This is a genomic window from Collimonas sp. OK412 (assembly GCF_900112135.1).
In the GTDB taxonomy this organism is placed as follows: domain Bacteria; phylum Pseudomonadota; class Gammaproteobacteria; order Burkholderiales; family Burkholderiaceae_D; genus Collimonas; species Collimonas rhizosphaerae.
The window spans coordinates 1-115,343 of sequence record NZ_FOLC01000014.1; the positions used below are offsets into that span (position 1 = coordinate 1).

Genomic DNA, 115,343 nt, shown 5'->3' on the forward strand with positions numbered 1-115,343 from the left:
GCAGCGGCAGCGGAAAACGCCATCAACTTGGCTAACACCCTGGCCAAGGTCCACACGATGGGTCTGAAGGCAGCCAAAGATATCGTCGGCTAATCAACGTAGCAGGCGGCCGAGGCCTTTCAAGGTGTCGGCCAGCTGCTTTTTCAATCAATATCACTTCTGCCAAGGAGCATCAAAGTGAAAAAATCAGCACTTCCAGGCGTGCATGCAGGTGCACAAATCGCTGAAATCGAAGCGGCAGCGGCAGCGGAAAACGCCATCAACCTGGCCAACACCCTGGCCAAGGTCAACACGATGGGTTTGAAGGCCGCCAAAGATGTCGTCGGCTAATCTACAGGTACGACCGGGCGACACTCTTCGGCGTGTCGGCCAAGATTTTTTTCAGAATACAGCGCTTTAACTTTGGAGATATCAATATGTCTGCGATCACCGGTCTGAATACAGATAAACAAATAGATATCATCGAAGCTGCCGCTGCGGCGGAGAACGCCATCGACTTGGCCAATACCCTGGCCAAAGTCCATACGATGGGTTTTAAAGCCGCCAAAGATATCGTTGGCTAACGGCCAAGTGCCGACTTGCCGCTGCTGTTCCGGATACCGGCCAATTTCTTTCGACGACATGCCATTTGTTCTTTTGTCGAGCCCTCAATCTCCAATCCCTCCTCGTGTAAATTTATGAGCATAGAACGCCGTGACGAATTGATTCGCGAACTGTGCGCGATTCGGCAAATTGCCGACGTGGACGGTGCGGTGAATTCGGGCTTGCTCGAAATTGACAGTTTCGAAGTGGCAATCGATTATTTCGACGACGACCCGAAAGCCATCTACGCCAATTTCCAGCTCGGCATCGTCACGGCCGGCCGTACGCTGCGTATCTTCAGATTGCTTCTGGAAGCCAACCTTGCCGTCTATGCGCAAGACCAGGCGCAACTTGGGCTGGAGGTAGATACCGGCGGCATCGTGCTGATCAGCCGCATTGCCCTGGACGATGAAATCGATGGAAAATGGCTGGTCGACCTCATCGACCACTATCTCGAGCATGGCCGTTACTGGCGCGACAATATGTTCCTGGCGCGGGACGACATGTTCGAAAATATCGCCTCCGGCGAATACGTCTGGATTCGGGCCTGACGGTTCCACATCCCGTCACCTCCCGCCATCCTCATCACCGTTTATTCCCTGCTATCACCCGTCATTACTCCTTGTAATTTCAAGCGAGCCGGTCATCGTGATAGCGAATGCATCCGTTGCCTCCATCCTGGAAAATATTGTCATCCTGTCGTCATCTGTTTCGTTATTTTCCAGGTAATTTCGCAGTCCACTTTTCAACGGCAGGCATCTAGCCGCGAGAATGTAATGTCATCACATCACGGAGTAAATAAAATGGAAATCACCAGAAACGCCCCCGCAACATCCCAACATATCGATACCGAAGCTGCCGCGGAACAGCAAGGCGATAGCGCTGCACGCCGCAGCGGCAGCCGATCGCCAACCCGGGAATCGCTGCCCGGACTGGAATCGCTTTCCGGCAGCGGGAAGAAAGTAGCGAGCAGCAATGTTTTCAGCAGCAAAGGAAGCAGCTCATTAGCCGCTCTGTCCATTGAACAAGCTCCCCGCAAGAGCGGCGGCCATAAAAGCGAAGCTAGCAATGCCGCTCTTGCAGCGCATCTGAAGAACGCATTTACCAACGCATCGCAGCTCGATGCCAAGATGGATGAAATGGTAGTCAAGGGCAAATTCACAGTCAAAGAGGCAGATACAGTCAAAGTGAAAGATACGCTCGACTTGGTGAAATACGTTAAAGGCCAGGTCCAGACGTGGTTGAAAAAGCCGGGGACCGAAGCCGCGCTCCATACCCAGGCAACCCAGTCTTTCACCCATAAAATCGGCAAAGAAGATTTATTTCCGGGATGTATCCTGGTGCGCAAGGAAAGCATTCCGGAATCGAAGGCGCATGCGTTTTCCCTGGGATTGCAAATGGAGTCCAACCTGAATGGCATCGAGGACAACAAAGGCGACGATAATTGTTTTCACATCATGATGTGGGCGCACGATAAGCAAAATCCGGTCAAGACAGAGCTGGATGGAAAAGGCGAGGCAGAACAACTGGAAGCGCGCGGCGGACTCGGCACCTCGAACACCATGCGGGTGCAGGCGTCCTCGATACAGGACGGCCAATACTGGGTCTACAAACCCACCGATAAAAATGTCGGCGACTGGGCGGCTCAGGCGGGTCAAATGTGGCAGGACGTCCCCTACAGCAAAACCATCCTGGGTACGTCGATGAAACCGGGCGACAAATTTACAAAATTTACCGACGCAGCCAAAAAGGATATCCTGCAGGTGGCGTCGGACCCATTCACCCATACTCCGCCGCAGGCGCAACCGTCGGATGGCACTCATTTCTTGTCCATGACCCCGAAAGAACGTACTCCGGGAGAGATCTGCTCAAGCGTTGCTGTACGCTTGTATCAAGCGGCGCACGCCCAGATTGCCCTGGCCAAGCAAGTGGAAAAAAATCAGGAATTGCCGACCGACGACGAAGCAGAGGCGATGCTGGAAAAAATCATTTCCGAATTCACGGGATTGATGGCGACCAACGCAGAAGGCGTTTCCCCCAAGAGCGTCGAGCATTTCTGCAAAGTCGGAAAAACGGCGGAAGGCGAACCGCAATTTAATTTCCTTGGCGTATTGACAGTAGACGCAAAGGACGTCTTGTACCCTGAGGCCAGGTACGACTCCAACAACAACAGAATTCCTCCAGCGTCGCACTAATTTATTGCAGCCATCGCGATCCGATCCGACAGCCGACCGGTTTTTCCGGCGGCGTTGTCAGAGCGGATCGCCGGTTCGATACCTTGGTTTTATCCTGCCATGCATTTTGTTCCCCGCTTAAAATCTGCTCATGTAGCATTTCAATGCACCTGACAAACGCAGCTAACTGGGGTCAGAGTGAACTTTCTGCGCGCTTTTTGCAGAAACTTCACTCTGGCCCCAGTTAGCGGGCCACGGAGTACCTATCTCATCGTTAAAGAGAACAAAACCACCTGGTGCACCCTGTCTTTCTCCGAATCCGTCATGTGGGGTCAGAGTCAAGTTTCGCGATGAAGCGCCGCGAAAGTTGACTCTGACCCCAGATGACTCTCATGTATGATTTCAATGCGCCTGACAAACGCAGCTAACTGGGGTCGGAGTGAACTTTCTGCGTGCCTTTGCAGAAAATTCACTCCGCCTCCAGACGACTCCGCCGTGGCGATGTCTTGAATGATGAAACTCTCGATAGTAAGAGGATAAAAATGCAACTAGCATGGCTGGAGGATTTTGTCGAATTGGCTCGGACACGCAATTTTTCCCGGGCCGCGGAAAATCGTTTTGTCACATCTCCAGCCTTCGGCCGCCGCATCCGCGCACTGGAAGAATGGGTCGGCGCACCGCTGGCGGAACGCAAACAGCCGGTTTCCCTGACGGCGGCCGGTGTGCTGTTTCTGGACGCGGCGGCCCATTCGCTGGATGTCTTGCATGCAGCTCGCGCCCAGCTGCAAAACACCGCGCCGCATTCCGAGGAGACCTTGAGAATTGCGACAGGCCGGACGCTAGCGAAAACCTTTTTCCCCGACTGGTGTGAATCCATCAACCGGCGTTTCGGTCCATTCCTGGTGTCTCTCAGCACCGGCGGAGCACAGGAGGGCATCATGCGCCTGTCGTCCGGCGACGTCGATTTGCTGTTGAGCTACGGCAGCCCGTCTACCCGGCTGCTGATCGATCCCAAGCTCTATGAATCCATCTTGCTGGATCACGAAGTGTTGTTGCCCGTCAGTGCGCCGGATGCAAAAGGACGTCCTCAATTTCGCATTTCTCCCGCCAGCGATACACCGATTCCCTGGCTAGCCTATTCTCCGTCATTGACTCTGCGCAGCGTGCTGTCCCAGCACCTGGCGGGTCTGCCGCACAAATTACCGCTGCACATGGTCTGTCAGGCCGATTCTTACGAAGCGATTCTGGAAATGGCCAAGCGTGGCGCTGGCTTGACCTGGTTGCCGCAGAGGCTGGTGCAGGACGAATTGAAGCAGGGTCACTTGACGGTCGCCGGCGACGCCACCATGCGCGTCAGCTTCGATATTTCACTGTACCGCTCGCGCCGCAGCAGCAATGCGCGGGTGGATGCAATCTGGCAGGGTCTGTCATCGGCGGCAAAGGACAATAAATAAATAAATAACATGATTTTCATGGCGCATCGCACCGCTTACGTGCGCCGCGGCACCAAATAAGTCATTTTGCAGCAGTGTGCAGCACCAGTTGCGTGCACCTCAAATCGACTACGCTGAATGAGCAGCGATCGCTGCCGAAATAGCAATGAGCACGAAAAACGTCGCCCTACACTTCTCGCTCATTACAATTCCGGAGATATCTCATGTCAGCACAGTTTCATTCAACCGACATAGGCGCAATGCCGGTCGCAAGGCGTAATCCCTGGAAAGAAATCTGCGCAGCCAGCATCGGCAACGCGCTGGAATTTTACGATTTGCTGATCTACGGATATTTCGCGATTGTGATAGGAAAATTGTTTTTTCCCGCCGCGGACGAGACCACGTCTTTGCTGCTCAGCGTCGGCACATTCGGCATTTCCTTCGTCATGCGCCCGCTCGGCGCCGTTATCCTTGGTTCGTATGCTGACCGGGCCGGGCGCAAGGCATCGCTGACGCTGTCGATTCTTTTCATGATGGCAGGCACGGCGATGATTGCCTTCGCACCGACCTATTCCCAGATCGGCATCGTGTCACCGTTGATCGTCATCGCTGCCCGTATGTTGCAAGGCTTTTCAACCGGAGGAGAATTCGGCGCGGCGACCGCTTTCATGGTTGAGCACGCGGACGCCAAGCGGCGCGGCTTCTTCGCCAGCTGGCAATTATCGACACAAGGCCTGGCCACGGTGCTTGCCGCCGGCGTCAGCGCGCTTCTCAGTTATGCGTTGACGGAGAACCAGTTGGAGGATTGGGGCTGGCGGGTCGCCTTTTGCGTTGGCTTGCTGATAGGACCAGTCGGCCTGTATATCCGCAGCCAGATCGACGAAACGCCGGAGTTCAAGAAACTTGCCGCCGTCAAGCCGGAGAAATCGCCGTTGCGGGTGGTACTGGTTAACGATCGTCTGAATCTGTTGCTGGGTATCGGCGTGGTTGCTGGAGCGACTGCATTCAACTACGTCCACAAAGTATACATGCCGACTTACGCGTTGAAGCAATTGCATATTCCAGCGACCTCTTCATTTCTCGGCGCGATGGTGACAGGTTTCATCCTGATGGTGACGGCGCCGATGTTCGGCACACTGTCAGATCGCTATGGACGATTCCGGGTACTGTCAATTGCGATGATGATGATCGGCGCCACTTCATACCCCTTATTCCTGATGTTGACCACCTGGCCGACGGTGACGACCCTGATCATGGTGCAGGCGGTAGTCGGCCTGCTGCTCGCCGCGTGCCTTGGACCGATACCGGCAATGCTGTCGGACATTTTTCCGACCAGCACCCGCGGCACAGGATTAGCGCTTAGCTACAATTTTTCAGTGACCATATTCGGCGGCTTTTCACCTCTGATCGTTACCTGGATGATCGCTTTCAGCAACAACAAGATGGCGCCCAGTTTTTATGTAATGGCAACCGGATTGATCAGCATTGTCGCGGTGCTTGCACTGGGCCGCCGGATGGCGCGCCGCAAGGCATTTTGACATCCTGATTTCTGTCGTTTCGCCTTCACGTTCATTCACATTATTTCTGCCGGATCGCCATGAGCATCCGGCATTTTTTTTCAAGCAGGAGTGGAATCTATGAATACCTTGGAACAAATTCGCGCCAAGTTGCAAGTCTATCCAATGGAGGTGAAGTTTCCCGACATCCGCAGATGGCAGCACGGAAATACCGGCGTGGATTACGTGCATGCATTTGACAGCGGCCTGGCCGGTCCGCACGTGATGATCATGGCGCTAACGCACGGCAACGAAGTCAGCGGTGCGATCGCGGTCGACAAACTGCTGCGCGCCGAATTGCGCCCGCTTAAAGGCCGCATCACACTCGGTTTTGCGAATGTCGAGGCCTATCATCGTTTCGATAGCAAGAATCCGGACGCAACCCGCTTTATCGATGAAGATTTGAATCGCGTCTGGTCGCCATCCCGCTTCGACAGCTGCGACGACACCTTGGAATTACGCCGCGCGCGGGAATTGCGTCCAATCATCGACAGTGTCGATTTTTTGCTGGATCTGCATTCGATGCACGAGGAAGCACCGCCATTACTGTTAAGCGGGCCGTTGCAAAAAGGCATTCGCTTCGCTGAGGAAACCGGTATCCCGGAACATGTGATCGTCGATGCCGGCCATCCGAACGGAAAGCGGATGCGTGATTATGGCGGCTTTGGCGACGCGGCCAGCTCCAAGAATGCGTTGCTGATCGAAACCGGACAGCATTTTTCACTCCAGAGCCAGGACGTTGCACTGGATGCCGCGTCGCGCTTCCTGATCAAGACCGGAGTCGTCGCGGCAACCAAGCTGGACAATTTTTTGATGCCAGGAAAAATCTTGAGCCAGCACTTTTTCCAGGTAACCCAGCCGATCGTCGCCGACACGATAGATTTTGAATTTACGCAAGATTTCCGCGGGTTGGAGTTGATCGAGCATGCCGGCACCGTCATCGCGCGTGACGGCGAACGGGAAATTTTCACGCCTTACGACAACTGCGTCATCATCATGCCTTCGCTGCGCCATCTGGCCCCTGGTGTAACGGTGATGCGCCTGGCCAAGGTGCTTGACGATAGATAACCGGCGACGGCGGCCTTGGGCTCACGGGGAAAATTCGGGCAGATCGGCGGCGGGTTGAAAAAATACGAGATTATTTCCATTGTTTTTCACAATTGGAAATCCATCCACCTATTCAAAGGTAAGAATTCAAAATGCGACGTAGACAGCTTGTCATCAGATTGGCCGCATTCGCGGCAGCGGCGCATTTATCCTTTTCGGTGCATGCCGCCGAGCCGGCCGATATCGTTCTTGGTCAATCCGCTCCGTTAAGCGGAAGCTTCAGTGAAATGGGGGAAGCCTATCGAGACGGCGCGCAAATCTACTTTGAAAAAATCAACAAGGAAGGCGGCGTAAATGGCCGGCGCATCCGTTTAATCACTTTGGACGACGGCTATGACGCCAAACGCGCCCAAGCCAACACCACAGAATTGATCGAACATCATCAGGCGCTGGCGTTGTTCGGCCACATGTTCACCAATACCGTCTTCGCTTCGCTGCCGATGGCCACTGCTGCCGGCGTACCTTATGTAGCGCCGTATGCCGGCAATGAGTCACTATATGCACGGCCGGCAAATCACATCCTGTTCATGACGCGAGCCAGCTATTCCAATGAACTGGACGCTCTGCTGCGCCATGTACAGGCAATGGGATTATCGCGGGTGGCGCTGGCGCGCTACGATAGCGCCGGCGGTGTCGCTTTGCAAAAAGACCTGGAAGAAAAATTGAAGGAAATCAAGCTGGCGCCGGTCGGCGTCGCGACGATGCGGCTCAATTCACTGCAACCGGCCGACGCGGTGCTCAAGATAGTAAATATGCATCCGCAAGCGATCATACTCGGCGTCTCCGGCGATGACGCCGTAGCCTTTGTGCAGCAATTCAATCAGGCCGCCAATAAGGTGCCGGTCCAATTCCTCGCGCGCAGTCTTATCGGCGGACATCAACTGGCTGTAAAACTGGGCAAAGAAAGCAGAGGTATCGTGATATCACAAGTGGCGCCCTCGCCGTTCAACGGCGAGACCCATATCTCCCGTGAATATCAGGCTGCGTTGAAATCTGCGAACGCAGCGGGACGTAAATTGATAGCGAGCTATATCGGTTTTGACGGCTACATCGCAGCGAAAGTAATAGTCGAAGGGCTAAGGCGCGCCGGTCCGAATCCCGGCAGGCCGGCCCTGACCAAGGCACTGGAAACGATGCATCACTGGGATGCCGGCGATTTCATCGTGAATTACGATGAAAGCGACCATACAGGTTCGAAATTCGTCACGGTTACAGTGATCGGCGCGGGCGGCCATTTCATCGAATGACCTGGAAAGTGCAGAAACGCCGGTCATGTTTCTGCACTTTTCCCCCAGGCCGGGATTCAATTCATGAAGAACGCGATGCCCTGGTTTACCGCACACGCATAGCTGATTTGCTCAGCCTTGCGGGTATATGACGGCAACGAAAACACATCCATCGTAAACGTCACGGCTTGATCCGGCTTGACCTGATAGCGCAGGAACTGCCAGATAGGCTGGCCGCTACGGTCAACCGTGGCATGGCCGTCGGCGAAACTGAGCGTGCCGTCCGCAAGAATCCGGTATGCGTCGATCTTGAGGCCGCCGCGGACCGTGCCGGGGGATGTGACGCCAGCGCCAGGATTACATTTAGCAAGATCCAGCGCCACCGAGACCGGCGCACCTCGGCCGAGAGCATTTTCCACTTCGGCCAGACTTGATAATTGCACTGTCGGATTGGCATGGACGGAAAGCGCAAACGCCATGCCAGAAATTACGATAAATAGACTACGAAGCATGCAAGCCCCCTCTTCTACAAGTTATAAAACGGATGAATCCCAGGCAGAATGCATTGGCCTGCCGCTATTGCCCGGCCTTTATGTGCCGCACGCTGCTGATATAGCTTGATGCGGCCAGCGGCACGAATCCGGAAAAGCGCGCGTAACGGTCGCCGTTCTCGAACAGATAACTGGCGAACGCCGTGACTTCAGGTTTGGCTAATGCCGGTTGAGCGATGTACACATACAGCAGCCGGGTTAACGGCTCATAGGCTCCCGACAGCACCGAACTGGCATCCGGTATGACAGCCCCTTTTCCAAAATTGACTGGCACCGGACGGACATTGGCCTTGTGTTCGACCAACGCACCAAAAGAAACGAAGCCGATGGCGTTGATATCTTCCGATACAGCATCGATGATCTTGCCATGGTCGCTGAATATCGTGGAGTCGCCACGCAAGAAACCGCGCATGGCATTCACGCGCTCCGTGAAGAACATGGTCGTCCCTGACTTGGTATCGGGCGATACGATTTTCAGCGGCGCATCGTTATAGGCGATTCTCACCTGATTCCAGCGTGTTATCTTGCCGAAAGATTCGGTATGAAAAATCGTTTTCAACTCTGCCATCGTCAAGTCATTGGCCCAATTGTTCGATTTGTTGACGATCACCGCGACGGCGTCGTAGGCGATGGGCAGCTCGATATAGGAAATCTTTTTGTCCGCGCATACTTTGGCTTGATCGGCCTGTATCTTGCTCGATGCCGGCACGATATCAGCCGCGCCTCTGCAAAGGTCCTTGAATCCGATGCTGGTTCCCTTGAATTCGGCCTTGATATCACTTTTACTGCCACGCTGATATTGAGCAACCGCAGTGGTGATCAGATTTTCTTCCGTATCGGAGCCGGAAATACGAATCTCGGCATGCGCCAATGTCGACATCAGTCCAAAAACAAAAAACGGCGTAGCGCTAGCCAAGCGGAGATACTTGCTGCAAATTTTCATCTTGCCTGCTTTCGTATTGTTGATATTTTTCACAAACCCATTTTCTTTTGTCGCATACGCCAGCCCCGCACAAGCCTTGCCTCGGGAGGCGAGAAAAACATGGATTCGTGAGCCGCCGGCGCGATGCATGAATAAGCCAGTATGCCGTGGCGGGTGTGGAAAGCTATCGGGAAAGGTAGGTTTTTGGGTAGGGGTTTTCCTACGGTCTGCGCCACCTGTTTACGCCTGCACCAATCACGTTCGTGCGCGGCGACAATTATTCGCTTTCCTGCGTGTCTATGACCGTTCGCGTTGAATAACATGGCTGTTCGAACATTCCAACGTAGCGAAGACCAAGGAGGCGTCAATGGGCGGTTGCATTTCCAGAATTTCAGCAGCGCATCAGGCGGGCGATGACAGAATCTCTTCGCACGAGCAAGTCGAGCGACGGCCGGCGACGACCCGTGGCCCGATCCGGCAAGCCAGTGCGCCGAACGGACTTCCCCCGGGCAGGAGCCTCGCTGAGCGGACTAAAGCTGCCGCAACCATCCAGGCGCACTGGCGTGGAGGGCAGCAGCGAGACCTCAATGCGAGCGAGGCGCAAGGCCACGCGCCTTATCGGAACGAGACGCACTATAAAATGGCCACCAATGGCTATTCGGGCGAGGCGCTGCATGCGGATGGTCCGCATGGCCCGCGCGGCAACAACGGATGGCTGGCCTACGCCTGGGTACATACAGCTCCGCGAAATTCGTTGGCACTGCTTCACAGCTTCCAGAGAAAGGATAAGCTGGCTGAGGCGAAGCAGGCCCTCTACAACGGTGCGGAACCGGACGGTGTGATCTATGCCCCGAACGGGACTCACGACATGCGCGTCAACTCGGCATGGATGCTGGGGTTGGCCCATAACCAGACGCCTGCCGTGATGACGGCCGAACTGGACGATGTGACCGTCGTGCGCAGCAGCGCCCGCAACCATGCGCCTGTAGAGGAGCAGACGACGGACTCGAATCTTTCGGCTCTGGCTCGGGAGGTCGTCGGAATGACGCAGAGCGGGCATTTCCGCGTCGGCGATCCTCTACACGAAATGCAAGTGCTCGTTCCCAATCCCAGCGCAGCCAAGGCCACGCTGAACGATTTCAAGACACCTTTCGGCATGCCGCAAGACGAATTGAAGAGGAAGCTTGACGATGCGGGCCTAAACACCAGCGGCCTGAGCGGCTGAAGAGAAGGCTGTGTATTGCCCCCTGAACGCATCGACGAAATAGTTATACGGATTGATATCAAGCCGGCGCGCTAAGTGCGGAGGCTCGATCTCAAGCCTCCGCACTTAGCGCACCCGATGTACTCATCATCTTGACCAGCATGGACTACGCTGCGGGTCTCCGATTGTCCTCCGGCATGTCGATCCCCAGAGCTCGTCTCCATAAACACCCAAATACCTTTTCGGGAGAAATGCAATGCCGAGCGGAAGAATCAGTGATCATCACGCCCCCATATCGTCGGAACCGGCTATCGCCGCACGGGAAGAGAGCGGCGCCAATGCCGGTGAGCGCTTAGGCGCACGAGGTCGGGAACGCGCAGGGTCGTCGGCGGCGGCACTGGGAGAGTTGCCACGCCTGTCGGCCCGTCACGCGCAGACCCAGCCGGCCTCCTCCGGACGGTCAAGGCGCACCGCGTCGCTTCCGCAGGCCCCGGCGGGTAATGCATTGACCGTCGAGGACCACGAAAAAGCGGTGAAGACTGCGCTGAAATATGGCGACGTGTGGCAGGTGCTGGTGAATAAATCTAAGACGCATTTGCTGCAGCGATTGAAGCTCGCTGAAGCGGGTATCAAGTCCGCCGGGTCCGGCCTGGAAGGACTAGAGGGATTGAAAGGGAAAATCGCTGATGACCGATACGAAGAGATAAAAGGCGTCTTTCACGTGCGTCGCGCTCAGTCGGCCGAGTACGGCGTCGATACAAGCTCGGATCAGGTTGCTCAGTGGTCTTGGCAAGGAGCGCAACGCGCCCAAGGGTCTTCATCTGATGGTGGAGAGGAACTGATCGAAACGCAGGAAGAGTTGGCCGCCATGGACCGGGCGCTCAACGAGCTGCAGGGCTTTCGCGAGGTGGTTACGAAGCATGGCGGCATCCTGCACGAATTCGTTCGTCAGTGTGAACAGCCCGAGACCCATGAGAATATGCTGGTGCAACTGGCTGTCGTCAGAGCTGGCGCGGCCACGGCCAGGAAAGCGTTGCTGGCAATCGCCGGCAAGGAGGTTACGGTCAACGTCGATCGCCTGGTCATGCTTTGCCTGCGCTCCGGCGGCGCGCAGTATTTCCATCTCATGCAGCGCGTGATGGAACTCCTGGACGCCATATCCAATCGGCGCAGCGATACCGAGCAAGCGATAAAAGCCCTTGAACGAGGTGACGAACTCAATCCAGGGCAGCGGAGCGAGTATCAGGCGCTCGCCGCCGCATATGCCGACCAGCTTAACGCCGTAGGAGAGCTTTTTTGCCTGGATGCCGCCAGCATGCTGGAAATGAGTGACAACTCCGGGATTTGGCAATATTCGCTGGAGATGGCCCATTCCATTTCCGCGTATCAAGCGTGCTTGCGCGAGGTATGCGAGCCGCACCACGGTGACACTCCTTCCACAGCGTTGCCGGAAGCGTCGCCCGAGAGGTCGACGAGTTTGTCGGCGAATACACCAGCATGGCCGATTTCGGCGGGAGCTCCCGCCCGATCGAACAAGACGGCATCCGGCAAGGCCAAGAAGTCGCACGGACGCGGCAAGCGACTGCCGAAGCAAGCCGCTGCCCGTCCGTCGCCCGTCGCGGCATCGGCGCCTCATGCCCAAGCCGAGACTGCCGTATCGGCCCAGCGTGTTGAAATTCCTGCTGACATTCCTGTTGAAATTCCTGCACAGTCTCCGGCATCGGAGCCGCACGACGGTCTCCAAGGGATGATCGAGCGGACCTTGCGAAGGTGTCCGATCGACCTCGATGTCGCGAAGAGCTTGGGCGGCGATGTCGTCGCCATTGCCCGATCGATAAAGAAAAACACGGGAAGCATTGAGGCGCTGAACGGTCCGAGGGACGATCCAATGGATGTAGCCGACTTCGTCCGTTCGTCGGCGAAAAACTGGTTCGGCGACATCGCCCGTCTGCACGCAACGAGCGACGAGGCACGCAAGTCTCCGGCTGTCGATAAGGCCACCATCGAATTGCTCGGGAGCCGCTTGCAGGCGCTGGAAATAATTCACCAGGGCATGGACATTCGAGAAGGGGATGCGCTCAAGCGCCATAAATTCCCCAAGGGAAAACACGTGAGCCGCTTGCTGCAATTAGGTGAGATTGAAAGCGTACGCCCCCCGGCTCAATTGCCGTCGGATAAAGATACGCTCTACGAAATACGCATCCAGCCCAAACCGTTGTCTAGCGGCGAACGGGCGGCGCCAGTGTTCCTGCACTTGCATAGCGACAAATACGTCAGTGGCAAGGAGGTATTGAAGCTGCCACTCCGTGCATTCACCGCAGCGCATCTGAAGACGGATGAACAAAAAAACCTGGGGCCGAAGTACGACGCAATGTCGCGCGCATTGCGTAAATACGACGAAAATATCCATAAATCCGACGAAAAGATTCACCGCGGTTATGTCACTTCGGCGTTGCTTGACCAGCTGCGGAACTGGGTTCATGGCTAGAAGCCGGCGACGCCCGGTACAGCAGCAAACATGCGCGGAACCAAGACCAGGCAATATCTTCGATCCGCCCTTCCGATTTATCCTGCTCTCCCGTCACGGCATCAGCACGACGGCTTTCACCAACGAACGAAGTAAAAGCGTGGCCTGGGTGGGCGTCATCAATAACGCGGGCTCTGCATTCGACCGCTTCGACGATTTTTGAACCGACCTGAGACGTTCACTTCGCCAAACGAAACCTCGGTTCGCATTGCCGTGCGACGCTAGAGGGCGTCGACATAGGCTGTCCTTGCTCCATCAGGAGACGAACCGAGAACCAGGCTTCCCGGTTTCCAGGCGGAACACGATGCGCACCAGGGAGTTCAACCTGACATGTATCCGATATTCGGTGAAAAATGCCTTGGCGCCATGTAACACCGCAACGTAAGCCGGATGTCCAGCAGCAGGCTGATGATAGCTTTTCTGATCCAATACCAACGAGGAGACAAGAATGCATAAAAAAGTAACAGACTCAGTCCGATCATATTCAATGCCCCACATATCTCAGGAGGAAGCCACCTCCAGTCGAGAACAGACGCCCCAGTCTAGCCGGCAGAAGTCTCGGCAGAGCACCGACTTCCTGCGCAGCAACCTGCCGCCGGCTCCTCGCCTCAAGGAGCGAAGCGATGAAGGCGAAACCAGCCGGCTCTTCGGAGGCAGGTCGTCGGCTCCTGTCTCGGCTCGGTTCGATTCGGCACGCCTTAGTAGCGTGCTAGGCCGCTCGCCCCTCGATCAGCATCAGTCGAGGTCAGAGATCGGCGCCCCGGAATCTTCCCACGCCAGCACCAGCAGCACAACCGACCTGGAGTCTGGCGTCGTCGGACATCCCGCGGTCGAGCATCAGACGGGGACAGCCGCAGCTGCAGCTGCGGCCGCGGACGGCTCTGGTCTTTCCGCCTCCGAAAAACGCAATGCCGGACTCTCGTCGGTCATGCAGCAATTCCTCGTCAGCGGCATGAGTTGGGGTATTTCCCGCAAGCTGTTCGAGGAATTCGTTCCGGCAATCGGACAACTGATCGGCGGCAAGACCAGTGCCACCGCGGGTGCCGCCTACGGGCAGATTGCCGGTGCGGCACTGGGCAACCTGCTTGGTGGCGTCGCACTGGGCACCGCACACTACATGACCGAGCATGGCGTGAAAAAGATCAGGCTCGCCATCGGCAAAGGCAGCGAATATGCACCCAAGGTCTCCGGCGAAGCGATGAAACAAGCCATTTTCATCGCCACGTTCACTACCTTCATGGCCTGCAAAAGCATGGCAAGATCATCCCTTCCCAAGCAAAAAAACGGAGAAGAGGACGCCGCGCTTGCCTATGCATTGGACATCGCATTTTCAGCGTTCGGCGGCGCCGCCGCAGAGGGCATTACGCAGTCGCTAGCCAAGGGCTTCGGCAAGATCTCGGCGAATTGGTCGTGGGACGAGCTCAAATCACGGGTGATCGGAGGAACTGCAGCCGGAGCGGCCAGCGCCATGGGAGACATCAGCACAGACATCACCAAGGCAAGGAGCGATCTTCCCGGCAGTTCGCTCGCCGCAGCCGGCCTGGGCGGCGCGATGAACAGCGTCATGGCGCTGGGGTCCTGGTTCCTGGTCCGGAAAGTGATGAACGATTATTACACGGCCCGAACCTCGCACAGCACTGCGGCATCTGGCGCCACCCGGCCGGAGCCGAGTCGGAACGCAGAAGCAGAGGCGGTGCCGATCAATCCACATGCAGTTTCGCCGGAAGAAATAATGCAATTGGAACAATTCGTCAACAGCAGCGCTCCTCTCACGACTGTCAGCGAATCGATGGCGGCCGTCCAGATGGCGGAACAGCTCGCCCGGGAATAATGCAAGCGTCAGCGCAACCTTTCGATTACCCATATCTTTCGGACGCGAGATTGAATCCTGGGGAAACGCTTATATGGACGGCCCTTGGAATGCAATGCATTAACTTGAATGTCGACGAAGGATTGTAGTCTTGCATACGGCTTGTTTGCACAGACGTTTTATCCTGCTTGCCTGAGGGTGTAATACGTTTGTGTAAACGGTCACTCATTAACTGCCCCAAACTCACATGACAACAAGTGACAATATTTGACATTCAAATATTGCAAATAAACAAGGCATGCCGATATCGTCAAAACATGACGGCCGAAAACCAACTCTGGAAATCCAAGCAGATCACGCTTGTGCGTGAACTCTTGCTGCTGGACCAGGCCGGATAAAGATGATCGAGAAGAATCTGCTTTTGACCTCCCCCTGAATGGCATGGAGTTTGCTTGCTCCAGCTCACCAACCACACCCGCCGGAAAAAAATCAACCGAGCGCCAATAAGATACCATACAGCAACAATGTTTCTTGAGAATGCCAGAACAATCTGAAGTAATAAAGGCACTGCGTTGTTGGCTGAGAGCATTCGTATTTCTGTGCCAAATCTCTCTCCCGATGCTCGGAATTTGCCAGCAACTGCCACTGCACTACTACAGCCAAGAGGATGGACTACGCAATCTCGGGGTAACCACGCTCGTGCGGCAAGCGAACGGCTATATCTGGGTCGGCACGGAAAACGGCTTGTTCCGCTATGACGGTGCGCACTTTCAGCGGTTTGACATAAGCGACGAGACCGGCGCCCTTTATATTGCGGCGCTGCATGTCGATGCAAGCGACCGCTTGTGGGTCGGGACACTGAAAGGCTTGTATCAGTTGCAGGGTCAACGGCTCGCGCCCATGCAATTTAAAAATGCGGAGCTTGCTTTTCATTGGGGCCAGGTTTTTGCCCAGCTTGGCCCGAACCGTCTGCTGGCGTTAAGCAATAACACCATATGGCAGATCACGTCTGCGGACGGCGGAGTGACCTGGCAGGCGCGACAGTTTTTCAGCGCGGAACAGTTGCTGCAGCATCCAGAGATGCAAGCTCTTCACAGTCTCCATGTCGGACCAAAGGGGGACTTGTGGATGGGATGCGACCATTCGCTATGCCATTACGACCAAGGCAAGCTAGTCGTCCTCGGGAAAAATGACGGGCTGCCGGCCAAGCAATGGGGCGCCTTGCTGCACGACCGCCAAGGGACATTGTGGCTACGCGGTGAAAAACAGGTATTTGCATTGCCCGCCGATACCCGACTGTTCCTGAATCGCTCGCCACCGCAGGACGAACAAAAGAAACAGGAACGCGTTCCTCTTCTCGCCGAAGACCACAACGGCATGATGTTGAGCCAGCAAGATAGCGGCCTGATCCGCTGGGATGGCCGGAACTGGCAATCCTTCGCCGAAGCCAATGGGTTGACCGTGGGCGACGGCATCAGCGCCATCCTGGAGGGGGGAGACAATGGCCTCTGGCTGGGATCAGCCGGACGTGGCCTGATTCATTGGCTTGGCTACCCCGACTGGGAAAACTGGACTTCGCGGCAAGGATTGCCTCACAACATTGTATGGTCTTTTTTACGCGACCAGGCTGGCCGGCTTCATGTTGGCACTCGCTCCGGATCGGCTGTACTGCAGAAAACAGGCGGCTTCTCCATTTTGCAAGGCCGTTACGGCGGCAGTTCGCACGAGTGGATCAGCATGGTCGAAGATGGCAAAGGCCGTGCCTGGGCCACGACGCTTTCAGGAACCTTGGTGCGTCGAGAACCTGGCGCTACGCAAGACACGGTGATTGCCAAGCTGCCGGTGAGCAACGGCATATTTTTCGACAGGTCCGGACAGCTCTGGCTGAACACGCAGCGTGGACTCTATGTCATCAGGCATCCGGATGTAAGCAGCTTGCCGTTGCAGGTGACGGAAATATCGTCAGTGACAGGAGCCAAAGACGTCAATGTTTTCCACGGCTGCCAAAGCGCTTCCGGCGTCCTGTGGTTCGTCTCCGACAAAGGCCTGCTGCGGTTCGATGGCAAGCAATGGAGCAATCCCCGCTTTGCCGGAAACCGCTCTCCCCGGGGAGAGCTGAATACCGTTGCCTGTTCGAGCAAGGGCAATTTATGGCTGGCTAGCCTGGACGCAGGACTTTGGCGTGCGACGGAACAGGATGGGACATTGGAAATCCGTGACATTACTCCGTCGCAGCTGCAAAGGCAAAGCGTTCTGGCGCTGCTTGAAGATAGTCGCGGCTGGCTCTGGGTTTCCAGCGATGCAGGTGTCGCCGTATGGAAACGCAATCAATGGCGGTTTTTTAATCAGCAAAGCGGCATGATCTGGAACGACAGCAATACCGACGCCCTGTACGAAGATCGCGATGGTTCGATATGGGTAGGAACCAGCAACGGCGCATCGCATATTTTGCAGCCGGAATCCCTGTTTTTACCGCTGTCCCTGAAGGTATTGGTGGAAAGCATCACCGGCGACGGCCAGCAGCTCCCGCCGGACAAGCCCATTCGTTTGCCATGGACATCCGGAGCGCTGAACTTCAGGTTCGCAGCGCTTTCGTTTCAGAATCATGAGGCAATCGCATTTCATTATCGAATGAAAGGTCTGGAGCAGAAATGGTCGCAAACCGCCACGCCTGAAGTACGCTACTCCGCTTTGCCGCCCGGCAGTTATCGTCTCCAGGTTACGGCAGAGAACGTCGCCATGCAGGCCTCTTCACCGATAGTCGAAATTGAAATCGTGATTCTTGCGCCTTGGTGGCAGACCACGGTTTTCTATTATGTCTGCGGCGTACTTTTGCTGCTGGTGCCATTCTTGTTGCAGCGCAATCGCATCCGCCGATTGCTCGCCAGGCAGCGTTTGAAGGAACGATTGGCGCGCGAGCGCGCTTATGAACTCGAACAGTCGCGAGAAGAGGAGCGCAAGCACCTGACGCGCGAAATTCACGATGAGCTCGGCCAATACCTGTCGGCAATGCGCATGGGGGTTTCGGTGATCGGTATCGAGTTCGGGGAGAAAAATCCGGCATTGCAAGGGAAAGTCCAACGGCAAGTATCGCTGGTCGACAGCACCATCAAGATAGTACGCAACATTGTTTCCGCGTTACGTCCGGCTGCACTGGATATGGGGATGGTGCCTGCGTTGGAATGGCTGGCGAATGAATTTTCGGAAAACACCGGTATTCCATGCACGTTGCTCGTCGATGAGAAGACAATCATCCTGGACGAGAAACGAGCGACAACTTTTTTTCGCATTGTGCAGGAATCCCTGACCAATATCGGCCGTCATGCGCAAGCCAGCCTGGTGGAAATCCGGTTGAACAGAAAAGATACGCAATATTTGCTGGAAGTACGCGACAACGGCAAGGGTTTTGATCCTCTCCAGCGCAAGAAAAATTCATTCGGCCTGACCGGCATCCGGGAGCGGGCTTTTATGCTCGACGGCAGTGTCGACATAGTTAGTGCTCCGGGTGCCGGCACTACTATCCAGGTTCAAATTCCGGTTGAAGACGCCGGGAATGGAAAATGAACCGAGTTCGCCGCCAGAAATGGTTTTTCCAATGGATCACTGGCGTGGAAAATAGACTAATCCTGTTGGGCTTTGCCAAAACGACGGTCTATATATTGCGGAATGTTTACCGGGGTGACCACAACCACGGACGACGAATCGCCAACAGCCGATACGGGCAGCAACTTGTGGAAATGCATGATTTGGTGGCAGGCGTTCCTCAGGTCCTGCCGCAAGTCATGATGCAGTACCGCACTAATCTGCCCGCCTCGCAGCAGGCGAATATTGTCCCTGTCAAGGTCATGCGCGATGAAGCACTTCGGCGCTTTCCCCAAGGCATGCAGGACACGAAGTATCGCGACATTCCCACCACCCATTGAATACACCGCCGCGATTTCTCTTTTTCTACCGACAGCTCTTCGCACGCGTTCTTCAGTCTGAGCATCGAGCCCGTGCCCGCCGCTGGCGTCTACCAGCGTCAATTTCGGATAGCGTTTGCGCAGTTCGTCACGAAAGCTGACTCCGCGCTCTTCTTCGCCCCTGAAGCAGGAATCGCTCATCGTTACGAGGACATTCCCCTGTGGCCGGGCAAGCCACTGGCCGACGAGATAGGCCGCCGTTGCGCCCGCCATCCGGTTGTTGAGACCCGCGTAGGCTATCCGCGCCGACCCGGGTATATCGGTGAAAATGGTCACGACAGGGATGCCTCGTTGCTGCAGTCCTGTGATTGCGTCCGATATCTCGGGGGTATCGCGTGCCTTGAGAAATACGCCATGGCTGCCTCGGCGGCCCACCGCCTCGAGTGCGTCCACGACCTGGGTAGTCGTCATGGTGTCCTGCATCGTGAATCGCAGCCGAAACACGGCCGGGCGGAGCATCGGAAGTTCGGATTCCAATGCCTCACGGATCTCTTCGGAAAATCTGCCCGGGGCCTCCACAAGGACGTCGACGACGAGCTTTCGGCCGCTGGTCGCTAGCTGAAACTGCTGTCTTTCAAGCTCCTTGATCGCGTGCTGAATCCGCTGCCGGGTGCGTTCGTGCACGTGTGGCCGGCCATTCAGTACCCGGTCGACCGTGGCTAGGCCAACGCCAGCCTGCAGGGCGATTTCCTTCATGAGAAAGCGATGCGTCATGGGGACACTGATCCTGATTGAGGTGTTTTTGAGGTGTTTATGGTAACGCAAGCCGCTGCGGGAGAGGTATTCTTGACGGATTACGCGAGGAGACGCCATGGATCAAGCCGATTTACACTCAGGCGAAAAGCGACGCAGACGATATCGAGAGCAGGATTGTTCGCTGAGCGACTTCCTCGCAGTCCTGCAGGACCGCCGCGATGAGGTTCAACTCGAATACGCCAGCGAAATATGTGAACAGCTGCCGATTTACGACTGTGCCGGGTTGAGTCGCCTGCTCGACGACGCGGCGAGCCGCGCCGCTCTGCAAGATGAGTGGGCGGAGGTCCTGAACCACGGTGCGGGTGTGCTGGTGCTGAAGCGCGCCTTTCCCGATCCCGCGCCAATTGACGATGCGACAGCGGTCTTCGAAGCGATCATCCGCAACGAGCGAGCAACTGGCGGAGCTGCCGCCGATCATTTCGCCAAGGCGGGAGCCAACGACAGGATATGGAACGCACAGCAAAAACTCTGCTTGCGCGCGCCGGCCGTGTTCGCCCGTTACTACGCCAATCCGATGCTGGCTGCAGCAGCGGAAGCATGGCTAGGGCCCTGCTACCAGATGACGTCGCAGGTGAACGTCGTGCGGCCCGGCGGAGACGCACAACAGGCGCATCGAGACTATCACCTGGGATTCCAGACTATAGCCCAGGCCGAACGCTACCCGGCGCACATCCATACGATGTCGCCTTTCTTGACGCTGCAAGGCGCTGTCGCCCACAGCGATATGCCGGTGGAAAGCGGCCCCACCAAGCTGTTGCCGTTTTCGCAGCGATACGCTGAAGGCTATCTTGCATGGCGGCGCCAGGACTTTCGAGACTACTTCGAAGCCAACCATGTCCAGTTACCCCTCGAGAAAGGCGACGTGATCTTCTTCAGTCCCGCACTCTTTCATGCAGCAGGAGCAAACCGGACGGCTGGCGTTCAGCGCATGGCCAATCTGCTGCAGATTTCCTCAGCCTACGGCCGTGCAATGGAGTCGTTGAATCGGGCAAGGATGTGTGAGGTCTTGTATCCGGTCATGCTGGATAAGCTAGCGACGTCAAAGATGACTGAAGCTGAAGCCAATGCAGTCATTGCGTCATGCGCGGAAGGATATCCATTTCCCACTAACCTTGACAATGACCCGCCGGTGGGCGGCCTTGCGCCGGAAAGCCAGCAAATGCTGTTCGCCCGGGCGCTCGGAGAGTCATGGACGGCGGACGTTTTCGCCTCGGCGATTCGCCGGCAAGCCGCACAACAGGAAGCCTGATGCGTATTCCGAAATAACTCAGTTCACGATTTTGCAGTCGGCGTCATTATCACCGGTGTACATGAATGTTATATGTTTTCCTGTTTTAGATTTCGTATACACCACGTATTTTCCTTGAGCAATACCAGCACCTGATTGAATAAAAACATACTCGCCTGCTATTTTTTTATCGACGATTTCAACTCTGGAAATTTCGTAATTACCTAAATTAGGAGAGTCCGTCTCGGTACGGACATACTTTGTAAATACGAGAGGAATGATTTCTTTTGAAGCGTGATATTGAACGAAAGCACCAATCTCTTTTTTTAGATCTTTGTCGACATACGTGCGTAATGCAAATTTGACAGGTTTACTGGAACTATCACGTGGCACATACACATAACAAGCTGTTTCTGATTGAACATCTGCTCTGGCTATGCCACAGCTGAACGTAACAATAGCCAATAAATAAATTCTGATATTCATTTGAATACTCCAGCTGTCGTAACGAACGAAAGTATCCAAGCAATACTTGCCACACCAGGCACGAAACTTAACCACAGCCCAACGACTAGGCATTCTCGACGACGTAGTTCTTTCCAAGCTAGGGTGCAGGAATCCAATGGGGGGGAATTAATAGTTAATTTACGTTCAATTTGAACGGATCAATAGGCTTCCACAGACGGTTGACAGGCTCAGTAGGTTCCAAGGCCAAAGCGGGTGTCAAAGGCACAGCTAATGTAACGAGCAGAATGCCAAGTGCACGGCGACGAGATATTGGCACCATAGTCGTCACCACACTCATGGGAGCGCCACCGCGTCGTTCGGTGCGCCTGGCACGGCGACTCGGAACTTCAAGCCTTCCAGCAGCTTGTCCCACAAGGCTAGCGCTTCGTCGTCGTCGACGGAAGCGGCGGATGCGGCTCCAACGCGGTTGGCCTTGACCTTGCTGTACATCGTTACGTCCAGCATGGCAGGCTTGGCCACATTACCTGTTTCGCCGACAAACTTCCATTCAAAGTCATGGGTGCCGTCAGCACGACGCACCAGCGATTCCTCGCCGGCCCAGCCATGCACGTTGCGTTTGCCTTCGCGCAAAGTGACGATTTTGGGGTAGTTATCACCCAACTCCTTGCGCCTGTCATTGATTTGTTTGAGCAGGCTGTGGCCATTACTGCCCTGGGTGCTGGCATTTTGGTTGCTCTCGACACTGAAGGTGATGTCGGGTAATTCTGGAAGGTAGAGTCCAACTTGAGATAGTACTTGGCCCTTGTCACTCGCTAAGCGAGTGAAGCCGAATTCATGACACAAGCCAGGTTCCGTGGGAACTTCGTCGGGGGCACGAGGACGAAGGTTTTGAGCAATCTCAATGGTTTTCGCCGTGATGGACTCGGCAGTTGAATTCTGGCTCTTAGCAGTAGCCCCGCCTCCGACAAATATATGCGGACCAACTATATAGTAGGTGTCAAAACTCTCTAAACCATACTTTGGAGAAAACTCGTCCTCGTAATACCGAATCCACATCACATTGGATGCCGGGCCTGGGCCAAAGTAGTTAATCTTTGCGGTCTTGTCCTTCGCTAATATCTCTGCCCGCCTAGATTCCATAATCTGCTTGATATCCTTGGCTCTGTTCGGCAGCGTCGGGAAATCCGAGCCAAATATCAGCTTGGCGTCTTGAGGCGCCAGCAATACATATCGCCCAAAGCACAATAGTTTAGATTTGGAAAACAATTTTTCGATTCGTTGATTCATCATCGATTCCTTGATCAGTTCTTCTTTTCCCACCACGCCTCATTGTAGGCATAGGCAATCTTGACCACGCCGTACAGCGTGGCAGCTTGCGCAGCCGGATTACCATAGCTACCTTGATGATCGTAACCGGTTTGAGTAAATTTGTATTTGGCCTGCACCTTGTCAGCGCTACGTACCATTGGTACCGTTCCGTCGCCAGGCGCTGCCGCAGCTTGAAGTTCCAGAGTTAAAGTCGTCGCGTTGGCTCCCAATACACGGATTGTGCCTTTTCCATTGTCGCCGTGTTCGCCTTCCAGCAAGGTCCAAGCCATCGGATCACCGGCAGCTTGAGCATTACCCTCAGTGACTCTCCAGGCAATATCGTTCCACGCCCTTTGTTCATGATCTGCACCGAAATGTGCGTAAGTCTCCTCGTGAAAAGTATCTTGGATGGCATGAGAGAACTTCATGGCATTGTCGATACGTTTCATCGTGGCTTCTGGGCCAATTTTGTCTTCCTTCTTGCCGCCATTTTCTGGGGGCATCTTACCCAATCCCGCTGGATCAATCCATTCTGGATTGATCAGCCGCCACCACTGTGGTTGTGCTTGCGTATAAATCTCTGCAGCAGGGTCTTCTTTGGGTAGAGCAGGCATTAAATCTTTGCCTTGTCTGTCTTGTACTATGAGCCAGCCGCTGCCATACACCTTATTAGGTAGTAGTTCTAATCCACCCGGTGCATTGGCCAATACTGCAGTTACCTCCTGACCGTTATCGCCCAATACACCTTTGACGATGCCGCCCTGGATTCCATCGAGGAAGTGCCACCATGTTTTGTTGCTGCCCTCAAAGCCCGCGCGCAAGCGCTTGTAGGCTGCGGCGGCACCCGTTGTCGGCATAACCCCGTGAACCACGCCCAACACCTTGTCTTTCAGATTGCCATAATCGGGGTGTATCAAAGCTCGGGCCAATAACCCGCCCATGCTGTGGGTGACGAGGATGACACCGGGACAATCGAAACCATTCTGGTTGTAAGTGTCAATAAGCTTTTGAATGCGCGGGGCGATATCTTTGGCTTCATCACCATTGCTCTTGAGCCAGTTGTATCCAAAGGCGTGCACCGGATACCAGCAGTTGCCAATTTTTTTAATATCGGTCTCAGCAAGTGCTGGAGCGTCTGAATTACCAAAACTCTCGGGTGCGCGTCCAACTAAAGCTTGGGCGTTACTTTTGTTCGCCCAGGAAGCCGACACTTCCACTTTAGCGCCATCAGCCTTAAGCATGTCGTTGAGCTGCTTTTCCATCAGCATAAGGATTTCGCCGTAAGAGCCAAACATGACTTCGCTCCACCCGCGAGCGCGCGCCTTTTGTGCAGCGCTAAAATGTTGCTCATGTCCTGCGGTAAGTGGGTGGTGATCATTTTCAAGCTTGGGATCGCTCATCAACAACTTACTCACATCCGCGAGATTGTCCGGCACATTGTCATGGCGGCTATCTGAAGTTTGTGTTGCATTGCCAGTGGACTCGAAACGATCTTTGTCTTGATCGTAGGAGATTTCATAGTGATCTACTTCGACTTCGTCGGGGTCCAGACGCATTTGACGCTCCGCTGCTGATGCATTACGTCGCTTCAAAGCATCGCCCTTGTCATCGGGGCGCCAGGAGCGATTATCCTGACGCTGTATCTCTGCTTGGCGCTTTTTGGACAGCCGCAAATTGCTGCCCATGATGCCAGGAAAAAATACGACCGGAATCAGTTTGCCCGGAGGCACGCGTACTCTAATCCTACGTTTGTCGTTAGTCGGGGTGGTTTGAACACCAACCTCGGCAGATTGGTTTACCCCTAGGGTGAAATCGAGCCAGATGTCTTGGTCATCACCTTGAACCGTCATTATTTGGCCCTCCCAAGCCAGCGGACTTTGTAAAATTCGGGGCCATCGGAGCGTTGCATTTGAGTACTGCCGTCCGATCCCGTGACAGGCCCAGCTGCGCTAGCGCCATCCCGATCGAGCTTGAACATTTGTTTGGCGGCGGCGCTGTTCTGGTCGTCTACATGATGGAAAACCACTTCCCTGTCGAATGGAGTTGGGGCCCCAGAATTTTGCAGATCGACTGAACGATTCTTTGGCCCGGGAAGGCTATGCGTGGCGGCGTAGGCAACATAGATGCCATTTGTGCCGTGTTCGATTCCGCCGGCATTGTATTTGACATAGCTGCCGCCACCATTGATCACGACCTCTTCCTTGGCAGTGATCATGACCCGGTCCGCTGTGTGCGTGATATTGAGTTTGGCCAGCAGGTTGATACTGTCTTTCAAGGTCGTTACATCGATGTCACCAGCTGCTGCGACCATCTTCATACCCGCTTTTTGTACAAACAGGCGAAAAGTTTTCGTGATACTGGCGTACAGACTGTCGCCGCTGGCGATCGACAAACTCTTACCGGTAGTGACTGCAGTGTGTTCACCGCTAGCGATATGAGTCGATTGGGCGGTACTGGTCTCGATGCCGGCCGGGCTGGCCAACACCAGGTGCGGTTCCGCCAGTTCGGGGAAACTGCCATCGCTGCTGGCGCCGCTGCCTTTGATGGCATCATTTTGCGCCTTGAGGATCTTGGCAATATCGGCTTGCTGCCCTTGCTTGTCCTGTGCCCCCGCCTGCTGCGCCATGTCGGCCAGTGTTTCATGCTGGTCACGCGCCGAGGTGAGGCGTTGCACAGTCTCGCCCATGTCTTTCATGTGCGACGCTGCATTGCCACGGCCTTCGGTGGTAATCAGCATACCCTTGGCCGAACGCGCCACCCCGTGGCCGTCGGTGCGCAGCTCCCAGCCTTCGCCCCGCGCATCCTTGCGGCCGGCGTTGTCCTCAATGCGAGTGATATGTCCCAGGCTCAGCTGGCTGTGCTGGTGGTCGCTCTTGAGCTGCGCCTGGATCTTGGCGTTGGTGTCGTCCAGGATCAAGTGATTGCTGCGGCCGCCGGCAGCGTTGCCACCGTTCGGCGTCAGCTCACGGCTACGCAAACCCATCAGCGCCTGTTGCGTTGCCAGTTTCCACGGCGGCATATTGCGCTGGTTATAGACAGCGCCAGTCGCCAGCGGACGATCCGGATTACCGTCCAGCCACATCACAATCACTTCGGCCCCAACCCGGGGAATCGCTTTGGCGCCGAGCTGGCCGCCGGCCCACGAACTGGCGACGCGCACCCAGGCCGAACTCTTCTCGTCGTTGTTACCGATGCGGTCCCAATGGAACTGTACACGGATCCTGCCGTATTCGTCGGTATGGATGCTGTCTGGTCCGGACGGACCGACTACCGTCGCGGTTTGCGGCCCCAGGATTTTTGTGGCGGCGCTATTGAAACCCCGGCCTGGCCGCCATGGAATCGTTTTGCGGATGCAGGTCAGGCGGTTATCGTAGTGCGCTTTTTCATCGGCCTGCTGCAGGTAATTATTGATGGCGACATGATGCACCGACAGGATCAGGAACTCGCTCTTGCCGGCCTCTTCTTTGCTGCCGAAGGGATTGAAGGCAAAGTGGCTGGTCAGGCGAAAATAACGCCCAGGCAGCACCGAGCGGTTATTGCCGGCTGCCTCGAAGTGCTTCCCGGCCGCTTCGATTTCTTCCATGCGCAATCGAGCCAGTTTATCCGCATCCCCGGCATCCTTGGCGCCATAGGCGCCGGTATATTCATAGGATTCGATATCGAGGACGTTGCCTTGCTTGTTCAGGGTCGGTACGCCTGCACTGAACGGGACGGGACTTTTGAAATTGAATCCCGCCAGCGTGACATTGCCCGGCACGATCTGCCGCACCGGCGACCAGTCGCCTATGCCGTCTTCTTCGGTCGCGCCACCGTGGCGTTGGAAGCGTATGTCGGGACCATTGTCGATGGCCGCGGCCTGGGTGGTATCGTCGGTCAGGATCAGCTTGTGACCCTTTTCGGTATGTTCGTACCAGTACGACCAGCCGGCCGCTTCCCAGCGCCGGTGCAGGTAATTGAAATCGCTCTCGTCGAACTGGCAGGCGTCGGTCATCGCCGCATCGTCGCCGCGCACCCGCACATCCCAGTCGGGATGGGTGCCGTAGTCGCTGAAGATGCTTTCCGTCTGCTCTCGCAGCGTCTTGCCGTGAAAAATGTAATTGTCTTTGCGTAGCCGCAGATACTGCAGCCACGGACCCAGCTTGGCCTGGTAGAACGTAATCGCGCCATCGGTCCTGGTCAAACGGAACTCGAAACAAAAACCGCTGAAATAGCGGAGGCTGCCATCGGCCCGCACCAGCTCTACGCTGAACAGCTTGCCTTGCAAATCCTTGAGCGCCAATGCCGGATCATCTGACAACAATTCGACATTGAATTCGAAATCGCGGGACAAGCTTTCTACTGCATCGAGTTTGTTAACCAGGAGCTGGGCTTGGGGACCATCGTCGTGCGGGAAAGAGAGCCGCAATATGCGGCCATGCTGACGCCCCATTATCAAAGACTTGAACACACTGCTCATGCGGCGCCCCTGGAAATTAAATCGACATCAATATTATGGTTTTTTTGGCAATGAATATTACTGAGAATTTGCTTGATAAATATTTCACCAAATCATAACTGCCAACATCATTAGTTACCAAGGGGAAATACTTGGAAAATAGCGAATTTTGCAAGAGTTCACATTCTTGTTGGCGATCTGCGACAGCTAGGCATTTTTATGGCCGCGGCAAAAAAAATGCGCGTATTGAATTGCATCGAGGTCCGGCTCTCGTCAACAACCGGACACACATCGGCCGCCAGCTAGCTCGCGCAAATGCAAATATTATTTACGGCCGATATAAAGTGAACTGATTCCGCGGATGCGGGAGATAGAAAGCAAAAATGGAAGCCATACCGCGCTTCCATCCATAATTTGCCAAAACGATTTTCATAAAATAAACCGGGAGTTGCTCTCGATTTATCCCAGCATTCCCACAACATCGAGAATACTGGTAGGCACGATTGGACTCGAACCAACGACCCCTACCATGTCAAGGTAGTGCTCTAACCAGCTGAGCTACGCGCCTAAAGAAGCGAAATTATAATGGCAAATCTCGTTCGTGGCTAGTGTCTTGTATGGATTTTTTACAAGATCAGTTTTGCGGCGGGTTTTCCACCGCATCTGCAGCCGGCTGGCGCCAGATGCACGCGCCCTTGGCATCCTTGTCCAGGCCATTGAGCAGCAGCTCATGTTCAGCCAGTTCTTCCGCGCTCGCCGCGCGCACCACGATTTCGGCCAAAGGCAGCAGCTCCAGCGCCGCACCGCCGCCATCCGCATCCTCATGCCCTGCTCCGAGATCGATGCTGAAACTGTTCTGGCCGCGCGTCATCGCCAGATACACCTCGGCCAGCAATTCCGAATCGAGCAAGGCGCCGTGCAAGGTGCGGTGGGCGTTGGAGATGCCGTAGCGGTCGCACAGGGCGTCCAGCGAGTTGCGCTTGCCGGGGTACATTTCCTTGGCTTGCACCAGGGTGTCGATGACGCCGGCGATATCGCCGGAAAATGCGCCCTTGCCTAGCAGCTTGTACTCGGCATCGAGGAATCCCAGGTCGAAGGGGGCGTTGTGGATGATGACCTGGGCGCCGCGGATGTATTCGCGCAGTTCGTCGAATATTTCGGCAAACTTCGGTTTGTCGCTGAGGAACGCGGTGGTCAGGCCGTGGACTGCCAGCGCGCCTTCTTCCGAATCGCGCTCGGGGTTGATATAGCGATGGAAATTATTGCCGGTCAGGCGCCGGTTCAGCAGTTCCACGCAACCGATTTCGATGACGCGGTCGCCGGTGCGCGGGTTGAGGCCTGTGGTTTCGGTATCCAGAACAATTTGTCGCATGGTCACTTAATCTTCAATACAAACATCTATTTATAGTAGCGCGCCGCAAACAGCGCGGCTGGCCATGGCGGCTTTATACAACCGTGGTCACGCCGCGGTTGGCGAGCTGGTCGGCGCGCTCGTTGCCGACGTGGCCGGCATGGCCCTTGACCCATTTCCATTCGATTTTATGCTGGGCCTGGGCGGCGTCCAGTGCTTGCCACAGGTCGACATTTTTCACCGGTTCGCGCGCCGCGGTTTTCCAGCCGCGCGCCTTCCAGCCATGGATCCATTCGCTGATCCCTTTTTGCACATACTGGCTGTCGGTAAATACCGTCACCTCGCAAGGACGAGTCAGGGCGGTCAGCGCTTCGATCACCGCTTTCAGTTCCATCCGGTTGTTGGTTGTATTGCGTTCGCCGCCAAACAATTCCTTTTCCTTGCCATCCGCTACCAATAGCGCACCCCAGCCGCCGGTCCCGGGATTGCCCTTGCAGGCGCCATCGGCATATATCTCTACTTTATCCATGCTTGTCTGTTTCACTTTCGCTGCTTGTTATATTTGAGAACCTTGCCTTGGCTACTCGGCGCCATTCCGGTCCGTCTTGTGTATCTTGTTGGTGGCCGGCACGCCGCGCGCAGCCTTGATCACCTGCTTGCTGAACGCCGGGCCGACCAGGTGCATGCCCTTCACCCGCTTGATCGCCTGCACGATATATACCGCGCCGAAATACGGCCACCAGCGATTGCCGGCCTTTTCCATGAACGCAAACCGGTGCAGCCATTTGCTGCTGGTGTACGGCGGCGCGTAGCAGCCGAAATGGCCGCGGTTGACTTCCATGTTCAGCAGTTTCAGCCAGTCTTTCAGGCGCAGCAGGCTGATGAATTCAGCGTTCTGCGGCAGGAAATGCACGCCCGACATGCGTCCGGCGGTCTGGCGCACGCCCCACAAGCTGGCCGGATTAAAACCGCAGATGATAACCTGCCCTTCCGGAATCAGCACGCGTTCGACCTCGCGCAAGATCTGGTGCGGCTCGGCTGCGAACTCAAGCACATGCGGCAATACCACCAGGTCCAGGCTTTGCGAGGCAAACGGCAGTTCGGCAAAATCGTGGGTCACCACCACGCCGGATTGCGCTTCGCCCGCTTCCGGCAGGCGGCTGTCTGTCAGCCATTTGTGGCGCATCCGGTTCGCTTGCAGGGATTTGATTTGCGGCACGCCGATCTGCATCGCGTTGAAACCGAAGATATCCGCCGTCATCGCGTCCAGGCGCGCCTGCTCCCATTCCAGCATGTAGCTGCCGGTGGGCGTCTGCAGCCAGGGGCCGAGCGCTATAATGGACTTTTCTGACGACGGATGTGCCATGCCTGCCTTAATTGATAACTCATTGAGTGAACCATCGGATAAGCCGTTAAGCGTATTGGCGGTGCCGGCATTTAACGACAATTATCTCTGGCTGATTCACGATGGCCGCCATGCGGCGGTGGTCGACCCCGGCGATGCCCAGCCGATCCTGGCTGCGCTCGACGCCAATGGCCTGACACTTGTCGCTATTTTACTGACACATCACCATGCTGACCATGTCGGCGGCGTACAAACTTTGCTGCGGCACTTCGACATACCGGTATTCGGCCCTGCCGGAGAAGACATCGCCGGCGTCAGCCAGACGCTCAAGGAAGGCGACACCGCCACCGTTCCTCAGTTAGGCCTGACGTTGTCGGTGCTGGATGTGCCAGGCCACACCAGCGGCCACATTGCCTATGTGGCGCAAGGCCAGCCATGGCTGTTTTGCGGCGACACGCTGTTTGCCGGCGGTTGCGGCCGCCTGTTTGAAGGCAGCCCGGCGCAGATGGTCGACTCGCTGGCAAAGCTGAGCCGCTTGCCGTCGGACACGCAGGTGTATTGCGCGCATGAATATACCGTGTCGAACCTGCGTTTTGCGCTGGCGGTGGAGCCGGACAATCCGGCCCTGTTCGCCCGCATGGCCAGCGAACAAGCCAAACGCGAACGCCAGCAAGCCACCGTGCCGTCGACCATCGCCCTGGAAAACGCCACCAATCCCTTCCTGCGCTACCAGCAAGCAACCATTATTGCCAGCCTGCAAGCCAGCGGCCGCCTCGGCGACCAGGCCAGGCAAGCCGATCCGGTGGCGGCATTTGCCGCCCTGCGCGAGTGGAAAAACAATTTCAAGTAATCCGGCAATCCGAGGCCGCACTCATCGTCATTGATTGTGATTGCCGGTTAGATAGTCTCCGCATATCGATTTATTAAAAGTAATACCTGATAAATCAATCACTTATCTCTTGTAACAGTGCAATTTCCGCTTGACGGGAGAAAACCGCCTTACGTACACTGCGTCTAATCCATTATTACCGGTTGATTACATCCCGGTCACATAAATTGAACCCATGTATCAGCTAAAACTCAAGACATTCGCTTTTGCCGCGCTCGCTTTTTTCGGCACTCCGCTCTTGGCCCAGGCCAACGACATTTCCATCTATACCCCCACTTTCAGCCTGATCGACCCGAACGACCCCAGCGCCGGCATGCTCGGCATGGAACAGATCGATATCTGGGCACGCATCCGCAAGGGTTTCGGCATCCCTGACCTGGACAACCAGCAGGTAGTCAGCCAGACCGATTTTTACAGCGCCCGCCCGGAATATTTCGAACGCACCACGGTGCGCGCTTCGCGCTACCTGTTCCATGTAGTGCAAGAACTGGAAAAGCGCGGCATGCCGACCGAACTGGCTTTGCTGCCGTTCATCGAATCGGCGTTCAACCCGCAAGCCTATTCGAGCGCCAAGGCCGCCGGCATGTGGCAGTTCGTGCCCGCCACTGGGCGCGACTACAATCTCAAGCAAAACATGTTCAAGGATGACCGCCGCGACGTCCTGGCCTCAACCGATGCAGCGCTGACTTACCTGCAAAAACTGTACGGCATGTTCGGCGACTGGCAACTGGCGCTGGCTGCCTATAACTGGGGCGAAGGCTCGGTGCAGCGCGCCATCAACAAGAACCAGGCCGCCGGCCTGCCGATCGACTTCAACAGCCTGGCGCCGCTGATGCCGGCGGAAACCCGCAATTACGTACCCAAGCTGCAAGCCGTCAAGAACATCATCGCCGCGCCGGAGATGTACAACATCGCGCTGCCCAAGGTCGACAACCAGCCGTACTTCGTCACCATCGGCAAGACCCGCGATATCGACGTCAAGGTAGCGGCCCAGCTGGCGGAGCTGTCATTGGATGAATTCAAGGCCCTGAATCCGCAATTCAACCGGCCGGTGATCATCGGCAGCAGCGACACCAAGATCCTGCTGCCCGAAAGCAATGCAGAGAAATTCAAGAACAACCTGACCAAATGGACCCAGACGCTTTCTTCCTGGACCTCGCATACCGTCAGCAGCGCCCGCGAACGGATTGAAACCATCGCCGCCCGCTTCGACACTACGCCGGCGATCATCCGGGAAGTCAACCACATACCGCCAAGAATGCTGCTCAAGGCCGGCTCTACCATCCTGGTGCCGAAAACCGAAGCCGCCAGCAGCGACATCACCGCCGAAGTAGCCGACAACGCCACCATGGCAGTCACTCCGGACGCGCCTGAAACCCGCCGCATCTATGTCAAGGTCGGCAAGCGCGACACCCTGGCTTCGATCGCCTCGCGCTATCGCGTCAGCGTGGCGCAGGTGAAAGCCTGGAACGGCTTGCACCGCGACAGCGTCAGCCATGGCCAAAGCCTGCAGCTGCAAGTGCCGAACCGCATGGTGGCCTCGAATTCCGGCGGCAGGAAAGCCGGCCACAACGTGCAATACCATAAGGCAACGGCAAGCGCCAGCCGCGGCAGCAAGAACAAGGTCGCGGCCAAAAAGAACACCAAACCGGTGGTCCTGGCGTCCTCCCGGGGCTCGCGCGGCTGATAGCTCCAGCAATGCCGGTCAAAAAGGCCCATGGCGCCGCCTTGCGCGCACCATGGGCTTTTTTCACTCGATGCCCGATATCAAAAATGCATGATTGGTGAACAAGCCGCCAGAGTTGCCGTGAGCGCGGCGAACCCCTACAATCTTGCCCTGTTCAACAAGAACTACACACCCAAGCGTCCGCAGCACCCGCGGCGCGCATCTCTGGAGTCAATATGGCATTCCTGCAAGGCAAAAAAATTCTGATCACGGGCTTGCTGTCCAACCGCTCGATTGCTTACGGCATTGCGCAAGCTTGCAAGCGCGAAGGCGCCGAGCTGGCCTTCACCTACGTCGGCGAGCGCTTCAAGGAACGCATCACCAATTTCGCCAAAGAATTCGGCAGCGAACTGATTTTCGACTGCGACGTTGGCAGCGACGAGCAGATCAACGCTCTGTTTGCCGACCTCGGCAAGTCCTGGGATCACCTGGACGGCCTGGTCCACGCCATCGGTTTTGCTCCCGCCGAAGCCATTGCGGGCGATTTCCTCGACGGCTTGTCGCGTGAAGGCTTCAAGATCGCGCACGACATTTCCGCCTACAGCTTCCCGGCGATGGCGAAAGCCGCGCTGCCGATGCTGCGCCCGAATTCGGCGCTGCTGACGCTGACTTACCTGGGTTCGGAACGCGTGGTCCCCAACTACAACACGATGGGCCTGGCCAAGGCGTCGCTGGAAGCCAGCGTGCGCTACCTGGCAGGCTCGCTAGGCCCCAAGGGCGTGCGCGTGAACGGTATTTCAGCCGGCCCGATCAAGACCCTGGCCGCCAGCGGCATCAAGGGTTTTGGCAAGATCCTGGGTTTTGTCGCCGAGCACGCCCCGCTGCGCCGCAATGTGACCGTAGAGGACGTCGGCAACGCCGCCGCCTTCCTGCTGTCGGACCTGTCCAGCGGCATCACCGGTGAAATCACCTATGTCGACGGCGGTTTCTCGCACGTGGTGGGCGGCATCGCCGAATAATCTGCAGCAGCAAGAAGCTGCCGCACGCGGTTGGCACAAACAAATCAAACGCCCGGCATAGCTGGGCGTTTGTCTGCAGGCTATCCAGGCGACGGCATTATCCGACTGCAACAACAGTTGCCTATGCTTCAACTGCAATCCCTGAAAATGCGCCGCAAACAACGGTACAGCCGCAAACCCGGCCTAATTTGCGGCAATCGCATGAATAAGGTGCATCAACCGTAAAAGTATTGTATTATTCTGTGCTGCGTTGCAATAACGAACGCAGACAGCAAGTTACCGGGTCCTGATCCGGTGGCGCTGTAAAAAACAATAAGTAGCTGCGCAAGCCTAAGCGTGTTCCGGCCTCAAATTGGAACATCGCATTGTAAAAGCCCTCCCGCCTTGTGTGTCGATCCTGACACCGTCCCGGCGCAAAGCTTTTGTGCCGAAATTTCTTTGTATTTGTTTCTTAGTCATTTCGTTGGTTGGCGTTGCTTTTTTGCGTTCGCTGCATTCATCGCATAGCGATTGTCTGTAGTTCATGACGCTGCACTTTACGAAAGAAAAAAATGACTTTTGAATCACTAGGCCTCCACACGTCCGTTATCAAAGCACTGACCGAAGCTGGCTACACAAAACCGACAAGCGTCCAAGAACAAGCCATCCCTGCTGCCATCGAAGGCCGTGACCTGCTGGTTTCCTCGCAAACCGGCTCCGGCAAGACCGCAGCATTCATGCTGCCTGCGCTGCACAAATTCGCCTCGGAGCAACAAGCTGCCCCGGCCGCCGCAGGCAAGACACCGAATCAAGAAATGCAAGCTTCCCGTTCACGCGGCGAGCGTCCACGTTTCAAGCCGGCACAGCCAAAGATGCTGGTATTGACGCCGACCCGCGAACTGGCCCTGCAAGTAACCACTGCTACCGACAAGTACGGTTCGCACATGAAGCGCGTCAAGGCGATCTCGATCCTGGGCGGCATGCCTTACCCTAAGCAGATGCAATTGCTGGCGAAGAATCCTGAAATCCTGGTTGCTACGCCAGGCCGCCTGATCGACCACATGGAATCGGGCAAGATCGATTTCTCGCAACTGCAAATCCTGGTGCTGGACGAAGCTGACCGCATGCTGGACATGGGTTTCATCGACGACATCGAAAAAATCGTCGACGCAACGCCTGAATCGCGTCAAACCATGCTGTTCTCCGCTACGCTGGACGGTGTGGTCGGCAACATGGCAAAACGCATCACCAAGAATCCGATGATCATCCAGATCGCCGGTTCGGCCACCAAGCATGAAAACATCCAGCAAAAGGTTCACTTCGTCGACGACCTGTCGCACAAGAATCGCCTGCTGGACCACCTGCTGCGCGACGTCACCATGGACCAGGCCGTTGTATTCACTGCCACCAAGCGTGACGCCGACACGATCGCCGACCGCCTGAACATCGCCGGTTTCGCTGCTGCCGCACTGCATGGCGACATGCACCAAGGTGCGCGTAACCGCACCCTGGACAGCCTGCGCCGCGGTCAAGTCCGCGTGCTGGTGGCTACCGACGTTGCCGCTCGCGGTATCGACGTCCCGGCCATCACCCACGTATTCAACTACGACCTGCCGAAATTCCCGGAAGACTACGTCCACCGTATCGGCCGTACCGGCCGTGCAGGCCGTAACGGCGTTGCGGTATCGCTGGTGAACCACGCTGAAGGCGTCAACGTCAAGCGTATCGAACGTTTCACCAAGCAACTGATCCCGGTCGATGTGGTTGAAGGCTTCGAACCAAAGCGTTCGGCTTCGGCTCCGCGCTCGAACCACAAACCAGGCGGCTGGAAACCAGGCGACAATCGTGGCGGCCCTGCCAAACCAGGCGGCCGTACCTTCAGCAAGCCAGGCGCACCGCGCAAAGACGGCGGTGGCGGCGGCTACAAAGGCAATCGTTCGAACGACAGCGGCGCCCGTCGCTCGTTCGGCGACCGCTAAGTAGCTTGGGCGATCTTGATGATCGCCCTGCAATCCTCGCAATAAATGAAAAGGCCGCTGGAAATTTCCAGCGGCCTTTTTTATTGTCTTGCCGCCAGCGTCAATTCAAGCCGACCAGCCCAGCATCACTGCCCCCAACGCAATCACCGCGCAGGACAACAGCCTGCGCAAAGTCAGCGCTTCGCCCAGGAACATGCGCGCGATCAATGCAGCAAACAGCACCGAAGTTTCACGCAGGGCCGAGACCGGTCCCATCGGCGCCAGCGTGATCGCCCATATCACGATGCCATATGCCAGCAGAGACATGGCGCCGCCGCCCAGCGCATTCCAGGTAGCGCGCTCGCGCAAGCCAATCCGCAGGCCGCCGTGCATCGACAGGTAAATCGCAAGCAAGGGCAAACCGTCCAGCAGGAACATCCAGCCGGCATAGGACGCAGCGCTGCCGGCCAGGCGCGAACCGAGGCCGTCGACGATGGTATAGCCGGCGATGAAAACGCCGGTGGTAAACGCCGACAGCGGCGCATCCCACTGCTGCCGGCCGCCAGCCACGCTGCTGCCGCGCCTGAATTTGATTTGCGCCAGGCTGATGATGCCGGCCGAGATCAGCACCACCCCTGCCAAGGTCAGGACTCCCAGCTGCTCGCCGGCAAACAGGGCTGCGCCGAGCGACACCAGCAACGGCGAGGAACCACGCGCGATCGGATAAGACTGGCCGAAATCGCCGGCCCGGTACGCGCGGACTAAAAAGAGGTTGTAGCCGGCATGCAGCACCACCGACATCAGGATATAAGGCCAGCTGGCAGGGGCCGGCAGCGGCGCCCAGAGCACAATGGGAACAGACGCCACCGCAGAACCGATGGTCATCAAGGTGATGGCCCATAAACGATCGCCGCTGCTTTTCAGCATGGCGTTCCAGGACGCATGCAGCAAGGCTGCGCACAATACCAAAGCAATCACGCCAGCCGTCATGCGCTAGCTCCGTGGGAACACCTTGGGTACCTGGTCATGGATTTTGAAATGAGAAATGAGGCTGGCAAAACCTTGCATTGTAAATGCAACGCGGGGTTTACGCCTCATGACGTAAACCCCGCGCATTTCCCTGCCCGGACGAAACCGGTTAAGCGCGCGTGCGGCCGGAACTCAGGTAATCGGCGATCGAATCCTGGGTAACCTCGCCCAGGTAGCTGTTGTCCTGGCCGATCACCGGCATCCAGCTGGTGCTGTGCTTGTACATCTTGGACAGCACCACGCGCAGGTTTTCATCCGGTGCCGCGCTGACCGGGAACGGCTTCATCTTGTCGATGCAAGCGCCCTGCCCGCTGCGCGCATCGCGCCTGGCGACATAGCCGAGCGCATGGTTGGCGGCGTTGGTGACCGTCACGTAGCGGTAGTCGTTATCGTCCATCACGCCATAGGCGGCAGCCATGCTGGCGTCTTCCAGCACCGTCGCCGAATTGGCGGCGGCGTCGCCGGCGCGCACCAGCAGCAGCCGTTTCAAGGTAGCATCCTGGCCGACGAACGAGCCGACGAATTCATCTTTCGGACGCGCCAGCAAGGTATCAGGATGGTCCACCTGCACCAGCTTGCCGGCGCGGAAAATCGCGATCTTGTCGCCCAGCTTGATTGCTTCGTCGATATCGTGGCTGACCATGATGACAGTCTTGTTGAGCGCCCGCTGCATCTGGAAAAATTCATTCTGGATCGATTCGCGGTTGATCGGATCGACCGCGCCGAACGGTTCGTCCATCAGCAAAACCGGAGGATCGGCCGCCAGCGCCCGGATCACGCCGATGCGCTGCTGCTGGCCGCCCGACATCTCGCGCGGATAGCGGCTCAGGAATCGCTTGGGATCAAGCGCCACCATCGCCATCAGCTCGGTAGCGCGCTCGCGGCAACGCTTCTTGTCCCAACCGAGCAGGCGCGGCACCACGGTAATGTTTTCTTCGATGGTCATGTTGGGAAACAAGCCGACCTGCTGGATGACATAGCCGATTTTCCGGCGCAGGCTGACTTCATCCAGGCCGGTAGTGTCTTCGCCGTCCAGCAGCACGCGGCCGGAAGTCGGCGTGATCAGGCGGTTGATCATTTTCAGGGTAGTAGTCTTGCCGCAGCCGGAAGGCCCCAGGAATACGCAGATCTCCCCTTCAGCAACCGTCAGGTCAACTTCGTTCACGGCCTTGACCTTGCTGCCGTCTTTTTGGGTGAATACTTTACTGAGCTGGTCGAGTTGAATCATGGTTTTTGCATTCCTTTCGGTGTAAGCAGCCGCTGCAGCACTTGCAGCAGCATGTCGGCGACAATCGCCAGCACGCTGATCAGCACCGCGCCGACCACCAGTTTTTGCATGTTGCTTTGGCTGATGGCGTGCAGGATCAGGACCCCGAGACCGCCGGCGCCGATGATCGCCGCCACCGCCATCACGCCGATGTTCATGACCACGGCGGTGCGGACGCCGCCCAGGATGACCGGCACCGACAAAGGCAGGTCGACCAGCCGCAAGCGCTGCCAGAACGTCATGCCGATGCCGATGCCGGCTTCCTTGATGCCGTGGTCGATGCCATCCAGCGCCAGGTAAGTGTTGCGCATGATCGGCAACAAGGAGTACAGGAATACCGCGGTAATCGCCGGCAGCGGCCCCAGTCCCTGGCCGAAGCGGGAAAACAGCGGAATCATCAAGCCGAACAAGGCGATCGACGGCAGCGTCAGGATGACTGTCGCCAGGCCCATCATCGGACTGGCCAGCCAGCGGTGGCGGATCATCACGATGCCGAGCGGCACGCCGATCAGGATCGCCAGGCCAACCGCTATCCCCACCAGCATCAGGTGCTGGATCGTGAGCTGCAGGATTTCTGGCCAGGCGCTCGTCAAATAATCAAGAAAATTCATGCGGCATCCTTATATCAAGCCTTCGGCGCGCAGGAAATCTGCAGCGACCTGGGCTATCGGCAGCTGGTCGATATCCACTTTTTTATTCATCTCGGTCATCTTTGCGGTATCGATCTTTGCCGACAGCGCGTTGAGCTGTTCGGCAAGCTTCGGATTGGCGTCCAGAATCTCCTGGCGCACTACCGGCACTGCGCTGTAAAAAGCGAAGAACCCCTTGTTATCCTGAAGCAGCTTCAGGTCGAAGCCTTGCACCCGGCCGTCGGACGAATAAGTCAGGCCGGCATTCAGCTGGTCGTTACGCAGGGCGGTATACACCAGGCCGGCATCCATCTGCTTCACCTGGCTGCGGTCCAGGCTGAAGCCGTACAGCGCTTGCAGCGGCTCAAGGCCGTCGGGGCGCGAAGCGAATTCGAAATCCACGCCCATCAGGTATTTTTTATCCGCATCCTGTTTGCCGGCCCGGTTGATTCTGTCGGCCAGGTCCTCGATGGTGTTCAAGCCCTCTTCCTCGGCGCGTTGCCGCGGCACCGCCAAGGCATAGGTATTGTTCAGTTCGGACGGCTGCAGCCAGACCAGCTTCCTCGGCGCGTCCAGTTCCTTGACCCGTTGGTACGATTGGTCCCGGTCCAGCTTTTCATCTATCTTGTTGTACACGACCAGCGCGGTGCCGGTGTAATCCCAGACGATGTCGATCTGCCCGCTTTCCAGCGCCTGGCGCATGATGGTGGTGCCGAGGCCGTTTTTCAGGCTGGCCGTGTAGCCTTTCGCCTTCAGGTATTGCTGCGTCATGGACGACAGGATCAGCTGCTCGGTAAAGTTCTTGCCGCCGACCACCAGGCCGGCCGCATTCGCTTGCATCGCGCCGAACAGGCCGAGCGCAAAAGCCAGCAATGCTGTCATACGGAATTTATGCATGTTTGTTCCTTGTCAGAATAGGTGGCGCTCAGCGCAGCAGGCCGCGCTTGCTCAGGTAAGCATTGCTGCCCAGCGAAACGATCGCGTCCAGCATCAGCGCCAGCACGGCGGTGGCGGTGGCGCCCAGCAGCAACTGCCCATGGTTGTTCAGGTAAATGCCAGGGAAGATCAGGCCGCCCAGGCTCTCGCCGCCGATCAGGATGGACAACGGCGCGGTGCCGACATTGATCGCCAGCGCGGTGCGGACGCCGCCGACGATGATCGGCAAGGCATTCGGCAGCTCGACCCGGAACAGCACCTGCAGCGGCCGCATCCCAATGCCCTTGGCCGCCTCTTTCATCGCCGGAGAAACCTGCTTCAGGCCTTCATAGGTATTGCGCACGATGGGCAGCAGCGACGCCAGCCACAAGGCGAGGATGGCCGGCTTGTCGCCGATGCCGAACATGGCCAGCGCCAGCGCCAGCACCGCCATGGAGGGGATGGTGTTGCCGATATTGAAGATCTGCATCCATTTTTCGGCATGGCGGGAAAAGTACGGCCGGCTCAGCACGATGCCGGCGGGGATCCCGCACAGCAGCGCCAGCGACATCGACCAGGCCACGAGCACCAGATGACGGCCGGTGTAGTAGACCAGGTCGCCCTGGTACTGGCGGATGACGGCAGGGCCGATCGACCAGCCGATGGCGGCCACGACCAGTAATGTGACGGCGGCGCCGGCCATGGCGTTGCGATAGCGATTCGTCATGCTTACTCCCTTGCACAGGCAGCGGCGGCAAACGCGTGGCGCGGCACGCCGGCTTTTTGCCTGCGGCTACGCCAACGGTTTTTCTTTTCCGCTGCATATTGCATGACCGCAAAACACGGAACGGCATAGCCGGAACCTGTCAGCGCGACATGCAAATTCAATTTTTTATAATCTCGTCCGGTCTTCCCGCAGGGAGGACATTGAACAAGCCGACTGCCGCGTGGGGCGGCAAAGAATGCGAGGAATTCCCCGACTTTGGCGAAACTCCGGCGTTGCCGAAGCGTGAGACAACCCGCTGACGCGAGTCACGAAACCCAAAAATGTGCCGTTGAGGCAGCACCATGTTGTTGAGAGTTTGTCATTATAGCCAATTTTCTTGATGACGTCCAGTAATGGGTTTGTCGAAAGCTATTACCCAAATGTCTGAGAAGAGATCGAAAGAGGCTTTTTCGCCCGCGACAAGCCTGTTTTCCGCCGAATAAACAAAAATGCGAGACAGCCGGAAAACGGCGATCTCGCATGTCATTGTGATGCCGGCGACGCGGCATGCAGGCCAGTTTCAGCTGCATGCCTGGCTGGCTACCGAAGCCCGGGCAATCAGCCCTCGAGCTTTTTCGCCCGCGCCTGGACGTCAGCCAGGTTGCCTTTCACCGCGGCAGTCAAGCGCGTACCGTAATCAGCGTCGGCCTTGTAAAAATGGCTTAGCATGATTTGCTTGATTTCCGGATTGGCGACTTTTACCAGGTCGCTGGCAAGATTGCCGATCAGGTTCTCCTGCTCCTGCCGGGACAATGCGCGGTAGAAATCGCCGGCCTGGCTGAAGTTGTCGGTTTTGGCGATACGCGCCTGTTGCGTGCTGCCGCTCAGCGGCGTCTGCACCGCCTTGTATTGCGCGTCATCGGCATAGCTGCCGGCCTGGCGCGATGGCTGGTAATTGACATCCCCGGGCGGATTGGCGACAGCGCCGGCGCCGTTGGAGTTGTAATTATTCACCTTCACCAATGGCTGGTTGATCGGCAAATGCTGGTTGTTTGCGCCCAGGCGGTGGAACTGCGTGTCCGCATACGAGAACAGGCGGCCCTGCAGCATGCGGTCTTCCGACGGCTCGATGCCCGGCACCAGGTGCGAGGGCGCCATGGCGACTGATTCGGTGGTTTCAAAGAAATTCTCCGGCACCTTGTTCAAGGTCATGGTGCCGATCCTGGTTTCGGCGATGCCGGGCCAGATCTTGGTGGCGTCCAGGGCATCGAAAGCAAATTTGCCCAAATCTTCAGGCTTCACCACCTGCACGTACAGATCCCATTTTGGAAATTCGCCGCGCTTGATTGCCGCGTAGAGGTCATCGGTCAGGTTATTGAAATCTTCGCCCTGTACTTTGGCCGCTTCGGCACGCGTGAGATTCTTCACGCCTTGCTGGCTTTTCCAGTGGAATTTCACATAACTGACCTGGTTCTGCGCGTTGACCATTTTAAATGCGTGGACGCCGTTGCCATCCATCATGCGGTAAGAAGCCGGGATGCCGAGGTCGGAATACACGCGCGTCAGCATGTGGGTGCTTTCCGGCTGGTGGCTGAAAAAATCGAAGAAGCGGTTTGGATCCTGCGTATTGGTGATCGGCGACGGTTTCAGCGAATGGACCATGTCGGGAAACTTGATGGCGTCGCGGATAAAAAATACCGGCAGGTTGTTGCCGACCAGGTCCCAATTGCCTTGGTCGGTATAAAACTTGGTGGCAAAACCGCGCGGATCGCGCAGCGTCTCCGGCGAGCCGCTTGGGTGGATCACGGTAGAGAAACGTACGAACACAGGTGTCTTTTTACCGGCGGCGGCAAACAGGCTGGCGCGTGTCAGTCCGGACAAATCGCCGGAGGAGACAAACTCGCCTGCGGCGCCGGTGCCGCGCGCATGGACCACGCGCTCTGGAATCCGTTCGCGGTCAAAGCGCTGCAGCTTTTCAATCAGATGCGTGTCTTGCAGCACGTCCGGCCCGCTCGGACCGGCGGTCTGCGAATTCTGGTTGTCGCCGATCGGCGAGCCATTGTCTCGGGTCATGGTTTGGGCGGTAGCAGCGGATGCCAGCAATGCGCCGAAGCCCAAGGCCGCGATGCGCGAGAGTGAAAACTGTCTGGATATCTTCATAATTTGGCCTCTATGTTTTGTCATGTGCGGGGATACGCCGGCAAATTATGAAGTTCCAAAACATCTTTTCATATTGATAATTTCCAATGGGAAATATAGTTAAATACTATCAATATACGCAATTCAATTTATAACAATGAATGACATCCGGCGGTCAATGAGATCAAAACAATCGTGCCAACCGAGTCCTCCTCGCCCGCAAAGCGGACAAGCAGAAGCGCGGTCGAGCACCCGCAGATTCCGGTTTGACGAAATCCCGGGATTGACGCGGCAATGGAAAAACAGGGAGAAGAACGAGATACGGCTTGCCGCCGCCGCAGTCACAGTTGGCTAACCGTGGCTGCGGCGGGAGGGAGGAGGATGAATCAGAGCGCCTTGCGCAATTTGCTGGCGGCAGCGGCCAAGGCGGTGATGCGCGCCCAGTCGCCGGACTTCAGCACATCTTTCGGCGTCAGCCAGGAACCGCCGACACAGGCGACGTTCTTGCAGGCGAGGAAATCCGGTGCGCTTTCCAGCGAAATGCCGCCGGTCGGGCAGAACGTGACGTCGCCCAGGGGGCCTGCAATCGCATTGAGCATGCCGACGCCGCCGGCCGGCACTGCCGGGAACAGCTTCAGCTGGCGGAAGCCGGCTTCGCGCGCCGCCATCACTTCGGACGGCGTCATCACGCCAGGCAAGAGCGGCAGGCCGCTGGATTTGGCGGCGGCGATCAGGGCCGGCGTCAAGCCGGGCGAAACGCCGAACACCGCTCCGGCATCGCGCGCGGCGACGAATTCGTCAGCCTGGGTCAACGTGCCGACGCCGACAATCGCGCCCGGCACCTGCTCGGCGATGGCACGGATGGCCGGCAAGCCATGCACCGTGCGCAGGGTCACTTCAAGCACGCGGATCCCGCCCGCGACCAAGGCTTTGGCCAGCGGCACCGCATGCTCGATATCGTCGATCGCGATCACCGGGATCACCGGCGACGCGCGCATGATGTCCAGCAGCTGGTTGCCGTAAAGGAGATTTGTGGATGTCATATCGTTGCTTTCTGTGGTTGTTCTGAATGTGCGGCAGCTTCCGGATTGTGCAGGACGGGCGGCAAACCAAAGCTGGTGGCGCCCTCTTCCGCTGCGCTCACCGTGGTGCGGAACATGGCAAACAGCTCGCGGCCCATGCCGACGTGGTTGGCAGTCAGGTCGATCGCCAGCGGCTGGCGCTGCGCCCATTCTTCGGCCGGCACCAACGCTTCCAGTATACCTTGCTCGGCATCCATGCGGATCATGTCGCCGTCGCGCACCAGGCCCAGCGGGCCGCCGGCCAGCACTTCGGGCGTCACATGGATCGCTGCCGGCACTTTGCCGGAGGCGCCTGACATGCGGCCGTCGGTGACCAGGGCTACATGGCGGCCGGCGTCCTGCAGGATGCCCAGCGCCGGCGTCAATGCATGCAGCTCCGGCATGCCGTTGGCGCGCGGGCCTTGATGGCTCAGGACGGCGACAAAATCGCGGTCCAGCTCACCGGCGCGGAACGCCTTCATGAACGCTTCTTGCGAATGGAACACTACTGCCGGCGCCTGCACTACCCAATGCTCTTTCTTGACCGCGGAAATCTTGATGACCGAGCGTCCCAGGTTGCCGGTCAGCAGCCGCAAGCCGCCGTCGGCGGAAAACGGCGCAGTGGCCGTGCGCAGCACCGAATCGTCGCCGCTCACCGCGGGAGCCGGCTTGAACACCACCGCTTCGCCATCCAGGAATGGTTCGGCGCAATGGGCGCGCAGGCTGTCGCCGAGGATGGTTTTGACATCCTCATGCATCAGGCCGGCATCCAGCAATTCGCGGATCACGAAACCGGTGCCGCCGGCAGCATGGAAGTGATTGACGTCGGCGTCGCCGTTCGGATAGATGCGGGTAACCAGCGGCACTACCGCGGACAGCGCATCGAAATCGTTCCAGTCGATGACGATGCCGGCCGCCTTGGCGATCGCCACCAGGTGCAAGGTGTGGTTGGTGGAGCCGCCCGTCGCCAGCAGCGTGACGATGGCGTTGACGATGCTCTTCTCGCTCACTACATGGCCGACCGGCAGATACTGGTTGCCACGGTCAGTGATTTTCAATGCCTGGCGCGCCGCCTCGGCGGTCAGGGCATCGCGCAACGGCGTGTTTGGCGTGATGAATGCGGAACCCGGCAGATGCAGGCCCAGCGCTTCCATCAGCATCTGGTTGCTGTTGGCGGTGCCGTAGAAAGTACAGGTGCCGGCGCTATGGTAAGACTTGGCTTCCGCCTCCAGCAGTTCGGCGCGGCCGATCTTTCCTTCAGCGTAGAGCTGGCGGATCTTCACCTTCTCCTTGTTGGTCATGCCGCTGGTCATCGGCCCGCCAGGGATGAACACCGCCGGCAGATGGCCGAAATGCAGCGCCCCGATCAGCAATCCCGGCACGATCTTGTCGCAAATGCCGAGATAGACCGCAGCGTCGAACATGTTGTGCGACAACGCAATCGCAGTCGCCATCGCAATCGCGTCACGCGAGAACAGGGACAGTTCCATGCCAGGCTGGCCTTGGGTCACGCCATCGCACATCGCTGGCGTACCGCCGGCAAACTGGGCGACGCCGCCGGCAGCATGGACTGCATCCTTGATGATTTGCGGGTAGCGCTCGAACGGCTGGTGGGCCGACAGCATGTCGTTATACGAAGAGACGATCGCGACCGATGAACTTTTGTCCTGTTTCAGCCTCAATTTATCATTCGTTGGAAACGCGGCGAAACCGTGTGCAAGATTGGTGCACGACAGCGCTCCGCGCTGTACATCCTGGCGACGCGCATGCTCGAGGCGCGCCAGATAAGCGCTACGATAAGGCTGGCTGCGCGCAACGATACGTTCGGTGACTTTGGCGACGCTGGCTTGAACAGACATGATTAGATCCTTGAAACAGTAGGAATTTGAAATTTTACTACAAAATAATGCAGCAACGCTAATTTGCCGCCCTTTTTTCCACCCTTGCCTGCCCCCATCCATCTTTTACGGCAGCCCCGCCTCACCTACGAAGCAGCACTCTTAGCCGTACGACAAGCTATGACCGTTATCTGGAGAAAACCACAAGCCGCCCGACCAATGCGGACCGCAAAGCCACGCTAAACAAGCGCGCTACAAAATATTTTGTAGTGAAATTACCGATAACTGTTGTATAGTCGTATAAATTCCTGACCGACAATAAAGACTCCGGATATGCCACAACCAGCGCTTAATACTACCGCCAGCTTCCAAGCCTTGCATGCCCATTACGCAGCAGTCAAAGATACGTCGTTGCGCGAACTGTTCGCCGCCGCCCCGTCGCGCTTTGAACAGTTCTCCGTCAAGGCAGCCGGCCTGTTCCTCGATTATGCAAAAAACAATGTCACCGCGGAGACCATGGGCCACCTGTTTGCCCTGGCCCGGGAACGCCAGCTCGAAACCCGGCGCCAGGCGATGTTTGCCGGCGCCAAAATCAACACCACCGAACACCGCGCAGTCCTGCACACAGCCCTGCGGGCGCCGCGCCTGCCGGCCCTGGAACTGGACGGCCAGCAGGTCAGCGCCGATGTGCATGCGGTGCTTGAAAGAGTTCAGACTTTCACCGCCGCAGTTCGTTCCGGTACCTGGCTGGGCTACAGCGGCAAGCCGATCAAGGATATCGTCAACATCGGCATCGGCGGCTCCGACCTCGGCCCCAAGATGGTGTGCCAAGCCTTGCGTCCTTATCAACAGGCCGGCCTCACGCCGCACTTCGTATCCAATGTCGACGGCGACGACCTTGACGCCGTGCTCACGCAGGTCGATCCGCAAACCACGCTGTTCGTGATCGCCTCGAAAACCTTCACCACTGCAGAAACCATGATGAATGCGCATTCGGCGCGCAACTGGTTTTTGCAGAATGCCGCCGGCGCGCAAGAATCCGATCTGCGCAAGCATTTCGTTGCCGTTTCCACCAATGTCGAGGGCGTCACCGCGTTCGGCATCGATGCCGCCAATATGTTTCCGTTCTGGGACTGGGTCGGCGGCCGTTATTCAGTATGGTCGTCGATCGGCTTGCCGGTTGCGTTGGCGGTCGGCTTCGAGCATTTCAGCGAATTCCTGGCCGGCGCCCACGCCATGGACCGGCATTTCCAGGATGCGCCGCTGGAACAGAACATGCCGGTGATCCTGGCTTTGCTGGGTGTCTGGTACCGCAATTTCTTCGATTACCGCTCGGTATCGATCGCCCCCTACCACCAAGACCTGGGCAACTTCCCGTCCTACCTGCAGCAGCTGGAAATGGAAAGCAACGGCAAGCGCGTCAGCCTCGACGGCGCCACGCTTGAAGCAGCATCTTGCCCTATCATCTGGGGCAATGTCGGCACCAACGGCCAGCACGCTTATTTCCAATTGCTGCACCAGGGCACGGACGTTACGCCGGTCGATTTCATTGCAACCCTGCACGCCAGCCACCAGCTGCCAGGCCACCAGGCGGCGCTGCTGGCCAACTGTTTCGCCCAGTCGGAAGCCCTGATGCGCGGCAAGCACGCGGACGAAGTGCAAGCGGAAATGCAAGCCAAAGGCATGCCGGCCGACCAGGTCGCCGCCCTGCTGCCGCACCGCACTTTCCCCGGCAACCGCCCTAGCAACACGATCCTGATGGAAGCGCTGACGCCGGCCAGCCTCGGCGCGCTGATCGCCTTGTACGAACATAAAGTGTTTGTCCAGGGCGTGATCTGGGACGTCAACAGTTTCGACCAGTGGGGCGTCGAGCTGGGCAAGGTCCTGGCGAGCAATATCCTGGGCGAACTGACCACGGCTCCTGATCCACAAGGCCATGACAGTTCAACCAACGGCCTGATCGCGTTGGCGCGTACAGCTTTGTCATAACAGGGTTATATTTCTCGGCAGGATGGGAAGGCCCAAGGCTGCGCCAACCATCCTGCATCTATCTCTCAATAGCGGCAGCAATTTATAGGTCTTAATTATCATGGCTCTTGCAGAATTCGATTTGGCAATCTTTGGCGGTACCGGCGACCTGGCGATGCGCAAGCTGCTGCCGGCAATGTATGCGCGTGACCGCGCCAACGACTTGCCGCCGGGGGCGCGCATCCTGTGCATCGGGCGCCATGAAAGCAGCGACGCGGATTTCCTCAAGCACGTAGAACAAGACGCCAAGCCGCACATCAGCAAGGAAAGCCTGGACGCCACGGTCTGGCAGCGTTTTTGCAAACGCATCAAATATGTCGGCATGGACGCCACCGATACCGCCTCCTACAAGGCGCTGGTGGAAGCCATGCGGCCTGACCACGCGATCACCAATGTGTTTTACCTGGCGACTCCGCCCAGCCTGTTTTCAAAAATCTGCAAGAACCTCGCCGCCTGCGGCCTGGCCACTTCCAATTCGCGCGTAGTGCTGGAAAAGCCCTTGGGACGCGACCTCGCCAGCGCCAAGCAGATCAACGCCGAAGTCGGCGAGGTATTTGCCGAATCGCAGATTTTCCGTATCGACCACTACCTCGGTAAAGAGACGGTGCAGAACCTGCTGGCGCTGCGCTTCGGCAACGTGCTGTTTGAACCGTTGTGGCGCCGCGAATGGATTTCCGATGTACAGATCACGATTGCCGAAGAGCTGGGCGTCGGCAACCGCATGGGTTACTACGAGACTTCCGGCGCCCTGCGCGACATGCTGCAGAACCACTTGCTGCAGCTGCTGTGCATCGTTGCCATGGAACCGCCGGTATCGATCACGCCGGATGCGGTCCGCGATGAAAAGCTGAAAGTCCTGCGCTCGCTGAAGCCGTTCACGCCGACTACGCTGGCGCAAAACGTGGTGCGCGGCCAATACCGCTCCGGCCACGTCGAAGGCGTCGCCGTACCGGGCTATCGCAAGGAAGCCGACGCCAATCCGCACTCGCGCACGGAAACCTTTGTCGCCCTCAAGGCTGAAGTCGATACCTGGCGCTGGGCCGGCGTGCCGTTTTACCTGCGCACCGGCAAACGCATGGCCGATTCGCTGGCGGAAATCGTGATCCGTTTCAAGACCATTCCGCATTCGATCTTCGCCCAGCCGAACAGCAGCTTCGAGCCGAACTGCCTGGTGATCCGGCTGCAGCCGGATGAAGGCCTGACCCTGAACCTGATGGCCAAGACTCCCGGCGACGGCATGCGCCTGAAACCGGTCGAGCTGGAACTGAATTTCCGCGAGAGTTTCAAATCGCCGCGCATGGAAGCTTACGAACGGCTGCTGCTGGACGTCTTGCGCGGCCAGCTGACGCTGTTCATGCGCAGCGACGAACTGGAAGCGGCATGGGAGTGGGTAGAACCGATCCTGGAATTCTGGGACCAGGAAGAAGACGATCCGATTCCGTACACCGCCGGCACCTGGGGCCCCGCTGCGGCCAGCGCCCTGATTGCGCGCGACGGCTTGCAATGGCGTGAAGAAGCGCTGCCAGAACTCTGACCGGGCTGGAACTCGAATGACGATGCTGCTGGACGCGATCCGGACCCAGATCGACTTGCTGTCGAAGTCGGAGAAGAAGGTCGCGCTGACGATTCTCGACAATCCGCAGCTGGCGCTGGCGGAAAACATCACCGCCCTGGCCAAGAACGCACAAGTGTCGGAGCCGACGGTAGTGCGTTTTTGCCGCGCCATCGGCTACGAAGGCTGGCACGATTTCAAGCTCAAGCTGGCGCAAAGCCTGGCGGTGGCGCTGCCGGGCGCGAACGAAATGCTGGCGCAGGACGATATCGCCGCCGACCTGGTCAACAAGATCTGCAGCCGCTCGATCAACACCCTGCTCGACCTGCGCAACCACCTGAGCGCCGATGCGATCCAGAAGGCGCTGGACGTCCTGCTCAAGGCGAACAAGATCGAGTTCTACGGCCAGGGCACTTCCGGTATCGTGGCAGCAGATGCCCAGCACAAATTCTTCCGCTCCGGCGTTCCCACCGTCGCCTACTCCGATCCGCATATCCACAGTATCGCTGCGTCGCTGCTGCAACCGGGCGATGCAGTGGTAGCCATTTCGCAGCGCGGCGGCAATGCCGCCCTGCTGCGCAGCGTGCAGCTGGCCAAAAAAGGCGGCGCCGACATCATCGTGCTTGGCCCCAGCGGCACGCCGCTGGCTGAGCTGGCCACGGTGCTGGTGCCGATCGACCTCAGCTTCAACATCGATCCCTATACGCCGATCTCGGCGCGCCTGGCGCACCTGGTGGTGATCGACATCCTGGCGGTCGGCCTGGCGCTCAAGCGCGGCCCAGAATTCCGCAAGAAAATGCAGAACGCGCAAAAAGCCTTGCAGCAGTTCGACATGCAGTTCGATTCGTTTTTTCGCTGACGCCGCCCTGTGCCGCCTGCGACGCATCTATAAAAAATACAGACATGAGACCAGATTCCCCAGCGCCCGATTACCGCGATCCAGAATTCCTGCGCGACAGGATGCGGCGCGACATCGCCTTCTTCCATCCGCGCGCGATTGATCCAGCCGGCGGTTTTTTCCATTACCTGAACGACGACGGCAGCGTCTACGACAGCGCCAGCCGGCACCTGGTCAACAGCAGCCGGATGGTGTTCTGCTACGCCCTCGCCTGGCGCCTCGACGGCAAGGAAGAATATCGCGAGGCAGCCAGCCATGGTTTGCGCTTCCTGCAGCAACAGCACTGGCAACCGTCATACGGCGGTTACGCCTGGGTGCTCGAAAACGGCGTCGCCGTCGATCGCACCCAGCATTGCTACGGCCTGGCGTTCGTGCTGCTGGCGCATGCCCATGCCCTGCGCATCGGCATCAGCGAAGCCGCCGACGGCATCGCCGCCACTTTTGACCTGATGGAAAAACTGTTCTGGTCAGAAGCAGACGGTCTGTACGCCGACGAGGCAACGCCGGCAGGCGTGGTGTCGCCTTACCGTGGCCAGAACGCCAATATGCACAGCTGCGAAGCCTTGATTGCGGCGTTCGAGGCCACCGGCGAGCAACGCTACCTGCAGCGCGCCGAGCTGCTGGGGCACAACGTCACGGTGCGCCAGGCGGCGCTGGCGGACGGCTGGATCTGGGAACACTACCATGCCGACTGGAGCGTGGACTGGGAATACAACCGCCACGACAGCAGCAACATGTTCCGCCCGTGGGGCTTCCAGCCCGGCCACATGACCGAGTGGTCCAAGCTGCTGTTGCTGCTGGAGCGCCATCGTCCGCATTTGCAAGGCGACGCCGGCTGGCTGCTGCCGCGCGCGCGGGAGCTGTTCGATGTCACCATGCCGGCCGCCTGGGACCAGGCATCCGGGGGCATGGTGTATGGACTGGCGCCGGATGGCAGCGTCTGCGACGGCGACAAGTATTTCTGGGTACAAGCCGAATCGCTGGCCACCGCGGCGCTGCTGGCGGCGCGTAGCGGCGACCAGGCTTACTGGGTCAGCTACGGCAAATTGTGGGATTACAGCAGCGCGCACCTGATAGACCAGGAACGCGGCGGCTGGTACCGCATCCTGCGGCAGGACAACCGGCGCTATGGCCCGGAAAAACCGCCGCACGGCAAAACCGATTTCTATCATCCGATGGGCGCGTACCTGGAAGCACTGGCGGCGGTCGGCAGTCCGCTTGAATAAATTGAATAAGCACTCAGTTGAATAAGCACTTGAATCAATTCCTTTAAACATTGCATGGATGCTGTCATGTCTGACAAACCCGTTCTCACTTTTCCTCAATTCATCAGCGCCGGCGAAGCACTCACCGACCTGATACGGGTCGGCGCCGACCAGTGGCTGAGCAAGACCGGCGGCTCGACCTGGAACGTGGCCCGCGCCGCCGCCAGCCTGGGCGTTTCATCGGCGTTTGCCGGCGCCATCAGCCAGGACTGGTTCGGCGACGAACTGTACGCTGCCAGCCAGGAAGCCGGCCTCGACCTGCGCTTCCTGCAGCGCGCGGCGCGTTCGCCGTTGCTGGCGGTGGTCTATGAAACCTCGCCGCCGCAATACAATTTCATCGGCGACAACAGCGCCGACCTGTCGTTCGACCCGGGGGCGCTGCCGAGCGGCTGGCAGCAGGCTGCGCAATGGGTGCACTTCGGCGGCATCAGCCTGACCCGCTCGCCGCTGGCGGCGCGCCTGATCGAACTGGCAGAGGACCTGCACAGCCGCGGCGTGAAAATAAGCTACGACCCGAACTTCCGCAACGTGATGGACCAGCGTTACGACGCGGTGCTGAAAAAGATGGCGCAGCTGGCGGATGTGATCAAGGTTTCGGATGAAGACCTGGCCGGCCTGTTCCGCACCGGCGACACCGAAGCCGCCCTGGCGACGCTGCGCGGCTTCAATCCGGACGCAACCGTGCTGCTTACCCTGGGTTCCCAGGGCGCCGCGATCCATGCCGGCGACCAGTACTGGCAGGTAGCGCCGCCGCCGATCACCGTGGTCGATACAGTGGGTGCGGGCGACGCCGGCATCGCGGGCTTGATCTATTCGCTGATACAGGAAGCTGCTGCACCTGCAGCATCGGGCAGCCAAAATGCAGTACCCGACTGGCTGCAACACCTGCGCTTTTCGATTGCCTGCGGTTCAGCCGCCTGCCTGAATGCCGGGGCCAAACCGCCGCAACTGGGGCAGGTTCGGGCCTTGCTGGAAAAAATATAAGGTGTTGGCCCGCCATACCGCACTGCACGATAAATGTATCTAAATTACTTGTAGTAAAAATACAGATAAAAAAATTTCCACAAGAAAACAAATAAAAAAATCACCAAACAAGGGCATTTTTTAATAGACCTTTCCGTTGCCACAACTATGCATTCGACGCATGAAAAATTTGCCGGTGCTGTAAATTAGCAACACAAATATAGTAAAACTACACAAATAAAACAAAAATTTCATAAACAGGTTTACCATTCTTAACAACAAAGAAATCGGCATTACAAGAAGCAAGAACGAAGGTCCGGTTCAAGAATTTCGAGCTACACAAGACTCGGAAAGCAGTGGTCAACGCCACATTTTTACTTAGGAGATGAAATGAGAAAATCTGTTCTGAAAGCCATGCCGTTGGCCAAGCCACTCGCGGTTGCAGCAGCCCTGGCTTGCGCCCTTGTCGGCTCGGCCCAAGCGCAAACCAGCGTGACCATCTACGGTCGCGTTGACGCAGGCATCAACTACCAAAGCAATCAAGTAGGCAAAGACGCAAACGGCAACACCATCCGCGGCGGCCAATGGGGCATCGGCGGCAATGAGTGGGGCACCAGCATGATCGGCTTCAAGGGCGTTGAAGATCTGGGCGGTGGCCTGAAAGCGCTGTTCACGTTAGAAAGCGGCTTCCAAGCCGACACCGGCCGTTTCAACGGCACCGGCCTGTTTAATCGTCGTTCGACCGTTGGTTTGAACGGTGGCTTCGGTACCGTGAAAATCGGCCGTGACCTGGCGCTGCCAAGCGACCGGGTATGGAGCATCGATCCTACCGGCCAGCAGAACATGAGTACGTCGACCTTGTTCAAAGGTCGTAACTGGCCACAAACCAGCAACCAGATCCAATACGTCACACCAGACATGGGCGGCCTCTATGTGCACCTCATGTACGGTGCGGGCGAAGCTGCAGGATCGACTACACGCGGACCAACTGGTTCGGGAATCGGTAACAGCACCGGTATCGCAGTCGGTTTCGTACAGCCTACCTATGAATTGCTGGCGATGTACGATACGGCACATGACGAAAACGGCACTTACGACAACTTGTTCTCCCGCTCCAAGGAAATCACTGTCGGCGGCAACGTTACGTTCGGCGCTACAAAACTGTATGCCGGCTGGCAAAACCTGTCGGCTCCGGCCCAGCCTCTGACGACCAGCGGCATTGGCGCAGCTAACAAAGCCAACCAGTTCTGGCTCGGCGCCAACTTCCAGGCGACTCCGGCTCTGACGCTGATCGGCGCGGCTTATCACGTCAAGCTTAACCACGACGTAGGCAGCGCAAACCTGTTCATGGTGGGCGCCAACTACAACCTGTCCAAACGCACTCTGCTGTACGCGAGCGTCGGTACTATCCGCAATGGTTCGAACACCGATTTCCAAGTTCAGACCGGCGACAGCACTGGCCTGACTGGACAGAACCAAAACACGTTCTACACTGGTATCAGCCACTCGTTCTAAGACAGCAGGCAACAGCCGGCGCGCCGCTTGAGCTCGGCGCCTCGGCTGAGCCTGCCAGCACTACTGTTGTGCTTGCCGCGTGAGTGGCAATTAGTGAGAGACGTCCCTGGGTAACTCCCAGACTTTGCCCATTCGCGTGCGAATGGGCATTTTTTATGGGCGAACGGTTTGCACGAATGCAAAGCGACGAAAGCGTAGGGGAAATGGCGGAACCGCCGGAAGACGCCGCTTACTTTCCTGGAAGAAGAAAATAAGCGGCTGCAGGCTGCAGATGATTACTTGATGTGGGAAATGACATTCGGCGACAAGGTCACCTCTCGATCGCTGCGCGCCGATTGCACCGGCTTGCCGTCGCGCTCGGCGGTGATCTTGTCGCTGTCCGATTCGCCCAGTGAAGCGATATGGGTCAGGATGCCGCGCTTGGCCTGGCGCTGCAGTTCGGCAAACGGACTGGAACGGTTGAGCGACACGCCCACCGCCAGCACATCGATCAACAGCAGCAGCAGGATCCGCGACACCATCGGGATGTGCATCATGCTGCTTTCATCGTGTTCGACCGCCAGCGTGTAATGTGCGCGCTTGGCCAGCTGCGAATTGCTCGGCGCCAGCGCAATGATGGTAGCGCCGGAATGCACCGCGACCTCGACCGCCGGCGCCAGGTGGCGCAAACGCCCCGAATTCGAAATCACCACCACCACATCGCTGCTTTTCAGCATGGCGGCGGAAACTTCCTGCAGCTGCGGATCGGTATATGCCGAGGATGGAATGCCCAGGCGGAAGAATTTTTGCTGCGCATCCTCGGCCACCAGGCCACAGCTGCCGAAGCCGTAGAACTCGATGCGGCTGGCCTGGCTCAATACTTCAATCACGCGCGACAAGGTATCGGCGTTGAGGTTGTCGCGCACTTCCATCATCGCTGAAATGGTGTTGTCGACTACCTTGACGCCGACATCCAGCGAGGAATCGCCGACGTGGACCTGGCTATGCGCGACCGGCACCGTGCCGGTGACGCCGGAAGCCAGCTTCAGCTTGAAATCGGCCAGCCCCTGGCAACCCATGGTGCGGCAAAAACGGATCACGGTCGGCTGGCTGACATCGGCGCGCCTGGCGATTTCTGAAATCGGCTCGCTCATCACGGCGCGCGGATGCGCCAGGATCAGGCTGGCGACCTTCTGTTCGGCCGGTGAAAACTGGTCGCGCGCCTTGCGGATCTTTTCCAGGATAGGCACGGCATTGCCGCCGCCCAGGTGCTCGGAAAGGATCGCCGCGACCCCGACAAAAGCCGGGTACGGCGCGGTGATGACAAAGGTCGGGATCTTTGCCAGGTAATTGCTGAAACGCCCTTTGCTCTCGAAACGTGCGCGGAACGGCGAACGCGCGAAATACTCGCCCAGGCGCGGCACCACGCCGCCGCCGATGTACAAGCCGCCCAGGGTGCCCAAGGTCACCGCGACGTCGCCGGCCACCGTTCCCAGCATCGCACAAAAACATTCGACCACCTCCATACACAAGCCGTCCTGGCCTTGCAACGCCCGTTCGACAATCTGCGCAGTCTGCAAAGGCTCAGGTTTGGCAATACCTTGCAGGTCGGCCAGCGCCTGGTAAATCATTTCAATGCCGGGGCCGGAAACCAGGCGCTCGGCGGAAACGTGAGAATAAGTGCGCCAGCAGTAAGCCAGCACCGCCGCCTCGCGCGCATCGCCCGGCGCAAAGGTGACGTGGCCGCCTTCGCTGCCCAGCGCGATCCAGCGGCCTTCGGTAGGAATCAGCCCGCCCACGCCGAGCCCGGTGCCGGCGCCGACCAGGCCGACCACGCCGCCGCTCAGGGCCCTGCCGGCGCCGACCTGGATGCAATGCGATTGCTCCAGGTGCGGCAAGGACATCGACAGCGCGGTGAAATCATTGACCACCAGCAGCGTATCCAGGTTCAGGCGGCGGCGCGTGGTTTCTATCGAAAATTCCCAATCGTGGTTGGTCATCTTGATATCGTCGCCCTGTACCGGGTTCGCGATCGCAATCGCCGCATGCCGCACCTGCGGATGCTGGCTGGCCGACAAGTATGCCTCGACCGCCAGGGCAAATTCGGCATAGTCGGCGCAACGCAAGGTCTGTATCGAGTCGATCTGGCCCGGCGCCCGCTCCAGGCCGAAGCGCGCATTGGTGCCGCCGACGTCTGCCAGCAGGCGCGGACCATCCAGATAGCTAGTTGCCGGATTCTCGCTAGCGCTCATGATCGTGGATGAAGACATGGTGTAAAACTTTCACTTAAATACTGTTAGTAGGATGGGCGGCGGCGCTTGCTTCGCCATGCCACGCTTCGCAAATTTTTCGGTCAGGGACTCAACGATCTTCCGGCCACTGGGCGCCGGCCCGCGCCATCATCGCGAACGATGCGGTCGGCCCCCAGCTGCCTGCCATATACGGTTTGGGCGGGGCCGAGCTGCTTTGCCAATGACGCAGCAGCGGCTCCACCCAGCGCCAGGCTGCTTCCTGTTCGTCGCGCCGCACGAACAGGGACAAATTTCCACGGATTGCGTCAAGCAGCAAACGCTCATAGGCTTCCGCCCGGCGTTGCTTGAACGCCTGGTCGAAAGCCAGGTCGAGCGCCACCGGCTCTACTGTCATGCCGTCGCCAGGCTGCTTTGCCAGGCAATGCAGCTGGATCGACTCATCCGGCTGCAAGCGGATCACCAGGCGATTGCTGCTGCCGCCGGCCAGGCCGCCCGGCATCGGCAAGATGGCGTGCGGGATAGGCCGGAAAGTGATCACGATTTCCGCCGTGCGCTGCGCCAGGCGCTTGCCGGTGCGCAGGAAAAACGGCACGCCGGCCCAGCGCCAGTTATTGATCTCGGCATGCAAGGCAACGAATGTTTCGGTTTGCGATTCCGCCCCTACCCCTGGCTCTTGCCGGTATGCCGCCACCGATTTGTCGTCGACTGCGCCCGCTACGTACTGGCCGCGCACCGCCTTGAGCTCCATGTCTTCCGCCGAAAACGGCTTGAGGGCGCGCAATACGCGCAGTTTCTCATCGCGCACCGCATCCGCATCCAGCGAGGTCGGCGGCTCCATCGCCACCATGCAGAGTAGCTGCAGCAGATGGTTTTGCACCATGTCGCGCATGGCGCCGGTGGCGTCGTAGAACTCGCCGCGCCCTTCTACACCCAGCTGTTCAGCGATCGTCAGCTGCACATGCGCCACCGATTCGCGCCGCCACAGCGGTTCAAACAAGGAATTGGCGAAACGCAGGGCCAGCAGGTTTTGCACCGCTTCCTTGCCTAAATAATGGTCGATGCGATAAATCTGCTCTTCGGCGAAGACCCGCGCTACCGCATCGTTGATCGCGCGCGACGACAGCAAATCGTGTCCCAGCGGCTTTTCCAGCACCAGCCGCGCCTGCGACAGGTCGATCTCGCTGGCAGCCAGGTTGGCGCAGATCGGCTCGAACAGCGAGGGCGACGTCGCCAGGTAAAACACCGACACCGCCTTGCTGGCAGCCAGCGCCTCTGCCAGCGCCCGATACCCGGCGCGGTCCGTCAGGTCCAGCGGCAGGTAAGTGATGCGCGCCAGGAAGCTCTGCCAATGCGCATCGTCCTCGGCTCCCGCCACGCCGCTCTTTACATAGGGGATGGCGCTCTTGCTGACCCACGCCAGGTAGTCTTCCTGGCTGAAATCCTGCTTGGCGACGCAAATAATGCGACCATCCTGGTGCAGCTTCCCTTCCCGATGGGCAACAAACAACGCCGGAAGTATCTTCCGCATCGATAAGTCGCCGGTCGCTCCGAACAGCGTAAAAGTAAAAGGAATAGTTGGCTGCATCAAAATTTTTGTAATAAATAAAAAACTTATATTGCAATATTAATGTAGCATTACTACAATTACAAGCGGCGTAAGGAGTAAATCCTTCATATTTACAGGGAAACTCAAGATCGCATGTAGTTTTACTAGTTTTTCACATGATACACATGGGCGGATAATTTCGCAGGGTTCGAACAGGTAAAAGAACGTAGCCTTGCGGCATTTCCCGGCCGTTGCGTACATGCAGGTTTGAAGTGGGAGCAACAAAGCAGTGTCTGGCCTGGCGGCAACCACAATAGGGTGCCGGCAAGCTTTTGCAAGGATTATCATCAGGTAGCAAAGTATTCATCGCAGATTAATTCTCAACACAGGAGACAAGAATGAAACTGAATCAAATAATAAAATCGGTATTCGCAACTACTGCACTGCTGTCCAGCGCCGCCGCGGTTCACGCGGCTGAGGTCGAAGTGCTGCATTACTGGACATCGGGCGGCGAAGCCAAATCAGTCGCTGAGTTGAAAAAGATCATGGAAGCCAAGGGCGTCACCTGGAAAGACTTTGCGGTTGCCGGCGGCGCAGGCGAAAACGCCACGACCGCGCTGAAAGCCCGCGTAATCGCAGGCAGCCCTCCGACAGCGGCGCAGATCAAGGGACCATCGATCCAGGAATGGGGCCAGGAAGGCGTGCTGGCGAACATCGATGCCGCGGCTACCGCGGGCAAATGGGATTCGCTGCTGCCTAAGGTGGTCTCCAACACCATGAAATACCAAGGTCATTACGTGGCAGCACCGGTCAACGTGCATCGCGTCAACTGGCTCTGGATCAATCCGGAAGTCTTGAAAAAAGCCGGCGCCAAAGTGCCGACCACCTGGCCTGAATTCTTCGACGCTGCAGACAAGATCCAGAAAGCCGGCTTCATCGCCGTCGCCCAAGGCGGCCAGCCTTGGCAAGATGCGACCGTGTTTGAAACCGTTGCGCTGGGCGTAGGCGGCGCCGACTTCTACAACAAGGCGCTGGTCAAGCTCGATCCGGCCACCCTGACCGGCCCGACCATGATCAAGACCTTCGATACGCTGGGCAAGATCAAGGGTTATATCGACAAGGACGCTCCAGGCCGCGACTGGAACCTGGCGACTGCAATGGTCATCAACGGCAAGGCCGGCATGCAGTTCATGGGCGACTGGGCCAAGGGCGAGTTCACCGCTGCCGGCAAGCAGCCAGGCAAGGACTTCCTGTGTGCACCAGCTCCTGGCACTGCCAAGTCGTACACCTACAACATCGACTCGATCGCCATGTTCAAGGTCAAGAATCCTGATTCGCAAAAGGCTCAACTGACCCTGGCCACCGCCATCATGAGCCCTGAGTTCCAGGAAGTGTTCAACCTGAACAAGGGTTCGATCCCGGTCCGCCCTGACATCCCGCGCACCAAGTTCGACAGCTGCGCCATCGAATCGATGGACGACATGGCCGCTTCCAGCAAAGCCGGCACGCTGGAGCCAAGCATGGCGCACGGCATGGCTGTCAGCTCCGCGGTACAGGGCGCGATGTTCGACGTCGTTTCCAAGTTCATGCATTCGAACATGACTTCGCAGGCTGCGGTACAGGCGCTGGCAAAAGCAGCAAAGACACAATAAATTACTAGTAAATGAGTATTTTTGCTGTTTGCCTAGTGTTTTTTTTAGAGTAAATGAGAACCGGGGCCGAAGCGAGTAACATCGATTCGGCCCCCGCCGTGTCCGGCGGTGTCCAACAGAACACCGCCGGCGCCGGCTCTGATCCTGCTTCAGGAGACTTGCATGTCCGATCACACCCTCCCCTACACAGCTGCGGCTGCCGGGAGTCCAAGCCACACGCCCAAGCAGCAAGGGCGCATTGCGGCAATCGCCGATGCCTGGATGCCACGCCTGGTATTGTCGCCCACTATCATCCTGTCGCTGGTCTTCGTATACGGCTTCATCGGCGTCACCGCCTGGCTGTCGCTGACCAATTCGCGCATGATGCCGAATTACGAGATTTCCGGCTTCAATCAATATGTCACGCTGTTCGGCCTGGACCGCTGGTGGGTAGCTGCCGCCAACCTGGGCATTTTCGGCGGCCTGTTCATCCTGTTCTGCCTGGCGATCGGCCTCATCATGGCGATCCTGCTGGACCAGAAGATCCGCGCTGAAGGCGCTTTGCGCGCAATCTACCTGTATCCGATGGCGCTGTCCTTCATCGTCACCGGCGCCGCCTGGAAATGGATCCTCAATCCAGGCCTGGGCCTGGAAAAAATGATGCACGACTGGGGCTTCGCCAACTTCCATTTCGACTGGCTGGTGAATTCCGATTTCTCCATCTATACCGTGGTGATCGCCGGCGTCTGGCAATCCTCGGGATTCGTGATGGCCCTGTTCCTGGCCGGCCTGCGCGGCATCGACGACAGCATCATCAAGGCTGCCATGGTCGACGGCGCCAGCCTGCCGACCATTTACCGCCGCATCGTGATTCCTGCCCTGCGCCCGGTGTTCTTCAGCGTATTGCTGGTGCTGGCGCATATCGCGATCAAGAGCTTCGACCTGGTGATGGCGCTGACTGCAGGCGGCCCGGGGACTTCCTCCGACCTGCCCGCAATTTTCATGTATCAGTTTTCTTTCTCACGCGGTCAACTTGGCTTGGGTGCGGCATCGGCGATGATGATGCTGGCCACCGTACTGGCAGTGCTGGTGCCCATGATGTACCTGGAAACCAAAGGAGCGCGCAATGGCCGCTGACAGCACCAGCAACACCATCTATAACGAAAACAGCAAGCTCAGCGTCGGCCGCATCGTCATTTATGCGCTGCTGGTCCTGTGCGCGCTGTACTACCTGGCTCCGCTGTACGTCATGCTGAGCACCTCGGTCAAGACGCTGGATGAGATCCGCTCGGGCAACCTGCTGTCCTTGCCCATGTCTCCTACCGGCGCGGCCTGGAGCAAAGCCTGGAGCACCGCCTGCACCGGCGTCGACTGCAACGGCCTGGAGCCGTTCTTCATGAACTCGATCAGGATGGCGGTGCCGGCGGTCCTGATTTCGACCTTCGTCGGCTCGCTCAACGGCTACGTGCTGGCGCACTGGCGTTTCCGCGGTTCGGAAATCCTGTTCACCGCCTTGATGGTGGGCTGCTTCATTCCGTTCCAGGTCGTGATCCTGCCGATGGCGCGCCTGCTGGGCACGGTCGACCTGGCCAACACCACGCCCGGCCTGGTGTTTGTACATATCGTCTACGGCATCGCGTTCACCACGCTGTTCTTCCGCAACTACTACGTGACAGTGCCGGAAGAACTGGTCAAGGCGGCCCGTATCGACGGCGCAGGTTTCTTCATGACTTACTGGAAAATCATCTTCCCGCTGTCGCTGCCGATTTTCATGGTCTGCTTCATCTGGCAATTCACGCAAATCTGGAACGACTTCCTGTTCGGCGTGGTGTTCGGCGGCTCCGACGCCAAGCCGGTCACGGTCGCCCTGAACAACCTGGTGAATACGTCCACCGGCGTGACCGAATACAACGTCAACATGGCGGCGGCCATCATTGCTGCCTTGCCGACGCTGGTGGTGTATCTGCTGGCGGGTAAATATTTTGTGCGCGGCCTCACTGCCGGAGCGGTCAAGGGCTAAAGGCAGGCAGCTCTGCCCCATAACAAATAAGTAAAATTATTTAAGGAATGATTTAAAGATGGCAAGCTTATCAATTCGCAATGTGCGCAAGGTTTACCCGAACGGCAATGAAGTCCTCAAGGGCATCGACCTGGAAATCGAAGACGGCCAGTTCCTGATCCTGGTCGGCGGTTCAGGCTGCGGCAAGTCGACGCTGCTGAACATGATTGCCGGGCTGGAAACGGTGTCCGAAGGACAGATCATGATCGGCGACCGCTGCGTCAACGATGTGGCGCCCAAGGAGCGCGACATCGCCATGGTGTTCCAGTCCTACGCCTTGTATCCGACCATGACGGTGCGCGAGAACATTTCGTTCGGCCTGGGCATTCGCAAGGTGCCGAAAGCAGAACAGAAACAGATCGTCGACCGCGTCGCTACCACGCTGCAGATCACCCACCTGCTGGACCGCAAGCCGGCCCTGCTGTCGGGCGGGCAACGGCAGCGCGTCGCCATGGGCCGCGCCATTGCGCGCGATCCGTCGCTGTTCCTGTTCGACGAACCGCTGTCCAACCTGGACGCCAAGCTGCGGGTCGAGATGCGCGCGGAAATCAAGTTGATGCATCAGCGCCTGGGCAGCACCATCGTGTATGTCACGCATGACCAGATTGAAGCGATGACGCTGGGCGACCGTATCGCCGTGATGAAAGACGGCGTGGTGCAGCAGTTTGGCAGCCCGCAGGAAATCTACGACAATCCAAGCAACCTGTTCGTGGCCGGTTTCATCGGATCGCCATCGATGAATTTCATGCGCGGCAACCTGGTCGCCAACGGCCACGGCCCGGCGTTCGAACTCGAACACGCGGGACAAAAAACCCTGCTGCCGCTGGCGCCGGTGCAAGCGCAGGATCCGCAGATCGCATCCTGGATCGGCCGCGAAATCATCCTTGGCATCCGTCCGGAGCACGTTACCGACGCCCAGAGCGCACGCGGTTCGGAAGTCAGCGACAGCAATGGCAGCTACCATCCGACCGAAGTCGGCTGCACCGTCGAGCTGACCGAACCTACCGGCCCCGACACGCTGGTGTTCACCACCTTCAATAACGCCCGCGTCACCTGCCGGACCCACCCGCGCGCTGCAGCCAAACCCAAGGACCAGATGCAACTGGCGTTCGACCTCTCGAAAGCAGTCCTGTTCGATGCCCAGACTGAAGAACGCATCAGCTGAATGCATTGCTAGCGCCACGCAGGATATTGCTGATCTGTCCATGCGTGGCAAACCGCAGTAAATTGCGTAGAATGACAAGGTGGTATTTCCGCAGTACTCCCGCGCAGTATTTCCGACTAACCGTCCCTGCCCTTCTACGCTGCCATGAACCAACTCGAACAACTCAAGCAATTCACCACCATTGTTGCCGACACCGGCGACTTCCAGTCGATCAAGGCGTTTGCGCCGCGCGACGCCACCACCAATCCATCGCTGATCCTGAAAGCGGTGCAAAAGCCGGAGTACCAGCCGCTGCTGAGCCAGACAGTCAAGGAACACGCGCAGCTGTCGACTGCCGACATCATCGACCACCTGCTGATCACCTTCGGTAAGGAAATCCTGAAAATCATCCCGGGCCGGGTCTCCACCGAAACCGATGCCCGCCTGTCGTTCGATACCCAAGGCAGCATCGATAAAGGGCACGCCCTGATCAAGCTGTATGAAGCCGCCGGGATAGACCGCGAACGCGTGCTGATCAAGATCGCCTCTACCTGGGAAGGCATACGGGCGGCCGAGGTGCTGCAGAAGGCCGGCATCCATTGCAACCTGACCTTGCTGTTTTCGCTGCCGCAGGCGATTGCCTGCGCCGAAGCCAAGGTGCAGCTGATTTCGCCGTTTGTCGGCCGCATCTACGACTGGTACAAGAAATCCAGCGGCCAGGACTACAGCGGCGCCGACGATCCCGGCGTGCAGTCGGTCAAGCAGATTTACAACTACTTCCGCAAATTCGGCTACGCCACCGAAGTCATGGGCGCCAGCTTCCGCAACACTTCGCAAATCGTCGAACTGGCCGGTTGCGACCTGCTCACCATCAGCCCCGACCTGCTGCAGAAACTGGCCGAGAGCGACGCCCCGGTCAGGCGCAAGCTCAACCCTGAAGAGGCGAAGCTGAGCGACCTGAAGAAAATCGACCTGGACGAGACTACGTTCCGCACCATGCTGAACGACGATGCGATGGCTACTGAAAAGCTGTCGGAAGGCATACGCCAATTCAGCGCCGATGCGGTCAAGCTGGAAAAGCTGGTAGACGCCTTGCGCTGAAAGCCGCTCCGGCATCCTGCGATGCAATGAAAGAAAAATGGCCTCGATTCACATCGAGGCCATTTTTTTATTCTTACTTGAACACCACCGTCTTGTGCCCGTTGAGCAAGATCCTGTGTTCGACAAACCATTTCACCGCCCGCGCCAGCACTACGCACTCGACGTCGCGCCCGATCGCCGTCAAGGTTTCCGGCTCCATCGCGTGATCGACGCGCGCCACGTCCTGTTCGATGATCGGCCCCTCGTCCAGGTCGCCGGTGACGAAATGCGCGGTGGCGCCGATCAGCTTGACGCCGCGCTCATGCGCCTGGTAATAAGGTTTGGCGCCCTTGAAACTGGGCAGGAAGGAATGGTGGATATTGATGGCGCGCCCGGCCAGCGCGGTGCACATGGCCGGCGACAGGATCTGCATGTAGCGCGCCAGCACCACCAGGTCGATGTTGTTGGCCTCGACGATGTCCAGCACCTTGGCTTCCTGCGCCTGCTTGGCTTCCTTGGAAGCGCCTGCGGCCAGGGGCAGGTGGTGGAACGGAATGTTGTAGCTGGCGGCCAGCTGATAGAAATCGGTATGGTTCGATACGATGGCCGAAATTTCCACCGGCAGCAAACCGCTCTTGTAACGGAACAGCAAGTCGTTCAGGCAATGGCCGATTTTCGACACCATCAGCATCAGGCGCGGCTTCTTGCACGCATCATGCAGCTGCCATTGCATCTGCATGGTGTCGGCCAGCGCGGAAAATTCCGCCCTCAGGCGCTCTTCGGCAACCGCCGCATCTTCCGACGAAAAATGCACGCGCATGAAAAACAGCTGGGACTGGGCGTCGCCGAACTGGGCCGAATCGATGATGTTGCAGCCGTGGTCCGCCAGGAAGCCGGAGACGCGGTGGACGATCCCGCGCTGGTCGAGGCAGGACAAGGTAAGGATGTATTCTGGATAGCTCATGGTTTTGTGTGAGGCGGAAAGCGCTTTAGCGTTGAGCCAAAGCCGCTATTGTCGCATGCCTGCATGTACATGACAAAAAACCAGGGTGGCTTGACGCCACTCTGGTTTTTGCCGCAGACAGACAACGCTGGCCGGACAGGCCGCGGGCCTTGTCGGCAGGACGCCGCCCGGCCGGGGGCAGCCTCTTATGCTACAGCAGTAACTGCAGCCGGCTTGGCGGCGCTGGATGCCGCCGAGGTGCCGACTTGCACTTCACCGGTCAGCTGGCCGCCTTCTTCGATGACAACCTTGCCATAGCGGATTTTGCCGGAAACCTTGCCGGTCGAATAAATCACCAGCTTTTCACGGACAGTCAGGTCGCCGTCGAATTCACCGTAGATTTCGGCCAGGTCGATTTCAGCCGAACCCTTGAACGCGCCTTTTTCAGCGATATGGATCACGCGCGAATTCATCGTCGCCTCAACCCGGCCCTCGACCACCAAGGTGTCGCAATCGGTGATTTCGACGCCCTTGAGCTTGATGTTCGGGCCGACGATCAGCTTGCTGCCAACTTCGTTGGTGCTGGATGCGGAATGGCTGGCTTGAGTGCTCACAGGATTATTCGCCTTTGGAATGGAGGTGCTGCCGGAAGTCAGGTTGCTGCTGGCGCTGAACGGGGAGTTTGGTGTCGGTGTTTCTCGCTTGCCGCCGAAAAACGAATTCTCTGATTTAAGCATGGGGTCTCCTGGAAGGTATTGCTTGCACTAACGGGTCAGCGCTTCGATAACAATGAAATGACCATATATGACATAGGTCTACAGCGTTCGAGAAGACCCTCCGCAAAAAGTTCATAGCTAAAATCATTAATTTGTAACCGTCGCCCGGATGCGGCGTCTGGTAAAAACCACCCGCATGCGCTTTTGATTATCAATCATTTATCTTCTGCGCGTACAACAAAAATAAATGGCCGGAGCAAAACGCCAATGCTGATATTGCTATGACAATACCGGATCTGCGGCGCCGGCGATCCGGCCGCGGCAATGCGTTACAATCTCACGATCCGTTTCCGTTATCACAAAAAAATGCGCCAATACCTAGATCTCATGCGTCATGTGCAACAACATGGCACAGTCAAAACCGACCGCACCGGCACCGGCACCCGCTCCGTGTTCGGCTACCAGATGCGTTTCAACCTGCAAGACGGCTTTCCCTTGCTGACCACCAAGAAACTGCACTTGCGCTCGATCATCCATGAACTGATCTGGTTCCTGGCCGGCTCCACCAACATCAAGTACCTAAAAGACAACGACGTAAAAATTTGGGATGAATGGGCCGACAGCGACGGCAACCTGGGGCCGATCTACGGCTTTCAGTGGCGTTCGTGGCCGGCGCCGGGCGGCGCGCACATCGACCAGATCAAGCAGGTTGTCGAGCAGATCAAGCACAACCCGGATTCGCGCAGGCTGATCGTTTCAGCCTGGAACGTCGCCGATATCCCGCAGATGAAACTGCCGCCCTGCCACGCCTTCTTCCAGTTCTACGTGGCCGACGGCAAGCTGTCCTGCCAGCTGTACCAGCGCAGCGCCGACATCTTCCTGGGCGTCCCCTTCAACATCGCCTCCTACGCCTTGCTGACCCACATGGTGGCCCAGCAGTGCGGGCTGGAGGTTGGCGACTTCATCTGGACCGGCGGCGATTGCCATTTGTATTCCAACCACGCGGCGCAAGTCGAAGAGCAGCTGTCGCGCAGCCCGGGGCCGCTGCCGCGCCTGGAGATCAAGCGCAAGCCGGAATCGATTTTCGATTATCGGTTCGAGGATTTCGAGATCCTCGACTATCACCCGCAAGCGCACATCAAGGCGCCGGTCGCGGTATAAGCGGCGCTAACTGCCCTGTGTCGGCTCGGCGGCGGGCCTGGCCTGTACGTCCTGCCAGCCTCCGCCCAAGGCTTTATACAGCGATACCGTGGCTTTCAGGCGCTTGAGCTTGATCTGGCCAAGTTCGTTCTGCACCTCCGACAAGGAACGCTGTGTATCCAGCACCGTCATCAAATCTTCGGCGCCGACGCGATAACGAATTTCCGACAATTCGAAAGCAAAGCGCGCCTGCTCCATTTCCGTGACTTTCAACTTGCGCTGTTCATCCAGGCTGCGGATCTGCCCCAGCGCCGTATCGACTTCGGACAATGCCGCGATCACCGTCGAACGGTAAACCTGCACCAGCTCCTGTTTCTGGGCGATCGCCAGGTCGCGCTGGCTGCTCAGGCGGCCGGCGTCGAAAATAGGCGCCACCAGTCCGGCGCCGAGGTTGGCCAGCATGTTGGGGCCGTTAAACAGCGACAGCAATGCGTTGCTCTGGCCGCCAGCCGAACCGGTCAGGCGGATGCTGGGAAACAGCGCGGCGCGGGCGTTGGCGACGTTGGCATTGGCGGCGGCCAATTCAGCCTCGACGTGGCGTATGTCGGGACGCCGCGACAGCAATTCCGACGGCAAGCCGGGAGTCACCTGCGGCAGCAAAATCTTGGCCAGTCCCGCCTCGTTGACGGTGAAGGTCTGGGGCGGCCGTCCCAGCAGTATCGCCAATGCAGTCTGCGCTTCGCGCTCCTGCTGCTTGAGATCGGGAATCACGGCTTTCTGCCCGGCCACCGCCGAGCGCTGCCGCGCCAGGTCCAGCGGCGAAGCAGAGCCGGCGCGGCTTTGCGCCGACACCAGTTTCAGCACCCGCTCCGCATTGTCGACGTTTTGCTGGGCGATTTCGATGCGGTCGCGCAGCGACAGCACTTGCAGGTAAGTCGAGACAATGCCGCTGGTGACGGTCAGCGCCACCGTTTCCCGGTCATAGCGATTGGCTTGCAAAGACGCTTCCGCGGCGGCCAGCCCGGCCCGGTTCTTGCCCCAGAAATCGACTTCATAGCCGATCTCGACCAGGCCGCTGGTAGAGGTCACGGCGCTGCCGCTGGAGGCGAGCGGCAACGCCCGGTTGATGCTGGTTGAAAAATCCGCATTGGGCAGCAAAGGCGCGCCGGCAATCCGTGCTTGCGCCTCGGCCTGGCGCACCCGCGAGATGGCGGCGGCAATTTCCAGGTTGCTGCTCTGTCCTTGCGCCACCAGCTGGCTCAGCTCGTCGCTGCCGAAGCGCTTCCACCAGCCGCTGTCCGGCCAGTCCTGCTCGCCGGTGTTGGCGGACAGGTCCCAGCTTTGCGGAATCTCCACGCTGGGCGTCGGCTCCCTGATCTCGACCTGGCTGGCGCAGGCTGACAGCAGCAGCACGCTCACGCAAGCAGCCATATAACTCCGGCGGCGAAGAAAAAAGCGATTCATCGGCGACTCCATCAGCGCGCTTTCGGCGCTGAGGCTGCTGCCGCCGCGGGCGCCACGGCATTTTTTGCCGCCGGCGCCGGTACTGGCGCAACCGCAGCCGCCCCGGCCACCACTACCTGCTCGCCGGGCTCCAATCCAGACAATACCTGTGCCATCTGCTCGCTGCGAATGCCGATTTTTATCTTGCGCGGACTAGCCTGCTGGCCGGCCTCGGCCACATTCACCAGATAACTGCCGTCGACTTCCGGCTTGCCCAGCAGCGCCACCGGCAGCAGCACCGCATTTTGGGCTTGCGCCAGCACAAAGCGGACCTGGGCGCTCATGCCGCTCATCAGTTCCTGTTGTGGATTGTCGACTTCGAACAAGACGTTGTAGAAAGTCTGCTTGCCCTGCTCGCCCGAACTGTCGGCCGGCACCGGCACCACTTGCCGCAACTTGCCCGACCAGCGCTTGCCCGGATAACCCGGCGTGCTGAAATAGGCGGTCATTCCCTTGCGCAGCAGCGGCACGTCGATTTCCGCCACCCTGGCCTGCACCGTCAGCCGGCCCAGGTCGGCGATCCGCAACAAAGGCACCATCGTCTGGCCGACGCCTATCGCCTGGCCCGGGCGCGCCGCCACCGACACCACGGTGCCGCTGATCGGCGCCGCTACCTGCGTATGGCTGCGCGTTTCTTCATCGTCCTTCATGGTGCTTTCGGTCTGGCGGATCTGGGCATTGATCGCCTCCACCCTTGCCGCCGCCGAATACATGCTCATGCGGCTCGACTCGAAAGATTCTTCGCGCGTGGCGTTTTCCGCTTTCAGCTGCGTCTGGCGCTTGAATTGCAGCTCGGCGAAATCGAGTTGCGCGCGCTGGTCCGCCAGCTCCGCCTGCAGCCGCGCCAGCTGGGCGCGGTTGCTTTCCAGCCGCGCCGACGGCAGGGTCGGCGTGATCTCGACCACCATCTTGCCGGCCTTGACCTCGTCGCCCACCGACACCAGCACATCCTTGACCTGGCCCGACACCTGGGCCACGACGTCGCTGTATTTATGCAACTGCAGCTTGCCGCTGGCAAGCACCGCCTGTTCGATATCGCCGCGCTGCACCGTTTCAGTCTGCAGCCGCACCGGCGCAGGTTTAGGCGCCGGCGGCGGCCGCTGCCCGAACGCCTTCCATACCAGGAAGCCCGCTCCCGCTGCAATCAGGAGCGCCAGGATGGCCGTCAGCCAGCGCCGGCCGGAGTGGCCGAACGCGGTTGGCAAAGCGGATTTATCGGTTGGATCAACAGTCATCGGTGCAAACTCAGGAGTAATCAGATTTCAGGAACAACAGAAACAACAATGAACAGCGCGCTTTTTGAGTTTGTTTCAAGCCAGTGCAGCCTGGGTCTCGCCCGGCAGCACATCTTCGTCCACTTCTTCGCCGAGGAAACCGCCGCTCTGGTGTGCCCACAGGCGCGCATACAGGCCGCCGCGTTCCAGCAGGCTGCGGTGATCGCCCTCTTCCACTATGCGGCCCTTGTCGAGCACAATCAGGCGATCCATGGCAGCGATGGTCGACAAACGGTGCGCAATCGCCACCACCGTCTTACCTTCCATCAGCCGATACAGGCTGGCCTGGATCGCCGCTTCGACTTCCGAATCGAGTGCGCTGGTGGCTTCATCCAGCAACAGGATAGGCGCATCTTTCAGCATCACGCGCGCAATCGCAATCCGCTGGCGCTGGCCGCCGGACAGCTTGACGCCGCGTTCGCCGACATGGGCGTCATAGCCGGTGCGGCCCTTGGGATCGGTCAGGGTCAGGATGAAGTCATGCGCCTCCGCCCGCTGCGCCGCCACCAGCATGTCGGCGTCGGTGGCGTCAGGGCGGCCGTACAACAGGTTGTCGCGCACCGAACGGTGCAGCAGGGACGTATCCTGCGTCACCATGCCGACCTGCGCCCGCAAGCTGTCTTGCGTGACGTGCGCGATATCCTGGCTATCGATCAGGATGCGGCCCTGCTCGACATCGTAAAACCGCAGCAGCAGGTTGACGATAGTCGATTTACCCGCGCCGGAACGGCCGACCAGGCCGATCTTTTCGCCGGGGCGGATATGCAGGGACAACTGGTCGATCACCGGCCGCTGGCCGCCATAGGCAAAACCGACACGCTCGAAATCGAGCGTGCCCTGCCTGACCTGCAGCGGCTTGGCGCCGGCCTGGTCCACCACTGCCTGCTGGCGCGACAAGGTGTTGATGCCGTCCTGCACCGTGCCGACCTGCTCGAACAAGGAAGCGAATTCCCACATCACCCAGTGTGAAATGCCGTTCAGGCGCAAGGCCATCGCGGTCGCCGCCGCCACCGCGCCGATGCCGACCTGGCCCTGGGTCCACAGCCATAGCGCAACGCCGGCGGTGCTCAGGATCAGCAGCATGCTCAAGGTATGGTTGACGATTTCAAACCCGGTCACCAGGCGCATCTGGCCGTGCACCGTCTGCAGGAATTCCTGCATCGCCGAGCGCGCATAACCGGCTTCGCGGCCTGCATGCGAGAACAGCTTGACGGTAGCGATGTTGGTGTAAGCGTCGGTAATGCGGCCGGTCATCAGGGAACGCGCGTCGGCCTGGGCCTTCGCTACCTTGCTCAGGCGCGGCACGAAATAACGCAGCGCCGAGGCATACAGCGCCAGCCAGCCGAGGAACGGCACCAGCATCCAGCCGTCGAAACTGCCGACCACCGCCACCATGGTGACGAAATAGATCATCACGAACACCAGGATATCGCACAGGATCATGCAGACGTCGCGCACTGCCAGCGAGGTCTGCATGACCTTGGTGGCAACCCGGCCGGCAAACTCGTCCTGGTAAAAGTGCATGCTCTGGTTCAGCATCAGGCGGTGGAATTTCCAGCGCAGCAGCATCGGGAAATTGCCCGCCAGCGCCTGCTGCTTGAACATGCTTTGCAAGGCGACGATCACCGGGCTGGCCAGCAGTATCGCCGCCAGCAACAGCAGGTTGCGGCTTTCATGGCTCCACAGGTCCGCCGGCTGCACATGGCCGAGCCAGTCGACGATGCGTCCCATCATGGCAAACAGCAAAGCTTCGAACGCGCCGGTGACGGCGGTCAGCAAGGTCATCGCAATGATGTAGGGACGCAGGCCCTTGGTGCAGGCCCAGACAAACGCAAAAAAACCGCGCGGCGGCGGCGTCATGACCGTATCCGGATACGGATACAACAGTCTTTCGAACCAACCAAACATGGAAATACTCCAAAAATAGGCAGGGCAAAAAGCTGACCCAAGCCCAACAGTATATTGTAAATTTAGCAGGCGGTTCTGAACGCAGCCAGGCAGGACGGCACAAGTGGCCGCCCTGCTTTTGACTCGTGAAACCGTTGTAACAGTCTGCTAATAAATGCGCTTGGCCGGCGCCGGCGGAGTCCACTGGTACAGCCAGGTCTCGCTCAGCGGCTGGCTGTCCGCCGCCAGGTAGACCCGGATATCGATCGGCTCGACGCTGTCGTCGACAGGCTTCAGGTCGAACATCACGCGATAGCCGTGGATCGCGTCCAGCGGACGCGCCGAAGTAATCTCGACCTTGCCGCGCGAAACACTGATCATCGGCTTGACCTTGGCGTCCTTGCCCAGCAAAGCCAGGTCGCCGCCGGCAAAATCGATCGCGAAACGGCGCGAGTAATAAGCCCGCTTCTGGCCAACCACGCCGCCCATGCCGGTGCGGGTCGCCATGACTTGCGCCAGCGGCGGCGTGAACGGCATCTTGCTGCCCCAGTGCAGGCGGTAGGCAAACAGCCGTTCCTGACCGGCTTGCGGCTTGTCGGCCGGATTCCAGAAGGCGACGATATTGTCGAAGGTTTCGTCGGCGGTGGGGATTTCCACCAATTGTACCGTGCCCTTGCCCCAGCCTGATTTCGGCTCCACCCACAGGCTCGGACGGCGGTCGTAGAACACGCCGTCATCCTGGTAATGGTCGAAATTGCGGTCGCGCTGCAGCAGGCCGAAACCGCGCGGATTTTCATCCTGGTAAGCGTTGAAGCGCAAGTGTTCGGGATTGACCAGCGGACGCCAGATCCATTCGCCGTTGCCGCGCTGCATGGCAAGGCCGTCGGAATCATGGATTTCCGGACGCCAGTCGTCGCTGGCGCCGATGCGGCGGTCGTTCTCGCCATACTGGAACATGCTGGTCAGCGGCGCCACGCCCATCCGTTCGATGGTCTTGCGCGGATACAGCGCGACATCCACATCCATCACCATGGTGGCCGACGGCTGGATTTCGAAGCGGTAAGCGCCGGCGACGCTTGGCGAATCGAGCAGCGCATAGACCACCAGCTTGCCGGAATCCTTGGCCGGGCGCTCCAGCCAGAAACTGGTAAACATCGGGAATTCTTCCGGCTTGTCCATGCCGCAATCGATGGCCAGGCCACGCGCCGACAAACCGTACTGCCATTCGGCGCCGACCGCGCGGAAATAGCTGGCGCCCAGGAACGCCGTGATGTCGCGCTCGAGGTCGGTATGGAAATTCACGCGGAAGCCGGCAAAGCCGAGATCCTTCGGCATATGATCAGCCTTCAGGCCGCTCTTGCCGTAGTTGAACATGGCCGAGTCGTAAGCCAGCTCTTGCGCCTGGCCGTTCTTCAATTCGTAGATCTGCACCGGGCTCTTGAAGAACAGGCCGAGGTGGAAAAACTTGACCTGGAAACGCAGCTGGTCTTCGCCCCACAAGGCATGGCCATCGCGATAGCTGATTGCCTGGTACTGGTCCCAGTCGAGCGCCTTGACCTCGGGCGGGATATGGTTCACCGGCGGTTCATAGGCTTTGCCGGCGAGTTGTTTTGCGTGGCCCTTGAGCCAGGCGTAATCAAAGGCTTGCGGCTGGCCCAGGAATTTCAATTGTGCCGGCGCGGTTCCCGCGGCCAGCAGCGAAGTTGCAGGAAAACCGGCGGCAGCGAGTGCCGCCGACGCCTTCAGAAAATCACGTCGTAACATGGTGCTCCTTATTGAATGAGAACGATGAGCTGGCTCAGCGCGCTGCGGCAGTCAGGGCCTGCCAGCGCCGGTTGGCTTGCTCCGAATTCCAGACTTCGAAATGCAGCTGGGACAGGGTCAAGGGATCATCCAGCAATGCATTCTTTTGACGCGGCGACAAACCGTCGGGGCCGCCTTTCAATGCGGCCTGCAGCAGCGCCGCACGCCCCGCCCGGGTCGCCGCCGGCACGCCCGGACGGGCGCTTACCGCCGCGCACACCAGGGCGTTCACGACCGGGTCGATCACCGCATCGTTGAATTTCGCCAGCACCTTGCCATTGTCGTTATACACGGTGGTGGCCGCCAGTTCAGCCGGCAGGTCGACCTCTTCCGGGATCACGAACAGGCGGGCGTGGCGGAAGCTGCGGCCGAGCGTCACCCGGCTGGAGAACACCGACAACGGGATCGACAGCATCAGCGAACCGACGATCGGCAACAGCCACCACAGGAATCCCGGCTCCAGCCAATACACGCCGCCGCCCCACAGCAGGCCCAGCAACGTATGCCCGCCGTGGCGGCGCATCGCTTCGCCCCAGCTGGTTTCGGCGTCCTCGCGCGGCGGCGATTTCCAGCTGATGGTCCAGCCCAGGAAAGCGCCGATCACGAAGCGGGTATGGAACAGCATGCGTACCGGCGCCAGCAGCATCGAGAACAGCAGTTCCATGATCATGCTGAGCGTCAGGCGTATGGCGCCGCCGAACTCGCGCGCGCCCTTGACCCAGATCAGCACCACGCTCAGCACCTTGGGCAGGAACAGCAAAGTTGCGGTTGCGCTGAACAAGGCCAGGGCGCGGTCAGGATGCCATTCCGGCCACACCGGGAACAGCTGTCCAGGCGTCACGAAATATTCCGGCGCCACCAGCGTATGCACCGCCAGCAATACCGTCGACAGCATCAGCGACAGGAACCACAGCGGCGCCGACAGATACGCCATGACGCCGGTCACGAACACTGCGCGGTGCACGGCATGCATGCCGCGCGCCAGGAACAGGCGGAAGTTCATCAGGTTGCCCTGGCACCAGCGGCGGTCGCGCTTCAGTTCATCGAGCAGGTTGGGCGGCATTTCCTCGTAGCTGCCGGCCAGGTCGTAGGCGATCCACACGCCCCAGCCGGCGCGCCGCATCAGCGCGGCTTCGACAAAATCATGCGACAGGATCTCGCCGGCCAGCGCGCCCTCGCCCGGCAGCGGCGCCAGCGCGCAATGCTCCATGAACGGCTGCAGGCGGATGATGGCGTTGTGCCCCCAATAATGCGACTCGCCCAGCTGCCAGTAGTGCAGGCCGGCGGTAAACAAGGGGCCGTAGACGCGCGTCGAAAACTGCTGGATGCGCGCATACAAGGTATCGCGGCCGGCCGCGCGCGGCGCGGTCTGCACAATACCGGCGGTGGGATTGGCTTCCATCAGGCGCACCAGGGTGGTCAGGCAGCTGCCGCTCATGACGCTGTCGGCATCGAGCACGATCATGTAACTGTAGCTGGCGCCCCAGCGCCGGCAGAAATCGTCGATATTGCCGCTCTTGCGCTTTACGCGGCGGCGCCGGTGCCGGTAAAAGATGCGGCCGAAGCCGCCAACGGTGCGGCACAGGCTGGCCCAGGCGTCCAGCTCGGCGCTGCAGATATCGCTGTCGCCGCTGTCGCTCAATACGAAGAAGTCGAAACGGTCCAGTTCACCGCTGGCGGCAACCGACTCGTAGGTTGCGCGCAGGCCGGCAAAGACCCTGGTCACGTCTTCGTTACAGATCGGCATCACGATCGCGGTCCTGGCGCTGGCTGGAATCGGCCCTGGCGCGGCGTCTTCGCGCGAAATCACATAACGGTCGGTGCCGCGCATCAGCACCAGGAAACCGGCCATCGCGGTCCAGAAGCCAGCCGAAACCCAGCAGAACAGCAAGGCAAACAGGCCCAGCGTGACCAGTTCCAGCGGCTTGTCGCCGTGGTACGGCAGCACCGCGCTCATGAAATACGTCGCCATTGCCGTCTGCGCCAGCATCAGCAACAGCAGCACGATGCGCCGCAGGTTGCCGCGCGACTTGCTCTTGTGCTGGTCCTGGCTGTCGGCCTCGGCGACCGGCAGCGGTTCCGGCTGCGGCAGCGCGGTCGAACGCGCCGCTTTTTTATGGCGCCGCTGTTTGGCGCGCGGCCGCAAGTCAAATTGCTTGTTGGCGGTTTCGATCCAGCGCACCAGCGGATTCAAGGTTCCCCACGGATGGGCCACGATCGGCGTACGCCGCAGCGGCGGTGCAATCGCGATGCGGGTGCGCCCCGCGCCATCGGTGCAAACGTCCGGTATCTGATGCGGCTCGGCCGGCCTGGCTTGCCCGGCAACCGGCGCTTCCGTAAAAGCCAGCTGCAGCCGCGCCGCCACCGAACCATAGGCAGGATTAGGGTTGGCAAGGTCGGCGGCCAGCGGCGCCGCGGCGCCGGTGCCGGCTTCCCTGGCCAGGGCCCGGTGCAAGGTGGCCATTGGCGTATCGCCTTCCACCGCCAGTTGCCGGGACAAACTCGCGCGCCGCTCCGCCGACAAGGGCAGGCGTTCTAGATAGCGATCACAATTATCCGGCAGGCCCGCTTCGGGCAACTGCTTGCGGTCTAGTTGGGCGGTAATATGTAACTCCAGGTTTCAGATAAGGTTGTGCTGCCGCCACGCAAGAATCCGCGCAGTTCGACCGGTTTGTTTTCTTCGTTGCGCCGTACCCGCACCATCATGCGCCAGCCGCCGGTAACGTCGTTGCGGAACACCTTGGTCTCCAGCACCTTGCCGTTGTCGTCGGCGCTGACTACGCCTTCAGGCTGGACCTTGTCGGACAGTTTCTTGAATACCGGACCTTCAAAATCGACCACCAGGCCGAGGCTGTTGTCGTCGCTCTTCTTCTGGAAGCCAAAGCCGCGCCGGGTCTGCGTCACCCATGACAAAGGCGGCCGCTTTTCGGCATCCTTCTGCCATGACAAAGTGTATTCCAGATTGAAGGGCTGACCAACCTTGGGCGCGGTTTCCGGCACCCAGAACGCCACCACGTTGTCATTGGTTTCATCCGGCGTCGGGATCTGCACCAGCTCTACCCTGCCGCTGCCCCAGTTGCCCTTGGGCTGGACCCAGGCGCTGGGACGCCGTTCGTACTTGGCATCGAGGTCCTGGTAGCTGGCGAAATCGCGGTCACGCTGCATCAGGCCGAATCCGGCCGGGTTGCTCAGCGAATAAGACGTCACCAGGAGCCGCTTCGGATTGACCAGCGGCCGCCAGATCCATTCGCCGGTGCCGGAGGCTACCGACAAGCCGTCCGAGTCGTGCACCTCAGGCCGGTAATCCTCGCCTTGCGAACGCTGGTTATCGCCATGCAAGTACATGCTGGTCAGCGGCGCCAGCCCTAGCTTGCTGACATTTTCGCGCAGGTACAGCTGGGCCTTGACGTCGACCGTGGTGTCCGAACCCGGCTTCAGCACAAAACGATAAGCGCCGGTGACACGGCGCGAGTTGAGCAAGGCATAGATGGTCAGCTCCTTGTCGCTGGCTTTCGGCCGTTCAATCCAGAACTCGGTAAAACGCGGGAATTCCTCACCCGAACTCAGGCCGGTATCGATCGCCAGGCCTCTTGCCGACAGGCCATAAGTCTGGTCTTTGCCCAAGGCGCGGAAGTAGCTGGCGCCGAGGAACGACAAAACCTCATCCTTGTATTTATTCGTATTGAGCGGGTAATGCACACGGAAGCCGGCGAAACCCAGCGAGCGCAGCTTGCGCGTATCGACCTTGTTGCTGCCGTAGTCGAAGTCGTTGGGGTCGAAGCGGATTTCCTTCACGCTCTGGCCGTTGATCTCGTTGATCTTGACCGGCTGGTCGAAGGCATATCCTTCGTGGAAGAACGCCAGTTCAAAGGGCAGCTTCTGGCTGCGCCAGGTAAATTTTTCAGGAAGGAAGCGGATGTCCTTGTATTGCTCGTATTCGAGGTTGCTGATTTCTTTCGGCAGGTTGCCCTCTGGCTTGCTGTACGAACTTGCCGCAAGTTCCTTTGCCTGCCTGGCAACATTATTGAAATCGAAGGCGGAAGCATTGCCGCCTATTAATGGCAGCAGCAAGGCAACCGGCAGGACAACTGAGCGTGCCCGCGCTAGAGCGGGGATGCGCGGCTGCGCCCGCTGAAACAAATTTAAATGCATTGGATTCCCATCTGACACTGCTGTTATGACCTGCCCGAGTGCGCCGGCGCTGGCTGCATCGAGAGTAGGCGGTAGTTTATCAGTGTTCTATAATTTTTTATGTCCATCAAGAAACTGGTTGGCAACACTTTGTATCGGCCCTTGCGTCACCACCATGCAAGGACTGCGCCATGGCAGAATTGCCAAATCGGCAGCAAAATAACACCATACAAGTGAAAAATGAAGAAAAATCCCTGCCCCAGGTTAACAGGCCCTGGCATTTAAGAGCAATGACAAGCGGACAAAGTTCCTTGCAAGACTTTATAGTAATATCACCCTTTTTTACCCAGCCCGCAAATAAGCAGGCCCATGCACCACAGCGCCCATGACTCCTCGCCTCACCATTATCGTCGCGACCGACGCCCGCAACGGCATCGGCATCCGCAACACCCTGCCCTGGCATTTGCCGGAGGACCTGGCGCATTTCAAACGCACTACCTCGGGCCATCCCATCATCATGGGCCGCAAGACCTTTGAATCGATAGGCCGGCCGCTGCCGCAACGGCGCAATATCGTCATCACGCGCAATCCCGGCTGGCGCCATGACGGCGTCGAAAGCGCGCCTTCGCTGGCCGCGGCTGCCGCCATGGTCGGCGCCGCCGAAGCCTTCATCATCGGCGGCGCCGAGATCTACGCCGCGGCGCAGGACCTGGTGCAACGGCTGATCGTCACCGAAATCCAGCATAGCTTCGACTGCGACGCCTTTTTCCCGGCGCGCGATCCGCTCCAGTGGCAGGAAATCTCGCGCGAAACCCACCATTCCGAGGCCAACGGTTTCGACTACGCGTTTGTGGTTTACCAGCGCCGTTCGCCCAGCCTCGACGAGGCCGGCAGCTGACCCGGCCCGGTGATGGAATGACAACTGTTGTTTTCTGCAGGAATTCCCTCATCTTTATCCCCTAATCCGTGCATATCTGCGAAAATTCGACTTTCTTTTTTCAGCGGCCGCGAGGCTGAAACTGATCACGATTTTGGTGCAGCCGCCATCTGCGGCTGTGCTGGAACAGCAGGCTGCACGTGCTCTATACCCAAGCAGTTCCCGGAGCGCTTTTTAGCGCCAGCCGGGACAACGACTTTTAAGCGCCATTTCGATTGGCAGCCTTGTTATCAACCACCGTCTCCTGGAGACCTTGATGAAATTCCGCTTCCCCATCGTCATCATTGACGAAGACTTCCGTTCCGAAAACACTTCCGGCCTCGGCATCCGCGCACTTGCCGACGCCATGGAGGCAGAAGGCATGGAGGTGCTGGGCGTCACCAGTTACGGCGACCTGTCGCAGTTCGCCCAGCAGCAGTCGCGGGCATCGGCTTTCATCCTGTCGATCGACGACGAAGAGTTCGGCGCCGGTTCGTTCGAAGAAACCGACCACGCGCTGAAGTCGCTGCGCGCCTTCGTCGAAGAAATCCGCCACAAGAACGCCGACATCCCGATCTACCTGTACGGCGAAACCCGCACCTCGCGCCACATTCCGAACGATATCCTGCGCGAACTGCACGGCTTCATCCATATGTTCGAAGACACGCCGGAGTTCGTGGCGCGCCATATCATCCGCGAAGCGAAATCGTACCTGGACGGCCTGTCACCGCCCTTCTTCCGCGCGCTGGTGCATTACGCCCAGGACGGTTCCTATTCCTGGCATTGCCCAGGGCACTCGGGCGGCGTGGCTTTCCTGAAATCGCCTATCGGCCAGATGTTCCATCAATTCTTCGGTGAAAACATGCTGCGCGCCGACGTCTGCAACGCGGTGGAAGAACTCGGCCAGCTGCTCGACCATACCGGTCCGGTAGCCGATTCCGAACGGAACGCTGCGCGCATCTTCAACGCCGACCATTGCTACTTCGTCACCAACGGCACCAGCACCAGCAACAAGATGGTGTGGCACTCGACCGTGGCTCCGGGCGATATCGTGGTGGTGGACCGCAACTGCCACAAATCGATCCTGCACTCGATCATCATGACCGGCGCGATCCCTGTATTCCTGATGCCGACCCGCAACCACCTCGGCATCATCGGCCCGATTCCGCTGGAAGAGTTCACGCTGGAAAGCATCCGCAAGAAAATCGAAGCCAATCCGTTTGCGCGCGAAGCCGCCAACAAGAAGCCGCGCATCCTGACCATCACGCAATCGACCTACGACGGCGTGATCTACAACGTCGAAACCCTGAAGAACATGCTTGACGGCGAGATCGACACCCTGCACTTCGACGAAGCCTGGCTGCCGCACGCCACCTTCCATGACTTCTACAAAGACATGCACGCCATCGGCAAGGATCGCCCGCGCGCCAAGAAATCGATGATCTTCTCGACCCAGTCGACCCACAAGCTGCTGGCCGGCCTGTCGCAAGCCTCGCAAATCCTGGTGCGCGAATCGGAGAGCGTGCAGCTGGACCAGGACGCTTTCAACGAAGCCTACCTGATGCACACTTCGACTTCGCCGCAGTACTCGATCATCGCTTCCTGCGACGTCGCCGCCGCCATGATGGAAGCGCCCGGCGGCACTGCGCTGGTGGAGGAAAGCATCCTGGAAGCGCTGGATTTCCGCCGCGCCATGAAGAAGATCGACGAAGAATGGGGTAAGGACTGGTGGTTCCAGGTGTGGGGACCGAACAGCTTCTCGGAAGACGGCATCGGCAGCCGCGAAGACTGGGTCATCCGCGCCGAGGACGACTGGCACGGTTTCGGCAACCTGGCGCCTAACTTCAACATGCTCGACCCGATCAAGGCGACCATCGTCACGCCGGGCCTGTCGCTGGAAGGCAAGTTCGGCGAGAGCGGCATCCCGGCCTCGATCGTCACCAAATACCTGGCCGAGCACGGCGTTATCGTCGAGAAGTGCGGCCTGTATTCGTTCTTCATCATGTTCACCATCGGCATCACCAAGGGCCGCTGGAACACGCTGCTGACCGCCTTGCAGCAGTTCAAGGACGACTACGACAAGAACCAGCCGATCTGGCGCATCCTGCCTGAGTTCGCCGCCGCCAACCACGGCAAGAACGCGCGCTACGAGCGGCTCGGCCTGCGCGACCTGTGCCAGCAGATCCATGAAACCTACAAGTCATATGATGTGGCGCGCCTGACCACCGAAATGTACTTGTCCGACATGCAGCCGGCCATGAAGCCATCCGACGCTTTCTCCAAGATGGCCCACCGTGAAATCGACCGCGTGCCTATCGACCAGCTCGAAGGCCGCGTCACCTCGATCCTGCTGACGCCTTATCCGCCGGGCATTCCATTGCTGATCCCGGGCGAGCGCTTCAACAAGACCATCGTCGACTACCTGAAGTTTGCGCGTGATTTCAACGAGAAATTCCCGGGCTTTGAAACCGACGTGCACGGCCTGGTGAAACGCGAAGTAAATGGCAAGCGCGATTACTTCGTGGACTGCGTACGGCAGTAAATTCAGCAATAAGCGGGCGCGCTGCTGGCAATAAAAAGCCGGGGCCAGGAATCGAATCCTGGTCCCGGCTTTTTTTCGTGCGGCGAGCTTTACAGTGGCGCAAACCGGCGCGCGCCGTTCTCAAGCAGGCCGTTGAACAGTTCGGCAGGCCGCACCCACAGCCCCGGCGCATGCGGCCACAGGTGTTCATAAACCACCATGGCTTCCTCGGTTTCCGAATGCCTTGCAAGGCCGATATAGCGGTACAAGCCGCCTTTGTAATGCCGATGGGTGGCAATTTTTTTTGCGTCGTCTTCAGTCACTCATTTCTCCTACCTATGATGGTCTCTAAAAACCCCGTCATCCCCGCGAACGCGGGGATCCAGACTACTGACTTAAAAATGGATTCCCGCGTTCGCGGGAATGACGTAGCAAGGTTGTTCGACCGGCTCGTACCTCGTCTGACGCTACGACAGCCTCAGGCTGCTTGGTCTAGGCGACCCCGTAAGGCTGCACTTCCGACGGCTGGCCGTCGGCTTCAAATCGCAGCGCCACCGCCAGCGCCGTGACGCCGATGGTACGCAGCGCATCGTAGGTATCGTCGACTTCCACCTGGAGGTCGGCGCCGGCGGCCAGCGGCTTCTCCGAGGAAGCCAGCAAGGCGCCGTCCTTGCCGTACAAATTCACCCGCAGCATCATGTCGCCGCGCACATCGGCCGGACCGACCACGGCGTTGGCGTCGAAAGACGCAACGCCATGTAGATCGAGGCCATGGTTCAGCTCGGACATCATCTGCAGCGTGAAGTACTCGGCAATGCCGCGTTCCTTGCCGCCGTGGAACAGGTCCTGGTACAGGAAATGCAGCTCGATTTCGCTGCCGTCGGTCACCAGGCAGCGCTTGAGCAAGGGTGCGACCTGCCCGGTCCAGCCGTGGAAGCGCTCTTCGCGTGCGCCGAAGTATGCATCGGCGCCGGCTTCATCTTCCGGCACCGCATAAAACGCGTCGTCGGTTGCCTTGAGCGAAAAGCCCAGCAAGAAACGCAGTTCGACCGCCTCGTCGTCCGGCCCGAACAGGTTTTCCGGCCAGCCGCTGATGCTGCGCTCAATGGCGGTGGTCGCCGCCAGCTTCTTGTCGGCCATGGCGCCGAATGCATCGCGGTTCATTTCAAACAGATGGCTGTAGCGGATGCTGTCGATTTCATCGAGGTGGTAGGCGTGGCTGACCAGCACTACGGTGGCGTCCGGCCCCTCCAGCTGTGCCTGCTTGAAGCTGGCCGACAACGCATCGAAGGCTTCCTGGTCCTGGAAGCATTGCTCGCGCTTGAGGCCGCCCGCGGCATGCGCGAAGAACGGCACCACGAACGCGTTCAGCTCCAGCACCTTGCCTTCATCCCGGCGCACCAGCAAAATCTCCGAGGCTTCTTCGACCTGCTCTTTCAGGAATCGCCAGGCGTCGAGATCGGCGTACTTGGCACGCTCGATCGCGTCATACAGGATGTCATCCTTTTTTTGCTGCAGGCTCTTCTTGATGATCTTGTGGAAATCGATGCCGGCCTGCTGCAAGACGGCGCCGGCGGCAACGCCATCGGCTTCGTCGCCATCCTGCTCTGCCAGGTCTATCGCCAGGTTGCACAGCTGCTGGGTGACGGCTTCGTCTTTATCTTCGGGGGAAATGCTGGATTTCCGCGGCGCCGGGCGCTTGTTCTTCGGCATGTCAGGTCTTCGGCAGCGTCACGCCGTGCTGTCCCTGGTACTTGCCGCCGCGGTCCTTGTAGGACGTTTCGCAGATTTCATCGCTCTCGAAAAACAGCACCTGGGCGCAGCCCTCGCCGGCATAGATCTTGGCCGGCAGCGGCGTCGTGTTGGAGAATTCCAGCGTGACATAACCTTCCCATTCCGGCTCGAACGGCGTCACGTTGACGATGATGCCGCAACGCGCGTAGGTAGACTTGCCGAGGCAGATGGTGAGCACGCTGCGCGGGATGCGGAAATATTCCATGGTGCGCGCCAGCGCAAACGAATTGGGCGGGATGATGCAGACATCGCCGCTGAAATCGACGAACGATTTCTCGTCGAAATTCTTGGGATCGACGATGGTCGAATTGATATTCGTGAAAATCTTGAATTCGTTGGCGCAGCGGATATCGTAGCCGTACGACGAAGTGCCGTAAGACACGATCTTGTGGCCGTTGGCCTCGCGCACCTGGCCCGGCTCGAAAGGCTCGATCATGCCGGTTTCCTGCGCCATGCGGCGTATCCATTTGTCGGACTTGATGCTCATTGCGTATTTCCTCTTGTTCTGCCTGCAATAGTTTATGGTGTGTATTTGGCGCAATTTTACGCGAAAACCCTTTTAAAACAGCGGTTTCACGCGCTACCGACGGTCTATTGCTTCTAACGCTGCATGGTTTCCCATACTTTCTGCAAGCGCTTGACCGAAACCGGCATCGGCGTGCGCAATTCCTGTGCAAACAGCGACACCCGCAGCTCTTCCAGCAGCCAGCGGAACTCGGCCTGCTTCGGATCGCTCTTGCCGCCGCGGTCCTTCTGCGCCCGCTGCCAGGGCGTCGCCACCTGCATCCATTCCGCCATCAGCCGCGTATCGCGGCTCGGATCGGCGCGCAACTTCTCCAGCCGCACGTTGACCGCCTTCAGGTAGCGCGGGAAATGGGTCAGGTTGGCATAGTCGTTATCGGCAATGAAACGCTTGCCGACCAGCGACTGCATTTGGGCCTGGATATCGGCCACCGCCTGCGGATGGCCCTTGGCGCCCTGCAAACGCTTCGGCAAGCCGTGGTACTCGGCCAGGATCAGCGCCGCCAGGCGTGCAATTTCATTGCACAGCAAACCCAGGCGCGACTTGCCTTCATCCTTGCGCTGGGTGAATTCGGCCGCGGTCCTGGGCAGCGGCAGCTGCATGCAGGCGCGCTCCAGCCCGGCATAAATGATCTGGTCGCGCAGCTCTTCCTGCGATCCCAGCGCCAGGAACTGCATGCCCATCTGCTGCAGGCCGGGGATGTTTTTCTCGAGGAATTTCAATTGTTCCTTGAGCTGCAGGGCGAACAGCCGGCGCAGGCCAAGATGATGGATCCGCACCGCCTCGTTCGGATCGTCGAAAACTTCCAGGTCGCAGTGCGTGACCCGGTCCACCAGCGCCGGAAAACCGATCAAGGTCTGCTTGCCTTGCTGGATTTCCAGCAGTTCGGGCAGTTCGCCGAAGGTCCAGCCGGTCAGGTTGCTGAATTGCGCGTTAGCGTTGTCGGCGGCCTTCGCGGCTGGCTGGGCCGTGACACGGTTAGCCGCCGGCGCCACTGTTTTGCCCGTTTGCTGGGTTTCAGCAGCGGCTGCGGCCGTACTGTCGTCAGCCACCGTCACGCTCGCCAGTTTCTGGAAACTCTCGCGCGCCTGACCGCCGAATTCGGCTTGCAGAGCCGCCAGGTTGCGCCCCATGTCAAGCTGGCGGCCATGCTCGTCGACCACCTTGAAGTTCATCGAATGATGGGCCGGCAAGGTTTCCTGCTTGAAGTCCGTGCTGCGCGCGGCGACGCTGGTTTCCGTGCGGATGTCCGCCATCAAGGCGTCCAGCAGGCTGCCGTGGCCGAACACGTGGCGCGCCTGTATACGCTCGCAGAAACCGGCGGCGTAGTCCGGCAGCGGCACGCAATTGCGGCGTATCTTTTGCGGCAGGGATTTCAGCAGCAGATGGACTTTCTCCTTCAGCATGCCGGCCACCAGCCAGTCGCAGCGGTCGGCATATACCTGGTTCAGCGCATACAGCGGCACTGTCAGCGTCACGCCGTCGCGCGGCGTGCCGGGCTCGAAGTGATAGGACAAAGCCATTTCGATGCCGGCCACCCGCATCACTTTCGGGAACAGCTCGGTAGTGATGCCGGCCGCTTCATGCCGCATCAGGTCGTCACGGTTGAGGAACAGCAGCTTGGGCGTCTGCAGGCTGACATCTTTATGCCATTTTTCAAACGTGATGCCGTTGCAGATATCGGTTGGGACCAGCTTGTCGTAGAAGGCAGCAATCAGCTCGTCGTCCACCAGCACATCCAGCCGGCGCGACTTGTGCTCCAGGTTCTCGATCTCGCGGATCAGTTTCTGGTTGTGTGCGAAGAACGGCGCCCGGGTCTCGAATTCGCCGCCGACCAGCGCATCGCGGATGAATATCTCGCGCGCTTCCTGCGGATTGATCAAGCCGAAATTGATGCGGCGCTGGCTATACACCACCAGCCCGTACAAGGTAGCGCGTTCCGACGCCGAAACCTGCGCCGTGCGCTTTTCCCAGCGCGGCTCGCCATACGATTTTTTCAACAGGTGGGCGCCGACCTTCTCCAGCCATTCCGGCTGGATCTGGGCGATGCAGCGCGCATACAGGCGGCTGGTGTCGACCAGCTCCGCAGCCATCACCCATTTCCCGGCTTTCTTCGACAAATGCGAACCTGGCCACAGATGGAACTTGATAGCGCGCGCGCCAAGGTAGTGCGTGTCTTCGTCGGCCTTGAAACCGACGTTGCCGAGCAACCCGGTCAGCAAGGCGCAATGCAGCTGTTCATAGGTAGCCGGCGCTTCGTTCAGGCGCCAGCCCTGCTCGCGCACGATGGTCAGCAGCTGCGAATGGACGTCGCGCCATTCGCGCAAGCGCAATTGCGACAGGAAATTGGCGCGGCAGTTGTCCATCAGCTGGCGGTTGGTTTTCTTGTGCTCGATTGCGTCTTCAAACCATTTCCAGATTTTCAGGTAGCTCAGGAATTCGGATTTTTCGTCGGCGAATTTCTTGTGTGCCTGGTCGGCCGCGCCCTGCGCTTCCAGCGGCCGGTCGCGCGGATCCTGCACCGACAAGGCGGCGGCGATGACCAGCATTTCGCTCAGGCAGACATTGTCCAGCGCCGCCAGGATCATGCGGCCGACACGCGGATCGAGCGGCAGCTTGGCTAGCTGGCGGCCGGTCTTGGTCAGCTGGTTGCTGTCGTCGACCGCGCCCAGTTCCTGCAGCAGCTGGTAGCCGTCGGCGATGGCGCGGCCCGGCGGCGGTTCGATGAACGGGAAAGTCTCGACGTCCGTCAGGTGCAGCGACTTCATGCGCAAGATGACGGAAGCCAGCGACGAGCGCATGATTTCCGGCTCGGTGAATTTCGGCCGCTGCAGGTAGTCCTGCTCTTCGTACAGGCGGATGCAGACGCCGGCGGCAACCCGGCCGCAACGGCCGGCGCGCTGGTTGGCGGCGGATTGCGCAATCGGCTCGATCTGCAGCTGCTCGACCTTGTTCCTGTAGCTGTAGCGCTTTACCCGCGCCAGGCCGGCATCCACCACATAGCGGATGCCCGGCACGGTGAGCGAGGTTTCCGCCACGTTGGTCGCCAGCACGATGCGGCGCGCATTGGACGGCTTGAATACGCGTTCCTGCTCCTGCGCCGACAACCGCGCGAACAAGGGCAGGATTTCAACGTGGGCAGGATGATGCTTGCGCAGCGCTTCGGCGGTATCGCGGATTTCGCGTTCGCCCGGCAGGAACACCAGCACGTCGCCGGAGCCGATGCGCGCCAGCTCGTCGACCGCGTCCACCACCGCATCCATCAGGTCGCGTTGCTCGCGGTCGCGCTGGGCTGCGCTTTGCGGCGCATGTTGAGGAATATTCGGCTTGGCTGCGGCAGCGGCGGGATTGACGCCGCTGCGGTCGGCATTGTCGACCGGCCGGTAGCGCACTTCGACCGCGTACAGGCGGCCGGACACCTCGATCACCGGCGCCGGCTTGTCAGCCGTGCCGAAATGGCGGGCGAAGCGGTCGGCGTCGATGGTGGCCGACGTGATGATGATTTTCAGGTCGGGCCGCTTGGGCAGCAGCTGCTTCAGGTAACCCAGCAGGAAATCGATGTTCAGGCTGCGCTCGTGCGCCTCATCGATGATGATGGTGTCGTACTGGCGCAGCAGGGGATCGGTCTGGGTCTCGGCCAGCAGGATGCCGTCGGTCATCAGCTTGATCCAGGCGCCCTTGGTCAGGGTGTCGTTGAAACGCACCTTGTAGCCGACGTGCTCGCCCAGCGGCGAGTTGAGTTCCTGTGCGATGCGCTTGGCGGTCGACGAGGCGGCGATCCGGCGCGGCTGGGTGTGGCCGATCAGGCCGGTTTGGCCGCGCCCCAGTTCCAGGCAGATCTTCGGCAGCTGGGTGGTTTTACCCGAACCGGTTTCACCGCAGACGATGATGACCTGGTTGGCCGCGATCGCCGCCGAAATTTCACCGCGCTTGCCGGAAACCGGCAGTTCCTCGGGAAACACGACCGGCGGCAAAGGATTGCGCTCAGGCAACGGCCGCACAGGTTCCGGGCGTGGCGATGCCGGACGCGGCTGGGATGGACGGCCAGCGGTGCGCTGGGAACTTGGGCGATCGCTTGACCGCGCTGGTTTGTTGGATTCTGATACTGACATGAGGATGGAATTATACAGAGCGCCATAGCTAACGCCTCGGCATATCGGCAACTGTTTTGGCTGCCGCATGAAATTACTACAATAACAACGCCGGTGAAACCAGCAGCCAGCGAATTAAAGCCATGGCCGTTTTGCCAACCGTCGTCCGCTACACTACATACGCTATAATCGCGGGTTATCGAAACTGCGTGAAACTGCCCGGCTCTGCCAACATGCAGCCGCAACCGCGGCCGGCAGGTTTTCCGTCTTTTTTCTCGCATCCATTATTTATTCTCAAGGCAGGCGGCCGAGATCGCCTGAACCACGCATCATGCAAGAACCCGTCTCCGAGCAGCCAAACGACAATGACGCGGCCGATAGCGCCGACATCGTCGCCCACAATGTCTCCGTCGAACAGATCGCCAGCGAAGTGGCGCGCCGCCGTACATTCGGCATCATTTCCCACCCGGACGCCGGCAAAACCACGCTAACCGAAAAACTGCTGCTGTTTTCGGGCGCGATCCAGCTGGCAGGCACCGTCAAGGGCCGCAAAAGCGGCCGCCACGCGACCTCGGACTGGATGGACATCGAAAAGCAGCGCGGCATTTCGGTCGCCAGCTCGGTCATGCAGTTCGAATACCGCGACCACGTGGTCAACCTGCTCGACACCCCGGGCCACCAGGATTTCTCGGAAGATACCTACCGCGTGCTGACCGCGGTCGACTCGGCGCTGATGGTGATCGACGCCGCCAAGGGCGTCGAAACCCAGACCATCAAGCTGCTCAACGTCTGCCGCATGCGCAACACGCCGATCATCACCTTGATGAACAAGATGGACCGCGAAACCCGCGATCCGCTGGAACTGCTGGACGAACTGGAATCGGTGCTGAAGATCCAGTGCGCGCCGGTGACCTGGCCGATCGGCATGGGCAAGACCTTCCGCGGCGTGTATCACCTGCTGCGCGACGAGATCCTGCTGTTCGCCGCCGGCAACGACAAGGCTGACCAGACGTTTGAAGTGATCAAGGGCATCGACAACCCGCGCCTGGATGAAATGTTCCCGCGCGAAATCGAACAGCTGCGGATGGAAGTCGAGCTGGTGCACGGCGCCTCGCATCCGTTCGACCAGGAAGCCTTCCTGGCCGGCGTGCAAACCCCGGTATTCTTCGGCTCCGCCATCAACAACTTCGGCATCCGCGAAATCCTCAACGCGCTGATCGACTGGGCTCAGCCGCCAGGCTCGCGCGATGCAACGGTGCGCACCGTAGGGCCGAAAGAAGCCAGCTTCTCCGGTTTCGTGTTCAAGATCCAGGCCAACATGGACCCGGCGCACCGCGACCGCATCGCTTTCCTGCGCGTCTGCTCCGGCCATTTCCAGCGCGGCATGAAAATCAAGCACCTGCGCCTGAACCGCGAAATCAAGGTATCGAACGTGGTGACCTTCATGGCGTCCAGCCGCGAACAGGTAGAAGAAGCATATGCCGGCGACATCATCGGCCTGCCCAACCACGGCAACATGCAGATCGGCGACAGTTTTTCCGAAGGCGAACTGCTGCAGTTCACCGGCATCCCCTACTTCGCGCCGGATTTCTTCCGCTCGGTGCGGATCCGCAATCCGCTCAAGATCAAGCAGCTGCACAAAGGCTTGCAGCAGCTCGGCGAAGAAGGCGCGATCCAGGTCTTCAAGCCGGTCACCAGCAGCGATCTGGTGCTGGGCGGGGTCGGCGTGCTGCAGTTTGAAGTGGTCGCCAGCCGCCTCCTCAACGAGTATGGTGTCGATGCGGTGTTCGAAGGCACCAGCATCAGCAGCGCCCGCTGGATCACGTGCGACGACAAAAAGATCCTGGCCGATTTCGAAAAGTCGTCCGCCGGCCATAACGTCGCTTACGATGCTGCCGGCAACATGGCTTATCTGGCGACTTCTGGCGTGAACCTGCGCCTGACGCAAGAGCGCTGGCCGCAAGTGGTGTTCCACGAAACGCGCGAGCATGCGGTCAAGTTGAACTGAATCGACAAGCTGTCGATCTCAAGCAAGAGATGCAATTGCTATCTGGGCGTAATCCTGGCATGGCAACCTGAGAAAATTCCGTAAAAAAAAAGCCCCGTTCACCCACAAACGGGGCTTTTTTTGGGGCATCACATTTTGCGGCAGATACGCACGTTGCTGCTGTCGCCCTGAACCTGAAGGCAAAGTCGACCAATTTGCATTTAGGCAATCGCAAGAGTAAGCTCTATTCAGTCTGAATACCACGATTCGCCATTCTTTCAAGAAAGCGTACATCATGTTACTTCAACGTTCACCTCTCTCCTCCCTCCTACTCGCTGCCTCTCTTGCTTGCGCTCCGGTGGCGGCACTGGCCCAGGATGTCGTGCTGGGCGCCTCGGTGCAACTGACCGGCCCGATCGCCAATACCGGTCGCTATTACCGCGACGCCTATCAACTCGCGATCGACAAAATCAATGCGGCGGGCGGTGTGAAGTTGGCTGGGCAGTCGCATAAACTGGCACTCAGGCTCTATGACAATCAATCCGACGCCAATCTCAGCATACGCCAATACACGCGGCTGGTAACAGAGGATAAGGTCAATCTGCTGCTGGGACCGTTCGCCAGCAATTTTGCGCTGGCTGATTCGGCCGTATCGGAAAAATACAATATCCCGATGGTAGAAGGCGGCGGCGCCTCGGACCAGATTTTTGCACGTAAATTCAATTACATTTTCGGTACGCTGGCGCCCGCGAGCAATTACTTTGGCAGCACCATCGAGATGCTCAAGTTGCTCAAACCCGCGCCGAAATCCCTAGCCCTGCTGTATGCCGACGACGCCTTTGATGTATCGGTCGCGGAAGGCACGCGGCCCAAATTGAAGCAGGCCGGCTTGAATGTCGTCATGGATGAACGTTACAGCACTAACGCCAGCGACTTTAATTCGCTGTTATCCCAGATTAAGAGCGAGAATATCGATGTCGTTCTGGTGGCTGGCCACGAGACCGAGATCCTGAATTTCGTACGCCAGGCCAAGAGCTTGGCGGTAGCGCCGAAATTATATTCATTTACAGTAGGTGTGCCGAGTGAAGATTTCCGCAAGGCTTTGGGTAAGGACGCCGACTACGCATTTGGCATGACGGCCTGGTTGCCGACTCCTTCCCTGAAAGACCGCTGGTTTGGAGATGCGCAGCAGTTTGCCAAGGAATACAAGGCCAAATTCGGCTATGACCCTGATTATCATGCTGCTTCGGGCGCCGCCGACGTAGAAGCGCTGGTGCAGGCCATGGAAGACGCCGGCAGCATCGAACCGCAAAAGGTGCGCGATGCGCTGGCGAAGATCAAATTCAACAGCCTGTACGGTCCGATCGCATTCAATCCGCAAGGACAAATCGACCTGCCGCAAGTGGTCATCCAGGTGCAAGGCGATCAACTGGTTGAAATCTACGGCGCCAAGGGATTCGTGAAACAACCGAAGTATCCGATGCCGGCCTGGTCCGCGCGCTAGCCGGCAGACGATCGGGATTCCAAGTGAACCTGCTCGCGCAAATCCTCGTCAACGGCGTTCTACTCGGCGGGCTATATGCTGTCATGGCGCTCGGCCTGGCCTTGGTCTGGGGCGTACTTAACATCGTCAATCTGGCGCATGGCGCCTTCATCATGCTGGGCGCGTACGCGTCGTGGCATCTCTACACCTACGCGCACATTGACCCATTTCTGGGATTGCCCATCACAGCCGCCGTCATGTTTGCCCTAGGCTACGTGCTACAACGCGGCTTGCTGAATCTGGTGATCCGAGCGCCAATGTTCAATACGCTGCTGATCACTTTCGGACTTGAGGTGGTGCTGACTTATCTGGCCCAGCTGGTATTCTCGGCAGATTTTCGCACCATTAATCCGCCCTACGCAGGCAGCAGCCTGGCGTGGGGACCGGTGGTGTTGCCAGTGGCACGGCTTGGCGCATTCGGCGTTGCCGTAGTTCTGACGGTCGGCATGTGGCTGTTCCTGCTGCACACGCGACTCGGGCGCGCGATTCGCGCCACCGCCCAGAACCTGGTGGCGGCCCGCCTTTACGGGGTCGAGCCGCGTCATCTCTACGCCATGACGTTTGCCTTGGGCATAGCGCTGGCTGGCGCGGCCGGCACACTCTACGGCACGGTGTCGCAAATCAATCCATACATCGGCGCCTCGCTCACCGCCAAATCCTTTGCCATCGCGATTATCGGCGGCCTCGACAACCCGCTGGGCGTCCTCGTCGGCGGGCTGTTCCTGGGAATCGTGGAATCGCTGACCGCCTTGTATGTCGGCCAAACCTTCGCCAATGTCGCCAGCTTCGGCGTCCTGGTGCTGGTGCTGATCCTGCGCCCCAGCGGCTTGCTTGGAAAGACGACATGAAGATGTGGCACGCAGGCCTGGTATCGCTTGCCCTGTTGCTGCTGGCAGGCGTTCCCTGGTACGGGTCCGACGTGCTCGTCCAGTTCGGCATCAACGCGCTGCTGCTGGCGGTGCTGGCGCAGGGCTGGAACATCATCGGCGGCTACACCGGCTATGCCTCGTTCGGCAATTCAGTGTTTTACGGACTGGGCGGCTACGGCGTGGCTATCGCCATGGTCCAGTGGCAATTGCCGTTCGCTGTGGGCCTGGTTTTCGGCGTGCTGTTGGCGATCGTCTTTGCCGTTCTGCTGGGCCTGCCTGTGCTGCGCTTGAAAGGCCATTACTTTGCCATTGCGACGCTAGCCTTGTCGCAAATCATGACGGCTATCGTCTCCAACGTCGGACTGGCCGGCCAGAACATCGGCCTGGTGCTGCCGCCGCTAAACAACGATCGGCTATTCTATGCACTGGCGCTGGGCCTGCTAGCGATCGCTACACTGACGATCTTCTGGCTGACACGCAGCCGCTTCGGTTTCGGATTGATCGCGATTCGTGAAAACGAGGAGGCCGCCGCCGTCATGGGCGTCAACACGACCTTGTACAAGATCCTCGCATTTACACTCTCGGGCATCTTCAGCGCCTTGGCCGGCGGCATTCATGCTTACTGGATCACCTTCCTGGATCCTGAAAGCGCCTTCGATATCAGCCTTAACGTCAAGATGATCATCATGGCTGTCTTTGGCGGTCCGGGCACCGTGCTTGGCCCCATCGTCGGCGCGCTGTCGCTATCTGCCGTTTCCGAAATCCTGTCGAGTAAAGTGACCAGCCTCGCCGGCCTGTTTTTTGGTGTCGTCATCGTCGCGGCAGTGGTCATGATGCCGCGCGGCCTGAGCAATATGGTGCGACGTTTTCGCAAAGCCGGCTGGCGCTATTTCATCGAAAACATCCGGGCGCACAGGCTATGACTGCCCTGCTCGAAGTCCGTCACGCCACCCGGCGTTTTGCCGGGCTGATCGCCGTCAATGATGTCAGCCTCACGCTGGCGCAGGGCGAAATTCTAGGCCTGATTGGTCCCAACGGCGCTGGCAAGACGACATTGATCAGCCTGATTAGCGGAACGCTGGAGCCGAGCGACGGAGAACTGCTGTTCCAGGGCGTGTCCATCAACCGGCTGCCGGCATTTCGCCGCGCGCGCCTTGGCATTGGCCGTACGTTCCAGATCATGCGACCGTTTCCAGGATTGTCGGTGCTGGACAACGTCGCCGTGGGTGCCTTGTTCGGGCGCGACGGCGGCCAAACGCGATTGGCTCCGGCGCGCGAGCAGGCCCGGGCCTGCCTTGAATTCGTGGGGCTGGACAAGCATATCGACCAGCGGGCCGACGAACTGGGGGGGGCGGGCCGCAAACGGCTGGAGCTTGCCAAGGCGCTGGCGATGCAGCCCAAGCTGCTGCTGTGCGATGAGATCATGGCAGGCCTGAATCATGTCGAGATCGAGGAGGTGATTGATCTGCTGCGCAAAGTGCGCGATCAAGGCATCAGCATCCTCGTCATCGAGCATGTGATCAAGGCTATCAAAAGCCTGTCGGATCGCTTGCTGGTGCTACACCACGGAGAAAAGATCGCCGATGGCACGCCCGAGGACGTGCTGTCGGACCCGGTCGTGGTGCAAGCTTACCTGGGAAAAAAGCGTCCATGAATGCTCCGGAAAAGACTGTTCCTTTGCTTAAAGTCGACAATCTGAGCGCCGGCTACGGCGAAATGCCGGTGCTGCATGGCGTACAGCTGGAAATTTATCAGGCTGAAATGGTGGCGCTGGTCGGTAGCAATGGCGCCGGCAAGACGACTTTGCTGCGTGCGTTATCAGGCATGCTGCCTTCCACCGGCAGCATCGCGATGAACGGACGCGAGCTGGTAGGCTTAACGCCAGATCAAATCTTCGGCCTGGGCTTGGTGCAGGTGCCGGAAGGACGCCAGCTGTTTGACCGCATGACCGTGCAAGACAACCTGCTGATGGGCAGTTACCGTCGCCAGGACAACGCCGCCATCGCGCGTGACCTGGACAAGATGTACGCCATCTTCCCGCGCATGGCGGAGCGGCGTCGCCAACTGGCCGGCAGCATGTCAGGTGGCGAGCAGCAGATGTGCGCCATCGCGCGCGCCTTGATGGCGGCGCCAGTGCTGGTGATGATCGATGAAATGAGCTTGGGGCTGGCGCCGGTCGTGACGCAGGAACTGATGGAAGTACTGGCCGCGATTCAACGGGACGGCGTGACCGTGCTGCTGGTCGAGCAGGATGTGCAACTGGCGCTGTCCGGCGCCGACCGCGCCTACGTGATGGAAACCGGCCGCATTGTGCACAGCGGGCCTGCCAAAATCCTGATCAATGATCCCGCCGTCCAGCAAGCCTACCTGGGAATGTAATGCGGACGTGCTCATGCGCCAATATGTAAATGCCTTGCCCAAAAAAAACCCCGTTAGTCTGTCAACGGGGTTTTTTCAAGACGAATTTGCGCAGCTTGTTATGTCAGGATCCCCTCATGCAACAAGCACATCCCTTTTCCCCATTCAGGGCAATCTCCTCTGAAAGCAAGTTCAGGAATGATCGCGTTGATCAGCCTCCGCAATCTCCGCTTCCCGCAAGGCCAACTCCTGTTCAGAGTCAATGGTTTTGCCGTCCAGCTGACGATGCAACTGCTGCTCATCGAGCTCGCCAGTCCACTTCGCCACGATGATCGTCGCCACGCCGTTGCCGATGGTGTTGGTCAAGGCGCGCGCTTCCGACATGAAGCGGTCGATGCCGAGGATCAGCGCCAGGCCGGCGACCGGCACATGGCCGACTGCCGACAAGGTCGCCGCCAGCACGATGAAACCGCTGCCCGTGACGCCGGCGGCGCCCTTGGATGTCAGCAGCAAGACTGCCAGCAAGGTCAGCTGCTGGAACAGGCTCATCGGCGTATCGGTCGCCTGGGCGATGAATACCGCCGCCATCGTCAGGTAGATCGACGTGCCGTCCAGGTTGAATGAATAACCGGTCGGGATCACCAGGCCGACCACCGATTTCTTGGCGCCCAGGTTTTCCATCTTGCCCATCAGGCGCGGCAGCACCGATTCCGACGACGAGGTGCCGAGCACGATCAGCAGTTCTTCCTTGATGTACTTGACGAACTTCCAGATGCTGAAGCCGTGCACCTTGGCGACCACGCCCAGCACGCCGAAGATGAACAACAGGCAGGTCAGGTAGAACGCGCCCATCAGCTGGCCCAGCGACAGCAAGGAGCCGAGGCCGTATTTGCCGATAGTGAATGCCATCGCGCCAAAGGCGCCGATCGGTGCGACCTTCATGATCAGGCCGACCATGCCGAACAGCACATGCGAGAATTTTTCGACAAAATCAAACACCAGCGTGCCGCGGCCGCCGAATTTATGCAGCGCAAAACCGAACAGTATCGCGATCAGCAATACTTGCAAGATCTCGTTCTTGGCAAAAGCATCAACAAAACTGCTTGGAATGATGTGGAACAGGAAGTCGCTGGCGGACTCCATCTTGCCCGGACCTGTATATGCAGCAATGCTCTTGGTATCGAGCGCGCTGAGGTCGACGTGCATGCCGGTGCCCGGATGCCAGACATTGACCACTACCAGGCCCAGGATCAAGGCCACGGTGCTCATGATTTCAAAATACAGCAGGGCCAGGCCGCCGGTCTTGCCGACTTTCTTCATGTCTTCCATGCCGGCGATGCCGATCACCACGGTACAGAAAATGACCGGCGCGATGATCATCTTGATCAGCTTGATGAACCCATCGCCGAGCGGCTTCATCGCCGCCCCGGTTTCCGGGTACAGATGTCCAAGCACGACGCCGATCACGATCGCGGTCAATACTTGCACATAAAGGGATTTGTAGAGCGCTGGTTTTGCCATTTGTCCTCTCCGATTAGATTACGTTTTTTTTAGAATATCGCCGCTGCTCGCTACAGCCAGCGCCGATCATACCGCCTGCGTCCATCGACAGCACTGTCCTTGCATTCTCCCTGAATGGCGCCGGACAGGAAAAGATGGAAAAAAGAGCGCAACTTTAGCTGATAACGCTAACATCACTCAAGTTATTTACACTCGCCGACGCGAAATTGCATTTTGTGCAATCATTGTTCGATACGTCTGCCGCAATCTCTTGAATTGACAACCTTGATCAGCATTCTGTTCTGTATTGCTCTTTAAGTAAATTCCTCATGAGATATTTATCGGGCAAGATTATCGGACAAGACCTGAGATAGTCTTGTCACATTGGGTGTGTATCTTGCTTAAGGGCAGACGTATAGTGTCGGATTGCTTTTTTTTTACCAATCCCGCGGTTTGCACCAGCGCCGGAATTTTTGCCTGGTGAAATGCACGGGAAAGTAATGGCAACCTTTCGCCTGCTTCACCTGTCACAGACAAGCCGTATTACAGCAAGTCCTTTCATAGCGAGGAAGATATATGACTGAAAACGATGTCCGCAACAACGCCTTTGCGATGCCTATCCACAATCCGGCCTTTCCGCCCGGCCCCTATCGTTTCGTCGACCGCGAATTCCTGATCATCACCTATCGCACCGACCCCGAAGCGCTCAAGAAAATGATTCCGGCGCCGCTGCAGTTCGTCGAGCCTATCGTCAAGTTCGAATTCATCAAGATGCCTGACTCGACCGGCTTCGGCCATTACTGCGAATCGGGACAGGTCATCCCGGTAACGCTGGACGGCGTGGCCGGCGGCTATGTCCACAACATGTACCTCAACGACCACCCGCCGATCGCCGGCGGCCGCGAACTGTGGGGTTTCCCGAAGAAGCTCGGCAGCCCGGAACTGCAGGTGCACACCGATACGCTGATGGGCACGCTCGACTACAGCGACTTCCGCATCGCCACCGGCACCATGGGCTACAAGCACAAGACGCTCGATAGCGCCGTGGTGAAGAAGTCGCTGGAAGCGCCGAGCTTCCTGCTGAAAATCATCCCGCATGTGGACGGCACCCCGCGCATCTGCGAACTGGTACAGTACAGCTTGACCGACATCACCGTGAAAGGCGCCTGGAGCGGCCCCGGCGCGCTCGATTTGCACCCGCATGCGCTGGCCCCTATCGCCGACCTGCCGGTGCTGGAAGTTATCTCCGCGGTACATATCCTGACCGACCTGACCCTGCCGTTGGGTACCGTCGCTTACGATTACCTCGCCAAGTAAGTACGTAAACAAGCACGTCAATAAACAAGTAAAGGAATAGCCATGTCACTCAAAGATAAAGTTGCACTGATTACCGGTTCCGCCAGCGGCATCGGCAAGGAAATCGCCATCGAATACGCGCGCGCGGGCGCCAAGGTCGTGATCGCCGACCTGGCGCTCGACGCCGCCACCGCCACCGCCAATGAGATCAGCCAGTCCGGCGGCATCGCCATGGCGGTCGCCATGAACGTCACCGACGAAGCGCAGGTCGACAAGGGCATCGCCGACGCCGTAGCGGCCTTTGGCAGCATCGACGTCCTGATCAGCAACGCCGGCATCCAGATCATCGCGCCTGTCGTCGATTCGACCCTGGACAACTGGAAAAAAATGCTGGCGATCCATCTCGACGGCGCCTACCTGACTACCCGTGCAGCGATGCGCGAAATGATCAAGAAGGGCAATGGCGGCGCCATCATCTATATGGGTTCGGTGCACTCGCACGAAGGTTCGCCGCTGAAGGCGCCGTACGTCACCGCCAAGCACGGCTTGATCGGACTGGCGAAAGTAGTGGCCAAGGAAGGCGCAAAAGACAAGATCCGCGCCAACGTCATCTGCCCAGGTTTCGTCCGCACGCCGCTGGTGGAAAAGCAGATTCCTGAGCAAGCCAAGGAACTCGGCATCACCGAAGAGCAAGTGATCAAGAACGTGATGCTGAAAGACACCGTGGACGGCGAATTCACCACCACCCACGATGTCGCGCAAACCGCAATCTTCCTCGGCGGCTTCGAATCCAACGCCCTGACCGGGCAATCGATCGTGGTCAGCCACGGCTGGTTCATGCAGTAACAGCTTGCGGCAGCCAACACCGGACAAGAAGGGCAAGAAATCATCTTGCCCTTCTTATCAAGCCCGATCCGGCAGCCGCATCCAATCCGGGAAGTCATTTTGAGCACAACTTATTTTTTGCCGGCGCCGGTCCCTCGGCTGCGCCTGAAGCATGGCCTGTGTTGCCTGTTGCTGCTGGCAGGCAGCACCGTGCTCGCAAAAACCGAGCAGGCCACGGCGGCCGAGGCGCCGCCGGCGTTTGCCAGCCGCCAGGCGGCGCTTGCGGCCTTGCCGCCGCTGATGCTGTGGGTAGGAGAACGGCCAGACGACGTCCGCACCTGGGTCGGCGGCAGCGCCCGCCAGGCAAAACTCAAGGGCGGCGCCGACAATCAGGCCGTGCCGCCAGTCCAGGACCAGCGCATGGGCGTTGCGGTACTCGACACCACCATCCTGCTGCGCGACGGCAGCGCCAGCGTCCGCCGCCGCCAGCAGCCCTTGCAGCTGCCGCCGGCCTGGTACGCGCAAAACGGCGTGCAGCAAAAAGCACCGCTGGTGACCATCGTCCATATCGACATGGCGCGTGGCGCGCGCAAACCGCAACTGAATGAAAAACAGAAACGGACCATCGTCAACGCCATAGTCGCCGCCGCGGCCCGCAGCCCGAGCCAGGTAGTGCAGCTCGATTTCGAGGTCATGCATAGCCAGAAGCCGTTCCTGGCGGATGTCGTGAAACGCAGCCGCGACGCCCTGCCGGACAATGTCGCCTTGTCGATCACGGCGCTGGCTTCATGGTGCGTGGGCGATGCGTGGCTGGCCGACCTGCCGGCCGACGAGATAGTGCCGATCGCGTTCCGCATGGCCGGCGACGCCGGCCGCATGCGCGATGTGCTGAACCACGAGGGCCACTTCCCGCGCCCGGAATGCCAGCCGAGCCTGGGCTTGTCGCTGGATGAACAGCCTTGGCCGGACAAGCTGCGCAGCCAGCGGCTTTACCTGTTTAACCGGAATGCCTGGTCGGGCACACCGATGGCGGGCTGGGCGGTAAGGCTAGGGGCGATTTTCCCCTAAGCCTGGCGTCGCTCAGGATTGACGGCGCCTGGGCCGCTCAAGTCTCCGCCGCGCGAGCGGCCGGATAAACCTTCACCAGCACAATCCGCGGCCCGTTCATTTTCTTGACCACGATGTCGAAGCCGTCGAATGCGATTTTCTGCCCTTCATGCGGCAAATCGCCGAGCTTGGCCATGATCAGCCCCCCCACCGAGTCGACGTCTTCGTCGCCCTCGATCACGACATCGATGCCGAGTATCCGTTCCAGGCTGAAGATCGGCAGGCTGCCCTTGCCCAGCAGGGTGCCGTCGTCGAGGCGGCTCCATTCGTTGTCGTTGCGCCGGAATTCGTCGCGGATTTCGCCTACCATCGCCCCCAGCAGGTTATCCAGCGTGATGAAGCCTTCCGGCTTGCTGCCCTTCTTGCCGATGATGGCGAAATGCGGCGAACCGGTGCGGAAGCGGCGGAACAGTTCCAGCGCCGGCATGCGCGACGACACATACTCCACCGGCCGCAGGTAAGCGTTCAGGCCTTCGATCGACTTGCCTTCCTGCTGCGCGATGAACAGATCTTTCAGGTGGATCACGCCCAGCACATTGACGCCGCTCTGGTCGAAGTAGGGATAACGGCTGAAGCGGTGGCGATAGATGGTCTGCAGGTTTTCCTGCAGGCTGCGCGCCTGGTGCAAAGCGGTGATTTCGTTGATGGGACGCATCAGGTCGGATACTTCAAGCTCGCTGAAATCGAGCGATTGCGCCAGGACGTTCCATTCCTCGCGGTTGAATTTTTCCCCGGCATGGCTGCCGCGCAAGATCAGTTTCAGCTCATCCGCCGAATACTGCGCATCGTGGCCGTGGGCGCCGGCCAGGCCGGCCAGGCGCAGGATCCAGTTGGCGCTGGCGTTGAGCGCCCAGATCGCCGGATACATGGCCCAGTAAAACCCGTACAAGGGCAAGGCGCACCACAGTCCGATCACTTCGGGATTGCGGATCGCCACGGTCTTGGGCGCGAGTTCGCCGATCACGATGTGGAGGAAAGAAATCAGGAAGAAAGCGAAGAAAAACGAAATGCCGTGTATCAGTTCCGGCGAGCTGATGCCGATCCAGCCGAACACCGGCTGCAGCAGGCTGGCGAACGCCGGTTCGCCGATCCAGCCCAGGCCCAGCGAGGCGAGTGTGATACCGAGTTGGCAAGCGGACAGGTAAGCGTCCAGCTGGCGATGCACTATTGCCAGGATGCGCCCGCGCAAGCCTTGGGTCTTGGCGATGGCGCGGATGCGGGTCTGGCGTAATTTGACTAAACCGAATTCGGCAGCGACAAAAAAGCCGTTGAGCGCTACCAGAAATAATGCTGCGATAACCAATAACAGGTTGTTCAATGAATCTCTTTCATGGGTAATGACGGATTACAAGTATAGGCGAGGATTGCGCTTTCAACAAAAGCGCGGAGGATCCGCCGTTGCAAACAGCGCCGGCCAAGAAAAACGGGGCAGGGTTTTACGCCAGACTGCGTATCAACCCTGCCCCATTCCAGCGTAGCGCACGGCTACCGCGATATTCCCGATTACAGCGTGGTAGCCAGCGCACACTGGCGATAATGTTCGGCGGCCAGCGCCTGCTGGTCGATTGCTTCATGCAGCTGCCCCAGTTTCAGATGCGCTTCGCGCACCGTGGCCGGCGCTACGGCGTCCGACAAAGCCTGCTCCAGGTGGCGCTGGGCCTTGCCCCATAATTTTTGCCTGAAGCAGAACGTGCCCAAGGTCAGCGCCAGCTCGGGGTCATTGGGCGCCCTGGCGGACCAGTGCTCGCAGTGCTCGATTTGCGACAGCAGCTCGGGCGAGGCCTCGGCCGCAGCAGCGTCACGGTAGACCGCCAGCAAGCGCTGGTCCCATTCTGTCGCCAGGGATTTTTCGACGAGGGAGCGCGCTTCCGCATGCAAACCGCTCTTGTTGAATGCCTGGGCGCCGCGCATGGCGATGAATGGCTTGGTCCGGTCTTCGTTCGGCACCGTGCCCCACAGCCGGGCGATCGATTCGGCATCGTGCGCTTCATCCGACAGCAAGCCGTCGTATGCCAGCTCGCGCAAGCGTGTCGACAGGGCCGGATGCAAGGCGTCATGCTTGTTCAGGGTCCGCACCAGGCGCAGCACTTCCGGCCAGTTCTTGGCTTGCTGGTTAGCTTTCAGCGCCAGCCGCAAAGCGTGGATATGGCGCGTGCCGCGCGCGTTCAGTTCATTAACGGTATGCAGCGCCGCCTGCGACTTGTGCTCGTCCACCAGCAGGTCCAGGGTGGTGATCAGGCGCGCCGTCTTCAGCGGCTCGTCATCTTCGATGCTGGCCAGCCAGATGTCGCGCCGTTCAGGCTGTCCCATGCGGTGGGCGGCGCGGGCGCCGATCAAGGCCGCCACGCCCAGGTTGTCGGGCAGTTCGGCGGCGCGCGTGGCGGCTTTCTCAGCCTGGCCGAAACGACCCTCGAACAAGGACTTGAGCGCATCGCGCAAGGCGTTGTTGGCAGTGGTTTCGCGTTTGTGGCGACGATAGCCGATCACTCGTCCGGGTAATTTCTGCGTGACCCGGATCGCCCGGATCAGCACATACAGGATGATGAACAGGATCGCCAGCGAGATGACGAAGAAGTTCAGCGACAGGTCAATCCGGTACGGCGGGAAAAACATCACCACGTTACCGGGGTTGTAACGCGCCAGCACGGCGAGGCCGATGGCGACTGCAAACAGAGCAACAAGCCGGAGAAAGAATCGCATAGGACTATGGCTTGCCTTTGTAGGTACGGATCGCCGCGGGGCTATCCAGCGCCGGCATGGTGATCGAAAGATTGCTGCTTTGGACCTGCTTGAGCAAGGTCTGCACGGTCTGGGTCTGCTTGGCCCGGGTGTCGAAATACTTGGTGATGGTTTCCTGGGCCGCGATCAGGTCGCTGCGGAACGCCGATTCGTTGCGCGACAGCAGGCCGAGGCGCGCATTGAGCAAACGCAGCTTCAGGTTTTCCCGGGCGTAGTAGGCCTGGGTCGGCGACAGCAGCAAGGCGTCTGGCGTATCGACGGTGCGTACCCGGATCAGCTGGCTGATCTCGGTCCACATCTCACTGCTCCAGCTTTGCCATTTATCCTTCAGGCTGTTTTTCCAGTCGGTCACCACGGCATCCGCCGGCACCTGGGTCTTGGCGATATTGCCGCTGCCCGCGGCTTTCGGCTTGACGCTGGCCTCCGGCTGGTTGTTCGGCTTGCTGACGCCGACGATCGGTTTTTCATCGGACAGCAGCGGCATACTGTCGATCTGGCCGATGATGCTGTCGAGGCGCACGGCGATGCCGGTCACATCCAGCGTCGGCAAGGCTTTCAGTTTTTCGATATCGCTGGCGATGGCGCGCCGCACGATGATGAATTGCGGCTTGTCGGAGCGCGACAGGTTCTTGTCGGCGTTCTGCAGCGCGATCAGCGCACCCTGGACGTTGCCGGCCAGCTGCAGCTGCTGGCTGGCGGTCGACAGCACGTCTTCCACCTGGGCCAGGGTCCAGTCGTCGCTGTTGCGGGACAGGTCCTTGTACAGCTGTTCCAGCGCCAGTTGCTGGCTTTGCGATTCAACCTGCTTGTTTTCCAGCACGCTGACCTTGCCTTGCAGTTCCTTGGCTTCATCCTGCACCGACTTCACCAGCACCTTGGTTTCCGTATTGGTGCTGTCGCCGACTTGCAGGCGGCGCGCCAGTTCCTGGCGCAGCTTGCCGTTCTCGTTGCGCATCGTCCACCACTGCGCCGCCAGCAGCAAGGCCAGCAACAGCAATATGCCGTACACCAGCCCAAGCGAACGCTTCGGCCCTTTGTCCTGGCTGACTTTGTAAGGCTGCAGCACGGGCTGCGACGGTGGCGATGCCGTGGCGCTGACGGCAGGACCAGCAGGCTGGTTCGATTCTGGAGTGGGTATCGATTCGTTCATAGCGGGAATTGTAACGCGTCGAGTAGCCGTTCGTCGCCTGAGCCGGTCAGAGTAACGTCAGTAAATCCCAGCACATGTGCCGTTTCGGCAATACGGGCATGCGGGACAAGGAGTTTCTGCTGTTGGATTTTTGCAACACCGGTGCTGCCCTCGAGCGCTTGCGCCAGGCCGACCAGGTGCCTGAGCGCTTCCGAGCTGGTCAATATCCAGTCGTTTTCGGAATCCAGCAGCGGCTGCAGGCGGGCTCTCAACGCCGCGTCGAGCGCCGGCGCCTGGCGTCGGTAGGCGGCTACGGCCTGCACCTTGACGCCCGCCGCCAGCAAGCTGTCGGCAAAAAATTCGCGGCCGCTCTCGCCGCGCACCAGCAACACCTGGCGTCCGCGCAAGGCGTCCAGGTCAAGCGCCTGCAACAGCCCTTCAGAATCGGTCCTGGCTGGATCCGGCGGGCTGAAGATGGTGGTGTTCTGCGCCGTCAGGCCATGCCGCGCCAGCGCCGCCCTGCTGCCTTCGCCGACGATGCCGACCGGCAGCTGCGGCGGCCAGCCGGCGATATGGCGAAACGCCGCGTCGATTGCATTCGGGCTGACGAACACCACCAGCGCAAAGCTGGCGAGCTGGTCGAGGACGGCTTGCAATGGCGTGCTATCGACTAACGGCAAGATTTCCAGCAAGGGGAAAATCACCGGCTTGCGGCCGCGCGCGGCGATCTGCTGCGCCAGCGCAGAGGCTTGCTGCGCCGGCCTGGTGATGATGACCGGGCGCAAGGCAGGTCCGCCTCCTCGTGGCGCAAGCGGCACTAGGCCTCCTTGCACAGCGCCAGGATGGCTCCGGCGTCCTGCGCCTCCAGCGCTGCGGCAATCGTTTCTCCCAGCACTTCCGGGGCGTCGGCGGCGCCGCTGGCCTCAGCCACCGCAACCCGCGAGCCGTCCGGCGTGGCGATCATGGCGCGCAAGCGCATCTGGTCGCCGTCGATGGTGGCAAACGCCGCCAGCGGGATCTGGCAGCTGCCGCCAAAGGCGCGCGACAAGGTGCGCTCGGCGGTCACCGCCAGTTCCGTAGGCAAATGATTCAGGGGCGCGAGTATCTCTTGCAGGTCGGCACGGTCGGCGCAGATCTCGATCGCCATCGCGCCCTGGCCCGGCGCCGGCAAGCTCTGTTCCGGCTCGATCGGCGCCGTGATGCGGTCGGCCAGGCCCAGCCGCTTGAGGCCGGCCGCGGCCAGGATGATGGCGGCGTATTCGCCGCGGTCGAGCTTGGCCAGGCGGGTGCCGAGATTACCGCGCAAGGGCTTGATCTGCAGCAAGGGAAAGCGCGCGGCGATCAGGGCCTGGCGGCGCAGGCTGCTGGTGCCGACGACGGCGCCGGCAGGCAGCTGCTCCAGGCTGGCGTAGTCGTTAGACACAAACGCATCGCGCGGATCTTCGCGCTCCAGCACGGCGCTCAGCACAAATCCGGGCGGCAGCTCCATCGGCATGTCCTTGAGCGAATGCACCGCCAGGTCGGCGCGGCCTTCCGCCATCGCCACTTCCAGCTCCTTCACGAACAGGCCCTTGCCGCCGACCTTGGACAGGGTGCGATCAAGAATTTGATCGCCGCGGGTGGTCATGCCGAGGATTTCTATATTACAGTCTGGATATAATGCAGATAACCGTTCGCGCACGTGTTCCGCTTGCCACATGGCCAGCGGGCTTTCACGCGATGCGATCACCAACTTGGAAGGGGAGGATATTTTCGACACAAGTTCTTTCAGATTTTAGCTGGTGGAGTGTTTCGCATGTAATGGCGCTTAAGAAATGGCGTATTTTCGTGCCAGGCTAGGCGCAAACCGGAGCGATAGCTGGCTATCGCGAGGATTTGCAACGACGCATGGCGTGAAAAGACGCCGTTTCTTAAGTGTCATTATGTGCGTAACACTACACCAAGCAGCGCACTGGATTTTAGCATGCGCTGCGTACTGTTCCGGCGCACTGCCTCAGTTCAGCTTATATCAAAAGACTTATATAGACAGCGCCCGCTTGGCAAGTTCCAAACCCTTCGTCCCCCACCCCAGAAAAGCTGATTGCACTCGTTCATTATGGCAAAACAATTGAATTCTGCTGTCCAGGTAAAAAAACCCGCCCCCAATAAAGATGCTCCGCTCAAAGAAGATATCCGCCTGCTGGGCCGCCTGCTGGGCGACGTGCTGCGCGACCAGGAGGGCGACGCGGTATTTGAAGTTGTAGAAACCATACGCCAGACGGCGGTGCGCTTCCGCCGCGAATCGGATCCGCAGGCCGGCGCCGACCTCGACAAGCTGCTCAAGAAGCTCACCCGCGACCAGACCAACTCGGTGGTGCGCGCGTTTTCCTATTTTTCGCACCTGGCCAATATCGCCGAAGACCAGCACCACAACCGGCGCCGCCGCGCCCACCTGCTGGCCGGCTCCGCAGCCCAGCCGGGCAGCGTCGCCCACGCCCTGAGCAAACTGGATGACGCCGGCGTCTCCGGCGCCACTGTGCGCAGCTTCCTGAAAGACGCCTTGATTTCACCGGTGCTGACGGCCCACCCGACCGAAGTGCAGCGCAAGAGCATCCTTGATGCGGAACGCGAAATCGCCCGCCTGCTGGCCGAGCGCGACCGGCCGTTGACCGAGAAAGAACTGCGCGACAACACCGAACTGCTGCGCGGCCGCATCGCCACCCTGTGGCAAACCCGGATGCTGCGCTATACCAAGCTGACGGTAGCCGATGAAATCGAGAATGCGTTGTCCTACTATCGCATCACCTTCCTGCGTGAACTGCCGGCGCTGTACGACGACATCGAAGGCGAAATCGCCACCCAGTTCCCGACCCGCGCCCGCCAGCCCGGCGCTAGTACTGAACTGGCGCCCTTCGTGCAGATGGGCAGCTGGATCGGCGGCGACCGCGACGGCAATCCCAACGTCAACGCCGGCACCATGCAACGCGCATTGTCGCGGCAATCGACCACCATCTTCGATTTTTACCTGGAAGAAGTGCATGCGCTGGGCGCGGAACTGTCGGTCTCGACCCTGATGGTCAGCGTCAACCAGGAACTGCTGGCGCTGGCGGAAAGCTCGCCCGACACCTCCGACCATCGCGCCGACGAACCTTACCGCCGCGCCCTGATCGGGATTTATGCGCGGCTGGCCTCGACCGCGCGCGAACTCGGCGCCACCAACATCCTGCGCCAGGAAGTCGGCGCCGCCGACCACTACGCGACACCGCAGGAATTCACCCAGGAATTGCAGATCGTCGAAGACTCGCTGCGCGCCCATCACGGCAGCGCCCTGGTCAAGCCGCGGCTGGCGACGCTCAAGCGCGCTTCCGAGATTTTCGGCTTCCACCTGGCTTCGCTCGACATGCGCCAGAGTTCCGATGTCCACGAACGGGTACTGACCGAACTGTTCGCCCAGGCCCAGGTAGAAGGCGCTTACGACAAGCTCAGCGAAGAACAGAAAATCGACCTGCTGCTGGCTGAACTGGCCAAGCCGCGCCTGCTGTACTCGCCGTATATCAGCTATTCCGACGAAACCGTCTCCGAACTGTCGATCCTGCGCGCCGCCGGCGAGATGCGCCAGCGCTACGGTGCGCGCTCGATCCGCAACTACATCATTTCCCATACAGAGACCGTGTCCGATTTGCTGGAAGTCCTGCTGCTGCAACAGGAAACCGGCTTGCTGCGGCCCGCATCGACGACTGCCTCGGCCGCCGGCAAAGCCGTGCCCGGCGCGCTGGACGTGATGGTGATTCCGCTGTTCGAAACCATTCCCGACCTGCGCCGCGCCGCCGCGATCATGGAGCAGTTCATGGCCTTGCCGCCGGTGGAACGGCTGATCGCCAGGCAAGGCAAGCTGCAGGAAGTCATGCTGGGTTACTCCGACTCCAACAAGGACGGCGGTTTCCTGACTTCCAACTGGGAGCTGTACAAGGCCGAGATCCAGCTGGTGCGCGTGTTTGACCGCGCCGGCGTCAAGCTGCGCCTGTTCCATGGCCGCGGCGGCACCGTCGGCCGCGGCGGCGGCCCGAGCTACCAGGCGATCCTGGCGCAACCGCCGGGCACCGTCAACGGCCAGATCCGCCTGACCGAACAGGGCGAGATCATCGCTTCCAAGTTCTCCAATCCGGAAATCGGCCGCCGCAACCTGGAGCTGCTGGTGGCGGCGACGCTGGAAGCGAGCCTGATGCCCAACAATGCCGACGCCAAGCAGGCCAAGAGGCTGGGCGAATTCGAGCAACTGATGGATGGGCTATCCGAGCGCGCTTACCAGTCCTACCGCAACCTGGTCTATGAAACTCCCGGTTTCACCGACTATTTCTTTGCAGCGACGCCGATCGCCGAGATCGCCGAACTGAACATCGGCTCGCGCCCTGCCTCGCGCAAGTCGACGCGCCGCATCGAAGATTTGCGGGCGATTCCGTGGGGCTTTTCGTGGGGGCAGTGCCGTTTGCTGCTGCCGGGCTGGTACGGCTTCGGCAGCGCCATCGAAAGCTGGCTCGAGGAAGGCAAGGACAGCAAGCTCAAGGCCCAGAAGCTGGCGACATTGCGCGCCATGTACAAGGAATGGCCGTTCTTCGCCACCCTGCTGTCGAACATGGACATGGTGCTGTCGAAAACCGACCTGGCGGTGGCCTCGCGCTATGCCGGACTGGTCACCGACCGCAAGTTGCGCAACAGCATCTTCAAGCGCATCGTCGATGAACACGAACGCACCAGCAGCACCCTGTCAGCCATCACCGGTTCCAAGGACCGCCTGTCGGGCAATCCGCTGCTGGCGCGTTCGATCAAGAACCGCTTCGCCTACCTCGATCCGCTGAACCACTTGCAGGTCGAACTGATCAAGCGCCACCGCAGCGTGACCGCGGCCGGCCGCACGACGGAAGAACGGGTGAAACGCGGCATCCACCTGAGCATCAACGGCATCGCCGCCGGTTTGCGCAATACCGGCTAGCCGGAAGCGGCGGGCGGCTCGACGCCGGGACCGGCCGCCTTGGCCGGTTCGGCATCGAGCGCCGCACGCAGCCTTGGCAGGCTGTCCGGGTACTGCTGCGCGATGAAAGCGAGCATGGCTTCGCGGATGGCGCAGCGCAGGTCGAAGGCGGTGCCGGAATCCTTGGCGCTGACCAGCAGCCGCAGCTGCATGGCGCGCTCGCTGGCGTCGGTCACGTGCAGCACGCAGACCCGGCCGTCCCACAAAGGAGATTGCTTGCATATGCGCTCGAATTCGGCGCGCACGGCGGGCACCGGGACAGCGAAATCCAGCCACAGGAAAACCGTACCGAGGATGGTCGAGGATTTATGCGTCCAGTTTTCGAAGGGGTTTTCGATAAACCATTGCAAGGGCACGATCATGCGCCTTTCATCCCAGATCCGCACCACCACGAAAGTGCCGGTGATTTCCTCGACCCGCCCCCATTCGCCCTTGACGATCAAGACATCGTCGATGCGGATCGGCTGCGAAAACGCAATCTGCATGCCGGCGATGAAATTCCCCAGCACCGGCCGCGCCGCGATGCCGGCCACCAGGCCGGCGACTCCGGCCGAGGCAAGCAGGCTGGCGCCGAACTGGCGGGCGCCGGGCAAGGTCAGCAAGGCGAAACCCAGGCCGAGAAGCGCGGCAATGAAGTAAGCGCTGCGCGTCAGCACCCTGGTCTGGGTCAGGATGCGGCGGGCTTTCAGGTTGTCGGCGGCGCTGACGGGATTGAGCTGGACCACGGTGGCGCTTAACGCGCGGATGCAGCGCATCGCCAGCCAGGTCAAGGCGATGATCAGCGCCACCGAGGTCAGGTAGGACAGCGGCACCAGCCAGGGTGTCTCGTCCGGCGCCCCGGTCAGCACCAGGCGCACCGCGAACAGGATCAGGCACACCCGGCTGGCGTGATACGCGATAAAACTGGCGTTGGCGATGTAGGGCCGGTTGCCTGCCAGCCGCCGCAGCAGCATGACGCCCGCACGGTGCAGCAAGCCGGCCAGCAACGCCGCCAGCAGGGCCGCGCCAACGACGTAGAGGCTGGTCTCCAGGTATTGCAGTTCAGGGAAAATGCTCAGGTTCATCCATGGCCCTCATCGGTTGGTCGAATCCGGCGCCGCTTCCTTGATCTGGACCGGCGCCGGACTAGAGTTTCTTTTGCATCAGCATGGCTTTGCCCATGGCCGGATCGAGTTCGTAGCCGGCAAACCCGGTGGACTTGTACAGTGCCTGGGCCAGCTTGTTGCCTTCCAGCACTTCCAGCGTGATCTTGCAGCAGCCCAGGCCAAGCGCTACCTGCTCCACCTGCGCCAGCAGCTCCTTCGAAATCCCGCGCCCGCGAAATTTGGCGGCGACCGCCAGGTCATGGATATTCAGCAGCGGCTGGCAGGCAAACGTCGAAAATCCTTCGATGCAGATCGCCACTCCCGCCGGCTCGTCGTCGACAAAAGCCAGCACCACGTGGACATCGCTCCTTTTGCTGATGGCGGCGACCAGGTTGCTTTTGACGAAATCGGCGAGCTGCCGGCCGCCGCCCATGGCGTCCATGGCGTAGCCGTTCAGCAGTTCCACGATGGCGCTGGCGTGGCGGGGATTGGCAAATTCGGCATTCACTATCTGAGTCATGTTCCTGGTCCTGGTTCAGTATTGATGGATGTTTCCGATTTTATATCAGCGCGGACAATGTCTTGCGGATGTCAGGTGCGTGCCAAAAAAGCGCAACCGCTCCCCCTTTTGGTGACAATAATCGGCAGTGCTTGCCAACTTGGTGAACTGATACACCAATCTTGTATATCAGATCAGTGCATCAGTCCCGGCGGCCGCCTGGCATACGACTTGCTGATACGTCAGCATGACCGCCACCGCCAAATCGTCCACCCAGATCGCCGAACGGATTACCGAAGCGATGCTGGCGCGCAAACTGGCGCCCGGCACGCGGCTGGGCGAGCAGCAGCTGGCGGAACTGTTCGGCGTCAGCCGCACCCAGATCCGCGAAGCCTTGACGCGCCTGGTGACGCGCGGCATCGTCACCGTCAGCGCCCGCCGCGGCTGGTATGTGATCGAACCGACCCCGGAAGATGCGCGCGATGCTTTCGAAGCGCGCCGGGTGCTGGAGCTGGGGCTGCTGCGCCATGCGCGGCCGATCAGCGCCGATGCCATCCGCAAGCTGCGCCAGCATGTCGAGCGTGAACAAGCGGCGCTGGAAGGCGACGATGTCGCCTCGCGCAGCTTCCTGCTGGGCGATTTCCACGTCTGCCTGTGCGAATCGTTCGGCAACACCTTGCTGGCCGACACCCTGCGCGACCTCACTACCCGCACTACCTTGACCGCCATGCAATACCAGTCTTCGCACCACGCCAGGCAATCCTGCGCCGAACACGTCGGCATCGTCGCCGCGCTGGAAGCCGGCGACCTGGAGCAGGCGGAACAACTGATGCACAACCATTTATGCAATGTCGAAGCAGGCCTGGACCAATCGCTGCGCAGCGATTCCCTGTCGCCGCTACGACAGGCGCTGGCCCCGCTTTCCGAGAATGCCGACTTTGCAACATCACCCCCGCTAAAGGAGTTTTAACATGAAGTTCCCAAAAATTTTGCTCGCCTTGGCCGCTGCTGCCACCCTGTTCAGCGGCACTGCGCGGGCCGATGCGCTCGAGGACATCGTCAAGAGCGGCGTACTGAGGGTCGCCGTGCCGCAAGACTTCCCGCCGTTCGGTTCGGTCACCAGCGATCTCAAGCCGCAAGGCCTGGATATCGACGTAGCCACCCTGATCGCCAAGAAAATGGGCGTCAAGATCGAACTGATCCCGGTTACCAGCGCCAATCGGGTGCCCTACCTGCAAACCAAGAAAGTCGACCTGATCATTTCCAGCCTCGGTAAAAATCCGGAGCGGGAAAAAGTCATCGCCTTCAGCGACGCTTATGCTCCCTTCTATAACGGCGTATTCGGCGGCGCCGACCAGAAAGTCAGCAGCGCGGCCGACCTGGCCGGCAAGACCGTGGGCGTGACCCGCGGCGCGGTGGAAGACCTGGAACTGACCAAGATCGCTCCTGCCAGCGCCACCATCAAGCGCTACGAAGACAACAACGGCACCATCAGCGCCTTCCTTTCCGGCCAGGTGCAGCTGGTAGCGACCGGCAACGTGGTGGCCGCCGCGATCATCGCCAAGCATCCGCCGAAGAAACCGGAAACAAAATTCCTGATCAAGAATTCGCCATGCTCGATCGGCCTCAACAAGGACGAACCGAAACTGCTCGACAAGGTCAACGCCATCCTGGCGCAGACCAAGAAGGACGGCGAGCTGAACGCACTGAGCGTGAAATGGCTGGGCCTGCCTTTGCCGGCCAACCTGTAAGCGCTGCTTGCCGCATCGACTAGCTTAAGGCGAGACATGAGTTATCACTTCGATTTCCTGGCGCCGTTCGACTACCCTGCCGTGCTGATCAAAGGCGTGCTGGTGACGATCGAACTGATCGCTATCGGCGGCGTGCTGGGCGTTGCCGTCGGCATCTTCGGCGCCTGGGCCCGCACCCAGGGACCGCGCTGGCTGCGGCCGCTGGTCAGCGCCTACGTTGAGCTGATCCGCAACACGCCGTTCCTGATCCAGCTGTTCTTCATTTTCTTCGGGCTGCCGGGGATAGGCGTGCAGATCGGCGAAATGGAAGCGGCGGTGCTGGCGATGGTGATCAACCTCGGCGCCTACAGCTGCGAAATCATCCGCGCCGGCATTGCCGCCGTCGCCCGCGGCCAGGTCGAAGCCGGCTTGAGCCTGGCGATGACCAGGATGCAGATATTCCGGCATGTGATCCTGCCCCCTGCCCTGCAAAAAATCTGGCCGGCGCTGTCGAGCCAGGTGGTGATCGTGATGCTCGGCTCGGCCGTATGTTCACAGATTGCGGTGGAAGAACTGGCGTATGCCGCCAACTTCATCCAGGGCCGCAATTTCCGCTCGTTTGAATCTTACCTGCTGTCTACCGCGATCTACCTGCTGCTGGCGATCGGCTTGCGGCAGCTGCTGCGCCTGATCGGCGACCGGCTGTTCGGCCGGCCCGCGGCCAAGGAGGCCACATGATTTCATTCTCTGTCTGGGACATCGTCCGCAACCTGCTGCTGGCGCTGCGCTGGACCGTGTTGCTGTCGCTGGCGTCGTTTGCCTTGGGCGGCCTGCTGGGATTGATCATCCTGTTCATGCGGACATCAAAGCAAGCCTGGCTGCGCCGCCTGACCAAGATGTACATCGAGCTGTTCCAGGGCACGCCCTTGCTGATGCAGCTGTTCCTGGCGTTTTTCGGGCTCGCCCTGTTCGGCCTGGAAGTGCCGGCCTGGCTCGCCGCCGCGCTGGCGCTGACTTGCTGGAGCAGCGCCTACCTGGCGGAAATCTGGCGCGGCTGCGTCGACGCCGTTCCGCGCGGCCAGTGGGAAGCATCGTCATGCCTGGCCATGAGCTACATGCAGCAGATGCGCCACGTGATCCTGCCGCAAGCCTTGCGCATCGCGATTCCGCCTACGGTCGGCTTCAGCGTGCAGATCGTCAAAGGCACCGCGGTCACCTCCATCATCGGCTTCGTCGAACTGTCGAAAGCCGGCACCATGATCACCAACGCCACGTTTCAGCCGTTCACCGTGTATGCACTGGTGGCGCTGATGTATTTTGCGCTGTGCTGGCCGCTGTCCAAATACAGCCAGTCTCTGGAAAGGAAATACAATGCCGCTAATCGCCATTGACAATGTAAAAAAAAGCTTCGGCGACAACCAGGTGCTGAAAGGCATCCGGCTCGATGTCGAAGCCGGTGAAGTGATCGCCATCATCGGCAAAAGCGGTTCCGGCAAGAGTACCTTGCTGCGCTGTATCAACGGCCTGGAAAGCATCGATGAAGGCAATATCAGCGTCGCCGGCGCACACCTGGGCAAGACCGAGCTGGAGCTGCGGGCGCTGCGCCTGAAGGTCGGCATGATCTTCCAGCAGTTCAACCTGTTTCCGCACCTGACTGTCGGCCGCAACGTGATGCTGTCGCCGATGATCGTCAAGGGAACCACAGAAGGCGAGGCACGCAAGTCGGCACAGGAGAACCTGGCGCGGGTCGGCCTGGCTGAAAAATTCGACGCCTACCCGGACCAGCTGTCGGGCGGCCAGCAGCAGCGGGTGGCGATCGCACGCGCGCTGACGATGCAGCCGCAGGCCCTGCTGTGCGACGAAATCACCTCCGCGCTCGACCCGGAGCTGGTCAACGAAGTGCTGACGGTCGTGCGCGGCCTGGCGGAGGAAGGCATGACGCTGCTGATGGTGACCCATGAAATGCGGTTTGCCCGCGAAGTCTGCGATCGCGTGGTGTTCATGCATCAAGGCAAAGTGCATGAAATCGGCCCGCCGGAAGAGATTTTTGCCAATCCCAAGACACTCGAACTGCAGCAATTCCTGGGCGCTTCGCACTGAAAAAAAGCCGGCTGGAAATCGGGGAACGGAAGGAGCTGCCCGCAATTCTGTAAAATTGAGGGTCAGCTCCTGATTTGCTCCTGTTAACCATGGAAGTACACATGAATTCAATCAGCACCACCCCGCCGCTCGCAGCCGACCTGGTTTCCTTTATCGAAGGTTTGCCGAAAGCGGAACTGCACCTGCATATCGAAGGCACGCTGGAACCTGAATTGCTGTTCTCGCTGGCGCAACGTAACAATGTCGAACTGCCCTACGCTTCCGTGGAAGAACTGCGCGCCGCCTATGCTTTCACCGACCTGCAATCGTTTCTCGACCTGTATTACGCCGGCGCCGCGGTGCTGCAGACCGAACAGGATTTTTATGACATGACGATGGCGTACATCGCCCGCTCGCGGGCAGACAACGTGCGCCACTCCGAAATTTTCTTCGATCCGCAGACCCATACCGAACGCGGCATCAGCATCGACGTCGTATTCGCCGGCATCGCCCGCGCTCTGCGCGAAGCGCGCGACAAGCACGGCTTCAGCAGCGCCATGATCATGTCCTTCCTGCGCCATTTGTCGGAAGAGGAAGCATTCGCTACCCTGGAAGAAGCGCTGCCCCTGCGCGCCCAGTATCGCGACCTGTGGATAGGCATCGGCCTGGATTCGGCCGAACGCGGCAACCCGCCGGAAAAATTTGCCCGCGTCTTCGCGCGCTGCCGCGAACTCGGGTTCCACCTGGTGGCCCACGCCGGCGAGGAAGGCCCGCCGGAATACGTCAGGGACGCGCTCGACGTATTGCATGTAGAACGCATCGACCACGGCGTGCGCAGCGAGGAAGATCCGGCCCTGATGAAGCGGCTGGCGCAGCAACGCATCCCGCTGACGGTATGTCCGCTGTCCAACCTCAAGCTGTGCGTGGTCGACGACATGCGCAAGCACAACCTGGCGCGCATGCTGCACGCCGGCCTGGCGGTCACCGTCAACTCCGATGATCCGGCCTATTTCGGCGGCTACATGAACGCCAATTTCCTGGCCGTGGCGGCATCGCTGCGCTTGAGCCGCACCGAACTGGTGATGCTGGCGCGGAATGCGTTTGAAGCGACATTCCTGCCGGCCGCGGCGAAACAGCAGCTGTTGCTGGAACTGGACGGCTACTGCATGGCGCACTGATCCTGCACCGGCTGCAACCGCTGTGCGCAAGCCGCCGCGCCTCACGGGCCCGGCGGCTTTTTCACGGCGGCGGCGCAAAAATGGCCCGCATGCCTGATCCGCGGCAAGGCCATAACAAATCTGCACTACCCAAAACGCCGCTTCTGTATTGTCCTTGCAAGCCGGCCGGTTTCAGGGCACCATGGATAAGCAGCCAGATAGCCTGCCCTATCGATCCCGTCTGACTCTGCGCAACCGCTTTATCGTGGAGACCATGATGGACAACGTACTCGCCGCACCTCGCCTGACCAACGCCGGCATCTTGTTTTCGGTGACGGTCGAATTCCAGCAGTACCAGTGCCTGGTGCCGGCAACCACACTATCAGACCTGTCGCATTCGAAAGATCCCAAGCTCGACCTGCTCGATACCTATCGCGCCTTCCAGACAAAAATCGAAGGCGTCGCACGGCGCCTGATCGGCGCCGGCATCGTCGGCAAGCCGCTGGTTATCGGCAGCGGCTATTTCCAATAATCCCAAGTCGGACCTGGTTGCTTCGCTGCTGCGCATGCAATACATGCATGCGCTGGATCGTCACATGCCGGCAAACATGCGCTTCTTCAGCAAGGAAGCACGCAGCTTGTCGTACGCCAGGTTGAAAACGAAGGTATAAGGCAGAAAAAAAAGCAGCAGGCCGATATCGAGGAACAGGGCATCGAGCAGGCTCGTGTCCAGCCACCATGCCACCAGCGGCACCACGATCGCCACCAGCCCGGCTTCGAATGCGGTAGCGTGCACCACCCGCATGGCCATGGTGCGGACCAGGCGCCAGCGGCGCTCGATACGGTCGAACAGGCTGTTGAAAATCATGTTCCAGGTCATCGCCACCAGCGAAATCATCAGCGTCAGCAAACCCGCATGCGCCATCGGTATCTTCATCACCCATGACAAGACGGGTGCGGTCATGCCTACCGCCAGCACTTCAAATATCAGCGCGTGAATGGCGCGTTCGGTCCAGGTTTTATGCGTGTTCATATTGCCTCCATTGCTTCAGAAAACTCTGATGAGGCCATTTTCTTCGTTTTACCTGATACTATGAAATCGATAATCATCGGTTAAACCGATACATAGGAACTCGTACGCCATGCGCCACTCCCTGGAAACCCTGTTCATGTTTATCGAGGCCGCCACACTGGGTTCGTTCTCGGCGGCGGCACGCAAGCTGGGCAAGCAGCAGTCCACCGTCAGCGAGGCAATCGCCAACCTGGAAATCGACCTCGGACTGACGCTGTTCGACCGCCGCACCCGCCGCCCGACGCTGACCGAGCAAGGCCGGGCCATGCTGGTCCACGCGCAGCACGTGATTGAAGCTGCCGATCGCCTCGAACGTTCGGCGCACCGGCTGGCAGGTGGACTGGAGCCGCAGCTGACCCTGGTGCTGTCCGATACTTACCAGTCGGACCGCTTCGAACATATCCTCACCAGTTTCGAGCAACGCTACCCGGAGCTGGAACTGGAATGCATGATTGCGGAGCGCAACGACGTGGTTTCTTTGGTGCAGGAAGGACGCGCCAACCTCGGCCTGGTGGCGGCGCAGCCGGACTATCCGCCGGATATCGGCTTCGAATCGGTGCCGGACCGTTCCGCCATCGGCCTGTATGTCGGCAAGCAGCATCCGCTGGCAAAAGCCGCTCACATCTCGAGCGAGATGCTGCACGGCGCGCGCGAGCTGCGTCTGAGTACCTATGCCGACGAGCCTCTGCAGCGCCGCCGCGGCAAATGCTGGACGGCGTCCAGCTACCTGCTGCTGCTGGAAATGACGGAACTGGGTTTCGGCTGGGCCGAACTGCCGTACTGGCTGGCCAAGCGGTTTGCCGCCAACAGCCTGCTTGAGCTGCAGGTGCGGGGCTGGCCGAAAAGCATACAGGTCGACGCGGTCTGGTCGCGCCAACGCGGACTGGGACCGGCCGGCAGCTGGCTGCTGGATACCCTGATGGCGCGCTGACGCGGCCAGTCAAGGAAACGGCGATACCTGGCGCGAAATTTGCTGCTATCAGGCATCACTCAGGGAAATAGACAAAAAATGTTAATCATCCTCGCCTCCGTCACTTTTGCCGTCCTGCTTGCTTTGTTCCTGCTGCACAAGGAACTCAAGACGCGCGGCTTCCTGTCGACTTACAACCGCAATGCCCGCTCCGACGCCCGCTTGCAGCGCAGCCGGACGATCAAGCCGCACCATT

The 115,343-nt window shown here is 59.3% G+C and carries 92 protein-coding genes and 1 tRNA gene (1 of these 93 running past the window's edge); 51 read left to right on the forward strand and 42 right to left on the reverse strand.

The genetic code is table 11. The features are described from left to right. Nucleotides 1–177: 177 nt before the first annotated feature. The 8 genes from BM062_RS25610 to BM062_RS15335 all read left to right on the forward strand — a co-directional run bounded on the left by BM062_RS25610 (nt 178) and on the right by BM062_RS15335 (nt 8,099). Nucleotides 178–330: a hypothetical protein gene (locus BM062_RS25610; protein ID WP_175501023.1), complete on the forward strand. Its 153-nt coding sequence runs from the start codon at nt 178–180 to the stop codon at nt 328–330. An 86-nt stretch (nt 331–416) separates the two neighbouring features. Then, nucleotides 417–563 (forward strand): hypothetical protein, encoded by a 147-nt coding sequence (locus BM062_RS25615; protein WP_175501024.1) that lies wholly within the window; start codon nt 417–419, stop codon nt 561–563. Nucleotides 564–677: 114 nt separating this feature from the next. Further along, a complete protein-coding gene (locus BM062_RS15310) occupies nt 678–1,133 on the forward strand; it encodes a CesT family type III secretion system chaperone (RefSeq protein ID WP_092398330.1) in 456 nt (151 codons plus the stop codon). 252 nt (nt 1,134–1,385) lie between these two features. Beyond that, complete coding sequence (locus BM062_RS15315) at nt 1,386–2,777, forward strand: hypothetical protein (RefSeq protein WP_092398332.1); 1,392 nt, start codon at nt 1,386–1,388, stop codon at nt 2,775–2,777. Nucleotides 2,778–3,298: 521 nt separating this feature from the next. Then, a complete protein-coding gene (locus tag BM062_RS15320) occupies nt 3,299–4,210 on the forward strand; it encodes a LysR family transcriptional regulator (RefSeq protein WP_092398334.1) in 912 nt (303 codons plus the stop codon). A 203-nt stretch (nt 4,211–4,413) separates the two neighbouring features. Continuing rightward, complete coding sequence (locus tag BM062_RS15325; RefSeq protein ID WP_092398336.1) at nt 4,414–5,727, forward strand: MFS transporter; 1,314 nt, start codon at nt 4,414–4,416, stop codon at nt 5,725–5,727. 99 nt (nt 5,728–5,826) lie between these two features. Then, complete coding sequence (locus BM062_RS15330; protein WP_092398338.1) at nt 5,827–6,813, forward strand: M14 family metallopeptidase; 987 nt, start codon at nt 5,827–5,829, stop codon at nt 6,811–6,813. A 131-nt stretch (nt 6,814–6,944) separates the two neighbouring features. Further along, nucleotides 6,945–8,099 carry an ABC transporter substrate-binding protein gene (locus BM062_RS15335; protein WP_092398340.1) on the forward strand — a complete coding sequence of 385 codons (1,155 nt, stop codon included), beginning with the start codon at nt 6,945–6,947 and terminating at the stop codon, nt 8,097–8,099. A gap of 56 nt (nt 8,100–8,155) precedes the next feature. Here BM062_RS15335 and BM062_RS15340 read toward each other — a convergent pair whose 3' ends face one another. Further along, complete coding sequence (locus tag BM062_RS15340) at nt 8,156–8,557, reverse strand: VirK family protein (protein ID WP_175501025.1); 402 nt, start codon at nt 8,555–8,557, stop codon at nt 8,156–8,158. A 97-nt stretch (nt 8,558–8,654) separates the two neighbouring features. Then, nucleotides 8,655–9,701 carry a substrate-binding domain-containing protein gene (locus tag BM062_RS15345; protein ID WP_092398344.1) on the reverse strand — a complete coding sequence of 349 codons (1,047 nt, stop codon included), beginning with the start codon at nt 9,699–9,701 and terminating at the stop codon, nt 8,655–8,657. A gap of 217 nt (nt 9,702–9,918) precedes the next feature. On the opposite strand from BM062_RS15345, the gene BM062_RS15350 reads away from it, so the two are divergent. The 4 genes from BM062_RS15350 to BM062_RS15365 all read left to right on the forward strand — a co-directional run bounded on the left by BM062_RS15350 (nt 9,919) and on the right by BM062_RS15365 (nt 18,656). After that, nucleotides 9,919–10,776, forward strand: coding sequence for a hypothetical protein (locus BM062_RS15350; RefSeq protein WP_092398346.1), 858 nt, complete (start codon nt 9,919–9,921; stop codon nt 10,774–10,776). Between the two features lie 235 nt (nt 10,777–11,011). Then, nucleotides 11,012–13,243, forward strand: coding sequence for a hypothetical protein (locus BM062_RS15355; protein ID WP_139220066.1), 2,232 nt, complete (start codon nt 11,012–11,014; stop codon nt 13,241–13,243). A gap of 487 nt (nt 13,244–13,730) precedes the next feature. Beyond that, nucleotides 13,731–15,113 (forward strand): hypothetical protein, encoded by a 1,383-nt coding sequence (locus BM062_RS15360; protein ID WP_092398350.1) that lies wholly within the window; start codon nt 13,731–13,733, stop codon nt 15,111–15,113. Between the two features lie 516 nt (nt 15,114–15,629). Further along, entirely contained in the window at nt 15,630–18,656 is a 3,027-nt protein-coding gene (locus tag BM062_RS15365) for a sensor histidine kinase (protein WP_092398352.1), read from the forward strand. Between the two features lie 56 nt (nt 18,657–18,712). Here BM062_RS15365 and BM062_RS15370 read toward each other — a convergent pair whose 3' ends face one another. After that, nucleotides 18,713–19,768 carry a LacI family DNA-binding transcriptional regulator gene (locus BM062_RS15370; protein WP_092398354.1) on the reverse strand — a complete coding sequence of 352 codons (1,056 nt, stop codon included), beginning with the start codon at nt 19,766–19,768 and terminating at the stop codon, nt 18,713–18,715. Between the two features lie 97 nt (nt 19,769–19,865). Here BM062_RS15370 and BM062_RS15375 point away from each other — a divergent pair, with 97 nt between their 5' ends. Beyond that, nucleotides 19,866–21,059 (forward strand): phytanoyl-CoA dioxygenase family protein, encoded by a 1,194-nt coding sequence (locus BM062_RS15375; protein ID WP_092398356.1) that lies wholly within the window; start codon nt 19,866–19,868, stop codon nt 21,057–21,059. 18 nt (nt 21,060–21,077) lie between these two features. On the opposite strand, the gene BM062_RS25115 is transcribed toward BM062_RS15375, so the two are convergent. From BM062_RS25115 to BM062_RS15410, 8 genes are all read right to left on the reverse strand, one after another. Continuing rightward, a complete protein-coding gene (locus tag BM062_RS25115; RefSeq protein WP_139220067.1) occupies nt 21,078–21,524 on the reverse strand; it encodes a hypothetical protein in 447 nt (148 codons plus the stop codon). Between the two features lie 315 nt (nt 21,525–21,839). Beyond that, nucleotides 21,840–22,826: a T6SS immunity protein Tli4 family protein gene (locus BM062_RS15380; protein WP_254785093.1), complete on the reverse strand. Its 987-nt coding sequence runs from the start codon at nt 22,824–22,826 to the stop codon at nt 21,840–21,842. Next, on the reverse strand, nt 22,808–24,664 hold the full coding sequence (locus BM062_RS15385) for an esterase/lipase family protein (protein WP_092398360.1): 1,857 nt from the start codon (nt 24,662–24,664) through the stop codon (nt 22,808–22,810). Before BM062_RS15385 ends, BM062_RS15380 begins: the two co-directional genes overlap by 19 nt. Further along, nucleotides 24,664–27,270, reverse strand: coding sequence for a type VI secretion system Vgr family protein (locus BM062_RS15390; protein WP_092398362.1), 2,607 nt, complete (start codon nt 27,268–27,270; stop codon nt 24,664–24,666). The genes BM062_RS15385 and BM062_RS15390 overlap by 1 nt, the downstream gene beginning before the upstream one ends. A gap of 470 nt (nt 27,271–27,740) precedes the next feature. Beyond that, nucleotides 27,741–27,817, reverse strand: a tRNA-Val gene (locus tag BM062_RS15395). Nucleotides 27,818–27,883: 66 nt separating this feature from the next. Further along, a complete protein-coding gene (gene dnaQ, locus BM062_RS15400) occupies nt 27,884–28,621 on the reverse strand; it encodes a DNA polymerase III subunit epsilon (protein WP_092398364.1) in 738 nt (245 codons plus the stop codon). 73 nt (nt 28,622–28,694) lie between these two features. After that, nucleotides 28,695–29,129, reverse strand: a complete 435-nt coding sequence (gene rnhA / locus BM062_RS15405; RefSeq protein WP_092398366.1) for a ribonuclease HI — start codon at nt 29,127–29,129, stop codon at nt 28,695–28,697. Between the two features lie 51 nt (nt 29,130–29,180). Further along, nucleotides 29,181–29,966, reverse strand: coding sequence for a class I SAM-dependent methyltransferase (locus BM062_RS15410; RefSeq protein ID WP_092398368.1), 786 nt, complete (start codon nt 29,964–29,966; stop codon nt 29,181–29,183). A gap of 22 nt (nt 29,967–29,988) precedes the next feature. Between BM062_RS15410 and gloB the strand changes: the two genes are divergently transcribed. The 4 genes from gloB (at nt 29,989) to BM062_RS15430 (ending at nt 35,477) form a co-directional block, all read left to right on the forward strand. Then, on the forward strand, nt 29,989–30,795 hold the full coding sequence (gene gloB, locus BM062_RS15415) for a hydroxyacylglutathione hydrolase (RefSeq protein WP_371326593.1): 807 nt from the start codon (nt 29,989–29,991) through the stop codon (nt 30,793–30,795). Between the two features lie 214 nt (nt 30,796–31,009). Next, a complete protein-coding gene (locus BM062_RS15420) occupies nt 31,010–32,521 on the forward strand; it encodes a transglycosylase SLT domain-containing protein (protein WP_092398372.1) in 1,512 nt (503 codons plus the stop codon). A 215-nt stretch (nt 32,522–32,736) separates the two neighbouring features. Further along, nucleotides 32,737–33,519, forward strand: a complete 783-nt coding sequence (gene fabI / locus BM062_RS15425; protein WP_092398374.1) for an enoyl-ACP reductase FabI — start codon at nt 32,737–32,739, stop codon at nt 33,517–33,519. A gap of 551 nt (nt 33,520–34,070) precedes the next feature. Further along, entirely contained in the window at nt 34,071–35,477 is a 1,407-nt protein-coding gene (locus BM062_RS15430; RefSeq protein WP_092398376.1) for a DEAD/DEAH box helicase, read from the forward strand. A 105-nt stretch (nt 35,478–35,582) separates the two neighbouring features. Here BM062_RS15430 and BM062_RS15435 read toward each other — a convergent pair whose 3' ends face one another. The 8 genes from BM062_RS15435 to edd all read right to left on the reverse strand — a co-directional run bounded on the left by BM062_RS15435 (nt 35,583) and on the right by edd (nt 45,061). Further along, the gene (locus BM062_RS15435) at nt 35,583–36,446 is read right to left on the reverse strand and encodes a DMT family transporter (protein WP_092398378.1); all 864 of its coding nucleotides are present in this window, start codon (nt 36,444–36,446) and stop codon (nt 35,583–35,585) included. Nucleotides 36,447–36,594: 148 nt separating this feature from the next. Then, entirely contained in the window at nt 36,595–37,713 is a 1,119-nt protein-coding gene (locus BM062_RS15440; RefSeq protein WP_092398379.1) for an ABC transporter ATP-binding protein, read from the reverse strand. Next, nucleotides 37,710–38,363: an ABC transporter permease gene (locus BM062_RS15445; protein WP_092398381.1), complete on the reverse strand. Its 654-nt coding sequence runs from the start codon at nt 38,361–38,363 to the stop codon at nt 37,710–37,712. Before BM062_RS15445 ends, BM062_RS15440 begins: the two co-directional genes overlap by 4 nt. A 9-nt stretch (nt 38,364–38,372) precedes the next feature. Further along, nucleotides 38,373–39,278, reverse strand: a complete 906-nt coding sequence (locus BM062_RS15450; protein WP_092398383.1) for a glycine betaine ABC transporter substrate-binding protein — start codon at nt 39,276–39,278, stop codon at nt 38,373–38,375. A gap of 28 nt (nt 39,279–39,306) precedes the next feature. After that, complete coding sequence (locus BM062_RS15455; protein WP_092398385.1) at nt 39,307–40,023, reverse strand: ABC transporter permease; 717 nt, start codon at nt 40,021–40,023, stop codon at nt 39,307–39,309. A 597-nt stretch (nt 40,024–40,620) separates the two neighbouring features. Further along, nucleotides 40,621–42,162 (reverse strand): catalase, encoded by a 1,542-nt coding sequence (locus BM062_RS15460; RefSeq protein WP_092398387.1) that lies wholly within the window; start codon nt 42,160–42,162, stop codon nt 40,621–40,623. Nucleotides 42,163–42,527: 365 nt separating this feature from the next. After that, nucleotides 42,528–43,184 carry a bifunctional 4-hydroxy-2-oxoglutarate aldolase/2-dehydro-3-deoxy-phosphogluconate aldolase gene (locus BM062_RS15465; protein WP_092398389.1) on the reverse strand — a complete coding sequence of 219 codons (657 nt, stop codon included), beginning with the start codon at nt 43,182–43,184 and terminating at the stop codon, nt 42,528–42,530. Beyond that, nucleotides 43,181–45,061: a phosphogluconate dehydratase gene (edd, locus tag BM062_RS15470; RefSeq protein ID WP_092398391.1), complete on the reverse strand. Its 1,881-nt coding sequence runs from the start codon at nt 45,059–45,061 to the stop codon at nt 43,181–43,183. Before edd ends, BM062_RS15465 begins: the two co-directional genes overlap by 4 nt. A gap of 312 nt (nt 45,062–45,373) precedes the next feature. On the opposite strand from edd, the gene pgi reads away from it, so the two are divergent. From pgi to BM062_RS15500, 6 genes are all read left to right on the forward strand, one after another. Continuing rightward, the gene (gene pgi / locus BM062_RS15475) at nt 45,374–47,029 is read left to right on the forward strand and encodes a glucose-6-phosphate isomerase (protein WP_092398393.1); all 1,656 of its coding nucleotides are present in this window, start codon (nt 45,374–45,376) and stop codon (nt 47,027–47,029) included. Nucleotides 47,030–47,129: 100 nt separating this feature from the next. Further along, the gene (gene zwf / locus BM062_RS15480) at nt 47,130–48,602 is read left to right on the forward strand and encodes a glucose-6-phosphate dehydrogenase (protein ID WP_092398395.1); all 1,473 of its coding nucleotides are present in this window, start codon (nt 47,130–47,132) and stop codon (nt 48,600–48,602) included. A 22-nt stretch (nt 48,603–48,624) separates the two neighbouring features. Further along, on the forward strand, nt 48,625–49,479 hold the full coding sequence (locus BM062_RS15485; RefSeq protein ID WP_092398567.1) for an SIS domain-containing protein: 855 nt from the start codon (nt 48,625–48,627) through the stop codon (nt 49,477–49,479). 44 nt (nt 49,480–49,523) lie between these two features. Further along, entirely contained in the window at nt 49,524–50,744 is a 1,221-nt protein-coding gene (locus BM062_RS15490) for an AGE family epimerase/isomerase (protein ID WP_092398397.1), read from the forward strand. A 66-nt stretch (nt 50,745–50,810) separates the two neighbouring features. Further along, on the forward strand, nt 50,811–51,767 hold the full coding sequence (locus tag BM062_RS15495; protein ID WP_254785094.1) for a carbohydrate kinase family protein: 957 nt from the start codon (nt 50,811–50,813) through the stop codon (nt 51,765–51,767). 369 nt (nt 51,768–52,136) lie between these two features. Further along, complete coding sequence (locus tag BM062_RS15500; protein WP_092398401.1) at nt 52,137–53,261, forward strand: porin; 1,125 nt, start codon at nt 52,137–52,139, stop codon at nt 53,259–53,261. 275 nt (nt 53,262–53,536) lie between these two features. Here the strand turns inward: BM062_RS15500 and BM062_RS15505 are convergent, their stop codons facing one another. Next, nucleotides 53,537–55,492 carry a glucokinase gene (locus BM062_RS15505; RefSeq protein ID WP_371326595.1) on the reverse strand — a complete coding sequence of 652 codons (1,956 nt, stop codon included), beginning with the start codon at nt 55,490–55,492 and terminating at the stop codon, nt 53,537–53,539. A gap of 109 nt (nt 55,493–55,601) precedes the next feature. Beyond that, entirely contained in the window at nt 55,602–57,077 is a 1,476-nt protein-coding gene (gene zwf / locus BM062_RS15510) for a glucose-6-phosphate dehydrogenase (RefSeq protein ID WP_092398405.1), read from the reverse strand. 359 nt (nt 57,078–57,436) lie between these two features. Between zwf (BM062_RS15510) and BM062_RS15515 the strand changes: the two genes are divergently transcribed. From BM062_RS15515 to tal, 5 genes are all read left to right on the forward strand, one after another. Then, nucleotides 57,437–58,690: an ABC transporter substrate-binding protein gene (locus BM062_RS15515; RefSeq protein WP_092398407.1), complete on the forward strand. Its 1,254-nt coding sequence runs from the start codon at nt 57,437–57,439 to the stop codon at nt 58,688–58,690. A 261-nt stretch (nt 58,691–58,951) separates the two neighbouring features. After that, nucleotides 58,952–59,806 (forward strand): carbohydrate ABC transporter permease, encoded by an 855-nt coding sequence (locus tag BM062_RS15520; protein WP_254785101.1) that lies wholly within the window; start codon nt 58,952–58,954, stop codon nt 59,804–59,806. Then, nucleotides 59,796–60,689 carry a carbohydrate ABC transporter permease gene (locus BM062_RS15525; RefSeq protein ID WP_092398411.1) on the forward strand — a complete coding sequence of 298 codons (894 nt, stop codon included), beginning with the start codon at nt 59,796–59,798 and terminating at the stop codon, nt 60,687–60,689. The genes BM062_RS15520 and BM062_RS15525 overlap by 11 nt, the downstream gene beginning before the upstream one ends. Before the next feature lie 58 nt (nt 60,690–60,747). Next, the gene (locus tag BM062_RS15530) at nt 60,748–61,893 is read left to right on the forward strand and encodes an ABC transporter ATP-binding protein (RefSeq protein ID WP_092398413.1); all 1,146 of its coding nucleotides are present in this window, start codon (nt 60,748–60,750) and stop codon (nt 61,891–61,893) included. Nucleotides 61,894–62,037: 144 nt separating this feature from the next. Continuing rightward, entirely contained in the window at nt 62,038–62,973 is a 936-nt protein-coding gene (tal, locus tag BM062_RS15535; RefSeq protein WP_092398415.1) for a transaldolase, read from the forward strand. Nucleotides 62,974–63,046: 73 nt separating this feature from the next. Here the strand turns inward: tal and purU are convergent, their stop codons facing one another. Then, nucleotides 63,047–63,916 carry a formyltetrahydrofolate deformylase gene (gene purU / locus BM062_RS15540; RefSeq protein WP_092398417.1) on the reverse strand — a complete coding sequence of 290 codons (870 nt, stop codon included), beginning with the start codon at nt 63,914–63,916 and terminating at the stop codon, nt 63,047–63,049. A gap of 185 nt (nt 63,917–64,101) precedes the next feature. Further along, nucleotides 64,102–64,632 (reverse strand): bactofilin family protein, encoded by a 531-nt coding sequence (locus BM062_RS15545; protein WP_092398419.1) that lies wholly within the window; start codon nt 64,630–64,632, stop codon nt 64,102–64,104. Nucleotides 64,633–64,977: 345 nt separating this feature from the next. Between BM062_RS15545 and BM062_RS15550 the strand changes: the two genes are divergently transcribed. Further along, nucleotides 64,978–65,772: a thymidylate synthase gene (locus BM062_RS15550; protein ID WP_092398569.1), complete on the forward strand. Its 795-nt coding sequence runs from the start codon at nt 64,978–64,980 to the stop codon at nt 65,770–65,772. A gap of 6 nt (nt 65,773–65,778) precedes the next feature. Here the strand turns inward: BM062_RS15550 and BM062_RS15555 are convergent, their stop codons facing one another. From BM062_RS15555 to BM062_RS15580, 6 genes are all read right to left on the reverse strand, one after another. Next, nucleotides 65,779–67,182 (reverse strand): efflux transporter outer membrane subunit, encoded by a 1,404-nt coding sequence (locus BM062_RS15555; RefSeq protein ID WP_254785095.1) that lies wholly within the window; start codon nt 67,180–67,182, stop codon nt 65,779–65,781. A 44-nt stretch (nt 67,183–67,226) separates the two neighbouring features. Further along, a complete protein-coding gene (locus BM062_RS15560; RefSeq protein WP_254785096.1) occupies nt 67,227–68,489 on the reverse strand; it encodes an efflux RND transporter periplasmic adaptor subunit in 1,263 nt (420 codons plus the stop codon). 75 nt (nt 68,490–68,564) lie between these two features. Continuing rightward, nucleotides 68,565–70,436 carry an ABC transporter ATP-binding protein gene (locus tag BM062_RS15565; protein WP_092398425.1) on the reverse strand — a complete coding sequence of 624 codons (1,872 nt, stop codon included), beginning with the start codon at nt 70,434–70,436 and terminating at the stop codon, nt 68,565–68,567. 147 nt (nt 70,437–70,583) lie between these two features. Continuing rightward, complete coding sequence (locus BM062_RS15570; RefSeq protein ID WP_092398427.1) at nt 70,584–72,179, reverse strand: OpgD/OpgG family glucan biosynthesis protein; 1,596 nt, start codon at nt 72,177–72,179, stop codon at nt 70,584–70,586. Nucleotides 72,180–72,213: 34 nt separating this feature from the next. Further along, nucleotides 72,214–74,835 (reverse strand): glucans biosynthesis glucosyltransferase MdoH, encoded by a 2,622-nt coding sequence (mdoH, locus tag BM062_RS15575; RefSeq protein ID WP_175501033.1) that lies wholly within the window; start codon nt 74,833–74,835, stop codon nt 72,214–72,216. Then, entirely contained in the window at nt 74,808–76,370 is a 1,563-nt protein-coding gene (locus BM062_RS15580; protein WP_305763970.1) for a glucan biosynthesis protein G, read from the reverse strand. Before BM062_RS15580 ends, mdoH begins: the two co-directional genes overlap by 28 nt. Before the next feature lie 170 nt (nt 76,371–76,540). Here BM062_RS15580 and BM062_RS25120 point away from each other — a divergent pair, with 170 nt between their 5' ends. The 3 genes from BM062_RS25120 (at nt 76,541) to BM062_RS15590 (ending at nt 79,807) form a co-directional block, all read left to right on the forward strand. Beyond that, complete coding sequence (locus BM062_RS25120; protein ID WP_139220068.1) at nt 76,541–76,738, forward strand: hypothetical protein; 198 nt, start codon at nt 76,541–76,543, stop codon at nt 76,736–76,738. Then, the gene (locus BM062_RS15585; RefSeq protein ID WP_092398433.1) at nt 76,735–77,247 is read left to right on the forward strand and encodes a dihydrofolate reductase; all 513 of its coding nucleotides are present in this window, start codon (nt 76,735–76,737) and stop codon (nt 77,245–77,247) included. Before BM062_RS25120 ends, BM062_RS15585 begins: the two co-directional genes overlap by 4 nt. A 295-nt stretch (nt 77,248–77,542) precedes the next feature. Continuing rightward, nucleotides 77,543–79,807, forward strand: a complete 2,265-nt coding sequence (locus tag BM062_RS15590; protein ID WP_092398435.1) for an arginine/lysine/ornithine decarboxylase — start codon at nt 77,543–77,545, stop codon at nt 79,805–79,807. A gap of 89 nt (nt 79,808–79,896) precedes the next feature. Here BM062_RS15590 and BM062_RS15595 read toward each other — a convergent pair whose 3' ends face one another. The 4 genes from BM062_RS15595 to hrpA form a co-directional block, all read right to left on the reverse strand. Continuing rightward, the gene (locus BM062_RS15595; RefSeq protein ID WP_092398437.1) at nt 79,897–80,109 is read right to left on the reverse strand and encodes a DUF1653 domain-containing protein; all 213 of its coding nucleotides are present in this window, start codon (nt 80,107–80,109) and stop codon (nt 79,897–79,899) included. A 169-nt stretch (nt 80,110–80,278) separates the two neighbouring features. Then, nucleotides 80,279–81,499: a hypothetical protein gene (locus BM062_RS15600; protein ID WP_092398439.1), complete on the reverse strand. Its 1,221-nt coding sequence runs from the start codon at nt 81,497–81,499 to the stop codon at nt 80,279–80,281. Between the two features lies 1 nt (nt 81,500). Beyond that, nucleotides 81,501–82,067, reverse strand: coding sequence for a dCTP deaminase (gene dcd, locus BM062_RS15605; RefSeq protein WP_092398441.1), 567 nt, complete (start codon nt 82,065–82,067; stop codon nt 81,501–81,503). A 113-nt stretch (nt 82,068–82,180) separates the two neighbouring features. Beyond that, nucleotides 82,181–86,215: an ATP-dependent RNA helicase HrpA gene (hrpA, locus tag BM062_RS15610; protein ID WP_092398443.1), complete on the reverse strand. Its 4,035-nt coding sequence runs from the start codon at nt 86,213–86,215 to the stop codon at nt 82,181–82,183. A 310-nt stretch (nt 86,216–86,525) separates the two neighbouring features. Here hrpA and BM062_RS15615 point away from each other — a divergent pair, with 310 nt between their 5' ends. The 6 genes from BM062_RS15615 to BM062_RS15640 all read left to right on the forward strand — a co-directional run bounded on the left by BM062_RS15615 (nt 86,526) and on the right by BM062_RS15640 (nt 92,972). Further along, nucleotides 86,526–88,202, forward strand: coding sequence for a peptide chain release factor 3 (locus tag BM062_RS15615; protein WP_092398445.1), 1,677 nt, complete (start codon nt 86,526–86,528; stop codon nt 88,200–88,202). A 274-nt stretch (nt 88,203–88,476) separates the two neighbouring features. After that, entirely contained in the window at nt 88,477–89,685 is a 1,209-nt protein-coding gene (locus BM062_RS15620) for an amino acid ABC transporter substrate-binding protein (RefSeq protein ID WP_092398447.1), read from the forward strand. Between the two features lie 23 nt (nt 89,686–89,708). Then, entirely contained in the window at nt 89,709–90,572 is an 864-nt protein-coding gene (locus BM062_RS15625) for a branched-chain amino acid ABC transporter permease (protein WP_092398449.1), read from the forward strand. Continuing rightward, nucleotides 90,569–91,516, forward strand: coding sequence for a branched-chain amino acid ABC transporter permease (locus BM062_RS15630; RefSeq protein WP_092398451.1), 948 nt, complete (start codon nt 90,569–90,571; stop codon nt 91,514–91,516). The genes BM062_RS15625 and BM062_RS15630 overlap by 4 nt, the downstream gene beginning before the upstream one ends. After that, nucleotides 91,513–92,247, forward strand: coding sequence for an ABC transporter ATP-binding protein (locus BM062_RS15635; protein ID WP_092398453.1), 735 nt, complete (start codon nt 91,513–91,515; stop codon nt 92,245–92,247). Before BM062_RS15630 ends, BM062_RS15635 begins: the two co-directional genes overlap by 4 nt. Then, nucleotides 92,244–92,972 (forward strand): ABC transporter ATP-binding protein, encoded by a 729-nt coding sequence (locus tag BM062_RS15640; RefSeq protein ID WP_092398455.1) that lies wholly within the window; start codon nt 92,244–92,246, stop codon nt 92,970–92,972. Before BM062_RS15635 ends, BM062_RS15640 begins: the two co-directional genes overlap by 4 nt. A gap of 171 nt (nt 92,973–93,143) precedes the next feature. Here the strand turns inward: BM062_RS15640 and BM062_RS15645 are convergent, their stop codons facing one another. Next, entirely contained in the window at nt 93,144–94,472 is a 1,329-nt protein-coding gene (locus tag BM062_RS15645; protein ID WP_092398457.1) for a dicarboxylate/amino acid:cation symporter, read from the reverse strand. 555 nt (nt 94,473–95,027) lie between these two features. Here BM062_RS15645 and BM062_RS15650 point away from each other — a divergent pair. From BM062_RS15650 to BM062_RS15660, 3 genes are all read left to right on the forward strand, one after another. Next, nucleotides 95,028–95,768, forward strand: coding sequence for an acetoacetate decarboxylase (locus tag BM062_RS15650; protein WP_092398459.1), 741 nt, complete (start codon nt 95,028–95,030; stop codon nt 95,766–95,768). Between the two features lie 42 nt (nt 95,769–95,810). Continuing rightward, on the forward strand, nt 95,811–96,593 hold the full coding sequence (locus BM062_RS15655) for a 3-hydroxybutyrate dehydrogenase (protein WP_092398461.1): 783 nt from the start codon (nt 95,811–95,813) through the stop codon (nt 96,591–96,593). Between the two features lie 99 nt (nt 96,594–96,692). Beyond that, nucleotides 96,693–97,640 carry a hypothetical protein gene (locus BM062_RS15660; RefSeq protein ID WP_092398463.1) on the forward strand — a complete coding sequence of 316 codons (948 nt, stop codon included), beginning with the start codon at nt 96,693–96,695 and terminating at the stop codon, nt 97,638–97,640. Between the two features lie 37 nt (nt 97,641–97,677). Here the strand turns inward: BM062_RS15660 and BM062_RS15665 are convergent, their stop codons facing one another. From BM062_RS15665 to hemC, 5 genes are all read right to left on the reverse strand, one after another. Further along, nucleotides 97,678–98,997 (reverse strand): hemolysin family protein, encoded by a 1,320-nt coding sequence (locus BM062_RS15665; RefSeq protein ID WP_092398465.1) that lies wholly within the window; start codon nt 98,995–98,997, stop codon nt 97,678–97,680. Nucleotides 98,998–99,182: 185 nt separating this feature from the next. Continuing rightward, on the reverse strand, nt 99,183–100,379 hold the full coding sequence (locus BM062_RS15670; protein ID WP_092398467.1) for a heme biosynthesis protein HemY: 1,197 nt from the start codon (nt 100,377–100,379) through the stop codon (nt 99,183–99,185). Between the two features lie 4 nt (nt 100,380–100,383). Next, nucleotides 100,384–101,568, reverse strand: a complete 1,185-nt coding sequence (locus BM062_RS15675) for a uroporphyrinogen-III C-methyltransferase (RefSeq protein WP_092398469.1) — start codon at nt 101,566–101,568, stop codon at nt 100,384–100,386. Then, a complete protein-coding gene (locus tag BM062_RS15680) occupies nt 101,565–102,365 on the reverse strand; it encodes a uroporphyrinogen-III synthase (protein ID WP_254785097.1) in 801 nt (266 codons plus the stop codon). The genes BM062_RS15675 and BM062_RS15680 overlap by 4 nt, the downstream gene beginning before the upstream one ends. After that, on the reverse strand, nt 102,365–103,306 hold the full coding sequence (hemC, locus tag BM062_RS15685; protein ID WP_092398473.1) for a hydroxymethylbilane synthase: 942 nt from the start codon (nt 103,304–103,306) through the stop codon (nt 102,365–102,367). Before hemC ends, BM062_RS15680 begins: the two co-directional genes overlap by 1 nt. A gap of 336 nt (nt 103,307–103,642) precedes the next feature. Here hemC and ppc point away from each other — a divergent pair, with 336 nt between their 5' ends. Beyond that, nucleotides 103,643–106,516 carry a phosphoenolpyruvate carboxylase gene (gene ppc / locus BM062_RS15690; RefSeq protein ID WP_092398475.1) on the forward strand — a complete coding sequence of 958 codons (2,874 nt, stop codon included), beginning with the start codon at nt 103,643–103,645 and terminating at the stop codon, nt 106,514–106,516. Here ppc and BM062_RS15695 read toward each other — a convergent pair. Beyond that, nucleotides 106,513–107,619 carry a mechanosensitive ion channel family protein gene (locus BM062_RS15695; RefSeq protein ID WP_092398477.1) on the reverse strand — a complete coding sequence of 369 codons (1,107 nt, stop codon included), beginning with the start codon at nt 107,617–107,619 and terminating at the stop codon, nt 106,513–106,515. The genes ppc and BM062_RS15695 overlap by 4 nt on opposite strands. A 61-nt stretch (nt 107,620–107,680) precedes the next feature. Then, nucleotides 107,681–108,160 (reverse strand): GNAT family N-acetyltransferase, encoded by a 480-nt coding sequence (locus BM062_RS15700; RefSeq protein WP_092398479.1) that lies wholly within the window; start codon nt 108,158–108,160, stop codon nt 107,681–107,683. Nucleotides 108,161–108,386: 226 nt separating this feature from the next. Here BM062_RS15700 and BM062_RS15705 point away from each other — a divergent pair, with 226 nt between their 5' ends. The 7 genes from BM062_RS15705 (at nt 108,387) to BM062_RS15735 (ending at nt 113,637) form a co-directional block, all read left to right on the forward strand. Then, nucleotides 108,387–109,109, forward strand: a complete 723-nt coding sequence (locus BM062_RS15705) for a GntR family transcriptional regulator (RefSeq protein WP_092398481.1) — start codon at nt 108,387–108,389, stop codon at nt 109,107–109,109. Nucleotide 109,110: 1 nt separating this feature from the next. Continuing rightward, nucleotides 109,111–109,890 carry a transporter substrate-binding domain-containing protein gene (locus BM062_RS15710; RefSeq protein ID WP_092398483.1) on the forward strand — a complete coding sequence of 260 codons (780 nt, stop codon included), beginning with the start codon at nt 109,111–109,113 and terminating at the stop codon, nt 109,888–109,890. A gap of 36 nt (nt 109,891–109,926) precedes the next feature. Continuing rightward, nucleotides 109,927–110,607, forward strand: coding sequence for an amino acid ABC transporter permease (locus BM062_RS15715; protein WP_092398485.1), 681 nt, complete (start codon nt 109,927–109,929; stop codon nt 110,605–110,607). Beyond that, entirely contained in the window at nt 110,604–111,260 is a 657-nt protein-coding gene (locus tag BM062_RS15720; protein ID WP_092398571.1) for an amino acid ABC transporter permease, read from the forward strand. Before BM062_RS15715 ends, BM062_RS15720 begins: the two co-directional genes overlap by 4 nt. Continuing rightward, nucleotides 111,241–111,969, forward strand: a complete 729-nt coding sequence (locus BM062_RS15725) for an amino acid ABC transporter ATP-binding protein (protein ID WP_092398487.1) — start codon at nt 111,241–111,243, stop codon at nt 111,967–111,969. Before BM062_RS15720 ends, BM062_RS15725 begins: the two co-directional genes overlap by 20 nt. Before the next feature lie 101 nt (nt 111,970–112,070). Then, nucleotides 112,071–113,126, forward strand: coding sequence for an adenosine deaminase (locus tag BM062_RS15730; protein ID WP_092398489.1), 1,056 nt, complete (start codon nt 112,071–112,073; stop codon nt 113,124–113,126). A 253-nt stretch (nt 113,127–113,379) separates the two neighbouring features. After that, entirely contained in the window at nt 113,380–113,637 is a 258-nt protein-coding gene (locus BM062_RS15735) for a DUF1488 family protein (RefSeq protein WP_186450592.1), read from the forward strand. A gap of 60 nt (nt 113,638–113,697) precedes the next feature. On the opposite strand, the gene BM062_RS15740 is transcribed toward BM062_RS15735, so the two are convergent. Continuing rightward, entirely contained in the window at nt 113,698–114,138 is a 441-nt protein-coding gene (locus tag BM062_RS15740) for a multidrug/biocide efflux PACE transporter (RefSeq protein WP_092398493.1), read from the reverse strand. 109 nt (nt 114,139–114,247) lie between these two features. Between BM062_RS15740 and BM062_RS15745 the strand changes: the two genes are divergently transcribed. Continuing rightward, nucleotides 114,248–115,108, forward strand: a complete 861-nt coding sequence (locus BM062_RS15745) for a LysR family transcriptional regulator (RefSeq protein ID WP_092398495.1) — start codon at nt 114,248–114,250, stop codon at nt 115,106–115,108. 78 nt (nt 115,109–115,186) lie between these two features. Then, nucleotides 115,187–115,343 carry the 5' portion of a hypothetical protein gene (locus tag BM062_RS25620; RefSeq protein ID WP_175501026.1) on the forward strand. It continues 2 nt past the right edge of the window, so 157 of the gene's 159 nt are visible here — the first part of the coding sequence; it begins with the start codon at nt 115,187–115,189; its stop codon straddles the right edge of the window (only 1 of its three bases is visible, at nt 115,343).

Bases quoted from the DNA above. Each gene is read 5' to 3' on its own strand.
- BM062_RS25615 (WP_175501024.1), top strand. From the start codon at position 417: ATGTCTGCGATCACCGGTCTGAATACAGATAAACAAATAGATATCATC.
- BM062_RS15310 (WP_092398330.1), top strand. From the start codon at position 678: ATGAGCATAGAACGCCGTGACGAATTGATTCGCGAACTGTGCGCGATT.
- BM062_RS15315 (WP_092398332.1), top strand. From the start codon at position 1,386: ATGGAAATCACCAGAAACGCCCCCGCAACATCCCAACATATCGATACC.
- BM062_RS15320 (WP_092398334.1), top strand. From the start codon at position 3,299: ATGCAACTAGCATGGCTGGAGGATTTTGTCGAATTGGCTCGGACACGC.
- BM062_RS15325 (WP_092398336.1), top strand. From the start codon at position 4,414: ATGTCAGCACAGTTTCATTCAACCGACATAGGCGCAATGCCGGTCGCA.
- BM062_RS15330 (WP_092398338.1), top strand. From the start codon at position 5,827: ATGAATACCTTGGAACAAATTCGCGCCAAGTTGCAAGTCTATCCAATG.
- BM062_RS15335 (WP_092398340.1), top strand. From the start codon at position 6,945: ATGCGACGTAGACAGCTTGTCATCAGATTGGCCGCATTCGCGGCAGCG.
- BM062_RS15340 (WP_175501025.1), bottom strand. From the start codon at position 8,557: ATGGCGTTTGCGCTTTCCGTCCATGCCAATCCGACAGTGCAATTATCA.
- BM062_RS15345 (WP_092398344.1), bottom strand. From the start codon at position 9,701: ATGCATCGCGCCGGCGGCTCACGAATCCATGTTTTTCTCGCCTCCCGA.
- BM062_RS15350 (WP_092398346.1), top strand. From the start codon at position 9,919: ATGGGCGGTTGCATTTCCAGAATTTCAGCAGCGCATCAGGCGGGCGAT.
- BM062_RS15355 (WP_139220066.1), top strand. From the start codon at position 11,012: ATGCCGAGCGGAAGAATCAGTGATCATCACGCCCCCATATCGTCGGAA.
- BM062_RS15360 (WP_092398350.1), top strand. From the start codon at position 13,731: ATGCATAAAAAAGTAACAGACTCAGTCCGATCATATTCAATGCCCCAC.
- BM062_RS15365 (WP_092398352.1), top strand. From the start codon at position 15,630: ATGCCAGAACAATCTGAAGTAATAAAGGCACTGCGTTGTTGGCTGAGA.
- BM062_RS15370 (WP_092398354.1), bottom strand. From the start codon at position 19,768: ATGACGCATCGCTTTCTCATGAAGGAAATCGCCCTGCAGGCTGGCGTT.
- BM062_RS15375 (WP_092398356.1), top strand. From the start codon at position 19,866: ATGGATCAAGCCGATTTACACTCAGGCGAAAAGCGACGCAGACGATAT.
- BM062_RS25115 (WP_139220067.1), bottom strand. From the start codon at position 21,524: ATGAATATCAGAATTTATTTATTGGCTATTGTTACGTTCAGCTGTGGC.
- BM062_RS15385 (WP_092398360.1), bottom strand. From the start codon at position 24,664: ATGACGGTTCAAGGTGATGACCAAGACATCTGGCTCGATTTCACCCTA.
- BM062_RS15390 (WP_092398362.1), bottom strand. From the start codon at position 27,270: ATGAGCAGTGTGTTCAAGTCTTTGATAATGGGGCGTCAGCATGGCCGC.
- dnaQ (WP_092398364.1), bottom strand. From the start codon at position 28,621: ATGCGACAAATTGTTCTGGATACCGAAACCACAGGCCTCAACCCGCGC.
- rnhA (WP_092398366.1), bottom strand. From the start codon at position 29,129: ATGGATAAAGTAGAGATATATGCCGATGGCGCCTGCAAGGGCAATCCC.
- BM062_RS15410 (WP_092398368.1), bottom strand. From the start codon at position 29,966: ATGGCACATCCGTCGTCAGAAAAGTCCATTATAGCGCTCGGCCCCTGG.
- BM062_RS15420 (WP_092398372.1), top strand. From the start codon at position 31,010: ATGTATCAGCTAAAACTCAAGACATTCGCTTTTGCCGCGCTCGCTTTT.
- fabI (WP_092398374.1), top strand. From the start codon at position 32,737: ATGGCATTCCTGCAAGGCAAAAAAATTCTGATCACGGGCTTGCTGTCC.
- BM062_RS15430 (WP_092398376.1), top strand. From the start codon at position 34,071: ATGACTTTTGAATCACTAGGCCTCCACACGTCCGTTATCAAAGCACTG.
- BM062_RS15435 (WP_092398378.1), bottom strand. From the start codon at position 36,446: ATGACGGCTGGCGTGATTGCTTTGGTATTGTGCGCAGCCTTGCTGCAT.
- BM062_RS15440 (WP_092398379.1), bottom strand. From the start codon at position 37,713: ATGATTCAACTCGACCAGCTCAGTAAAGTATTCACCCAAAAAGACGGC.
- BM062_RS15445 (WP_092398381.1), bottom strand. From the start codon at position 38,363: ATGAATTTTCTTGATTATTTGACGAGCGCCTGGCCAGAAATCCTGCAG.
- BM062_RS15450 (WP_092398383.1), bottom strand. From the start codon at position 39,278: ATGCATAAATTCCGTATGACAGCATTGCTGGCTTTTGCGCTCGGCCTG.
- BM062_RS15455 (WP_092398385.1), bottom strand. From the start codon at position 40,023: ATGACGAATCGCTATCGCAACGCCATGGCCGGCGCCGCCGTCACATTA.
- BM062_RS15460 (WP_092398387.1), bottom strand. From the start codon at position 42,162: ATGAAGATATCCAGACAGTTTTCACTCTCGCGCATCGCGGCCTTGGGC.
- BM062_RS15465 (WP_092398389.1), bottom strand. From the start codon at position 43,184: ATGACATCCACAAATCTCCTTTACGGCAACCAGCTGCTGGACATCATG.
- edd (WP_092398391.1), bottom strand. From the start codon at position 45,061: ATGTCTGTTCAAGCCAGCGTCGCCAAAGTCACCGAACGTATCGTTGCG.
- pgi (WP_092398393.1), top strand. From the start codon at position 45,374: ATGCCACAACCAGCGCTTAATACTACCGCCAGCTTCCAAGCCTTGCAT.
- zwf (WP_092398395.1), top strand. From the start codon at position 47,130: ATGGCTCTTGCAGAATTCGATTTGGCAATCTTTGGCGGTACCGGCGAC.
- BM062_RS15485 (WP_092398567.1), top strand. From the start codon at position 48,625: ATGCTGCTGGACGCGATCCGGACCCAGATCGACTTGCTGTCGAAGTCG.
- BM062_RS15490 (WP_092398397.1), top strand. From the start codon at position 49,524: ATGAGACCAGATTCCCCAGCGCCCGATTACCGCGATCCAGAATTCCTG.
- BM062_RS15495 (WP_254785094.1), top strand. From the start codon at position 50,811: ATGTCTGACAAACCCGTTCTCACTTTTCCTCAATTCATCAGCGCCGGC.
- BM062_RS15500 (WP_092398401.1), top strand. From the start codon at position 52,137: ATGAGAAAATCTGTTCTGAAAGCCATGCCGTTGGCCAAGCCACTCGCG.
- BM062_RS15505 (WP_371326595.1), bottom strand. From the start codon at position 55,492: ATGAGCGCTAGCGAGAATCCGGCAACTAGCTATCTGGATGGTCCGCGC.
- zwf (WP_092398405.1), bottom strand. From the start codon at position 57,077: ATGCAGCCAACTATTCCTTTTACTTTTACGCTGTTCGGAGCGACCGGC.
- BM062_RS15515 (WP_092398407.1), top strand. From the start codon at position 57,437: ATGAAACTGAATCAAATAATAAAATCGGTATTCGCAACTACTGCACTG.
- BM062_RS15520 (WP_254785101.1), top strand. From the start codon at position 58,952: ATGCCACGCCTGGTATTGTCGCCCACTATCATCCTGTCGCTGGTCTTC.
- BM062_RS15525 (WP_092398411.1), top strand. From the start codon at position 59,796: ATGGCCGCTGACAGCACCAGCAACACCATCTATAACGAAAACAGCAAG.
- BM062_RS15530 (WP_092398413.1), top strand. From the start codon at position 60,748: ATGGCAAGCTTATCAATTCGCAATGTGCGCAAGGTTTACCCGAACGGC.
- tal (WP_092398415.1), top strand. From the start codon at position 62,038: ATGAACCAACTCGAACAACTCAAGCAATTCACCACCATTGTTGCCGAC.
- purU (WP_092398417.1), bottom strand. From the start codon at position 63,916: ATGAGCTATCCAGAATACATCCTTACCTTGTCCTGCCTCGACCAGCGC.
- BM062_RS15545 (WP_092398419.1), bottom strand. From the start codon at position 64,632: ATGCTTAAATCAGAGAATTCGTTTTTCGGCGGCAAGCGAGAAACACCG.
- BM062_RS15550 (WP_092398569.1), top strand. From the start codon at position 64,978: ATGCGCCAATACCTAGATCTCATGCGTCATGTGCAACAACATGGCACA.
- BM062_RS15555 (WP_254785095.1), bottom strand. From the start codon at position 67,182: ATGGCTGCTTGCGTGAGCGTGCTGCTGCTGTCAGCCTGCGCCAGCCAG.
- BM062_RS15560 (WP_254785096.1), bottom strand. From the start codon at position 68,489: ATGACTGTTGATCCAACCGATAAATCCGCTTTGCCAACCGCGTTCGGC.
- BM062_RS15565 (WP_092398425.1), bottom strand. From the start codon at position 70,436: ATGTTTGGTTGGTTCGAAAGACTGTTGTATCCGTATCCGGATACGGTC.
- BM062_RS15570 (WP_092398427.1), bottom strand. From the start codon at position 72,179: ATGTTACGACGTGATTTTCTGAAGGCGTCGGCGGCACTCGCTGCCGCC.
- BM062_RS15580 (WP_305763970.1), bottom strand. From the start codon at position 76,370: ATGCATTTAAATTTGTTTCAGCGGGCGCAGCCGCGCATCCCCGCTCTA.
- BM062_RS25120 (WP_139220068.1), top strand. From the start codon at position 76,541: ATGGCAGAATTGCCAAATCGGCAGCAAAATAACACCATACAAGTGAAA.
- BM062_RS15585 (WP_092398433.1), top strand. From the start codon at position 76,735: ATGACTCCTCGCCTCACCATTATCGTCGCGACCGACGCCCGCAACGGC.
- BM062_RS15590 (WP_092398435.1), top strand. From the start codon at position 77,543: ATGAAATTCCGCTTCCCCATCGTCATCATTGACGAAGACTTCCGTTCC.
- BM062_RS15600 (WP_092398439.1), bottom strand. From the start codon at position 81,499: ATGCCGAAGAACAAGCGCCCGGCGCCGCGGAAATCCAGCATTTCCCCC.
- dcd (WP_092398441.1), bottom strand. From the start codon at position 82,067: ATGAGCATCAAGTCCGACAAATGGATACGCCGCATGGCGCAGGAAACC.
- hrpA (WP_092398443.1), bottom strand. From the start codon at position 86,215: ATGTCAGTATCAGAATCCAACAAACCAGCGCGGTCAAGCGATCGCCCA.
- BM062_RS15615 (WP_092398445.1), top strand. From the start codon at position 86,526: ATGCAAGAACCCGTCTCCGAGCAGCCAAACGACAATGACGCGGCCGAT.
- BM062_RS15620 (WP_092398447.1), top strand. From the start codon at position 88,477: ATGTTACTTCAACGTTCACCTCTCTCCTCCCTCCTACTCGCTGCCTCT.
- BM062_RS15630 (WP_092398451.1), top strand. From the start codon at position 90,569: ATGAAGATGTGGCACGCAGGCCTGGTATCGCTTGCCCTGTTGCTGCTG.
- BM062_RS15635 (WP_092398453.1), top strand. From the start codon at position 91,513: ATGACTGCCCTGCTCGAAGTCCGTCACGCCACCCGGCGTTTTGCCGGG.
- BM062_RS15640 (WP_092398455.1), top strand. From the start codon at position 92,244: ATGAATGCTCCGGAAAAGACTGTTCCTTTGCTTAAAGTCGACAATCTG.
- BM062_RS15645 (WP_092398457.1), bottom strand. From the start codon at position 94,472: ATGGCAAAACCAGCGCTCTACAAATCCCTTTATGTGCAAGTATTGACC.
- BM062_RS15650 (WP_092398459.1), top strand. From the start codon at position 95,028: ATGACTGAAAACGATGTCCGCAACAACGCCTTTGCGATGCCTATCCAC.
- BM062_RS15655 (WP_092398461.1), top strand. From the start codon at position 95,811: ATGTCACTCAAAGATAAAGTTGCACTGATTACCGGTTCCGCCAGCGGC.
- BM062_RS15670 (WP_092398467.1), bottom strand. From the start codon at position 100,379: ATGCGATTCTTTCTCCGGCTTGTTGCTCTGTTTGCAGTCGCCATCGGC.
- BM062_RS15675 (WP_092398469.1), bottom strand. From the start codon at position 101,568: ATGAACGAATCGATACCCACTCCAGAATCGAACCAGCCTGCTGGTCCT.
- ppc (WP_092398475.1), top strand. From the start codon at position 103,643: ATGGCAAAACAATTGAATTCTGCTGTCCAGGTAAAAAAACCCGCCCCC.
- BM062_RS15695 (WP_092398477.1), bottom strand. From the start codon at position 107,619: ATGAACCTGAGCATTTTCCCTGAACTGCAATACCTGGAGACCAGCCTC.
- BM062_RS15700 (WP_092398479.1), bottom strand. From the start codon at position 108,160: ATGACTCAGATAGTGAATGCCGAATTTGCCAATCCCCGCCACGCCAGC.
- BM062_RS15705 (WP_092398481.1), top strand. From the start codon at position 108,387: ATGACCGCCACCGCCAAATCGTCCACCCAGATCGCCGAACGGATTACC.
- BM062_RS15710 (WP_092398483.1), top strand. From the start codon at position 109,111: ATGAAGTTCCCAAAAATTTTGCTCGCCTTGGCCGCTGCTGCCACCCTG.
- BM062_RS15715 (WP_092398485.1), top strand. From the start codon at position 109,927: ATGAGTTATCACTTCGATTTCCTGGCGCCGTTCGACTACCCTGCCGTG.
- BM062_RS15720 (WP_092398571.1), top strand. From the start codon at position 110,604: ATGATTTCATTCTCTGTCTGGGACATCGTCCGCAACCTGCTGCTGGCG.
- BM062_RS15725 (WP_092398487.1), top strand. From the start codon at position 111,241: ATGCCGCTAATCGCCATTGACAATGTAAAAAAAAGCTTCGGCGACAAC.
- BM062_RS15730 (WP_092398489.1), top strand. From the start codon at position 112,071: ATGAATTCAATCAGCACCACCCCGCCGCTCGCAGCCGACCTGGTTTCC.
- BM062_RS15735 (WP_186450592.1), top strand. From the start codon at position 113,380: ATGATGGACAACGTACTCGCCGCACCTCGCCTGACCAACGCCGGCATC.
- BM062_RS15740 (WP_092398493.1), bottom strand. From the start codon at position 114,138: ATGAACACGCATAAAACCTGGACCGAACGCGCCATTCACGCGCTGATA.
- BM062_RS15745 (WP_092398495.1), top strand. From the start codon at position 114,248: ATGCGCCACTCCCTGGAAACCCTGTTCATGTTTATCGAGGCCGCCACA.